Genomic DNA, 102655 nt, shown 5'->3' on the forward strand with positions numbered 1-102655 from the left:
GCTCCACATCAGTGGAAGACAGGGAATCGTGTTTCGAACTATGCTTTTTCATGGTCTCGCCCTCGCTGCCGTTGGCTTCTTCGAACACCACCGTGGCACTGTGATGCCTCGGCGGGGGCGAGTCCATCGATTACACAGATTGGTGGTGGACACACATCGGGAGTTGGACACAGACCGCTGTAGGAGCGGGTTCACCCGCGAAAGGGCCGGTACAAGCAAAGCATCAACCTGAAGGTGTCTATGCTTACACGTAAACCCCTCAGGAATCCCCCGCATGACCCTGATCAGCCGCGAACCCTGGTGGCTAGTCCCCCCAAAGCCCGGGCAGCAAGAGCAGGACCTGCACTGGGGCTACCTGGAAATCTACGCCGACGGTCGCGCTGTGTTCGTCGACCAGCGCCCCACTGACCGGGAGCTGGCCGAGCGCAAGAGCTGCCGCAATTTCCCCGACCCCGAGCTGTGACGGCTCAGCCTTCCAGCTCGGCCAGGCGCGCTTCCAGCGCCGCAATGCGGGCTTCGAGGGCTTCGATGCGGTCTTCTGACACACTGCCGCCACTGTTGCGCGCGCCGCCTTCCTGTTGGCGTGCAGCGAGAATCGCCTCGATTTCCGCCGGGTCGCCCAAGGCATGGGTGTAGCGGTCTTCACGCTGGCCGGCCTGACGTGGCAGGTGCAAGGCCAGGTCCCGCGAGATCAGGCGCTCCAGCTGATGCTGGATCTGCTCGGTGTCGTCAAAGTCGTGCAGGCGGTTGCTACGGGTCAGCAGTTCGTTGAGGGTTTGCGGGCCCCGCAGGAACATCAGGCCCATCAGCACCAACTGTGCTGGCACCAGCTCCAGTGCCTTGTCTACCCGATGTTCCCAGCGGTCGGCACGGCTGCCCATCTGCAGGCGGGTCATGCCCTGACCTTCGAGGGCGCGCAGCGCCTGGCCGACCTGGCCTTGGGTGAGGTTCATCACCGGCTCGCGGCTGGTCTTCTGGTTGCAGGCCAGGACCAGGGCATTGAGGGTCAGCGGGTAGCTTTCCGGGCTTGTGGCCTGCTTTTCGATCAGCGAGCCGAGAACGCGGATCTCGATGCTGTTGAAGCGGCCTTCACCTGCGGTTTCGTGTTCTGACATGGCCCTGTCTCGTGGCTGGGGAAAGGCCACTAGGGTAGGTAATGCCATCGCGTAAGGCAATTGGGGCCGCAATGCGGCCCCCGCGCGCTTAGCCGTTACGCCGCTCTTCAGCCTGACACGCCGCCGCAGTGAACAGCACATCGGTCGAAGAATTCAGCGCCGTTTCGGCCGAATCCTGCAACACGCCAATGATGAAGCCCACCGCCACTACCTGCATGGCAATTTCGCTTGGGATGCCAAACAGGCTGCACGCCAGCGGAATCAGCAGCAGCGAACCCCCGGCCACGCCCGAGGCGCCGCAGGCGCACACTGCCGCCACCACGCTGAGCAGCACGGCAGTTGGCAGGTCCACCTGGATACCCAGGGTATGCACTGCGGCCAGGGTCAGCACGGTAATGGTGGTTGCCGCACCGGCCATGTTGATGGTCGCGCCCAGCGGGATCGACACCGAGTAAGTGTCTTTATGCAGGCCAAGGCGTTCCGACAATGCCAGGTTAACCGGGATGTTGGCGGCCGAACTGCGGGTGAAGAACGCAGTAATGCCGCTTTCACGCAGGCACAGCAGTGTCAGTGGGTAGGGGTTGCGGCGGATCTTCCAGAACACGATCAGCGGGTTCATCACCAGCGCCACGAATAGCATGCAGCCAATCAGTACCGCCAGCAGGTGCAGGTAGCCGAGCAGGGCGTCCAGGCCAGACTGTGCCAGGGTGGAGCTGACCAGGCCAAAAATGCCCAGCGGGGCGAAGCGGATGACCATGCGCACGATCAGGGTGACGCCATTGGACAGGTCTGCGACCACGGTGCGGGTGGTTTCGCCGGCATGGCGCAGGGCCACGCCCAAGCCGACGGCCCAGGTCAGCACGCCGATGAAGTTGGCATTGAGCAGGGCATTGACCGGGTTGTCTACCGCGCTCAGCAGCAGGTTCTGCATCACCTCGGCGATGCCGCCTGGCGCGCTCAGCGTGGCTTCGCTGGTGCTTAGCGCCAGGTGCGAGGGGAACAGCATGCTGGCAACCACGGCCACCACTGCAGCGGCAAAGGTGCCCAGCAGGTACAGCCAGAGGATCGGGCGAATGTGGACTTCCTGGCCGTGACGATGGTTGGCGACCGAAGCCATGACCAGGATGAACACCAGCACGGGCGCAACCGCCTTCAGGGCACTGACGAACACCTTGCCAAGAAAGGCCAGGTCACGGGCGATGGCAGGTGCCAGCAGGGCGAGGGCGATGCCGGCGAGCAGGCCGATGACGATCTGGGTCACCAGGCTGGTGCGGTTGAGGAGGCGGAGAAAAGGGGTCATGTGCAGCGGTATCTCGGAATCTGGAAAGGGCGGACTTTACCATAGAGCACCTATGGCGCATGCCGGCCCGTGCTCGTAGTCAATCAGGCTTTTACGGCTACCAGTGAAACAACTCCCGCCGCGCCCCCTCGGTAATCGCCACGATCCCTGGGTGCTTGACCTTGCGCTCCACCGAAATGGCATAGAACGATTCGTGCACGGCTTCGGTTTGCCCGATCAGTTGCACGCCATACTGACGGCACACCTCTTCGGCGATTACGCTGGGAGCAACGAAAATGCCGCTGCCCGACTGCCCGAACGCTTGCATCAAGGCACTGTCATCGAACTCCCCCACGATCCGTGGCTGCACCTGCTGCTCGCCCAGCCACCGCAGCAGGCGGCTGCGTACCACGGTCTCCTGGCCGGGAACAAGCAGCGGAGCATCCTGCAGACACGCTGGAAAAGGACCGTCCAGCCGTTGTACCAGCGCCGGGGTGGCGAAGAAGCTCAGCCCGCACTCGCCCAGCTTCTGGCTGTAGCCCTTGATGTCCAGGTGGTTGGGCATGGGGCTGTCGGAAATCACCAGGTCCAGGCGCTGGATAGCCAGGTCTGCCAGTAACCGCTCGAGTTTGTCCTCGCGGCAGTTGATGCGCAGCACCTCCTCCAGATCCATGGTCGGTGCCAGCAGGCGGTAGACAATGGATTTGGGCACCACGTCAGCCACCCCCACACGAAACAGGATCTGCTCCTGAGGGCCGGCGCGCAGCATGGCTTCAAGCTCGCTGCCAATCTGAAACATCTGTTCTGCATACACCAGGGCCTGGCGGCCGGTTTCGGTCAGTTCCAGCTGCCGGCCGGCGCGCTGGAACAGTTCCAGGCCGTAGGTTTGCTCGAACAGGGTGATCTGCCCGCTGATGGTTTGCGGTGTGAGGTTCAGCTGTTGGCTGGCGCGGGTGATGCTGCCCGTCTTGGCCACGGCCCAGAAGTAATGCAGCTGGCGATAGTTAAGCACCGTCGGTCGTTCCGATTCGTAAAAACCGAAGTATATGCCATGAAAATACGAATTTTCCTGAACTATTGCCGTCTCTAGAATGCACGGCTACCAGGCGCCATGCGCCGCCGGGTTATTTCAAGCGAGGACACCATGCTGCAATTCAAATCCATTGGCACCCCGTTGGTGCTGGCTTTGGCCCTGTTCACCCTGGCAGGCTGCGACCAGGCCGAGAAATCCGCCCAGCAGATGCTCGACCAGGCAGCGCAGTCGGCCAAGCAGGCCATCGACGACACCAACAAGGCTGCCCAGCAGGCGCTGAGCGAAGCCATCGGCAGCGAAGGGCACAAGCCCAAGGATGCCGAGAAGAAAGAAGAAACCCAGGAAATCTGACCCCAACCGACGCTGCAGGATTTGAACAATGGAATATTTGCTGGAACTCGCCGCTAGCCCGACCGCCTGGGTTGCCCTGGCTACGCTGGTGGCCATGGAAATTGTACTGGGCATCGACAACCTGATCTTCATCTCGATCCTGACCAACAAACTGCCGGTGGAGTACCGCTCCAAGGCGCGCCGTATCGGTATCAGCATGGCTTTGGTCATGCGACTGGCCTTGCTCAGCACCGTGGCCTGGATCGTTCAGCTGACCGACCCGGTGTTCGAAGTGTTCGGCAACGCCTTCTCGTGGAAGGATGTGATCCTGATTGCCGGTGGTCTTTTCCTGCTGTGGAAGGCGACCAAGGAGATTCACGAAAACGTCGACCCGCATGGCGCCAAGGAGGAAGCCAAAGTCTCCTCCACGGTTACTCTGGGCTTTGCTGCGGCGATCTTCCAGATCCTGCTGCTGGACATCGTCTTCTCGGTCGACAGCATCATCACCGCCGTGGGCATGACCGAGCACCTGCCTATCATGATTATCGCCGTTATCACTGCTGTGATCGTGATGATGGTGGCAGCCGATCCGCTGGCCAATTTCATCAACGACAACCCGACCGTGGTCATGCTGGCGCTGGGCTTCCTCATCATGATCGGCATGACGCTGATCGCCGAAGGCTTCGGCGCCCATGTCCCCAAGGGCTATGTGTATGCGGCCATGGCGTTCTCGACGGCTATCGAGGTCCTCAACATCCTGGCCCGCCGGGCGCGTTTGAAGCGTGAGGCGGCTGAAGGTTGATGTAAAAAAGGGGCGCATTGCGCCCCCCTCACCGACAAGCCCGCTCTTACAGGTACCTCGCGTCCCACTGGCATTGCGAAATACCTGTGCAGCGGGCTTGTCGGTGAGTGGGCTTCAGAAAATCCTGAGGTTAGCTCACCCCGGCATGCCGCCGCGCCCGTGATACCGGCTGTGGCCTTGGCGGGGCCTGCGGTGGCAGGTGGTGATGGTGTGCATGACGCCGCACGATACGCAGTACACCCCACAGCATGGCGGCTGCGACGCTTAGCCACATGCCTACCAGCATGAGTATTGCCATGGTCAGGCTCATCTGTGCCTCCATCTCTACGGCAAGCGCTTGATTGGCCCGCGTTTACCTTCCAGACACTGCTTTAGTCTAGCCCTTCGCCTGTGACGTTCCATCGAACAATGGTCGATCTCTAGTGCCGATTCGCTCCAAGGCGCTGTCGGACTATACCCGCGCGGCTGTCGGACCTATGATCGGTGGCCAGAGCCGGGCGCTGCCTGCCTGGCGTTGGAACAAGCGAGTGTCCATGGAGCAACATTCCTTCAAGGCTGCCCCCCGGCGGTTACTGGCCGCCTGTCTGCTGGCTGCCACCCTGGCCGGCTGCGCCAGCGCACCGCCCGGTAACCTCAAGGGCCTGCCGCAGCGGGTCGAAATCAGCAGCGTGCCGTTCTACCGTGGCAACGCCAACCACAGCGGGGCCATGGCGCTGGCGGCAGTGCTGTCGCAGCAGGGGGCACCTATTACGCCGGGCTTGCTGGATAAGCCGCTGAACCTGCCTCAGGGCGCCGAAACGCTGGATACCGCTATTCCCCGTGTGGCGCGGGACTACGGCAGGGTGGTGTACCCGCTGGACAAGCAACTGGACGCGCTGCTGACCCAGGTGGCAGCGGGCAACCCGGTGCTGCTGCGTTACGAGGAAGGTTCGGCCTGGTGGAGCGAGCCGCGCTATGCGGTGTTGATGGGGTATGACCGTTACAAGCAGCGGGTGCTGCTGCGCTCGGGTATGCACCGGCGGCAGATGATGGCATTCGATGACTTTGCATCGGCGTGGGCGAAGCAGGGGAGTTGGGCGGTGCTGGTGCAGCCACCTCGGCAACTGCCGGCTCAGGTTGATCGCCAGCGGTGGTTGCACGCTGCGGATGAACTGGCCAAGGCGGGGCAAGAGATTGCGGCGAAGCAGGCGGTAAATAGCCTGAACAAATAGCGCTGCCAGTGCCTGCCCCTTCGCAGGTAAGCCCGCGCCCACACGGACTGTGCAAATAGCACAAATCCTGTGGGCGCGGGCTTGCCTGAATCAGAAGCCCAGGCGATCGCGCAGGCTGTAGTACCAGGCACCGATGGCGCTGAAGGGTACGCGCAGCATCTGGCCACCCGGGAACGGGTAGTGCGGCAGGCCGGCAAAGGCGTCGAAGCGCTCTGCCTGGCCGCGCAGGGCCTCGGCCAGTACCTTGCCCGCCAGGTGGGTATAGGTCACGCCGTGGCCCGAGCAACCCTGCGAGTAGTAGATGTTGTCGCCGATCCGGCCAACCTGTGGCAGGCGCGACAGGGTCAGCAGGAAGTTACCGGTCCAGGCGTAGTCGATCTTCACGTTCTTCAGCTGCGGGAAGGCCTTGAGCATTTTCGGGCGGATGATCGCCTCGATGTTGGCCGGGTCACGCGCGCCGTACACCACGCCGCCACCGAAAATCAGGCGCTTGTCGCTGGTCAGGCGATAGTAGTCGAGCAGGTAGTTGCAATCCTCGACGCAGTAGTCCTGCGGCAGCAGGGTGCGTGCCAGTTCTTCGCCCAGTGGCTCGGTGGTGATCACCTGCGTGCCGCATGGCATGGACTTGGCGGCCAGCTCGGGTACCAGGTTGCCCAGGTAGGCGTTGCCGGCAACGATGATGAACTTGGCGCGGACCTTGCCCTGCGGGGTATGCACGACCGGGTTGGCGCCACGTTCGATGCGCACGGCCGGGGTTTGCTCATAGATGATGCCACCCAGCGACTCGACCGCGGCAGCTTCGCCCAGGGCCAGGTTCAGCGGGTGGATGTGGCCGCCGCTCATGTCGAGCATGCCGCCAATGTAGCTGTCGCAGGCAACCACTTCGCGGATGCGCTTCTGGTCCATCAGCTCCAGCTGATTATGGCCAAAGCGTTCCCACAGGCGCTTTTGCGATTCCAGGTGGCCCATCTGCTTGCTGGTAAGGGCGGCGAATACGCCACCATCTTTCAGGTCGCACTGAATGTTGTACTTGGCCACGCGCTCACGAATGATGCGCCCGCCCTCGAAGGCCATGTGGCCCAGCAGTTGTGCCTGCTTGGGGCCAACGGTGCGTTCGATGACATCAATGTCGCGGCTGTAGCTGTTGACGATCTGACCGCCGTTGCGGCCCGATGCGCCAAAGCCGACCTTGGCCGCTTCGACGATGCTTACCTTGAAGCCGTTCTCCAGAAGGAACAGGGCGCTGGACAGGCCGGTGTAGCCGGCACCGATGATGCACACATCGGTTTCCACCTCACCCTGCAGCGCCGGACGTGGCGGCACCGGGTTGGCCGAGGCGGCGTAGTAGGACTGGGGGTAGGGGGTGTTAGCCATGCTGCAGGAACCTCGTGTTTTATATTTTTAACGAATGTACCGATGCTATCAATAATAATAAACACCCGCTAGTCGTCTGGTGAAAATCCTTTACGGGATACCCTTCAGCCCGCCTTTATATAAAGAGTTTAAGATTCAGTAGGTTAGCGCGAAAAAAAGTGTTGACAGGGTTTTTGTAATGCGTAGAATGCGCACCACACGACAGGCACATAGCTCAGTTGGTTAGAGCACCACCTTGACATGGTGGGGGTCGTTGGTTCGAGTCCAATTGTGCCTACCAAATCGAAAAAGGGGTGATCCGAAAGGGTCACCCCTTTTTTCATTGTCCATTGCCATGTGTGTTGAAAACCGCGGTATGGGCATGAAGCACTTGCATGCGAAAGTTTTTGATTTTTCTCAAAAAAAAGCTTTACAGGTACGCATCTGATCACTAATATGCGCACCACACGACAGGCACATAGCTCAGTTGGTTAGAGCACCACCTTGACATGGTGGGGGTCGTTGGTTCGAGTCCAATTGTGCCTACCAAATCGAAAAAGGGCGATCAGAAATGATCGCCCTTTTTGCATTTGCGCCCGAAGCAGCGTGTAACGTTTGGTCGCGGTTCGGGCATACCCCGGCGTGCTAGAATCCGCCCCTTCGAATCTGGAGGTACACGCGTGCGCAAACTGGCTGTGGTAATGGCAGTGCTCGCCCTGGCGGGCTGTGAGAACGAGGTCGAAGGCGTGCACAAGCAGGTGGCCGAACACCTGCACAACCCCAAGACCGCCAAGTTCGGCAACGTGCGGATCGACACCCAAGGCACCATCTGCGGTCAGGTGCGCGGCAAGGACGATGCCGGGCAGTACGAAGCCTACCGCAGCTACGTGGCGATCAAGCGCGACGGCCAGTACGACATCATCGTCGACGATACCGGCAATAACCTGCGTATCCGCGAGCTTTGCGGCGGCGCCGACCTGCAGCGGCGTGCCGAGGCCCTGGCAGACCAGCCGGCGCCCCAGGGTTGGGATGTGGAAGTGGTGCAGGGCGCCAACATGGGGGCGCTCAGCGACATGACGGCGCGCCTGATCGAAAAGGGCATCCCGTCTTCGGTGGAGTACCGCGACGGCAAGCCGGTGGTGCTGCTGGGGCCGTTCCCCACCCGCGAAGAGGCGCAAGCGCGCAGGGATGAAGTGATGGCCAAGCTGGGTACCGATTCGGTGGTCATCCAGCACGGCGCATCACGCTAGGGTCTGTTTTCAACGCAGCATGAACAAGTATCAAGGCTTTTCCTACAGAGCCTAAGCCTGGGCGGAGGCGCCGCAGCCAAGGTTTGTGTCAGGCGCTGTTCACACAAGTTTGGCTATGCTTGGGTGGGTAGCGGCCAAACGGGGAGGGCCTCATGTCTACACTGGAGCGGGCCATTGCCGTGGCCGCCAGGGCGCATGAAGGGCAATACGATAAGGGTGGGGCGGCTTATATCCTCCACCCGTTACGCGTGATGATGCGGGTTTCCACACCTGAACAGCGGATTGTGGCGGTGCTTCACGATGTGATCGAAGATACCCCGCTGACCCTGTCCGACCTGGCGCGTGAGGGCTTCGCGCTGAAAATCCTGGCCGCGTTGCTGGCGCTTAGCCGCCGCGAGGGCGAGCCTTACCAGGATTTCGTAGTGCGCCTGGGCGGTGATCCGTTGGCGCGCACCGTCAAGCTGGCTGATCTGGCCGACAACAGTGATCTCTCGCGCATCCCCTGTCCGGGCCCCGCCGATCTGGCGCGGCTGGCCCGTTACCGGGAAGCCAGCGCCTACTTACAAGCGCTGGCTTAAGGGTCAACCGCACGCCTTGAGGTTGACCGGCCCCACGAATGCGTTTCCCCGCCCCATCACGCAGGCGACCTGTTGGTTGCGTTGCCGCTCCCAGGCTTGCGGCGGGTAGGTCTTGTTCCAGGCTTCGAACAGCTGGCGGTCCTGTTTGGACAGGCGCAGGTTGTACTGCTTGCTCATGTAGAAGTAGGTGCGGGCGATCATGCCGCGGATCGATGGGCGCGGCATCACTTTCCTGGCCTTGAAGTCGACTTGGGTCAGGCAGCGGCCATACTGGCCGCGTTGTTCCGGCAGCCAGCCGAAACTGAAGTTGCTGCGGTCGCCGTTGACCTCACCGATGCTTGGCACCAGGTTGTGCAGGTCGGCTTCGGCGCGCTGGTACACTTCGTCATGCTGCGAGCACTGCTTGCGCCCGCCACTCTGCCAGCATTGGCGCTGATGGCCGATCTGCCAGGCGGGTACGATGTGTTCCCATTCGATGCGCGAGGCGCGCCGGGCATTCTTGCGCGGGGTATAGCCGCAGGACGCCAGGTCGACCTTGTTGCCCTTGTATTTGCACCCGCAATAGAACTCGGTCGATTGCGGTGCATAGAGCTTCCAGGCGACCTTCTTGGCCTCCTGGAAGGTACGCGGGGCGTCGGCTTGAGCAAACGGCGTGGTCAGTAACAGGCAAGCGGCTGCGAAAAACGAAACTCTCATGCGCAGTCAGTCTTCCTTTGGTACGGTCCAGAAAATCTGCACGCCGCCATCGTCACGGTGGGCGAGGGTGACGTTGTCGTTCTCGGCAATCTCCTGAAGCAGGGTTTCCCAGTCATCCGGGCTTTCCTGTTCCAGGCGGAAGATCAGCGCCGCGCGGCTGCGCTGGGCGGTGGGGCTGTTGATGATCTTCTGGATGCGTACACCCAGCTGTTCATAGCTGCTCGGGGTGGCGGAGGCGGTGCTGGACACAGGAATTTCCTTGTTTTTGCTGTATGCACGTACAGTATTTCACTGTAAGTAAATTCGCAACAGCTTGTCAGGAGAAATCCAGTGTTGGCCTGTAAACCATGAGGCCGGTCAGAAAGGTAAGCGATGTCGCCGGTTTTCACCCTCAGTGTCTGTGCGGTTCAGGAGGGGGCAGTGAGGCCCTCAGAGCCGGCGCACCGGCCCTGAGGGGGGAACACTCAGTATTCCCAGAAGATGCGCTGCAGTTCCTTGCTGTCCTGGGTCTTGGTCATTGCCACCATCGCCAGGATCCGCGCCTTCTGCGGGTTCAGGTCGTGAGCCACGACCCAGTCGTTTTTGTCATCCGGCTGTTCGGCGTTACGCAGTACGAAACCACCCTGGTTGACATGCGACGAGCGGATGATCTGCACGCCGTTCTTGCGCAGTTCTTGCAGCGCCGGGACTACCCGCGACGATACCGAACCGTTGCCGGTACCGGCATGGATCAGCGCCTTGGCGCCGTTTTGCGCCAGCGCCTTGTAGGCGGTGTCGGTGACGTTGCCATAGCCATAGGCAATGTCTACCTGCGGCAGGCTGCTGATCTGCTTGATGTCGAACTCGGAATTGACCGTATGGCGCTTGGCCGGCAGGCGGAACCAGTACGATTTGCCTTCAACTACCATGCCCATCGGGCCCCAGGCGCTCTTGAAGGCTTCGGTCTTGATGTTGACCGCCTTGCTCACATCGCGGCCGGACTGGATCTCGTCGTTCATGGTCACCAGTACGCCTTTGCCACGCGACTGTTTGTCGCTGGCTACGGCCACGGCGTTGTACAGGTTGAGCATGCCGTCGGCGGACATGGCGGTACCTGGGCGCATCGAGCCGACCACCACGATTGGCTTGTCGGTCTTCTCTACCAGGTTGAGGAAGTAGGCGGTTTCTTCGAGGGTGTCGGTGCCGTGGGTGATGACGATACCGTCGACGTCCTTGCTTTCGGCCAGCTCGGCGACGCGCTTGCCCAGTTTCAGCAGGTCGTCATTGCTGATGCTCTCGGAGGCGATCTGCATCACTTGTTCGCCGCGTACGTTGGCGATGTCGGCCAGTTCTGGTACACCGGCGATGAGCTTGTCGACGCCCAGCTTGGCAGCCTGGTAAGTGGCGCTGTTGGCAGCGCTGGCACCGGCGCCGGCAATGGTGCCGCCGGTGGCGAGGATGACCACGTTGGCCAGCTTCTGTTGGGTTTCGGCTTCTTTGGCCGAGGCACTGGTTGGCAGGATCAGCAGCAGGGCGAGTGCGCTGGGGGCGAAGGTTTTCAGTGCGGCATTCATCGTTATTGTTCTCGCTTCCTAGTGAGATAGTTATTGAGTCGCGCACGGCTACAGGCATTTTTCGTACCAAGGCACCACGCGCTGCCTGGGTGGGAGCGGCCTGGCGTTGCAATGGGCTGCTTGGCAGCCCCGGCAATGCGTGGTGTTGCACCGAGCCGGGGGCGCCGCGCGACGCATTCGTGACGCGAGACCGCGCCTGCAAAAAAGGGGGGAGCTGCATTCGCAATTCCGAACAAAAAAGGTAAAGGTGTTCGGGTTTTCGGAAATTCTGCATAATCGGCCTCAGCAGCACTCTGGCCTCCGATAGCCAAACGGATTTGACAAACAACGGTCCTGTTACCATAGTTGGTCAACGCAAACGTTTGCGATCCGATAAAAAACACAAGATTCGGAGTCATCGTCCATGAAGCTGCCGTTCCCCGGTCGTCTGCTGGCCCTCGCTGTCATTTCCTCGCTTAGCCTCGCCTTGCCATTGTCTGCTGCCCACGCCGAAGACAAGCCCAAAGTCGCCCTTGTCATGAAGTCGCTGGCCAACGAGTTCTTCCGCACCATGGAAGACGGCGCCAAGGACTACCAGAAGTCCCACGCCGACGAGTTCGACCTGATCGCCAACGGTATCAAGAACGAAACCGACACTGGCGAGCAGATCCGCATCGTCGAGCAGATGGTCAATGCCGGCGCCAAGGCCCTGGTCATTGCGCCGGCTGACTCGAAGGCACTTGTGTCGGCGGTGAAGAAGGCCATGGACCAGGGGGTGGTGGTGATCAATATCGACAACCGTCTGGACCCTGATCTGCTCAAGAGCAAAGGCATCAGCGTTCCCTTCGTCGGCCCCGACAACCGTAAAGGCGCGCGCCTGGTTGGCGATTACCTGGCCAGCCAGAAGCTCAAGGCCGGCGACCAGGTGGGCATTATCGAAGGCGTGCCGACCACCACCAATGCCCAGCAGCGCACCGCCGGCTTCAAGGACGCCATGAATGCCGCGCAGATGAACATCGTCTCGGTACAAAGCGGCAATTGGGAGATCGACAAAGGCAACGCCGTCGCAGCCTCCATGCTCAACGAATACCCCGACCTGAAGGCCTTGCTGGCTGGCAACGACAGCATGGCGTTGGGCGCTGTGTCCGCCGTGCGTGCCGCTGGCAAGACCGGCCAGGTGCAAGTGGTGGGCTATGACAACATCAATGCCATCAAGCCAATGCTTGCAGACGGTCGCGTGCTTGCCACCCTCGACCAGGCCGCCAGCCAGCAGGCGGTGTACGGCATTCAGGCGGCGCTGAAAATGGTCAAGGGCGAAAAACCAGATGTGGATGCCGACAACGTCATCCAGACCCCGGTCGAACTCATCACCAAGAAGCCCTGATGCTGCCAGGAGAATCGGCCATGCCTGCATCGGCCAATGAAGTGGTGCTCGCCGCCAGCGGCCTGGGCAAGACCTACGCCCAGCCCGTGCTCGGCGAGGTCAGCCTGAACCTGCACGCCGGTGAAGTGCTGGCCCTGACCGGCGAGAACGGCGCTGGCAAGAGCACGTTGTCCAAGCTCATCGGTGGCCTGGAGCTGCCCACCACCGGGCACATGACCTACCGCGGCCAGGCCTACGCGCCCGGCAGTCGCAGTGAGGCCGAACGCCTAGGTGTGCGCATGGTCATGCAGGAGTTGAACCTGCTGCCGACGCTGACTGTGGCGGAGAACCTGTTTCTCGACAACTTGCCCAGCCGCTTTGGCTGGATCAGCCACAAGCGCCTGCGCCAACTGGCAATGGCCGCCATGGCCCGGGTCGGGCTCGACGCCATCGACCCGGACACCCCGGTCGGCGAGCTGGGCATCGGCCATCAGCAGATGGTCGAGATTGCCCGCAACCTGATCGGTGACTGCCATGTACTGATCCTGGACGAACCCACGGCCATGCTCACTGCGCGCGAGGTGGAGTTGCTGTTCACCCAGATCGAGCGCCTGCGTGCGCGTGGCGTGGCCATTGTTTATATCTCGCATCGCCTGGAAGAGTTGCAGCGCGTGGCGCAACGCATCGTTGTGCTGCGCGATGGCAAACTGGTGTGCGACGAGCCGATCCAGCGCTACAGCAGCGCCGAACTGGTCAACCTGATGGTCGGCCGCGAGCTGGGCGAGCATATCGACCTGGGCCGGCGGCAGATAGGTGCACCGCTGCTCAAGGTTGACAAGTTGTGCCGCGGCGACAAGGTGCGCGAGGTGTCGTTCGAAGTCAGGGCAGGGGAAATTTTTGGCATCTCCGGTCTGATCGGCGCCGGCCGTACCGAGCTGTTGCGCCTGATCTACGGTGCCGATCGCGCCGACAGCGGCTGTATCGCGCTGGGCCAACCGCCGCAGGCGGTAAACATCGACTCGCCCAAGGCTGCAGTGCGGGCCGGCATCGCGCTGATAACCGAAGACCGCAAAGGCGAGGGCCTGTTGTTGACGCAGTCGATCAGCGCAAACATTGCGTTGGGCAACCTGGGCGCGGTATCGCGGGCCGGCGTGCTTGATGGCGAGGCGGAAAAGGCCTTGGCCGAACGCCAGATCCAGGCCATGCGCATTCGCAGTGCTGGTGCGCAGCAAGTGGTGGGCGAGCTGTCTGGCGGTAACCAGCAGAAGGTGGTAATTGGCCGCTGGCTGGAGCGCGATTGCCAGGTGCTGCTGTTCGACGAACCCACGCGTGGCATCGATGTGGGCGCCAAGTTCGACATCTATGGCCTGCTGGCCGAGCTGGCGCGTCAAGGCAAGGCCTTGGTGGTGGTGTCCAGTGACCTGCGCGAACTGATGCTGATTTGCGACCGCATCGCCGTGCTGTCCGCCGGCCGCCTGATCGACACCTTCGCGCGTGATCATTGGAGCCAGGACCAGTTGCTTGCCGCCGCCTTCGCCGGTTATCAGAAACGTGACGCACTGCTGCATGATGCAGCCCCCAGGATGGATGCATGAAAACCACCCCGCTCAACAACCAGGAAGCCGCCCCCGTGCGCCGCAGCGGTACGTACTTTGGCCTGGGCACCTATCTGGGCCTGGCTGGCGCCTTGCTGGCGATGATCGTGCTGTTCTCGTTCCTCAGCAGCCACTTCTGGTCGTATGGCACTTTCAGCACGCTGGCCAACCAGATCCCGGACCTGATGGTGCTGGCGGTGGGCATGACCTTTGTGCTGATCATCGGCGGCATCGACCTGTCGGTGGGCTCGGTGCTGGCGCTGGCTGCCTCGACGGTTAGCGTGGCGATACTCGGCTGGGGCTGGGGCGTGCTGCCCTCGGCGCTACTGGGCATGGCCGTGGCCGCGCTGGCCGGCAGCATTACCGGTAGCGTCACCGTGGCCTGGCGCATCCCGTCGTTCATCGTTTCGCTTGGTGTGCTGGAGATGGCCCGTGGCTTGGCCTACCAGTTCACCGACTCGCGCACCGCCTATATCGGCGACGCCTATGCCTGGTTCTCCAACCCGGTCGCCTTTGGTGTTTCGCCAGCGTTCATCATCGCCTTGCTGGTGATCGTGCTCGCCCAGTTGGTCCTGACGCGCACGGTATTCGGTCGTTACCTGATCGGTATCGGCACCAATGAAGAGGCCGTGCGCCTGGCCGGTATCGATCCGCGCCCCTACAAAGTGCTGGTGTTCGCCCTGATGGGCCTGCTCGCCGGCCTGGCCGCGCTGTTCCAGATCTCACGCCTGGAAGCGGCCGACCCCAATGCCGGCTCTGGCCTGGAGCTGCAGGTCATTGCCGCCGTCGTGATCGGCGGCACTAGCCTGATGGGTGGGCGTGGCTCGGTCATCAGCACCTTCTTTGGCGTACTGATCATTTCCGTATTGGCCGCCGGGCTGGCGCAGATCGGTGCCAGCGAGCCGACCAAACGCATCATCACCGGGGCGGTGATCGTCATCGCCGTGGTGCTCGACACTTACCGTAGCCGGCGTTCAGGCCGGCGGAACTGACAACATGGCAACCATCAAAGACGTCGCGGCACTGGCGGGCATTTCGTACACCACCGTGTCTCATGTACTCAACAAGACCCGTCCGGTCAGCGAGCAGGTGCGGCTGAAAGTGGAAGCCGCCATCATTGAGCTGGATTACGTGCCCAGCGCGGTGGCGCGCTCGCTGAAGGCGCGCAGCACGGCCACCATCGGCCTGTTGGTGCCCAACAGCGTCAACCCGTACTTCGCCGAGCTGGCGCGGGGTATCGAAGACGCCTGCGAGCGCAACGGCTATTGCGTGATCCTGTGCAACTCCGACGACAACCCGCAGAAGCAGCGCAGCTACCTGCGCGTGCTGCTGGAAAAGCGCATCGACGGCCTGGTAGTGGCCTCGGTGGGCCAGGACGATGACCTGCTGCAAAGCCTGGCCAGTGTGCGCACGCCAATGGTCATCGTCGACCGTGAACTGGAAGGCGTCGATGCCGACCTGGTGCGCATTGACCACGAGCAAGGGGCGTACCTGGCCACCCAGCACCTGCTGGGGCTTGGCCATCGCGACGTCGCCTATATCGGCGGCCCCGCCGAAACCGGGGTTACCCAGCTGCGCCTGAGCGGCTTCCGCCGTGCCATGGCTGAAGCCGGGGCGCCTGTGCTGGGTAGCCGTGTACTGCACTGCGACTTCACCAGCCCGGGCGGCCATGCAGCGGCGGCGCAGATGCTGGAAGGCAAACGGCCCTCGGCGATCTTTGCCGGTAACGACATGATCGGCTTTGGTGTGCTGCGTGCTGCAGCCGAACGCAATATCAGCGTACCCGGCGAGCTGTCGGTGATCGGCTTCGACGACATCGAACTGAGCCGCTACGTGTACCCACCGCTGACCACAGTGGGCCAGTCGATTCGCGAGCTGGGCGAGAGCGCTGCCTCGTTGCTGCTGACGCGTATCGCTACACCCCGGCAAGGCGCGGCGGAGCAGCGCATTGTCGCCCCGCGTATCGTCTTGCGTGAGTCCACCGGGCCGCGCCCGGACCTGTTCAATGATTACCGCTAACGCTAAGGAAATGTCATGAATGCCAAGGTTGTGGTGGTCGGCAGCCTCAATATGGACCTGGTGGCCCGCGCCCAGCGCCTGCCACGGGCCGGCGAAACACTCCCCGGCGATAGCTTTTTCACGGTGCCGGGCGGCAAGGGTGCCAACCAGGCCGTGGCGGCTGCGCGGCTGGGCGGCAGCGTGGCGATGATCGGCAATGTTGGGGATGATGATTACGGTCGGCAACTGCACCGGGCCTTATACGTCGAGGGGGTCGACTGTCAGGGCGTCAGCACCTGCCCAGGCGTGTCCAGCGGTGTGGCGCTGATCACGGTGGATGCCGCCAGCCAGAACTGTATTGTCATCGTTCCCGGCGCCAACGGCCTGCTGACGCCGCAGTCGGTGCTGCGCTTCGATGCGCTGCTGCAGGCCGCCGAGGTGGTCATCTGCCAACTGGAAGTGCCGACTGACACTGTGGCTTGCACGCTGGCCAGGGCGCGTGAACTGGGCAAGCAGGTCATCCTGAACCCGGCGCCTGCTACCGGCCCCTTGCCAGCGGACTGGTTTGCGCATATCGATTACCTTACCCCTAACGAAAGCGAGGCCGAAGCCTTGACCGGTGTGGCGGTGACCGATCAGGACAGTGCCCGGCGCGCCGGCGAGTGCTTGCTGCAGCTGGGGGCAGGCAAAGTGATCATTACCTTGGGTGCGCAAGGTGCCTTGCTGGTTACCGCCCAAGGCCATCAGCACTATCCTGCGCCGCACGTGCAACCGCTGGACACCACCGCTGCCGGCGATACCTTCATTGGTGGCTTTGCTGCCGGCCTGGTACGTGGGTTGGAGGAGGGTGAGGCGATCATCTTTGGTCAGCGTGCCGCAGCATTGTCGGTTACCCGTGCCGGTGCCCAACCGTCGATTCCCTACCTGGCGGAGCTGACGCCATGAAGAAAACCCCACTGTTGAACGTTGCCCTGTCGCGGGTCATTGCCGGCATGGGGCATGGCGATATCCTGGTGATCGGCGATGCCGGGCTGCCGGTGCCGCCGGGGGTGGAATTTATCGACCTGGCCATTACGCCTGGCCTGCCGGACTTCGCCAGCGTGCTGCGAGTGGTGCTGAGCGAATTGCAGGTTGAGCGGCACGTGCTGGCTGAAGAAATGCAAAAAGTGGTGCCACCCGCGCTGGTCGAAATCGAGCGATTGAAGGGCAAGCTGGGCAAGCGCGAATGGCTGGCCCATGAGGATTTCAAAGTACTTTCGCGCAGTGCCCGTGCGGTGGTGCGTACAGGCGAGTGCCAGCCCTACAGCAACATTGCACTCATCTCCGGCGTCACCTTTTAGCCGTTTCCACAAAAGACACCGGGGGGGGGCAAACGAATGATTCATAGGCAACAGGAGTGCCACCCATGCTCAAGTCCCTGCTACAAGGAATCGTCTTCATGGCCACAGCCTCGACCCTCCAGGCCGCCCCCATCGACCTGATCATTGACACCGATCCCGGCGCCGACGATGTGGTTGCGCTGTTTCTGGCCATGGCTTCGCCCAAAGAGCTCAATATCCGCGCCATCACCACCGTGGCCGGCAACGTGCGCCTGGACAAGACCTCGCGCAATGCCCGCCTGGCCCGCGAATGGGCCGGGCGCGAAGACATCCCGGTGTACGCCGGTGCCGGCCGCCCATTGGTGCGCACGCCTATCTACGCCGCCGACGTTCATGGCGAAGAAGGCCTCACCGGTGTCCAGGTGCACGAGCCGAAAGCGCCCTTGGCCCAGGGCAATGCCGTGCAATACCTGGTCGATACCCTCGGCGCAGCCAAACCGCACAGCATCACCGTCGCCATGCTCGGCCCGCAGACCAACCTGGCCCTGGCGCTGATCCAGCGCCCAGGCATCGTCAAAGGCATCAAAGAGGTGGTGGTCATGGGGGGAGCGCATTTCAACGGCGGCAACATCACCCCGGTGGCGGAGTTCAACCTCTATGCCGACCCGCACGCCGCCGAAGTGGTGCTGGCCAGCGGCGTGCAGCTGACCTACCTGCCTCTGGACGTCACCCACAAGCTGCTGACCAGCAACGCCCGCCTGACGCAACTGGCAGCCGTGAACAACCAGGCCAGCAAGCGCGTGGTGGACATCCTCAATGCCTACATCACCCACGACATGGACCTGTACGGCATGCCCGGTGGCCCTGTGCATGACGCCAGTGTCATCGCCTACCTGTTAAAGCCCGAGCTGTTCAGTGGTCGGCGCATCCACATGAGCATCGACAGCCGCGAAGGGCCCACTTTCGGCCAGACAATTGCGGACTGGTACGGCGTGCTCAAGCAGCCAGCGAATGTGCTGTGGGTGGAGCAGGGTGATGCCCAGGGGCTGTTCGACCTGCTCAGTGCCCGTCTGGCGCGATTGGAATAGCTGCGTGCGGCGCGTAGCGCTCGAACACCTGGTCGATGAAGCTGCGTGCCGCCTCGGCACCGTTGTCGCGCACCAACAGGTCGATGGCGATCAACAGCAACTCTTCCGGAGTGCCAGGGCTGTACGCGCTCTGGCCCTCGGCCCATTTGACCTTGATATCGGCATCGATGCTGTGGGTGCTCATGAAAAGCTCTCGCTGGGGGCCCGGAACGAAGGAGGAACACCTGACCCTGGTGTTCGATGGAGGCGGGATGCGCTCCACTTCTTGCAGCAAATCATGGCTTTGCGCCGGTGACCGTGCGGGCTAAGCATATGGCAAACACAGCACGTTGTGCAAAATCCGGTCACGATTGCTTTTCGCCTCCCTGCTACAGTTCAGGCAGACTTGACAGGTTTTGCAACAAATGATGAGCGGAGCTGTCGGATCAGGCAGTTCCCGGACCGATTTAGGAGGCTTCATGTTCCGTACCCGTGCTTACCTGGCAACTTTGGCTGTGGCTGCTGTCCTGGCGGGTTGCAGCACTGGTGGCAACGCTGATGGTGGGGCTGCGCCGGCCGCCCCAGCTGGCAACGATGGTCGCTGCCAGGCCAGTGGTGCCGACTTTGCCATTGGCAAACAGGCCAGTGCCGAATTGCTGGAGCAGGCACGCAAGGCCAGCGGCTCGCAGATGGCGCGCATTCTCAAGCCGCGCGATGTGGTCACCCTGGAGTACCGCTCAGAGCGCCTGAACCTGAACGTGGACGAGCAGGGCAGGGTAACCCGCGTCAACTGCGGTTGATGCACGCGGGGGCAACTGCCTTGCGCAAAATGTGAAAAGCCTGCGCAGTCGCCTGTAGGAGCGGGTTCACCCGCGAACACGGGCGAAGCCCGTGCCTTTCACCCTAAAGTCTGTTTCGCAGGCAATCCCGCCCCACTCAGATGATGCAATCACCCATAAAAAAACCCGCCACAAGGGCGGGTTTTTTTACAGCTATCCGAATTACTCCGGACGAACCTGTGCAGCCTGCATGCCCTTCTGGCCGCGCTCGGCGACGAAGGAAACAGTCTGGCCTTCTTTCAGGCTCTTGAAGCCGTCAGATTCGATGGCTTTGAAGTGTACGAACAGGTCGTCGCCGCCGCCTGCTGGGGTGATGAAGCCGTAGCCTTTCTCATCATTGAACCATTTGACGGTGCCTTGTTGGCGATTGGACATGGGTGAATCTCCAGAACATTTAGTTTTTTCATTGGTGCAATGCGGCCGAGGCTACGGAGCACGGGATACATCATAGTCTAATTCTGCGCATCTAGCGCCTTTTACCTTCGCAGGATATTGATCCAGCTCAAAGAATGGCTGGTCGTCGCTGACTTTAAGGTTTCAGCTCTTCGGTGCACAGGCCTGTTTCACCACCATCTGCGCCCTCTGCATCAGCTTGGCGTCAACGCCGTCCTTGCTGTCGAGGTCGGCAATCTCGGCGTCGGTGAAGTTCTTTTTGATAGCTTGCGCGCCGCAGTCGCAGTGCTTTTTCGCGGTGGCAGCGTCAACGCCCTGGCCGCTGGCCACTTGCGTGCACTGGGTCATGTAGCCGGCCTCCTTCCCGGGGGGGAAGTTGCCGGCGTTCGCAGCCATGGGCAGCAGCAGGGCGCCAGCGGCCGCCAGGGCCAGAAGAGACGGAACTCGCATCACCAGTTACTCCTTGGGTTAAGGTCTCATCAAGAGTAGGTTGCTTCCCAAAGTCTGAGCGGTATTTTTCCGCGTTAGTTCACCGCTGCGGTGCAATTTCCAAATATTTCTGCCTGGGGTGCAACCCGCGTGCTAGCATGCCCGGCTTGCGGTCGCGCTGTTGCCGGCTGCAGCTATCTTTTTTCTTTCCAGTCACTCTGGTTCGTTCCTGACAAGCCGAAAGGCTTCTGCCACTGTGGGGCAGGCTTCCTTTTACCGGAAGGCAGGTCGGATCTTGTACTGGCTCATCCCAACCCACGTGACCTTTGGTAGGGGTCACCACTAGGAGAGGAGGCGCCATGCCCGTTATTACTCTTCCCGATGGCAGTCAACGTTCGTTCGATCACGCCGTATCCGTAGCCGAAGTAGCCGCTTCCATCGGCGCTGGCCTGGCCAAGGCCACTGTGGCCGGCAAGGTCGACGGCAAGCTGGTCGATGCGTGTGACCTGATCAGCAACGACGCCACCCTGCAGATCATCACCCCTAAAGATGAAGAGGGACTGGAGATCATCCGTCACTCGTGCGCCCACTTGGTCGGCCACGCCGTGAAACAGCTGTACCCGACTGCCAGGATGGTGATCGGCCCGGTGATCGACGAAGGCTTCTATTACGACATCGCCTATGAGCGCCCCTTCACGCCAGAAGACATGGCCGCCATCGAAAAGCGCATGATGGCGCTGATCGAAAAAGACTACGACGTGGTCAAGAAAATGACCCCGCGCGCCGAAGTCATCGAGGTGTTCAAGGCCCGTGGCGAAGACTACAAGCTGCGTCTGGTCGAAGACATGCCGGATGAACAGGCCATGGGCCTGTACTACCACGAAGAATACGTCGACATGTGCCGTGGCCCGCACGTGCCTAACACCCGCTTCCTCAAGGCATTCAAGCTGACCAAGCTGTCCGGCGCCTACTGGCGCGGCGATGCCAAGAATGAGCAGCTGCAGCGCGTGTACGGCACCGCCTGGGCTGACAAGAAGCAGCTGGCTGCGTACATCCAGCGCATCGAAGAAGCCGAAAAACGCGACCACCGCAAGATCGGCAAGCAGCTCGACCTGTTCCACCTGCAGGAAGAAGCCCCGGGCATGGTGTTCTGGCACGCCAACGGCTGGACCGTCTACCAGGTACTCGAGCAGTACATGCGTGGCGTGCAGCGCGAAAACGGCTACCAGGAAATCAAGACCCCGCAGGTTGTCGACCGCATCCTGTGGGAGCGTTCCGGCCACTGGTCCAACTATGCCGAGAACATGTTCACCACTTCGTCGGAAAGCCGTGACTACGCGGTAAAACCGATGAACTGCCCGTGCCACGTGCAGGTGTTCAACCAGGGCCTGAAAAGCTACCGTGACCTGCCGCTGCGTCTGGCCGAGTTCGGTGCTTGCCACCGTAACGAGCCGTCCGGCGCACTGCACGGCATCATGCGCGTGCGTGGCTTCGTACAGGACGACGCGCACATTTTCTGCACCGAAGAACAGGTGAAGAAAGAAGCCGCCGACTTCATCAAGCTGACCCTGGACGTGTACAAGGACTTCGGTTTCAGCGACATCGCCATGAAACTGTCCACTCGCCCGGCCAAGCGTGTCGGTTCCGAAGAGTTGTGGGACCGCGCTGAAACCGCGCTGGCCGACGCCCTGAACGAATCCGGCCTTGAGTGGGAATACCAGCCTGGCGAGGGCGCCTTCTACGGCCCGAAAATCGAGTTCACCCTGCGCGACTGTCTCGGCCGTAACTGGCAATGCGGTACCCTGCAGTACGACCCGAACCTGCCAGAGCGTCTGGATGCCAGCTATATTGCCGAAGATAACAGCCGAGTTCGCCCGGTCATGCTGCACCGCGCCATCCTCGGTTCGTTCGAGCGCTTCATCGGCATGCTGATCGAACACTACGCTGGCGTGTTCCCGGCGTGGCTGGCCCCAACCCAGGCGGTGATCATGAATATCACCGACAAACAGGCCGATTTTGCCCTTGAGGTTGAGAAATCTCTGAACGGAAGCGGTTTCCGTGCCAAGTCGGACTTGAGAAATGAGAAGATCGGCTTTAAAATCCGCGAGCATACTTTGCTCAAGGTCCCGTACCTTTTGGTTATAGGGGACCGCGAAGTCGAAACGCAAACCGTCGCTGTGCGTACTCGCGAAGGCGCAGACCTGGGCTCCATGCCCGTCGCCCAATTCGTTGAGCTACTGACACAAGCGGTTTCCCGGCGTGGTCGCCAAGAATCGGAGTAATGACTATTAAGCGTGAAATGAGAAACGATAAGCGTGCTGTACCGAAGGCCCCGATCAACGAGAATATCTCGGCCCGCGAGGTTCGGTTAATTGGCGCAGACGGCGAGCAGGTTGGCATCGTCTCGATTGATGAAGCGCTGCGTATCGCTGATGAAGCGAAGCTGGACCTGGTAGAAATCTCTGCAGACGCGGTACCGCCCGTCTGCAAGGTCATGGACTACGGCAAGCACCTCTTCGAGAAGAAGAAGCAGGCTAACGAAGCCAAGAAAAACCAGAAGCAGATCCAGATCAAAGAAATCAAGTTTCGTCCAGGGACGGAGGATGGGGATTACCAGGTAAAACTACGCAACCTGGTACGTTTCCTTACCGATGGGGACAAGGCCAAGATCTCTCTGAGATTCCGTGGTCGTGAGATGGCCCACCAGGAGCTGGGCATGGAGCTGTTGAAGCGGGTCGAAGCCGACCTCGCCGAATACGGCACCGTTGAGCAGCATCCGAAGATGGAAGGACGCCAGCTTATGATGGTCATCGCCCCCAAGAAAAAGAAGTAATCTCCCGGGCACGGCAGGCCTGATGATTATGTGTAATTTTATCGAATGCGGAGTTCCAACATGCCAAAAATGAAAACCAAGAGCGGTGCTGCGAAGCGCTTCCTGAAGACAGCTTCGGGCTTCAAGCACAAGCACGCTTTCAAGAGCCACATCCTGACCAAAATGTCGACCAAGCGTAAGCGTCAACTGCGCGGTGCCAGCTTGCTGCACCCGTCCGACGTCGCAAAAGTCGAGCGCATGCTGCGCGTTCGTTAATTCTGGTTAAGATAGAGGAAGTTACTCATGGCTCGTGTTAAGCGCGGCGTTATCGCTCGTAAGCGTCACAAAAAAATTCTGAAACTGGCTAAAGGTTACTACGGTGCACGTTCGCGCGTATTCCGTGTAGCCAAGCAAGCGGTCATCAAGGCAGGCCAATACGCCTACCGCGACCGTCGCCAGAAGAAGCGTCAGTTCCGCGCACTGTGGATCGCTCGTATCAACGCCGGTGCCCGCACCAACGGTCTGTCCTACAGCCGTCTGATTGCTGGCCTGAAAAAGGCTTCGATCGAAATCGACCGTAAGGTTCTGGCTGATCTGGCAGTGAACGAAAAAGCGGCGTTTGCTGCGATTGTCGAGAAAGCTAAAGCCGTTCTGGCTTAAGTACCCGCGACAATCACCCTGCGGTGCTAGCGCTGCCGGGCATTGAACGTCATCGATAGGGGAAGAGCCTTCAAAGCTCTTCCCCTATTTTCGTATCTGGAGTCTGTACATGGAAAACCTGGATGCGCTGGTCTCCCAAGCCCTAGAGGCCGTGGAACGCGCTGAAGACATCAACGCCCTGGAACAGATCCGGGTTAATTATCTCGGCAAGAAGGGCGAGCTGACCCAGGTGATGAAGACCCTGGGCAACCTGCCAGCCGAAGAGCGGCCGAAAGTCGGCGCGCTGATCAACGACGCAAAAGAGCGCGTCACCGTTGTGCTCAATGCCCGCAAGGCTGCCTTTGAGGAAGCCGAGCTCAGCGCTCGCCTGGCTGCCGAATGCATTGACGTCACCCTGCCAGGCCGCGGCCAGGCCACCGGTGGCCTGCACCCGATCACCCGTACACTCGAGCGCATCGAGCAGTTCTTCACCCACATTGGCTACGGCATTGCCGAAGGCCCAGAGGTGGAAGACGACTACCACAACTTCGAAGCGCTCAACATCCCTGGCCACCACCCGGCGCGGGCGATGCACGACACCTTCTACTTCAATGCCAACATGCTGCTGCGTACCCACACCTCACCGGTGCAGGTGCGGACCATGGAGTCCACCCAGCCGCCCATCCGCATTGTGTGCCCGGGCCGCGTATACCGCTGCGACTCGGATATCACCCACTCGCCGATGTTCCACCAGGTCGAAGGCCTGCTGATCGATCGCGATATCAACTTCGCCGACCTCAAGGGCACCATCGAAGAATTCCTGCGCGTATTCTTCGAAAAAGAACTGGCGGTCCGTTTCCGCCCATCGTTCTTCCCCTTCACCGAGCCGTCTGCAGAAGTCGACATCCAGTGCGTGATGTGCTCCGGCAACGGCTGCCGCGTGTGCAAGCAAACTGGCTGGCTGGAAGTGATGGGCTGCGGCATGGTGCACCCGAATGTGTTGCGCATGTCCGGCATCGACCCAGAAGAGTTCCAGGGCTTCGCCTTCGGCATGGGTGCCGAGCGCCTGGCCATGCTGCGTTATGGCGTCAACGATTTGCGTCTGTTCTTCGACAACGACCTGCGGTTCCTAGCCCAATTCCGCTAGGCCCAATCGACGCAACTTTCAGGAGAACAGCATGAAATTCAGTGAACAGTGGCTGCGCGGTTGGGTCAACCCGCAAGTCTCCCGTGACGAACTGGTCGCCCGCCTGTCCATGGCCGGCCTCGAAGTTGACAGCGTTACCCCCGCTGCCGGCCAGTTCAGCGGCATCGTCGTGGGCGAAATTCTCGCCACCGAGCAACACCCGGACGCCGACAAGTTGCGCGTGTGCCAGGTAAGCAGCGGCCAGGAAACCTTCCAGGTTGTGTGCGGCGCCCCTAACGCCCGCCCAGGCATCAAGATCCCGTTCGCCATGATCGGTGCCGAACTGCCAGGCGACTTCAAGATCAAGAAGGCCAAGCTGCGCGGTGTCGAGTCCTTCGGCATGCTGTGCTCGGCTGCCGAACTGCAGATCAGCGAAGAAAACGACGGCCTGCTGGAACTGGCTGCCGACGCTCCGGTTGGCGAAGACATTCGCACGTACCTGAGCCTGGATGATGCCAGCATCGAAATCGGCCTGACCCCGAACCGCGGCGACTGCCTGTCCATCGCCGGCCTGGCCCGCGACGTCAGCGCCCTGTACGACACCCCGGTCACCCGCCCGGTGGTGCCAGCCGTAGCGGCCGCCCATGACGAAGTGCGCCCGGTCGAAGTCAGCGCCCCGGCTGCCTGCCCGCGCTACCTGGGCCGCGTTATCCGTAACGTCGACCTGAGCAAGCCAACCCCATTGTGGATGGTCGAACGCCTGCGCCGCAGCGACGTACGCAGCATCGACGCTGCCGTCGACGTCACCAACTATGTGATGCTCGAACTCGGCCAGCCGATGCACGCCTTCGACCTGGCAGAAATCAACGGCGGCATCCGCGTGCGCATGGCCGAAGAGGGCGAAAAGCTCGTCCTGCTCGACGGCCAGGAAGTTGCCCTGCGTGCCGACACCCTGGTCATCGCCGACCACACCCGCGCCTTGGCCATCGCCGGCGTCATGGGTGGCGAGCACAGCGGTGTGAACACCGAAAAAACCCGCGACCTGTTCCTGGAAAGTGCCTTCTTCGAGCCGATTTCCGTTGCCGGCAAAGCCCGTTCCTACGGCCTGCACACCGATGCCTCGCACCGCTACGAGCGCGGCGTCGACTCGCAACTGGCCCGCGAAGCCATGGAGCGCGCCACGCAGTTGCTGCTGGACATCGTTGGCGGCGAAGCCGGTCCTGTGGTCGAAGCGGTCAGCGAACAGCACCTGCCACAAGTAGCCCCGGTCACCCTGCGCGCCGAACGCATCACTCAGATGCTTGGCATGGAAATGGACCCAGCCCAGGTCGAGCAGTTGCTCAACGCCCTCGAGCTGACCACGACCAAGAGCGGGGAAGGGCAGTGGACCGTCAGCGTGCCAAGCCACCGCTTCGACATCAGCCTGGAAGTGGACCTGATCGAAGAACTGGCCCGCCTGTACGGCTACAACAACCTGCCGGTTCGTTACCCGCAAGCCCGCCTGGCCCCACAGGGCAAGCCGGAAACCCGCGGTGACCTGCCGACCCTGCGCCGCCTGCTGGTTGCCCGCGGCTACCAGGAAGCCATCACCTACAGCTTCATCGACCCGAAACTGTTCGAACTGTTCAGCCCGGGCGTAGAGCCGCTGCTGCTGGCCAACCCCATATCCAGCGACATGGCGGCCATGCGCGCCTCGCTGTGGCCGGGCCTGGTCAAGGCACTGCAGCACAACCTCAACCGCCAGCAAGACCGCGTGCGCCTGTTCGAAAGCGGCCTGCGCTTTGTCGGCCAACTGGGTGACTTGCAGCAGCAGCCAATGATTGCCGGCGTCATCACCGGCAGCCGCCTGCCAGAAGGCTGGGCCAACGGCCGCGACGGTGTCGACTTCTTCGACGTGAAAGCCGACGTGGAAGCCCTGCTGGGCTACTCCGGCGCCCTGAGCGACTTCACCTTCAGCGCCGGCAAACACGCAGCCCTGCACCCAGGCCAGACCGCTGCCATCGAGCGCGACGGCAAGCTGGTCGGCTACCTCGGCGCCATCCACCCGGAGCTGGCCAAGGCCCTGGGCCTGGACCGCCCGGTATTCCTGTTCGAGCTGGTGCTGGGCGACGTGGTCGAAGGCCGCCTGCCGAAATTCAGCGAGCTGTCCAAGTTCCCGGAAACCCGTCGTGACCTGGCTTTGATCGCAGGACGTGATGTGGCTTCTAGCGCGGTGCTTGAATTAATTCGTGACAATGCAGGCGAATGGCTCACAGACCTCAGGCTGTTTGATGTGTACCAAGGTAAAGGCATTGATCCTGATAGAAAAAGCCTTGCCGTCGGCTTGACCTGGCAGCATCCATCGCGCACTCTTAACGACGATGAGGTGAACACTACCCTGCAAAATATCCTCACCTCGCTCGAACAAAGGTTGAACACCACGTTAAGGAAATAACGGCATGGGTGCTCTGACGAAAGCTGAGATGGCCGAAAGGCTGTACGAGGAGCTGGGGCTTAACAAGCGTGAGGCCAAGGAGCTGGTCGAGCTGTTTTTTGAAGAAATTCGGCACGCACTTGAAGAGAACGAGCAGGTCAAGCTGTCCGGTTTCGGCAACTTCGACCTTCGCGACAAACGCCAGCGGCCGGGCCGCAACCCCAAGACAGGGGAAGAGATCCCGATCACCGCACGGCGCGTCGTCACCTTTCGTCCAGGGCAGAAGTTGAAGGCCCGGGTTGAGGCCTATGCTGGAACCAAGCCATAACGACGAACTGCCCCCCATACCGGGCAAACGCTACTTCACCATTGGTGAAGTAAGCGAGTTGTGTGCCGTAAAGCCACACGTGCTGCGGTATTGGGAGCAGGAGTTCGACCAGCTGAACCCTGTGAAGCGGCGGGGGAACCGGCGGTATTACCAGCGCCAGGATGTGCTGATGATCCGCCAGATTCGTGCACTGCTGTATGACCAGGGGTTCACCATTGGCGGGGCGCGGTTGAGGCTCTCCAGTGATGAGGCTAAGGATGAATCCAGCCAGTACAAGCAGCTGATTCGGCAGATGATTGTTGAGTTGGAGGATGTGTTGGTGGTGTTGAAGAAGTAAACCGGGTTTCTGATGAGTGGAAAATTTTTTGAGAAAAAGCTTTCATTTATCAGAGAGTTAGGGTACATTCTTCAACGTTCTCGGCAAGATTGAGAACATGCTTCAAAGCCCAGTCGGGGCGTAGCGCAGCCCGGTAGCGCACTTGCATGGGGTGCAAGGGGTCGAGTGTTCGAATCACTCCGTCCCGACCATATATTTCAACGACTTAGCCACCTTAGGGTGGCTTTGTTGTTTCTGGGCATAGTGACTTTTCGAGTGACTTCGCCTTTTCATCACCCAATTCTCCTCTTCAGTATTGTCAGCACAGGTCCGCGTGAATCTGTGGCCGATACCTTGTTTGCTGCCTCGATCAGCTGACCGATCTCCGCGCCGGAGTAGTGACTGGTCACGCTGCCATTCTTGTGACCCAGAAGCGACTTGCGATCTTCTTCTGAAACACCGGCTGCCTTCAGGCGCCTGCCGAAGGTATGCTTAAGGTCGTGAATCCTGATAGAAGCGAACCCAGGGTGTGCCGGCCGTAGATGCTGCTCCTGCCAGAGCTTTGCCGCGCGCACCCGCGCTTTCTTCCAGGCCGAATCGTTCATCCGGTGCATCGCGGTGCCGTTGTAGGGGAACACCCATTCCCGTGAAAGCCCGCGCTGCTTCTCTATGATCGATCTGGCCACATCGTTCAGCACCACCAGACGCTCGTCCCGGTTCTTGACCCCAGAGTTCTCATGCCTGCCGCCGAACTCGGCCGGTATGAGAAACACGCTGGTGCCAAGCTCTGGCACAGAGATCTCCCAATCCCACCTCAGCTTGCAGACCTCCTGCTCGCGGCAGCCCGTGTTCACCTTGAACAGGGCCATCCGCTGCAAATGGTCTGGCAATTCCCCGAAGAGAACCGATTGCTCCTCCCATGACATGGGGTAGGGCTTTCGGCTCGCCTTCTTCTCTTCCAGCTTGGTTAGCAGCGGCACGCTGTCCAGCCACGGCCGGCGCTCCTCGTCCCGCCATTTCCTGCACGCCAGCGATAGAACACGGATCGCTCGTTCGATTGCGATGTTGACTGTCCTGTTGCTCACTCCCTTTTTCACCTTCCCATCCGGTAGCACTACATCGGCCTTTCTGTCACGAATGAACGGGGCCAGGGCCTCATCATCGATATGCGTCAGCGGCAGGTGGCCGATATAGTCGTCCAGCTGGTTCAGGTACAGCGCAGTGATCCTGAATGAGGGCTGATCCTTGTGCTCGACCAAGTATTTGGCCGCTGCGGCGCTGAACGTCTTGATCTCGCGCACGCCATAGACTTTGCGCAGGCGCATCTTCTCCAGTAAATGGATCAGGTATTGCTCTGCTTCTTCCCGGTCACAAGTGCCAGTGCTCTCTTGAATTCGCTCTCCCCTGTAGATTTTGTCGATTTTCCAGATGCCGCTCGGCATTTTCTGGAGGCCTGTGATTGCCTTTTTGGCCATGGATTCTCCTTGGAGGTCACGGCCAGACGCTCGCTGCGAGGCCGATTGTTGTCTTGATCGGCGGCCTTTTCAACGGCCATCGCCTCGATGTACGCGTCGACCCAGGCGTCCAGCTCAAGTCGATCAAACCCAATGCCTTGCTTTCCAATCGGAAATTCGCGCACGAATGGGCGGACGGTGTTCTTGAATTCGTCTCTGCACATGCCGAGATATCCGGGCGCATCACCGGCCCGGATGATTCTCGGCAGCAAGCCTGGCTGCACTGCAGCAGTGGCGTTTGCCATGTGGGCCTCCTCAGGCCGTGAAGTGGTGCCCGACCTGCGCCGCGCGTGCGGCTTCCTCGGTGCGGAACATGAGTTCTTTGGTTCCAGGCCAGCCCTCGGCCGTGTATTCCACGGATACCCACCAGTGGCCGAACTTGCGGTACGGCTCGCCGAGGATCTTCGTGACGTAGCAGTCGATCAGGTTCATGGATGGTCTTCACCTTCGACGATTGAATGCTCGACCGTGCGAGACTGGGGATCGGCATCGCCCAGGAAAACCATGTTCAGCGCGGTTTCCTGCAGGCTGCCGACCTCGTCGGTGCCTTCCTCGTCCTCGCTGAGAACGGGCAGGGCCTGGTGGCGGATCATGTCGATGCTCAGGCCCTCGGGGATGTCGAACCTGGTGGTGATGGTGGTCTTTACGGTGATCACTGGCATGGATGTCTCCTGGCTCAGTCCCAGCTGAGCTTGGCGCGTGCGGGCGGGATGGTTTCGAGCGCGGACAGGTCCAGCAGGGTGAAGAAGCCGCCGTCTTGCGGCCGCCAGCCCATGGTGTCGATATGGATGACGTTGCCGAGCGCCGCCGGCTTGTGCAGCGGGGTGTGTCCGACCACCAGAGCCCGCAGGCCTTGCACGCCCTCGGTCTCGGCAAGCTCAATGCGGCTGCGCGACCACATGCAGGTGTTCTGGGTCAGCCGCAGCTGCTTGGCGGTTTCCGGCGCCTCAAGCGCGGCCCGCAGCTCATCCCAGGACGGGAATGGGCAGTCGGCGTGCACGATACCGACCAGGCCTCCTGGCGTCTCCACCTCGATGGCAATCGGCAGTTCGCGGAACTGGGCGGCGAACTCGCGTTGTTCATCCCAGGCCAGGACGGCGAACCAGGCGCCGCCGTTGTACACCCAGTTGTCCACGTCGCAGGTATCGAACCGGCAGACGTAATCGTCATGGTTACCGCGCACGGCGTGGAACCATGGCTTGGCCAGCCAGGCGAGCACATCTCGGCACTCTGGCCCGCGATCCACCAGGTCACCGACGCTGAACAGCCGGTCAACTGCTGTATCGAAGCCGGCTGCATCCAGGGCAGCCTGCAGCCGGGTGAAGTGCCCGTGGATGTCGCCGACCGCGAAATCGCGGCCAGCCGTGTTTGCGGCGAAGCGCTTGATGCGCACCACCTCGATGTTTTCGAGCATGCAGGATCCTCGCCCGCGCATGTCGGCGGGCTTGAGTAGTTGGGGGGAGGGGTTAGGCGCGGTGGCCGCGCTTGATGAACCAGTCGAGGGCGTCGCAGATCAGCAGGTTTTCGTACCAGTCCTCGATCTCCCGCTGCTCATGGCGATCGCGGAAGAACATCGGTCCGAGGTAGTTGTGCCAGCTCATGAACACCCGCGTACCGTCGGCCAGTGGTAGGCGGTAGAACGGTGATCGGCAGACAAAGCCGTGCTCAATACGGATGCAGGTCATCGCGACCCCCTGTAGATCAGGTAGGCCATGTACATCAGGGGCAGGATCATGATTTGCGCTCCAAGAAGCACCAGACCAGCGCAGCAAATCCGCAGGCGATACCGATCAGGTAGCCGATCGCCGCGGCGCCATTGGAGCCGACACCATTGGCCGCAATGAAGAACAGTAGCGACAGGATTAGGCAGAATTGGTAGTTGGTCATTGGCACAGCTCCTTCGGTACTCTGACGGTTTCGCCGCGGGCGTGGTGCACTACGGCACGGGCTGCAGCTTCTGCCCGTGTATCGCCGGGCTGGCGGTCGAGAGGGTGACCCGACACACAGGCCAGCCAGGGCCAGCTGTACCCGCGCTCGATCCACATGCCATGCTTCTGGATCAGGTGCTCGCCGGTTGCGTCGTCGATGGCCTGGTCACCGAGCGGCAGTTGCAGCTGGCCGACCGCGGCTGGCACCGGACCGTCCACCAGTTCAACGGCCCAGAGCAGCGCCTTGCCGGAGAGGTCGCAGGTTTGCACTTTTTTCAGGTCTGGCATGATTCCACCTGCTTGCGGTAGCCGGCGTCATACAGCGCTTCGCAATCAGCCCGATTCACACCGAAGCCAGTTGCCGCGTGCATGGTCTCGGCCATCTCCACAATGGCTTTCTCGCGATCTTCCGCCTTGATCTGCTCAAGCGAGCGACGAGGGCGAACACGCTTTGCCTCGTCTCGATACATGGCAATCTTCCTGCCGCACTGAACCACACAGAAGTCCTCGCGGCCTTCCGGGTCTTCACCTACGGCAACGCAAACCCCGTCGTGCCAGTCTTCGAAGTCTTCGCAGGCGAATGATGCTTCAACCGGGGTGCCAACAGGCGGAAGACCTTCACCATCCCATCGCGTCGGTCGAGGCGTGATGTACTGCACCTGGCTCCGGGTGAAGTTGTGCCGGTGATCTCCGGTGCCTCCCCCATAGGGATAGGCGCGATCCTCGGCCCCGACGACGGCGTACTGGTCCATGCTGATCCACACCTCAGTGATACCGTGGTGGGCGACCAGGCCGTGGCCGTCTGCCCAGTCAGGCGCCTTGCTCCAATCGATCTTGCTCACAGCTGATACCTCTCATCAATCCAGCGCCCAGGCGCCAGTGCGGGTGTAGGTTCGGGTTGTGTTTCGTGCGGGGAGAGCTGGCGCTGGTTGCCGGCCTGCAGCTGGCTGTCGGGGATGCAGCTGATGCCGACCCCGTTGAGCAAGTAGCAGGTCACGCCGCGCTGGCTGTCGTGCTGCACGTCGATGACGTTCTCGGTTGCGCTGGCGCCGGTGGCCAGCAGCAGGAGGCAGAGGGCGAGGCGGGTCATGATTTGCTCCCGATCGATGCCGCCGCCTCTACGATGGCCCGGCGGGTGGCGCGGAAAGGATCGTCGCCGTGGTAGATATCGAACTCGCCGAAGCGCTCGGCATCCACGACGGTGTACGGGTCGGTATCGCCGTCGAAGGGTTCGACGATGTGGATCTGGATGCCCAGGCGGTCGCCCCGGCCCATCAGCACGGCCAGGCGCAGTGCGTCGCCATCGTTGATCAACGGGTTCCAGTGAGCACGAACACCCGACTGACCCTTCAAGCGGAAAGGCCACTTTGGGTCGCGGCAGGTGCATGGCTCGATCTCAAGCTGTGCGGCCTTGGCGGCCAGCTTGAGCAGTTCAAGATCGCGTTCGTCTACTTCGGACACAGGCATTCCTTGGCCGCTATATCGCGGCAGTGAATAGAGGGGAGAGGGGTCACAGTCGGGTGGGGTACAAATGTTCTCTACAGTGCGAGTTCGGTCTGTGGCTCGCGCTGCCAGATCGGTGAACTGGTGTGTGCTTCGATACGATCAGCGATCACGCTGGCACGCTGGCCGGAAGAAGGAGGGGTGTACATGCCGAATCGGCTGACGCTTCCTCCGTTCACCGCAGCGTTGGTGCTGTCGGCTGATGCCAGGGGCAGGCTTTGGAAGATGGCGGGATCAAGCATGCGCAATCCATGCAGACGGCATAGAGGCCGACCGTGATCGTCGCAGATCGCATCCATCGCGACACCCATGCGCTTCCACCATGCGGCGGTACCCGGCGAACGCCACTGGCCTGAGCTGCCCAGGGCGACCGTGCGCCAGGACTTGGCCAAGTGCTGCAGGCGCTCGATCGACTCATGCATGTGCCAGACGGGCACGCCCGGCAGATAGCCGGGCCATTGTTCGAGCAAGCGGTCGTTGGCGTCTTCGTCCCCATCGATCACATCAGGGATCAATGCCCAGTCGAAGCCGGGATGCCGGTGCCAGTTATCCACCCAGCGGGTATAGCCTTCCACGTCGACCCGACCGCCTTTCTTCCACACGGTGAATGCGCCGTTGTCGAAGACGAAGGACTGGCAGGCCTCGGCGACAATGCCCATGTCGTCTTGCCGCGGGAATGGCACCAAGGCGTGTCGGCCGGCCAGCAGCCGCGCCGCGTCTTGCCGGGTGCCGCCGATTGGCGTGCCGTGGTAGTGGATCATCCGCTCAACCTCACCGTTTCAATCTCGACGCCCTGGTGCACTGCTTTGATCACTTGGTCGCCGCCGAAGCGCTCGGCCAGTTGATCGGCGATCTGCTCGTGCCAGCCCTGCTTGATCAGCGCCGTGGCAGTCTTGATGTGCTCGACGCTGATCATCGATTGGCTGCGGATCTCCAGGCTGTAGACGATCACTGCTCCATCGCTGGGGCAGGCTGCTGTGAACATGTGTCGGTAGGTGTTGCAGGATTGTTTTGATAAAGGCATGGGCGCTCCGCCGTTTGTGTGAGGCTGCAAACCACAAGGTTTTGTCTAGACTGCAGTTGTGTCACGAGATTTTGGTTCGCTAAGCCAAGGATGGATCTGTTCTCAGCGATTCCATTTTGATAGCATCGTGCTTCCTATGGACGGTAATAAGCATTGAACATGACCAAGCCCGACGCTAAGAAATATAAAGATCTGAATTTGAATCTTGATCGCATTGTTCCATGCATAGAGCGCCATGGAGGCGTCGGGCCGGTACTCGAAAAGAAAAACGAAAAAGAACATCATCTGCGCTTTCATGTAAAAGATAATGTTTTTCTCATGAAAATTTTCCCCGTCGCCGGTGGGGTCTTCTCGTTGGGTAAGGCTGCAGGGCACTGCCCGGAAACATTTGAGTTATTTGCCGATAAGATTGTCGGTGAGTGCGTTACGCCGACGCCTGCAAGCTTGAATGTCTCCCTTCCAAGATTTCCATCAGAGCATGTTCTTTCAATTTTGGAATTTCTCTCCGAAGCTGGAGCGCAGGTCTCTGAGGTTGATGGCGGGCCACTGTGTAAAATGTATCGAGTTGTTGGCGCGCTTGGAGATAGCCTTGTAATCAAACATTACAACTCTGGAACGCTTCAGTTTCAGGGCAAATATAGGCAGTTAGCCACGCTTGTCAGTGACTATCTGGGTTCTGTGCTTTCTCTTGATGAGGTGATTAAAGCGCAGTCGAAAATATACTCCGTGGATTTGACGGTTCAGCAAGTTAAAGATGGACTATTGGCTGTTATTCCGGCTGCGCACAGTTTTATCACTGAGGAAGTAAGGGTTCAATTAAGCTCCGCCTTTGCACTCGCAAAAATCCAATTGCCGGTCGAAGACTACTCTTGTGTTGCGTTGCCTGCGTTGCGCGGTCTAGAGGGGTTCATCAAGGATCTTTTAATCAAGGGGAACCTTCATCCGGCGAGGCAGTCTACTTTTAGCGACTATTTTCGTGATGGCAAATTGGGAAGGGATCAATCTGCGCATGTTGTAGAACATGGTGGGCAAGCTTTGAAGGAAGTAATTGATGTGTGTTACGCGTTCTATGCGGTGGAGCGACACAGAATTGCCCATATGGATGCACCTAGCACTACTAGCAGAATATTGGACTTCCCTGCTGCTGAGACAATAGTTAATAAAGTTTTTGAGCTTGTTGAGGCATCATCCAAGAGGCTTTCAAAATGACGTCGGATTATTTGGTGAGTACAGAGATGCCAGAAGGGCTGGGTGTGACAGCTATCGTTCTTGCTGCTAATCACCATAGTCCCTTTGAGTGTCTTGATGAGATTTCCAAAGACTTAAATGATAGGTCGATAAAAGGTGCTATTGCCTTTGACCTGCTCTTGGCAAATGGAAATAAAATCAATAGATATTTCCTTGCTAATTTTGATGGCGAGAGCTTTGCATTAGATAGTATCCGGAAGTTTGGTGGGGAGTATGAGAATCTCAGCAGGATTTCGGCGCAGGTACTCAAGCAGAGCGTGAAGGTCATCGATGCGGTGCTTTTAACGCCCGCTATGAAATTTGCAGTCAGTCGTGGGATACCTTTGTAAAAGCTAGTCTGCGCCGCCTATTTGGGCGGCGCTTTGGTTTGTTGAGCTTTGCGCTGGCGGGCAGCGCCGGAGCGTCAGGCGGCTTTCGCCTCGGCCTGCTGAGCGACGATCGCCTTGGCGGCGTGGTTGATCAGGTACAGCCGATTGATCAGGCTGTCCCGAGGCTTGTCGATGGTGATCTCCCAGTAGTCGCAGCCCAGGCCAAGCACTTCGTGGTGCTCGCTCATGAGCATGTTGGCCTGTTCGACGCATTCGACGTGGTCGGCTTCGTACAGGCGATCATTCAGAGAATCCCAGAAGTCATGCCCGTCTTCGCCGTATTCGATTGCTGCGAGCCGATCCTTGACCAAGCTCCGCAACTCATCCCACCTGCCTGCTTCACCTACACCGCCGTCATTCCGCATCCACTCGGGCAGGGCGGCGTACAGCTCGTCGTCATCGGTGTTTTCACAGATCTGGCTGCAGACGCCGGTAACCAATGCTGCGCGGAAAGCATCCTCGTCGAACTCGCGCTCGCGGCAATGCTCTTCGAGCTTCGAGTGGATGTAGTAGCCGATGTCGTCCCCCGCCAGGAACTCGATGCCGTAGGACAGGCCGACGTTGAAGGTCAGGCCGTCGATGTCGCCGACAGTGGCGATGCCGAAGCGGGTGATCAGGATGTCGAAGGCGTAGCAGGTGGTGCGGGGGGCTTTGCAGCGCCAAGCCTTCAGCTGATCAGTGTCAGCCAGGACGGTGTATTCGTGCTCCTTCAAGCACTCGGCGGCACTCTTGCGGCGCCTGGCCTCTTCGGCTTTGCGCTGAGCGATCCATTCTTGGTGGCGTTGTTCGTCGTTCATGGCTTTCTCCATGCATGCGCCGCCCTCCGTGGCCGGATGCGGCATGGTGGCAATTTGAATGTGCTGGATTCGACGTGTAGTATTGCGCCCACTATTGAAGTCGCTGAGTAGCGATTTTTAACGAGCACGGACTAACAGCTAGCACGAAAGAAAAACTCTTCAGCGGTTTGGCAGTCGCATCGGGCCTAGTAACGCTATGTGGAGCTCCAGCAATTTTTGGGGTTCAGTTGTTCAACCATATCGATCTAGGAGCAGTGTTGATGGCTATTACAGCAGCATTTGGATGGGGCGGGACGGCGCTGGGAGCGATCGGTTTTCCAAATTGCGAAGGGTTGGACGAGTAGCGCTGGTGTCCGGACAGTGCCGAGGGGGTTCGATCCCTCCCGCTCCCTCCATATTTTGACCCGGCGGAACAATTTCATCCCCTGGATCCTGCTGAATAATCAGCATGCTCTTCCGGTCGAAGGCCAGCGCCAGGCGCGGCGAGATGCTGATCTCATGCCGCGGCGGCGTGAGAAACTTCGCCGCGTGCAGCCTGCCCAGTGCATGGATGCCGTGGATCAAAGCCTCGATCATCTGGCTGTATGTGGCGTCTGCCCAGCCGCAGATCGCGCGCAGGTGCTGGCCGGTTCGCGTCCTGGCCGACAGCCGCAGCGGCTCGGTCCGCGCCACAGACCGGTGAGCTTCGATTTCGTGGCGCGCGATCCTGAACAGTGCGTGATGCCCGAGCGCCTCGACGTGATGAATCATCAGCGTCATCGCCTCGCCCTGTTCCTCGATCCCGGCCCACTCCATGAGCTCCAGCAGGGCCTGTTTAGTACCTGGTCGAACCTTCAAACGCAGGTCTTCTTCCTGCAACCGGGCGGCTTTGGCGCGGCGCTTCTCGTCGCGCTCCTTGGGTGACATCGCCATACGGCACCTCCATGATTCCGCTGGGCGGCATGTGTATGTGCAGCTGGCGGCGACGCTGCTGCGTGAGTTTCTGGATGTGTCTCATGGGTGGCACACCTCAATGGGCGTTTTCTTCGTCGAGCCAGACGGCATAACCACCAGTAGACGCTTGTTTCCTCGGTATACGCCCCAAGGCTGACCAGTGGACCTGGCCATGGCCGCCGCGTACTTCACGGCGGGCACAGGCTGAGACATGGTGGCGATCATGGCCTACCCCCGATTCCGCTGGAGCGGGAAGTCAATGTCGAACTCGGCAATGATGCGCGCGAACCTGCAGTTACCGATGCCCAGTTCCAAAGTCACGCCCCACCGGGACTTGCCGGCATCACGCAGAGCAATGATCTTGTCGGCGAGTTCACGATCCTCCTGGCTCGGTTCGGCCTTTACCTTCGTCGGTCTGTCCGGCTTCGGTGGAGTGAAGAACCTGAATCCTCCCCGCGCTGCTACGCCCCAGAGAGCGGTCTTGGTTTCGCCCAGGAGCTTTGCGACCTCACCACAGGTCATGGTCTTGGCGAGCTCTTCTACCTGAGCTGTGCGTGCCTTGGCGCGGCTTTTACGCTCGCCGCCGCGCTCCTGCTTGACTGGCTTGACCCGCTTCGACGTCGGCTCAGGGTGATGGCGCTGGCGGAACGGCACGTACTGGAACCCTTCGAGCACAACGATCCGGCCGCCAGACGAGAAGAAGGCCGCTTTGGCGGCCTCCAGGTCGATTGATGGGTTCATGCTGACCTCACTTGATGCGGATTGAGCTCTCGCCGCGCTCCAAATGCGCCCAGGCTGGCTGAGGTATCAGTTCGTGTTCGCACTCTTCGCCGGCGGCCATGCGCTTGCGGACGGCTTCGTTGTGCTCGCGATCGGCCTTGAGCTTTGCGGCGATGGCGTTCTTGTCCGGCGCGATCTTGGTCTGCACTGATGTCAGGTCGTCCGGCACCGCCTGCTCGTTGTCGACGATCACCTTTTCCTTACCGGCGACCAGGCTGATGGTGAACAGCGGGCGCTTGATCGACTTGATGTTGGCTGCGTCCATGTTGCGGCGTAGGTAGTCGGTGATCGCCGTCACGCTGTTGGCCTTGATGCGCTTGAGCTCGCTCAGGCGGTCGATTTCGGCGTCGATGGCGCCGATATCGCTCTCGATGTTCCGGCGCAGCATGACGATGTTGTCGGCCTTCACTTCAAACTCGCCCTGGATCCCGGCCATGGTGTCCTGGATGGCCTGCTTCAGGCCTTCGTCGTCGGTGTCACACATGGCGGCCAGTTCGGCCATCTGGCCGGTGAGTGCGTAGAGCTGGGTCATGCTGCAGCCTCCTGTGGCTTGCCGGTCTCGAGGTTCTTCAGTTCAAGCGAGATCCGCGCTGCGCCTTTCTCATCTTTGCGGCCGATCAGCTTGCGAACTGCGTGGTCGTGGATTTTCTTGCGCTCATGCGGCGTCACCGCCTTCTGCATGGTCTCGATCGTGTCCTTGATGAAGTCCAGGCGCTCCTGCTGTTGGCGCTCGATCTCGGCCTGGCGGTCTTCAGCTTGCTCGATCGCTTGCTCGGCCTGAAGCTGCTGGACATAGTTCAAGTCGTCGAACATGCCCAGGAACACGTCGGCGCTGAAGCCAAGCATCGACAGGGCCTTCTTGATGGCGTCGGTCAGCGACTTCTTCGGCGCCTCGCCGTCGGTGGTAGTACCGTACTTCGACTTGTAGAGGTACTGGGTGCACCCGTACTGCTCGATCTCGCCGCGCTGGCCGTCGAGCACAAACCAGAAGGTGATCTTGATTGTGTGGTTGAGCTCAAAGCCCAGGCTGACGCGTTTGTCACCTTCGCCACTGAACATCTCAGCGCCCCTGTCGAAGCGCTCTTCAACCACGTTCCAGCCAAAGCCGATGCCGGCCGGGCCGAATACCTCGGTGGCCTTCATGATCATCGCGGTGCCGTTCAGGCTGGTGATCTGCTGGCCGCCGACCTTGGCTTCTTTGGTGAATTGGGTGTTGGTCGTCTGGACCTTCTCCCAGATGCGCATGTTGGTAGTGGACATTAGAAAACCTCGCGCCAGGCCGGCGCCGTCAGTTGAAATAGGGAAATGCCAGGTCACCCAGGCACGGAGGTAGGCTCCAGGCCCTGGCTGCGGTGGATGGTTGCGCGCTCTCGCCGCTTACGCTCCCGAAGGGATACGGTTATCCCGAAGGCCCGCCGTGCGCCGGGTGTGAATTCAGGAAGTGATGCTGCCGGCCAGTGCGCTGGCGAGCATGAAGAAGGTGCAGGCGAAGAGCATCGAGAAGGAGCCGCGCCAAGCCGCGATGCGGCGGGCCCGCTGGTAGGAGGTCACGCCCGAACCTCGTAGCCGACCGTCCATTCTCCGCAGATGCAGGCCCGGCACTTCCAAGCCTGCGGGTTCTCGATGCTGGCCAGCGCCGCCTCATTCACCGCTGCCGCGAACGTCGGGCCCTTGAACAGCATCAGCACCCGGTCAGCCGGCATGGCCTGAGCCTCGGGCAGTTCGGCGATCTGCTCGTCGATGAGCGTGGTGATCAGTGGCGTAGTCATGCAGCCTCCTTGCGCCGAACGGCAATACGCCGGATGCGCTCGCAGTAGTGTTTGAACTCCTCGGCGTCGATGGCGAGGAGGGAGAAGTAGGCGACCACCAGGGTTTCGGCTTTGGCGTCCTCCACCGGGCCAGAGCCCGGCAGAAGCATCGTTTCGATAGCCGCGTTGATCGCGCTGACGGCGATGCTGTGAGGGCTCATTCCGCCCCCTCGGCCTGGGCCATTACTCCTTCCTTGGCAAAAGGGGTGAGCAGATGGCGGGCGATCTCTTCCAGCGCCGACTCAGGGTTGGCCACGCTCAGGATCTCGTCAGCTGCCGCTGCTGCGTCGCTGGTCACCTTGCAGCGCGCCGCCAAGACCAGGCGACCTAACACCGAATTGCTGATATCCGACTGGCCAAGCTGACCCATGACGAACTCATCCACCGCCTGTGCAAAGCGCTCATAGGTGACACCCTGCTTCGGGCGCATCCGACGCTGAAACACTACGTCGCGGCGCGCCATCAGCTCAGCGATGCCGTCGTCGATCCAAGTGGATTCCGCGTCGGCTACTTCGCTCACCGCCGGCGGCATCCGATTGTCGTACTCAAACTGTGCTGCTCGAAGTGCGCCCATGGTCGCCTCCAGGTGGTGGGTTACTCGGTGGGTGGGGAAGGGAGGGGCTGCCAGTGAGTCGGCTTCCAGCTTGAGGCCCAACTGCTTTGCGGCTCTTCCCACGAAAAGTACGGCGGGTAGCCGTGGAAGTGGGCAATTGATCCTTCGCCGTACTCCAGGTACTGGCTTTCACGAGCGCCGTAAGCCTCATTCCATGCCAAGACCGTGGAGCCGACCTCCGGCAGCCTGTCGCTGCACTTGATCCAGCCGCTCATGGCTTCACCCGGGCGGCGAGCATGGCGTCCGCGATGCGGTATGCGTGTTCGGCTATTTCCGACTCCGCCAATCCCCATGTGTCGTTGTGGGCGCAGATCCCGTTCATGGCTTTTGCCGCGAAGTGGTCACGGATAGTTAGGCCGAAGCAGGTGCCGTGCCCGCCGTAGTCGCTCGCCTGTACAGGAAAGGCTGGCTGGTCACCGGCCTCGGCAGGCTGGCATTCGTAGCAGATACCGCCAACCTGCTCGGATTCTTCGATGCAGCTTGCGCAGCGCAGGCAATGGCCTAAGCCAGATGGTTCTGGTGGCTGGTACATGGGTTGTCCTCATGACCGCATTGGTCGGGCACCAGGCGCAGTGACCAAACTGGGCGTGAAAAGCCAGCCTGGTACCCGCCAATGCGGTCGAAGTGAAGGGAAGGGGTGCAGGCGCCCGGCGCTGCCCGGGATGCGTCGAGTCTGGCCAGCTGATGCCCTCGGACTCGCCTGCAAAAAGGGTGTTACTGGTCGGCCTTGAGGTGGGCGATTGCCGACCGGTATGCCGCTGCGTTGTCACGCTCAAGCTTGGCTTGTTCGTGATTGCCCTCGGCCTCGTTGATCGGCGCGTTGGTTTCGCAAACCTGAGCGCTGACCTCCAGCTGGGCGATAGCTGCTGCGTGTTTCATGCGGTTCTCCTGATGATGCGGGATGCATCGGGGTGCAAGCTCAGCGGAATCGAACCGCTATCTGCGTCGGACTTTCTCGGCCTGGTGATCAGGCAGGCCACGGCCAGGTAGTCTTGGGCAGCTACTCCCGCGACTTCTGTCCCCGCGCGCAGATGCTTCCTGCGAACTTGCACTCCAATGCAGCCTGCGATGGGGAGCAGGGCATCGGGCAGTTAACGACAGGCTGACGTGGCGCTGGTTGTTCAGCGAAGCGAGTCTGCGATGTACATCCAGTAAACAGCTGCATGCGCGTTCATGGTCGCTTGCAGCTCGCACGCCTTAACCCGAGCTTTGCGGTATTTTGGATCAGCTTTTAGGTACTCGCTGATAAGCTCGTCCGCCCGGATTTTCGTTTTTTCATCCATCGTCTTGCCCTCCAGGGCGGTTGATTTCCCAGATGCCACTCATGGAATGGCACCTGGTGAAATCCCGGCCTCGCTACTGGCGACAGGCCGGGGCATTGCGTCAGCGGTGATCGTCTGTTCGGGTGGGCCTACCATTCGGCCAATGCGCGGTGACATCGACGGCCCTACTTTCCGCTGCCTGTCATGGGTACGGGCTCAGCCTTCAGGCTTGCTGTGCCTCACTGGCGAATCGTCCGGTTACTTCATGGCGAAATCTCCTATTGCTCGCTCACTGGGCAGGCAGTGGCCACCTATCGAATCTGGTGTTTCTCCCATTACCGCCGGGGTGGCGGGGCGCATTGCATGCCCGGGTCGTTCTCTCGGTTTAGGCGTTTCACCTTCGTCAGCCGTACAGGGTTGTCCCTGTCGTGGGCAGCCTTTCGGGGCTGTCTGGTCGCCGGTCGCCGGTAGAGGCAATGCGGTCTGTTCACCAGTTCCAGAGCTGGTATGGGGATCGAATTTATTGCTCGCGCTGTACCGTTGCCGGGATCGATCCGCGAGGTTCCCATCAATGTGAAAGAGCGTGGCCGGTGAGGGCCTATGCAGTCCCTAGTGAGTGACTGCTTGAGGTGAATTTAGAAAACTAAACGGATCGCGTCAAGAAATATTTTAGAAATCTAAACCGGCGAGACGAACGGGAATTCCTACAGGCCGTGCAATGTCAAGACTTCCGGCTCTGTAGGAGATCGGCTAATCTTGTGTCGTCCCTGTATGGATATACAGTTATTGGAGTGTCAGATGGCAAAGCCCCAGAAGCAGCAGGAGAGAGCGGTTATGTCGGGCGTGGAGCGCCTGGGTCTTCGGGTGTCATCGATGATTAACCACCCGATCGCGCAGCAACAGCGATGGGTCGTGATTCACCGCCTGGACGCCGACGGTGACCGGGAGTGGGAAGAGGTGATGGGGGTTCTCAAGGAAACTGACGGGATAGAAATGGAGTTCAACGAGGAGGATGCCTCGGTCACGCTGCGCTGGGAGGCATTCTCGGATGATGACCCTCAAGCACAGAACCAGGATGAGTTCTTCACGATCGAGGAGCCGGCGCCGTTCTAGCGCACAACAAAAAGCCCGCGTTATGCGGGCTTTCTGAGAGGGTCACGCCTTCTTGGCGTTCCAGATCAGCAGAACCTTCGCGTGTACCGTAACGTCATCGATTCGCGCGGTCTGGTTCTCGTAGTGCTTATTGTCCGATATCAGGCGGAAGTGGTCTTCATCGAGGCGCATCAGGCGCTTGATGTACAGCTCCTGGTGCCAGGTGATCACGTAGATGCCTTCTCCGATGAACTCGTTGATCCCGCGATCGACAATGACCAGATCCTTGTCGTTGATCGTCCCTTCCATGCTCTGGCCCCAGCCGGTAATCATCGCCAGTGCCGAGGGGGCGGTATAGGTTACGCCTTTTTCGCGCAGGATCTCCTCGCGTACCACCAGGTTGCGTACCGCCTCGTTGTAGTCGGCCGGCACCTGACCGTGGCCCATGGCTGCCCGAACGTCGTACTGGGGGATCAGGATCTCTTCCTGGGTGGGCTTCAGGCTCGAGTAGGCGGAAGGCAGGTACTCCTGGCCATGATCTGGGCTGTCAGCCTCCGCCGCGGCAGCCAGCATCACCTCGCGAGCTTTCTCGGAGAGATTCTTGCCGGCCTTGGAGGCGAGCATCTGCGCGACCAGCTCGGCGGTGGTCGATGCCGTGCTAGCCGAGGATGACTGGTCTGTGGCCTGGCCGGTGCCATCGGACAACCATTCTGCTGAACATTCCAGTGCTTTCGCCAAGGCGAGCAGGTTCTTGCCCTTGGCGCCGTTCGTTCCGTTGATCCAGAAACTCACGGTTCCCTTGGACACGCCAGTCAGTTTGCTGAGGTCGGTGGAGCTGAGATTCAGCTCCTTCATGCGCGCTACGACGCGGTCTTTGAATTCCATATTAAGGATTCTAAACAGTTCGTTGTTTAGATAACTTGCCTTGTGCTGTTTAGAACTCTAAACTCGGTGGCAGACATCGGAGAAACACCCATGACCTACGACGAAGCCCTGAAATTTTTCGGCACCGGCCGCGCAATCGGAGACGCCCTGGGCGTTACCGGCAGCCGCGTTTCTCAGTGCCGTACGACAGGCGGGTTCTCCTACCCAATGCAATGCGTTTTGGAGAAGGAGTCGAGCGGGGCGCTGATCGCGAAACGCGAGGACGACCCGGCTAACTCGCTCAAGAAATCCGCCGCCTAACCAATTTCATAGCCGCAAGGAGCCACCCAAGCATGTACGCCAACCCCAAGCACCTGCATGACCGTGAGATCAAGGTCCGGGTCGACGAGGACACATTCAACCTGATCCAGGCATTAGCCGCGTATCACCGCACCCAGCGTGCCGTGCTGTGCCGCGAACTGCTGGAAGCGCAGTTGGCTGCGCTGGCTTCGGAGAATACCGGCGATCAAACCGCAGCCTGAAGGCCGCGAGGAGGCCCTATGCCGACCGAACAATTCGGTCTGGACCAGGGATCGATGGAGTTGCTTGAGCGAGAGGCGCGAAAGCGGGGGATCACCCCGGAAGCGCTAGCAGCCGAGCTGATTGATCGAGAGCTGGCCAGCCGAACGAAACCTCGAAACGCGAGGGGAGCGGTTCTTCCGTTCCAGCGCAAGGCCTGAACAGGCCCTGATAAGCCCGAATTGCGGGCACAAAAAAGCCGGGTGGCACCCCGGCTCTCTGCAACGCATAAAAGTGAGACCAATTATGCATCCACAGACCCCAAGTGTACAGGCCCTCAACCGGCCCGCGCCACAAAATGCAAACCACGATTTCGTGGCGCGAGATAAGCCAATAGCTATCTGCGGAGTGAAGATCCGGCAGGACAGCGAGGGACGTTATTCTCTGAACGACCTTGAGAAGGCTGCAAAGGCTGATGGGGTTGCAAAGGACATCAGGCCGAACGAGTGGCTGAGCCTCCAGGCAACCAAGGAAATAGAGGGTTTTCTAATTACGGAAAATCCGGGTTTTAAACCTGTCGAGTCGAAAGCGGGCCGATATGGCGGCACCTATGCAAGCCGGGACCTCATCTACAGCTATGCCATGTGGATCAGCCCTGCATTTCACCTGCACGTTATCCGCACCTTCGATGCCGTGGTTGTCGGTCACATCCAGCTGGTGGAAGGGCGCCAGGCCCGCGAGCGTGCACGTCTTGAGGCTCCGGCCCTGACCGAAGCCATCAAGCATGGCCGCCTGTCTGTCGGCAAGGAAGTGAAGCACTACCACTTCAGCAACGAGTTCGACCTGATCAACCGCATCGCACTGGGAATGCCCTCGAAGGCGTACCGTGCTGCGCACTGTATCAGCCCGACCGACTCGATCCGTGATCACCTGACTCCGTGCGAAATCCGCTGCATCGAGCATCTTCAGCGCGTGAATGCCTCCCTGATTGACGTAGGCATGGACTTCGAGTCGCGCAAGAAGAAGCTGAGCCAGATCTACATCCAGCGTCACAGCCGTGCGCTGCTGTCCGAAATCAAGCGCCTGGAGTTCTGACCATGACCACCCTGACCTATCAGCAACTGGTAGAGCGGGCGGCCATGACGGCCCTTGACCTGCATAAGGCTTCAACGGCAACCAAGGCCCTCAAGGCTGAACTTCGCTCGATGTACGACACCTACTTCCAGGCCCATGGGCGACCGGAGGGGAAATTCAATCCAGATAACGACGCCTTCCTGCCGGTGATGATGTTCACCAACGCCCAATACGACCGCGTCCAAGTAGCGAAGAAGGCCGAATACAACGCGAAGCGCCGCCATGAGCGGGCTGTAGCGTCTCTCGCCTCTGCATGTGAGTGCGCCGGGGGCGGCCTGCACACCCACGACAAGGCCGTGCGGGGTGCAGCATGAGCGATTTCGTGAAAGTCACCGAGATGCCAGCCAGCGAGTTTCCAGCCCATCTGGATGGGATGAACAAGCAGATGCGTGACTGGGCCGACCAGGCCGCCCGCGGCGAATGTGGCTGGATTTGCTCCGACTGCTGCCTTTCCGATCCCAAAGGCATGCCAGACGCCTGCTTCTACGGAAACGCCAAGTGCACCGAAATCATCCAGCGCGACAAGCTGCGCGCCATGCGCACGGGGAATGAGCCGTCATGACTATCGACAAGGATCAACTCAAGGCGCTGGCCAAGGCTGCAAGTCAGGGCCACTGGGATCAGGACGGCTTCGAAGTTCACAACGACGATGTTGAAGATTATCGCGTTGCCCAATGCCGCTCCATGCTCGATGCGGCGTTCATCGCCGCCGCCAGTCCAGCTTCGATTCTGGAACTGCTCGCCGAGAACGAGGCGCTGCGCATGCTGACGAAGGAAATGGACCTGATGTTCGGGCGCTATTTGCTCGGAATGCGCGCCTCAATTGTCGAGTGGCAGCAAGGCAAGGGTGCTGACGCGGCGATGGAGTGGATCTGGAACGGCCTGAACGGTCCTGGCGAGCTGCCGCCGGCTGAAGAAACCCAGGCCCAAGCCTACTTCGACCGTGAGGTGGCGAAGATCGAGGAAGGCCTTGAAGAGGTGTATGCCTACCGCGACAAGCGCCGCGCCGAAAAAGCCCAGGGGGGTATTTGATATGCAGTTCACCCTCACCATCAACCAGGTAAAAGCTCTGGAATGGGGGCTCAACTCCCAGCAGGCGCTGCTGTTCTCGTTCGTCTACGGCTGCCCAAGCTGGGCAAAGCCTATGCAGACGCCTGACGGGATCTACTTTGCTCTGAGCAAGGCCAAGATCACCGACGAGTTGCCACTGCTGACCGGCAAGCCCGACACCGCCTACCGCATGCTGAAAGCCCTGGAAGAGGTCGGCCTGATCGAGCTTTCCAGTACCTCCAGCATCACCCTGTTCCGTCTGACGGAGAAGGCCACCGAGTGGAACCAGAAACTGGATGGGTCGGAAAAATATTCGACCCCACCAACTGGCACCAAAGGTCGGAAAAAAATCCGATCTACCTCGGAAAAAAATCCGAGCATGGTCGGAAAAAAATCCGATCCAAGGTCGGAAAAAAATCCGACAAATCAGGATACCAATAATCAGGATACCAATCAGGGTACCAGTCAGTGTTCGCAGGAAGGCTCGGACGAGCCGAACCAGCCTGCCGGAAAAGTGGTTGCACTGATCCCCATTGGGGGCGAAGAGCCGCGCTGCGAAATCCCATCCGACATGCCTGGGCCAAAGGACCAGTCCTGCAAAACCTTCAAGGCCTGGGCCAACTACGCCATGGCATACCGCAAGCGCTACCACACCTGGCCGGTCTGGAATGCCAAGGCCGGTGGGCAGATGGGCCAGTTGATTGACCGCCTTGGGATTGAGGTTGCCCACCATGTGGCCGCGTTCTACCTGCGGATCAACGACGCCAAGCTGATCAACGGCTGCCACAACCTTGGCGACCTGCTGGCCAAGGCCGAGGCCTATCACACCCAGTGGGTAACCAACCGTCAGATGAACGCCACGACTGCCCGCCAGCAGGAGCAGACCCAGGCGAACATGAACGCGGCCCAGGAAGCGGCTGATGCTATCCGCAACGGCCAGGGAGGCAAGCGCAATGCTTTCCTCTGACGAACAAGCCGAACTGGCCGTGGCCATCTGCGCCACTGCCGAGGCGATGGGGCAGACCATCAGCGCTGGAGGCGCTCAGCTCATCGCTGAGGACCTTTCGGCCTATGAGCCTGGCGTCATCATCGGCGCACTGCGCGCGTGCCGTAGAGAGCCATCCGGGCGCCTTTCGCTCGGCATGGTTCTCAAGCACATCCACGCGGCCGACACCAGACCTGGGAAGGATGAGGCGTGGTCCATCGCGCTGGCGGCAAGTGATGAGCATGAAACGGTCGTGCTCACCACAGAGATCCGCCAGGCCATGATCGCCTCCGAGCCAATCCTTGAGGCCGGCGACAAGATCGGCGCCCGGATGGCCTTCATGAGCGCCTACGAGCGCCTGGTCAGCTTTGCCCGCGCCGAGGATCAGCCGGCGAAGTGGGAGGTGTCGCTGGGCTACGACGCTGGGCGCCGGGTGGTGGCCATCGAGTCTGCTGTCCGCGCCCAACTCATAACCCACGAGACAGGAGCCAAGTACCTGGCCGACCTGCGCATCGCCCCGATCACCGATGACGGTCAGGCCATTGCCGGTCTGCTGACTGGAGAAGTGCGCCCGCAGGCCAGCGCCAAGACCCGGGAAAAGCTGGCTGAGGTGCGCTGCATCCTCAAGGCAGCCAAGGCCAAGAAAGACCGCGAGCGCGCCAAGGAAGACCAGCGCCGCCGCATCGAAACCTATCTGCGCAAGCGGCAGACACGCGTCGCCATTGCTCAATTGAACATCAAGCGCGCCGGGCAGCCGGCCGGGGAGGGGGTGTGATGGACACCAACAAGATGCGCGAGCAGTTCGAGGCATGGGCGCTCAGCGCGAAGGCACATGGCGAGCATTTCGATCTGTCTCGCGGGAATCATGGGGCCTACAAAAGCCAGATAACTCATTGGCTCTACTGCTCGTGGGTTGCTTCGTATCAGGCCTCCCGTGAGGCCGTGGTGGTGGAACTGCCGAACCGAGCTGCTGAGGCCTACCGCGAGGAGTTCGACGACGTGGAGGGTGGCAGCTTCAACGAGGCGGCCTACATCCGCGACGTGCGCAAGGCGATTGAGGCCCAGGGCCTGAAGGTGGCTCCATGAGGAACATCAAGACGCGCGAAGGCTTCGAGTTCTGGGATCGGCTCAACGCTATCCCGCGCTTCAGCTTCCTGCTTGCGCCCTCTGGCACTCGAATCCAGAAGTTCGAGGACATCAGCGGCAACTGGATCGACGTGCACGAGGCGCAGAAGGTGATGGACGCCGCGCAGGACGAGATCAACGAGCTGCGCGAGCGCTTGGAGCGGCTTCAGCCGAAGGCGGTGGTGTCATGAATGATCTTGCCATGTGGCTCGGTTACGCGGTCATGGCGTGCGCCGGAACGGCCATTGTCGCCCTGGTGCTCTTCGCCCTGTCCTACGCCTGCGTCACGATTGTGAACAAGTGGATCAAGGCCATGATGCGTGCCTATGACCTGAACATCCTGCGCAAGACCATGCGGCAGCTGGAGGCCGAGGGGAAGGTGAGCAAGAAGACGGGGGTTCGGCCATGACTGAGTTCGCCATTCGCAGCACTCAGGACCTTAATCGTGTTTACGGCGCCCTGCACGCCATCGACCTGACCAAGCCCAAGATTGTGGTTATCAAGGACGAGAAGCGCCCGGACGTCTGCAACCGAAAGATGTGGGCAATGCTTCGCGACGTCTCCCAGCAGGTGGAGTGGTACGGCCGCAAGCTTACCGACGAGGACTGGAAGCACATCTTCAGCGCGGCGGTGCAGAAGCAGGATGCGGTGCCGGGCATCGACGGTGGATTCGTCGTCCTGGGCGTCTCGACCCGCAAGCAGTCGCAGAAGTGGTTCAGCGACCTGTTCGAAGTCATGCATGCCTTCGGCGCCGAGCAAGGCGTTCGCTGGACTGAGCCGGATCGGTGGGGAGGGCGGTATTGATGAGCCATCAATTCAAGCCGGGGGACCTAGTGCTGATCGTGGGATGCCGAACCATGGCGAACTTCAACGGGTGCTCCGCAGAGATCATCGAGCACCAGGGCGCTTGGGATCTTTTCGGGACTGGGTTGCAGGACTGGTATGCGATCCGGTGCGGCAACTTCGAGGGTGATGCTCGCTCTGGCGTTCTGATGCCCCTGCGCGGCGACTTCGCCCCCGAGCAGCAGAAAGCCAAGGAGGCCGAGCCATGCGTGTAGCTGAGATCAAGCCGAAGAAGTGCAAGGCCCCAGGTTGTGGAAAGCACTTCAAGCCGACCATGACCACGCAGAAGGTGTGCAGCATCGCCTGTGCCAAGGCCATGGCCAAAGACCCCAAACTGCAGAAGGTCGCGGCCAAGGCCATCACCAAGCAGGCCCGCCAGGACCTGCAGGAGCGCCGGGAGAAGCTCAAGACCCGCCGCGAGCACATGGCCGAGGCGCAGACCGCGTTCAACGCCTACATTCGCGAGCGCGACGCCGGCTTGCCGTGTATCAGCTGCGACTCGCTGCCGAGCGACCACGACCTCATCACCGGCAGTCGCTGGGACGCCGGCCATTACCGGTCGGTGGGTGCATGCCCGGAGCTGCGCTTCGAGCCGCTGAACGTCCACCGTCAGTGCGTGAAGTGCAACCGGAACCTGTCGGGTAACGCGGTCGAGTACCGCATCCGCCTGGTGAAGCGCATCGGCGCCGACCAGGTTGATTGGCTCGATGGGCCTCATGAGCCCCGACGCTACACCATCGAAGACCTGCAGGCCATCAAGGCCCTGTACAGGCAGAAGCTCAGAGACCTCAGGAGGGAAGCGGCATGACCTGGACAATCGCTGATACCGCCGGCGCTCTGCTACTGGCTATGACTATCGCCTCCACGTGGTGCGTCGTGCGCGCCAAAAGTATCGAAACGCGCCGCAAGAAGGAGAACGGACCATGCAACTGAACAGCGCGCGCCAAGCGTGGCACGACTGCCTCTACATGGCGTGGGACAGCCAGGGCGCATTCATCGAACAGCTTGGCCTGTTGGGCACTATGGTCCAGACCACAGAGAAGCAGCGGAAGGCAAGCCATGCTGTGCACCAGGCCTTGGCCGGCGGTGTGCAGGCGGCAATCTTCAAGCTGCCCGGCAGTCTGCGTGCCTTTGGAAACTTCATGTACGCCCCGCAGAGTGGCAACAACGAGCGCGAGGTAGCCGAGGAGTGCGTGTTCTCGTTGGCTATGGCCAGGTCCGGGCGGATGACCGCGGCCAAGCGCGAGCGCTGCGAGTACGTGGCCAAGGGCGTAATGTTCCGGTACCGGCGCATGCACCAGGGCGGGCAATCGTCGGCGCAGGATCCGTTCGAAAGCCCGGAGTGGTTCAAGCGCTGGATCGATGATGTATACGGCGTGACGCTTCCCTCATGCGCCTGGGCCAGGGACTGGGAGCCTTTCGTGCAGACCTGCTTTGAGGTCTGTGAGGATCTGGACAAGCGAGCACTCTCGCCTGTGGCGGCCGCAATTTACGAAATGAAGGAGGCCGCTTGAGGGCCTATTGCGTTCCCGCACGTGTAGTGGCACTATTTGTCCAATGTTAGAGTTTTGCCTTTGGCAAGCTCATCTAGAAACCGGCCCAAGCGCCGGTTTTTTTGTGCCCGTAGAAATGCAAAAGCCCCGAACAAATCGGGGCTTTTATGTTTGTGCGGCGAGAAAAAAGAGAGGGCGACTCCAAAGGGTGCTGTAACACCCAATGGGGACGCCAGATCGCAGTCCATACCTGCAAGCCAGCCAAGGCCCTCACTGCTCGCGCGAGCGGGGCGGAGCCTAGCAGAAAATCACAAGGCTTTGCAGATGCTTAGAGACATTCGTTGCGGGAAATGCAACCGACTCCTCGCCCGTGCGGTGGGGGTTACCCAGCTCCAGATCAAATGCTCCCGTTGCGGGACGTTGAATCAAGTGACGGCAGCCGACCGAGAAGTATCGCTCGCCGTTGCCGATCAGAAAGCTTCACGGGCGTGATCGCGCCAGAATGAGATTAACCCAGAAAGCCCAGAGCTTCGAACTTATCGCCTAGGTGCGACAAGAGAGCGACATTGATCGCCTTTCTTAATAATCGCAAAAGGAAATGAGCTATGGCTTTTACTATGATCCCTCTGAAAAATGAAGATGAAAATTTCTGTGGTGCTGAATTTTCCTTTACGGGAGGGGCTGCAGTCTCTGAGTTTGGCGCCGACTATCAGAATCTAACCTTCAACGCTTTTGGGGAAGAGAGTCAGCCCAGCATGGTAATGGGTACGGGCGGCGCCGGAAAAGGTATTGCCTCTACCTCTATTCAAATTGATTCCGATCTTTCGATCTCCTTCATGGTTTTCGATCTACCTGATGCTCAAAATCCAGCACTTCATAATGCTTCTGTGAGTGTTGTAGCCCTGAGTAAGGGAGAGCCTATCTTCACTAAGTCCTATTACCTCAAACACCGGGATGTAAATGGCAACTGGGTGGACACCGCCGAGTCTGGGGTTTACGTCGGTAGTGATTTTTCCATTAGCATGCCGAACCGCCTCGGCAGCCCATATTTGGCAACTTTCCAGCATACCGGCGTACACACGGTAAAAGTTAAGGTGGCTGCTTCCCTTGCGGCGGATGGATCCGGTCATGTAAATGCGACCGCGAAGGTGGACTTCCCTGAGGAGGACAAAGCTGCAGATTTCACCACGCGCGAACTCAATGCCATTGATGCTGCCATGAGAGAGCATGAAGGAATTACCGATCACATGTATCTTGATACAAATGGCTATGTCACCGTTGGAATTGGCTTCATGCTTCCCAATGAAGCTGCGGCTGTCGAATATCCTTTTCTAACTTCCAATAATAGTCCAGCCTCTGTTGAGCAAAAACGGGCCGAATGGCAAACTATCCATGCGCTACCTACCAATTACGTTGCGGGTTGGTATCAGAGTCACACAGACTTGCATCTGGCTAGCGATTATATCGATTCAAGGCTTGGAGCTATCATTAGCACCAATTTTAGTGAGTTGAACAACCTATTCCCTGCAATTGGTCAATACCCAGGCGCGGCACGTGTTGCTCTGCAAGACATGATTTACAACGTAGGTGCTACCAGGCTCTCAACTAGATTTCCACGATTCATGGAAGCCGTTCGCAACCAAGATTGGGCGACGGCGGCTACCGAGTCACATCGAAACATTCCTGATGAGAGCCGGAATGATGCTGTTCGCGATCTATTCCTGAATGCGGCAGGCACTGGGGATTTCTGAACCTCCAATTATTTGGCTGCTGAGTCAGTCAGATGACCCAAAGGCTGCCATCTCAGCAGCCTCCCAAACTAGAGTTAGCAGTGGACCCGGCGGATCTCGGTCCAGGTCAAGTCGACTCGACAGACACCACCAGTCGTTTGCCGAGCGCGGCTAGCGCCGTCTCCATTGCCTCCATCTTCGAAGTGTGCCGGAAGTCGACAAGACGATCTCCTTGGGTCTGCGCCAAGCCAAGCAGGCGGCACAGATCGGCCTTGCGCATATCGCGGGCCATCATTTCGTTCCACAGCACGATCTTCGCCACGGTCACCGCAGGCAAGTGGACAACCAACTCGCCAGTCTCAGGTTCGGACGCAGCGGGGATCGAGCGACGCTCATCGACATATATCGACAGGGTCGTCTCGATACCATCCACCGCTTCGCTTAGCGCGTGTTGCTCGTTATCGCCGTAGCTGTGAAACTGCGGCAGGTCGCGACAAAACACTGCTAGCCCAGGTGTGTCGTCGCGCTCAAAGCGGATTGCATAGTTGTACATAGCCATTCTTCAGAGGTGACCGCCCAGCATTCAGGTGTGGCGAAGGGGCTCTTTGAGCCCTAGTTGTTTAATGAACGCCTTGCGGGTCGGTTCTGGCATTTCCTTGCAACCGTGATCCGCGAAGATTGCCTTTGCCGTTTGGGGCGGTGACTTTGAAGTGGCTTCCTTTGCCTGCTTCGAAGGCCACCCCTTGGGCCTTCAACCATCGTCTGAACTCGCTGAACTTCATCACCTCGCCTCGTTGTTGGATGAGTCCATTATACAACGTTTTCGTGGTAAAAAAGAGCCTTGAAGAATTCCTTGGCTTTCTCTTTTCGGCTCCGCCACATCCATTGCTCCGACCTGGGAGTGTTGTAGGGGCCGTATCAAACTCACTTCCCGAAAGGGAGGGGCATTCGGATGTCCAACATGCCAGATAAACCAGACACCTGGGCAATGCTGTTCGCCTGGCTGAGCCAGCACGCCCCTCTGCTGTACGCGGGAGCGCTTTCGTTCGTGATGGCCCTGCTGCGGATCATCTACGGCGGCGGGACCAGGCGTCAGGCGGTACTGGAGGCCTGCCTCTGCACATTGCTGACAGCGGGTGCATTCCCACTGCTGGAGTACTTCGGTCTTCCGCAGAACTTCGCCGCCGGGCTTGGCGGCGGGATAGGTTTCATCGGAGTCAAGAAGATTGCTGATCTGGCTGATCGCTTCTCTGACATCAAGCTGCCACGGCGCACCGAAGGTCAGTAATCCGCGCCACAAAATCGAGGTGCACCGTTTCGTGGCGCATCGACCTAAATTCCGCATGTGATGATTGTGCGTAGCGTGCATCTCCGGCACGATGCAGTCGGCTACTAATAACCTCAAGGAACGAGATGCATGGAAAGTGTGTTCAAGGCAGTTTGCGTTGCGGCCTTGCTGGCGACGGGCGTGGCTCATGCTGATGTGGGACGAGAAGAGGCTCTTGATGAGGCAGTCCGTCAGTTTGCTGCAAAGGTGGAGGCTGAGTGGCAACAGTGCCTGAAGAATCCGAACACTCGCACGACGAAGGATAGTGACCTGTGTCTGTTATCGATGGTGCGCGCGAGTAACGAGAGGGTCGAAGAGAAGTATCAGGAAAAAATGGTAACAGCCCAGCACATGGCTGAGCATCCTGACAGCTTTGCGACCTATGAGACGGTACCGTCCCTGCTCAAAGATTCCCAGGCGCTGTGGAAACAATATGTCAAAGCTGACTGCGACGGAATTTACGCAGAAAGCGCAGCGGGAACTGCTCGCTCTGGGTATGCCCTCTTTTGCCGATACAAACATGCGCTTCATCGCCTTCGCGCACTGGATGAATGGTTATAGAACCTTTGATCTTCCGCCCTTCAATCTTCGGTTGTTAGTGGCGTTCTTCTAGGAGAAGTCATGAGCAACATCATTCGTATTCGCCATGAACTGCCAGTGAGCACGGAAATCGTGCTTGCGGTGGCAGAGTTCGATGCCACCTTGGTGAAAGCGATTGATGCCGCCAAAGAAGCGGGGCTGCCACAGGGTTTGCTGGTTGGACTGCTACATGGCCATGCCCACGCCGAGACGCACAAGATGGTGGTCGAATGAAGGTGGTCGAGTTCCAGCGCGAAAATTGGCGCGATGCATCCAAGACTCTGCGCAAGATCGCGGATCAGCTGGATAGCGGCGAGCTTCCGGTTTGCAGCATCGGTGTGATGGCCATGCGCGACCCTGCTGGGCAGGTGGAGCTGTTCGCTTTCGGTCCGATTTCCGATGACCTACAGTCGCTGGCCATGTTCAGGCTGGCGGAACAGAAGCTGATTGATGTGCTGCTGGATGGCGGGGAAGGGTAGGTGTGCCGCAGGTGAGTGCGGCACGGCTCTGTTACTTGACCTTCAGAGCTGCCTGAATTTGGTCGGCGTACTTCGAGAGGTTATCCAGCTCTTGCTCAAGGTGAACTGATGCGGAGCTAGATACCCTCGCTGCGATCAATTCCAGCGCGCTAGCTACAGCGTGAGCTCGCGCCATTTCGGCGGTAGCCCCACGTGAGGCGCCGGTGGTCGTTGCGGTGTGCAGGGTTTGAGACATGTTGACTCCTTCCGTTGGTTGAGCTCGCATCAATACCGGCAACCCGCCATCATTCAAGCACACCCTGCCGGCACTTGTATCTAGAGATTCCAGATTTCGAGCAGGGCCATGGCCCCCAGCCCGAGTATCGCCAGGGTGGTGGTGGACCGGATTCGTTTAGTTGCAAAGTAAGTCGCGATTAGTCCGAGTGTGGTAATTGCCAGAGTGCTCATTGTGGATCTCCGTTTTGGTTTGAGCTCCAAGTGTTCCTGATTTTTTTTTAAACAAGCCTCGGTTTCTGACGGATTTTCGTAAATTTCGAATTTTTTGCTTATCTCGACGGTGATGTATGGGGCGGCCAAATCCACCGAAAGACCTGCTTGAGTCGGTCTGGCTTACTCTGCGCCCAGCGCCTGAAGTCTGGGAGTGGATACAGAGGGAAATCCTCGCCGGCACCGGAAGCATCCATAACCCCGAGCACGCCCACCTGGTGGACGCCAACATCGGCGTGCTGTGGGCATCGAGTGGATTCGGTAAGCAGGGTCGGGTGGTTTTCGGCCAGGCGGAGCAGTTGATGTTCCGAGCTGGCGGATGGCAGAAGGCCCGGCAAGAGCAGCAGATGAGGGATTGGTTCGGCGAAGTCCCGGATTACCTGATAACCCTGGCCGCTGACTACTGCGTCCAATGCATCGACGCTGAGTTCTGCGCCTTGGTCGAACACGAGCTGTACCACATCGCCCAGGCGACCGATGAGCACGGCGCACCCAAGTTCACCCAAGAAGGACTCCCCAAGCTACAGATGCGCGGACACGACGTAGAAGAGTTCGTCGGTGTGGTTCGCCGCTATGGAGCAGGGGAAGATGTTCAGCAGCTGATCGAAGCTGCAAGCCGGCCGCCTGAGGTGGCCAAGATCAACATTTCGAGGGCCTGCGGAACCTGTCTGCTCAAGTCGGCTTGATCCTTGACAGCCCTTGACGGAACCCAAATCTATGGCAGCCCTGAAAAATGAGGTGAAGGCCTTCATCGTTCAGGCTCTGGCCTGCTTCGATACACCGAGTCAGGTGTCGCAGGCCGTCAAGGATCAATATGGGGTGGAGGTATCTCGCCAGCTGTGTGAGCGGTACGACCCGACGAAGTATTCTGGGCGCGACCTAGCGCAGAAGTGGAAAGATTACTTTCACGAGTGCAGGACACGGTTCAGAGAGGAAACCAGCAACATCCCGATCGCCAACCGGGCATACAGGTTGCGCGGTCTGAGCAGGATGGCTGAGAAGGCCGAGAACATGCGCAACCTCGCTTTGACTGCCCAGCTTTACGAGCAGGCGGCCAAGGAGTGCGGCGACATGTACGTCAACCGCAAGATCGAACCCGACAAGCCCCTGGGCTCCCAGGCGGACCAGCAGCACGCCGTTGCTGAGTACAAGCTGGAGCCAGACGAAGGTGTCCCGACTACCCCGTACCTATGACCCGCCGGTGAAGCTGACGCCGAAGCAGGCGAACATCTACGTGTGGGGCTTCCAGCCGCAGGCGCGCTTCCGTGATGCGGTGTGCGGGCGTCGGTTCGGCAAGACCTTTCTCGGCAAGGCAGAGATGCGCCGCGCGGCCAGGCTGGCTGCGGAGTGGGGCGTGAGTGTCGAGGATGAGATCTGGTATGGCGCGCCGACGTTCAAGCAGGCCAAGCGGGTCTTCTGGCGCCGGCTGAAGCAGGCAATTCCCGAGGCATGGCGTGCAGCCCGACCCAACGAAACCGAGTGCTCGATAACCCTCAAGTCCGGCCATATCATGCGCGTGGTCGGCCTGGACAATTACGACAATCTGCGGGGCTCTGGTCTGTTCTTCGTCCTAGTGGATGAATGGGCAGACTGCCCGTGGGCAGCCTGGGAAGAAGTACTCAGGCCGATGCTCTCCACCTGCCAATACACGATTCCCCAGACTGGAGAGTCGCGTAAAGGCGGGCATGCACTGCGCATCGGCACGCCGAAGGGCTTCAACCACTGCTACGACACCTACCGCGACGGCCAGCCGGGCGGGGAGCCCGACCACAAGAGCTGGCAATACACCTCACTGCAGGGCGGCAACGTCCCGGCCGATGAGCTGGACGCGGCCCGGCGCAAGATGGACCCCCGCACGTTCCGCCAGGAATACGAGGCCGGGTTCGAGAACTACGCCGGCGTGGTGTACTACACCTTCGACCGCGCCGCGTGCCGCACCAGCGAGCGCATCAAGCCAGGCGAAGCTCTGCACATCGGCATGGATTTCAACGTCATGAAGATGGCGGCGGTGGTCTACGTCGTCAGAGATGGCCTGCCCTTGGCCCTGGACGAGTTCCACTCGGTGCGTGACACGCCGGAGATGATCGAGAAGATCAAGGCGCGCTTCCCCGGGCACGGTATCGCGGTCTACCCCGATGCCAGCGGCCAGAACACCAGCAGCAAGAACGCCAGCGAGTCTGACCTGTCCCTGCTACGCAAGGCTGGATTCACGGTGATCGTGGATACCCAGAACCCGAGCGTCAAAGACCGGGTTAACTCGGTCAATGCCATGCTGCTGAACACCTACGGTGATCGGCGCCTGAAGGTCAACATCGACCAGTGCCCACAGCTGGCGCTGTGCCTCGAGCGGCAGACCTACGACAAGCATGGCGAACCGGACAAAGACCCGAAGAAGGGTCACGACCACATGAACGACGCCGCCGGCTACTTTATCGCCAAGCGATACCCAATCAACGTGGAAATGACCACAAGCCAATCCCTGAGAATGTGACCATGAGCGATAACCCGAGCATCACGCTGCCCGCTGTCGACGCGATGCGCGCCTACTGGGCCGTGATCTCGCCGCTAATGGGCGGGACGATGACGATGCGCGCCGCTGGCAAAGCCCTGCTGCCGCAGTACCCAGCCGAAGACGACGAGGCCTACAAGGAGCGCCTGCGTCTCTCGACCCTGCTGCCTGCCTACTCCGAAACGGTCGGCAATATGACGTCCCGGGTGTTCGCTGAGCCGCTTCAGGTGGGCGACGATGTGCCCGAGGTTATCGCCGAGATGACCAATGACATCGACCATGCCGGCAACGACCTAAATTCCTGGGCGGTGGGGTTCTTCACCGAGGGCCTGAGCCACGGCCTGTGTCATGCGGTAGTAGACCATCCCAGCACCAATGGCATCCGTAACCGGGCAGAAGAACAGGCAGCTGGCGTCCGCCCATACGTTGTGATGGTGAAGCCTGAGCAGGTGCTGGGCTGGAGGTCCAAGAGCGGCGTTCTGACCATGGTTCGCTACCTGGAGGTGGTCGAGGAGGCGGATGGTGCATTTGGGACCAAGTGCATCGAGCAGATTCGAGTTCTTGTGCCCGGCGCATGGCTCATCTACCGCAAGAGCGACAAGACCGGCGAGTGGTCTATTCACGACCAAGGCGAGACAAGTCTGTCGGTTATCCCGTGGGTAACCTTCTACACTGGCCGCACCGGCCTCATGACGGCCAAGCCGCCGCTGATCGAGCTGGCGCACTTGAATGTGAAGCACTGGCAGAGCCAGAGCGACCAGGACAACATCCTGCACGTTATCCGGGTGCCGATCCTGGTGCGCATCGGCATCCAGACGCAGTACGACAATCAGGGGAAGGTGGTTCCGCCAGAGTTCAAGGTGGGCACCGGCCAGCTGACCGATCTGCCTAGGGACTGTGACCTCAAGTATGTAGAGCACACCGGCCAGGCCGTAGAGTCGGGTCGCACTGCGCTGCAGGACCTGATCAACGAAATGCGCATGGCCGGGGCCAAGCTGCTGACGCCGGACAAAACGGCCACCAAGACCGCCACCCAGGCGGAGGAGGAGGCGGCGCAGGAACTGTCCCCGCTGGCGCGCATGGCGCACCACTTCGCCGACTGCCTGGCGCAACTGCTGCAGTACATGGCCGATTACCGCGGCCTGGGCGACGGCGGTACGGTCGAGATGCGTGGCAACTTCGATGTCGACTACATGCCTGAGGTGTCGCTACCTACGCTGGTGTCCATGGCCAATGCCGGGATGATCAGCAAGGAAACGCTGTTCACCGAGATGCAGCGCCGGGGCGTAATCAGTGATGAATACGACTGGGAAGAGGAGCTGGCGAAGATTGAGGCCCAGGGCCCGGCTCTCGGTACACTGTGATGAAGACGGCCAACGAGAAACTGCTGGACGAGCTGATCGGCCATGAGGTTGATCTGTCCAGGCTTAGCAACAGCCAGGTCGTGACGATCATCAGGATTCTGAACAGTTCTGACCCTGAGCTGAGGGCAGCGCTCATTGTTGCCATCGACAGCCTGGATGCCGGCGCGTCCGTTGCGGCGATCGATGCTGCTTTGGCACCTGTGCTGCGGATCAATCAATCGACGTTCTTCAGCGTTCAGCAGGCGCTTACAGGCGTGATCGACGGCGTTGCCAGCTATGAGATTGCTTTTCAGGCAGGTGCGCTTACAGCGGCTGTTCCGGAGCTTGTACAGGCACGATTTCCCGTTGCCGTTGCTCAGTTCAGCCAGGTGCGCGCTATTGCGCTGGCGAGGCCATTTCAGGGGAGGCTGCTCAGCGAGTGGATGGCCGGCATCGAGGCTGATCGGGCGTCTTCGATCCGTGATGCGGTTCGGTCCGGGGTGCTTGAGGGGCGAACGACGCCGGAGATCGTCCGACAGATCATGGGTACCAAGGCGGAGAAGTACGCCGACGGCATCCTGCAAAAGTCTCGCCGCGAGGTGGAGGCGGTTGTCCGGTCTGCTGTGTCCAGCACGGCAGAGGCGGCCAGCGACAAGGCGTTCGAGGCCAATAGCGACATCATCAGCCATGTCGAGTGGCTGAGCACGCTGGATAGCCGGACATCGACAACCTGCCGAATCCGTGACCGCCTGCCGTACACGCTGGGCACATACCAGCCCATCGGGCACAAGGTGCCGTGGCTGGCCGGCCCGGGCCGCATCCACTTCTGCTGCCGCTCGACCAAACTGCCGATCCTCAAGAGCGCCTTGGCGCTTGGGATCAGCGACACGGCGACTCGGGCGAGCATGGATGGCCAGGTTCCGCAGCAGACCACCTATGCGCAATGGCTTGCCCGCCAGCCTGCCGCCCGCCAGGACGAGATCCTTGGCCCGGAGCGGGGGAAGCTGCTGCGCCAGGACAAGCTGAAACTACGGGACTTCTACAACGACCGTGGGACATTTTTGTCGCTGGAAGAACTGAGGGCGAGGCTGCTGTAACTCGCAACACAAAACACACATGCGCCATTTCGTGGCGCGCAATTCCAGAGCCTCGCCCAGTGCGAGGTTTTTTTCTGCCCGCAGTTCGGACGAACGGGGCGCAATAGGGCCGGATGGCCTGCGATGGGCGGATGCCCGGAGACCGATATGAAACTGAAACTCGACGACCAAGGCCATGCAGTGCTTCAGGACGGCAAGCCCGTCTACATCTACGACGACGGTAAGGAACTGCCCTTCGATGCAGCTGGCACTGCCAGTACCATCTCCCGACTGAACGGCGAGGCCAAGTCCCACCGCGAGCGCGCCGAAGCAGCCGAGGGGAAGCTGAAGCTCTTCGACGGTATCGAGGATGGCGAGGCCGCCCGCAAGGCGCTGGAGACCATCAAGAACATCGACGAAGGCAAGCTCATTGCCGCAGGCAAGGTCGAAGAGATCAAGCTCGCAGCCCAGAAGGCCGCCCAGGACCAAGTGGCTGCTGCCAGCAAGACGCACACCGAAGAGCTCGCCAAGGCTCAGCAGGGCCTGGCCCAGCGCGACCAGACCATCCACAACCTGCTCATCGGTGGCTCGTTCAAGGGCTCCAAGCTCATCAGCGAGAAGTTCGCCATCCCGGCCGACATGGTGGAGTCCCACTTCGGCAAGGCCTTCAAGGTCGAGGAAGGCAAGGTCGTGGCCTACGGCGACGACGGCAACAAGATTTTCTCCCGGGTTCGCGCAGGCGAGCTCGCAGACTTCGACGAGGCGCTGGAAACCCTCGTCGAGCGCTACCCGCATAAGGACTACATCCTGAAAAGCTCGGGCGCTAATGGCGGTGGTTCACAGCACGGTGGCGGCAATGGTCAAGGCGGTAAGAAGTCTGTCACCCGCCAGCAGTTCGACCAGATGAATCCGGCCGAGAAGTCCACCTTCGTCGGTTCGGGCGGCACCGTTACCGAGTAGCCGCTGGCAAGCAGTCTATGCCGCGCCCCTGGATAGGGGTCGGTGCTTGGGTCGGATGACCCGTCTTCACAAAACCCAAACGCCGATCCTTAGGAGATCCAAATGGCTAACACCCTTACTGGCCTGGTCCCAACCATTTACAACGCGCTTGATGTCGTGTCGCGTGAGCTGGTTGGCTTTATCCCGGCCGTGTCCTCGGACATGACTTTCGCCCGTGCCGCTGTCGGCCAGACCGTTACCTCGCCGGTAACCAATGGCGCGACCGCCACCGACATCACCCCGGCGGTTACCCCGCCAAACGACGGCGACCAGAACGTCGGCGCCGTGTCGATGACCATCAACAAGGCACGCCGCGTGCCGATTCGATGGAATGGCGAGGAAAAACTGGGGCTGGACAACAACGGCGCTTCGTTCAACGTTATCCTGCGCGATCAGATGGCACAGGGCATGCGCACTCTGGTCAACGAGGTCGAGGCTGACCTGGCAGCGGTGGCCATCAATGCCTCCCGCGCCTATGGCACTGCTGGTACCACCCCGTTTGCCAGCAACCTGGCTGACAGCGCCCAGCTGCGTCGCATTCTCTCCGACAACGGTGCACCGCTTGGCGACCTCCAGATGGTGATCGACACCTCCGCCGGCGCGAACATGCGGACCCTGACCCAACTGTCGAAGGCGAACGAAGCCAACGACGACAGTCTGCTGCGCCGCGGCGTGCTGCTGGATGTGCACGGCTTCGCTATCCGCGAGTCGGCCCAGGTCAAGACCCCGATCATCGGCAGCGCTGCCGCCGCGACCACCAACACTGCCGGCTACGCCGTTGGTGCTACCGCCATCGTTCTGGCCTCGGCCGGTACCGGTGGCGTTCTGGCTGGCGACATCATCACCTTCGCCGGCGACAGCAACAAATATGTGGTCGCTGCCGGCGATGCCGATGTTTCCAACGGTGGCACCATCACCCTGGCCGCTCCGGGTCTGCGCAAAGCCATCCCGGCCGCTGCCACTGCGCTGACCGTCGTGTCTGCCAGCACCCGTAGCGCGGCATTCGCCCGCTCGGCGATCGCACTGGCTACCCGAGCACCGGCTCTGCCGCCTCAGGGGGACTCCGCTATCGACCGCATGTTGGTCACTGACCCAGTCAGCGGCCTGACCTTCGAGGTGGCGATGTACGCCCAGTATCGCCAGATGCAGTACGAAGTGTCGCTGGCCTGGGGCACCAAGGCGGTCAAGTCCGAGCACATCGCCAGCCTGCTGGGCTGATACCGAAACCGGTGGCGGCTGGCGTTGCGTGCGCTGGCCCACCTTTCCAGGAGAAGTTCATGAGCAACAAGACCCTGAAAGTAAAGCCATGGGGCGAAGGCCAAGGCGATTTCGTTGTGATCAACGAGGCGGACTTTGACCCTGACCTGCATGAGCTGCTGGGCGAGGCCGAGAAGACCGGCAAAGCTCTAAGCATCGACGAAATCCGTGCCGCGCTGACCGGCCGAAACATCCAGTTCGACTCCAAGGCCAAGAAGCCGGAGCTGCAGAAACTGCTCGATGATTCGATCGCGGCTGAAGAGTTGGTCGCCAAGCTGAAAGCTGCTCTGACCGAGAAGGGCATTCAGTTCGGTGACGAAGCCAGCCTGGAAGACCTGCAGAAGCTGCTGGACGAGGCCGTGTAATGACCATCTACATCACCGTCGAGCAGGTAGACGCCCTGCTTGGGCCTACCTGGGCGCCCGCCGACCAGAAGGCCCGGGCGGTGCTGATGGCAAACACCTGGCTCACCAACCTCGGCCTGCCTGAGTTCGATCCGGTACCGGATGACGTGATTCAGGCAGGCGTCGAGATCGCCCGAGAGGCTGTGGCAGGGAACATCTACGGCAGGAAGGAAACCGGTGTGCTGGCCAAGTCGGTCAACGCTGACGGGGTGTCCAGTAGCAAAACCTACGCGGAATCATCGCGCACCATCAGCGCTGGCGAGTCATTCGCCCTGGCGCTGCTGGCGCATTACCTGAACAGCAGTGGACAGACCAAGATCGTGAGGGGCTGATATGGGACTTCGCGACGAGCTGCAAGCCGATCTGGCCGAGGCTTTCGACACAGACTTGGCTGATGCGGTCGTGGGCTTCACGGGCGAGTACATGGGGCCTGGCGACTGGGATCCGGTCGAGGAGGTCAGCACGGCGCAGCCAGTGACGTACACGGGCCGTGGTGTGCTGTCTCGCTACGAAGATCGGCGGATCGACAACATCAACATACTGGTCGGCGATCTACGCCTGACGGTTCTTGCCAATGAAATATCCGATGTGCCCGATGTTGGTCACAAGGTAACAGCGCCTGACCTTATGGACCGTACGCAGCAGCTCACCTACGAAGTCAAGACGGCCCGGGCTGATCCAGCATCGGCCACATACCGCCTGCAACTCAGGAGGTCGTGATGGCCGGCTGGTCGATGTCGCCAACAGCCTTCATGGATCAGATCGACAGCGACCTGGCCAGGCAGACTCGAATCATTGCCATGGCGATTCTTGGGGAGATCGTTCTAAGGTCTCCGGTAGATACGGGGCGTTTCCGTGGTAACACCATAGTTAGCATCGGCTCTCCGGTATTCGACGCCGTCGACAAGGCGGACAAGGGCGGCGGAGCGACCTTAGCAGCTGGCCAAGCGATCCTGGAAGGATTGAAGCCATACAGCTTGGTGTTTCTGCAAAATAACCTGATCTATGCCGAGCGCCTTGAAAATGGCCATTCCAAGCAGGCTCCAAGCGGTGTATTTGGGCTTGCCTTTACCAGCGTAGCGGCGGCGTATGCATCATGACTTACAGTGAAATCTACGACGCAATCATCCTTCGAATGAGGTTGTTCTCAGGGATAGAGCAGGACAGGATTTACTATCCGAACGCCCAGCTTCAAGCGAAAGACCAGGACACTTCGGGAGCCTTCAAGCCTCCTGCTTCAGGGCTCTGGTGCCGGTTGAACATAGCCTATGCAAGCCCTTTCATGGCCGGAATGGCTGACCGCCCGCACACCCGAAAGGCGGGGATGATCGTCGTCCAGTGCTTTGCCCGGGAGCAAACCGGGTTGAAGGGCCTGAACGCGCTAGCTGACGCTCTGGAGGCGCATTTTTCGTACTGGAGCTCGGGAGGGCTTGAGTGCATCGAAACTGGCATTGTTGACGCTGACGAGTTCGAAGGCTTCCGCCAATACAACGTGAACGTCCGGTTTCGCGCCGGCTGACTCGAAACACCATGACCCACCCGCCGCGAGCGGGTTTTTTTATGCACGCAGAACGGAGATAACCCATGAGCAGCGGCGCCCAAGTCACAAGTTACATGATCACTGAGCTCTCTCCGGGTGTAACCCCAGCCACCGGGGCTTGGGATACCTTGCGCCTGACCGGAAACACCCTTTCGCCGACCGTAAACACTCAGGTTAGCGATGAGATCACCGATTCACGCATCAGCCAGGGTTCGGTTGTGTCCAGTGCCGATATTCAAGGTGATCTGGTTGGCGAGCTGTCCTACGGCACCTTCGATAAGCTTCTGGAAGCTGCCTTCTACGGAACCTGGACCGGTGACGTCCTGACTGTGGGTAGCACCCGGCGCACCTTCACCGTCGCGAAGAACTTCAACGATGTCAGCGTGTACACCTTGTTCCGCGGCATGCACGTTTCGGTTTTCGCCCTGGATATCCCGTCCGACGGCAAGATCACCGCGACGTTCAGTTTGGCTGGGCTGGATTACTCCGACGGCGACACTAGCACTGTCGGCACCATCAACCCGCCGACCACCACGCCGTTCATGAGCAATTTGAACATTGGTAACATCTCGGTGGACGGAGCGAGCCTGGAAGGCATTGCTTGCGTGTCTGCGCTGACCGTCAATCTGGACAACAGCCTTCAGGCACAGCGCTGCATTGGTAGCGGAAAACTAGGCCCAGGCGCGCAGATCGCGACCGAAGCAGCCATCACCGGCACTATCACCCTGGCCTGGTCGAATCGCGCCTGGCAGATTTGGAAGAACACTTTCAGCCGCAAGACCATCGAGGTGGAATTCCCGATCACTGACAGCCTGGGCAATCGCTACGACCTGTCGTTCCCAGCCCTGGAAGTAGACGGCGACCTGCCAAATGGCGGTAAGCGTGACCTGATTGAAGTCACCTTGAACTGGACCGTATCCAAACAGGCGCCAACCATCACCCGAGTGCCATTTATACCCGTCTCCAGCGTTTCGGTAACCCCGACCACTGCCTCGATTGCCGTAGCAGCGACCCGCCAGTTGGCCGCTTCAGCGCTGCCATCTGGCGCAGCCCAAAACGTCACCTGGAGCAGCTCGGCGCCGTCGATCGCCACGGTCAACTCGTCCGGTCTGGTTACTGGCGTAGCTGCAGGCTCGGCCGTCATCACCGCCACCAGCGTCTCAGACCCGACCAAGACCGCCACCTCGGCTATCACGGTCACCGCATAACCCGCATCACCTTTGACCGCTCCGGGTAAACGCCGCCCGGAGCGGTCCTTTTTATGGCGTGGCGTGAGGATTATTCATGGCTCTCAAGCTGAAGAAGGTCGGCACCACCAAGAGCGCAGAGGCGCGCTGGGAAGAATACGATGCTGACACCAAAGTCCTGCTGATGCCGCTGGACAACGAGCAGTACCAGGTTGCCCTTGAGCGCATGCGTCGGCGCCTGGCCCGAAATGACGCCCAATTCGGCGAAGGTAACGTTGGAGTGATCGAGGGGGAGAAGACCGAGCACGACAACCACTGCATGCTGCTAGCCCAGTTCATCGTCCGAGATTGGCAGGGCGCCCAAGACGAGAATGGCAAGCCGCTGGCCTACAGTGAGGCTGTTGGCGCAGATATGTTGCGCGGTGATATCGATTTCTTCCTGTTCGCCATCAGGCGGGCTGCTGCCATTGCCGCGGACAACAAGAAGGAGCAAGACGAGATCAGGGGAAAGCAGTGGAGCGCTTCCAGTGGGAGCGAACCTGGGGCCAGCGAACCGCAAAGCGAAGCCTGATCTACCAGAAGCTGCGCATTGCGGTCCCGGATGAGCCTGAGCTGGATGTCATCACCGGCAGCCTGCTCAACGCGTTCCGCAACGCGGCGCGCGGCCGGCGCTACCTAGTGGGAGCAGCAGCGGTGCAGCCACTGAGGCTGTCTGCCCGGGAGATCAATGACTGGCTTGAGGTTCACCCGCTGCCGCTGCCCAGGCGGCTTGTAGACGAGGTGATATTCGCCTTGGATGAGGTCGCACTGACTGAAGACAGTGACGAGTGATAATGAGGGTCGCAGAATGAGTGGAAGCAGGTTTTTTCGAGCAGCCATGCCAAGTATTCCTGATTCGCCAATCACCGCCGATGCGGAAGAGTTAGCCAGGCTAAAAGAGCTTGAGCGCGGCGTGATTACCATGACCGAGATGCTCAAGGAAAACTTCTGGGATACCTCTGAAGGCTCTGGTCTTAGCGGCTTGGCTGGCAGATTGCAGGGCGAGATAACCAGGCTATGGCTAGACACGGAAGGCTTGGGCGAAGAACTGCGCCGGGCTAGCAACAACTCGACGCAGGTGTAGCGAGTGCTATTTCGAGCGAATGCGCTCCAGTTCCTTTTCTCCTAGTGGAGTGAGCACTGGCCCTGTCTTGCGTGCTATGTACCTTCCAGTCACCATCTTCGTGAACCTGAAACCAATCAGATGTCGTTCGGATAGTATCTGGGCGGCACGGTAGTTTACGGCCCCCAAAAGCTGGCCACGATCGATTTCATCTTTTGCATGCTTGCTGAATAGCTCAAGCGTATCGATCAAGGTCTGCTGGGTTAAGGGCTCTTCCATAGTTGACCTCCAAGGTCATAATCGCCCGTGTCCGTGGGCTTGCCGGCAACGGACCGAGCAAGGGGTGATTACTTGCCTGGACCTTTGGTTTGGGTCATTACGATCAGCTCCCATCGAATGTCCTCATCGGTGCAGGCGTGTTGCTTTTTGTTCTGAGGAGGAAATGGGTCGCCTCTGTTTGAAGTGATCTCATCGCCGCATCCCATGCAACGATAGATACCAGAAACAGGAACCTCCGCTCCAATCCTGTATACATGGGTCCAGTGTGTGTTATTGGGTTGGTTGGTAGGCTTAAGATACTTCTGCGTATCGGGTGCATACAGGGCCACGCTGATCTCCTTCTGCGCGAGTGAAGGCACAAAGCTACTACGAGCAATATCTCGCCGGTTACTGGCTTTACATCCTGGGTGGATGGGCGGACAGGATCAGTTTAGGATGGATTTTTCATGTGAGGGATCATCATGGTCAACGCAGTATTGCTCAGTTTGTCCGAGGGCTCTTTCCAAAAGATTCCAGAAGACCGCTACCTTGATGTCTATGCGAAAGCAAGCGATCACGGCAGCTGGATTGGGGTCGACTATCTGATCCTATGCACGCAGTTCTCACCCGTCTGGGTGGCGAAGATTGACATTATTGCTCTGCCGAGGATTGATGGCGCTCCTCTGCGCGTCTCATTTTGTGAAATCAGATCTATTGATCGCCAGCGGGGGCATCCAGATTGCCCTGAAGAGCTCAAGCATTATCGCCACAACGGTGGCTATGCCAGGCTGCTTAGCTTTGAGACTGACGCATTCTTCACTATCGGAGAACCAGTTCCCTTCATCGTCCAGCCTGACATCCTTGGAGCCGTGAGCTTGGAGAAGGGGGCGGAACTCATTGCGCGCACGTATGGAGTCCAGGTTGATCAGGTGGATATCACGATTCGGTCGAAGTCACGATTGGGTTGAACTGTGCCCTGCAGTGCGTCGAGTGCAACACCACGCTGGGATTTTTGCATCTGGCGCTAGTGGCTGCTAGGCCATGGTAGATTGCGAGGCTGCCACTTAGCCGGGGGATAGCCTATGACTTTCAACGCAATGATCAGCATGGATGACTGCGTAGTCCTATGCGCAGACCGCAGTACGTTTTCGGTTTATGAAGACGGTCGATCGGAGTTGGCCGAGCAGCGCGTCAGGAAAATCACCGAAACGCCGCATGGATTCATCACGGCTTCGGGCTGGGCTGACCTGATACAGCCAGTGAAGGAGCGATTTGCGGGTGAAGCTCCGGCAGATGTAGAGGCCATGCTCTCGATAATTCAGGAAGAACAAGACTTGTTCAGCGAGCGAAGTCCTGAGTTGGCTCGATCATGGATTCCCCGATCCAGCTGGAAGCTGTCTATCCCCATGAGCAGAGGGGTAGTTGCGGCTTTCTATGATCATGAAAGCCAGGGTTTTTCTGGCCTCGAGCCAGGCAGGGCAATCTTTACCTTTCCGCCAGAGACGCCCAGCGATGATCGAGTTCGCGTAGAAAACTTGTTCCCCCAAGGACGCTACGTAATGCCGTCTAGCGAAACAGTTTCCGATGCTGTTAACCAGGTGCTGGCGAGCGTCACCTATCTGAGGGGGAGCGGAATTCCCATCTCGCAAGAGATTGACGTTGCGCTTCACTTGGGTGGTTCTCGTAGGCTACTGGAGCTGATAGCCCAGGGCTGAGTGAGGACCGAGACAAAAGCCCGGCGCTTGGCCGGGCTTGGGTCAGTCTTCCACCGCAACTGCATTGAAAGCGAATTGCACTTTGTACTCGACGAGTGACAATTCCGGTATGGCTTCCGCAGCGTAGCGGACGGCCTCAGGGAACTCACTAGCTATCAGCATGCCTCGGGGGCGCTGGCCATCCTGTCGTCCGTACCAGCCGAGATAGCGAGCGATTTGCCCGACTGCAGAGTCCTTCGCTGTGCCAACTTTCAATTCAATGACAACGCGGCGGCCAGCTGCATCTTCAGCAAGGATGTCTACGCGCCCCACGTCAATGCTCACCTGGCGATCGACGAAGCGAAGGCCATTTTCGATACTGTCGAGGCTGCGAACCAAATGGGTTTCGACATCCCGTTCCAAGGTGATGGAAGTCTCTACCAGTTCTTCAATACTGGCTTCGTCTCCAGCCTCTACGTCATCCACATCGCTCTGAGTGGATGGGTCCCAAGTGTTGACCCCATGCAGCCTTGGGTCGTAACGATGGAATAGCCCATCATCAGAACGATAGAGAAAACGGTCAGCCGACTTGTGATGAATGTAGGCCTTTGGATTGTTTACGGCGCAGGCATACAGGTGTGCTGAAAGCGTCCCTGGGGTCCATTGGCCGGGGTAATTGGTGTCGATAAAGTCTCTGATTTGATGCCTATTCAGGCCCCCGGAAGCTTGCTCGAAGAGGGTGCGAATGGCTCCTGCCATAGTCGTCATGCAATGATCCTTAATGTTTCTGTGCTAAGGGGGCTTAGTCGGGCTTGGGTTGACACTGGCAATACCCTGGGTCTGTTCGATTTTCAACCAACTGAAATTCATTGGTTAAAAAAGCGACCAATTACGGAACTCACATCTCTTCGAAGCGAATCCAAATGGATTCTGGCCCATCCCATTCGGCGACATACCCAGCAGCTGATAACCATGAAGAAAATTCTGAAATCAGTGAATCGACGTCCTCACTTGGGAGCGACTCCAGCTCCAGGTCTTTGAAGCTGATGTCAGCGGTTTCATGACCCATAGAAATTGCACGATTTATTCCTTCAAGGATTCGTTTCTTGACCGTCGCCGGAATGCTCTGCCTGGCGATTGCCGCCATCTCCCACGCCCTCGATGCAGGGATAAGCTCCTCATCTGGAGACTCGCCAATAAAGCTCAGCTCCAGTCGAGCCAGGATTTCTGCAGTAGCAGATCGCCCATTCTCCTTGGATGCAGCCATGACCTTGTCGCGCAAGGATTCAGGGATGCGCAGGTTGAATTGAGGGTCGGTGCGGCTCATGACGAATCCAGTTCTGTTTAACAGAACTGCAGGATGCATCACGGTGGTATTGACAGCAATGCATCACCGTTCTACATTTGCGATATGCACAACGGTGATGCATATGGAGGCGATCATGAAGGTGCGTGACATGGCGCAGGTGATTCTGCGCATCGAACCGGAGGTAAAGGCATGGCTGGAAAGGAAGTCAAAACAGGACGAGAGGAGCCAGAATTGGCTCGTCGCCAAAGCTTTGAGGGAGGCTATGCAGCGAGATGAGCAAATCACTCAGGCATGAAAAAGCCCCAAGCGTTGCAGCGCTTGAGGCCTCGGATAACGTCAATCGGTCTAGGAAAAACGTCGAGATGAATAATAGCACAGCTGCATCCACTGTCATCCCATTCCGTTCGGCCAAGCTTCTGCTGATCGAGCGCGATGGCCATCCATTCATCCCAATGAAACCAGTGGTCGAAGGCATGGGGCTGGATTGGAAGAGCCAGCATGCAAAGCTTCAAGGTGGCCGGTTCAATTCAGTTATGGTGATGATCACCACAACTGGTGCCGATGGTAAGCAGTACGAAATGGCATGCCTCCCACTGCGTAAGCTTGCTGGATGGTTGATGTCGATTCATGCCAGCAAGGTGCGACCCGAGCTGCGCGATGGCGTGATCGACTACCAGAATGAATGCGACGACGCACTGTGGTCCTACTGGAATCAAGGTCGCGCAGTGAATCATCGCGAGACAAACCAATCGATGACCCTGCTCGGCCAGACCATTGGCACCGATGGATTTCACATGCTCGGCGCCATTGTTAAGGGCAAGGTGGCAGCATTGCCTGTTCCCATCCAGCGGCGTGCGACGGCAAAGATCTGGTCTCAGGTGCATGCGGCGTTCGGGGTCCGTTCTGCTGCGGACATCCCGGCCGAGCACCTGGATGGCGCTCGGAACTTCATTGCAGCCTATGCGGTGGTTGAGGGTGAGTTTTTACCGAAGCGTGAGCAGGTCCAAATCGTTGGTGGCCCACAAAAGCGTTATCTGGTCTCGTTCGACCACAAGGGCAATCAGCGAGTGGAGGAAGTGGCTGACGATGCCTGCGTACTTTCTACTCGCGACCTCATCAAGGGAATGGTCATGTCACCAGGCGATATCCCAGTATCGACCCCGGATATGTTCGAGTTCTTGATGGCAGCAGTGGTGAACCTTCGCGGTCGGTTCGAGTACATGGCTCGGAGGGCGGTGAAATGAGCATGGAGCTGCTTACCCTGAGCATCAAGGGCACTTCGCCTTTGATGATGCACTCCGACAAGCTGGCCAACCCACTGCACCCGGCGACGAAGGCGCACCGCGAGCTCACCAGCAAGCGCAAGAAAGTCGATGACGATCATGTCGCCATCGCAAGATCTGAGTTCCTCGCCGGGGTGTACTTTGACGAGCGAGCGGGTATTCACGTTCCAGGAGCCAATTTCGACGCCACCTTCCTGGCCGGCGCCAAGTTGCAGAAGCTGGGAACACATTGGAAGCGGGGCGCCCTTGTGATGACTGACCGGGCAGCGCTGGAATTCGATGGCCCAAGCACTCCAGAATCGCTTTGGGAGGATCAGCGCTTCGTCGACTGCCGTGGCGTGAAGGTTGGCCAGGCTAAGATCATGCGGTACCGGCCGATCTTCCTCGACTGGGCCTGCCAGCTTGAGGTGGCGATCAATACTGACGTTCTGGACCTACAAGAGGTAAAGAAGGCCATCGAGGACTCCGGCAAGCTGATTGGCGTCTGCGAGTATCGCCCACGCTTCGGGCGCTTCGAGGTGGCCTATGTCTGAGGTGACCAAGTATCCAGGCCACAAGCAGGCAGTCGAAGACTTCCTCAAGGCGTTCAAGTACGGCGACCTTGTGGGGCACGACTGGCTTGAAGCGCGCTTTGGCATTCCATCCATGGCCGATTCCAAGTCGCTCACAGTCGAGCAGTTCCGCGACCGGCAGTTCGAGTGGCTGGCAAACGTCGAGGCGTTCAAGGCTGAGCTCCTGCGCGATCATCAGGTCTGCTTGCAGTCGGTTCGAGGTCGAGGCTACCGGTGGGTTCCGCCTCATGAGCAGACTGGCGTGGCCATGGAGGAGTTGGGGCGTGGAGTTCGCAAGGTATTTCGCGGTGCCGGGCAGAAGCTGCGGCACCTACGGATTACGGAGCTGACGGACGATCAGCGCCGGGACAACTTGGATCAGGTGGCAAAGCTTTCCGCACTGCACGGGATGGCAAAAAAGGCCTTGAGCTGAGTAGCGTCATGCCCTTTCATTGAGAGGGCATTGCGGTGCGAAAGCACTAGCGGCAGGGCCTGGCAAGGTGAGGCTGGGTCGGGCGAGGCAAGGTCAGGCCCGGCATGGTTCGGTAGGGGCTGAAAACAGCGTAATGTCTCTTCGACGAGGGGGCATTGCGGTGCATAAGCACCAGTTACTTGGCGCGCTACGGCGTGGTTAGGTTTGGCAGGCAGCGGCACGCCTGGGCATGGTATGGCTCGGTGTGGCATGGGCCGTAAACGGCATCGAGATGGCACCTTCGGGTGCCTTTTCTTTTTCAACCCGCATTGGCTTGGTTTTGGCGCATTCTGCTGATGATGGTAGATTCCCTCGAACTCAATGGATCGGGGATGCCTCATGCGCAGGGCTTTAGTTTTGTTCGCTCTATTACCGGTATCGATACCGATACTGGCAGAAGACATCAGTCGGGACGAGCTGAGGGCGGTTGCTGATGCGGCCTTCAACGCAGCCTCGTATTGCCACAATAGCCAGGCTGTATATCAAGGAGCAGTCTTGGCTGCGAAGAACGGAGTGCAAGAAGGAAAAATCCTCGAGGCGTCAGGCCTTTCCGGAGACAAAAAAGGGGTGGCGCTGATTTCCCTGGCCGTCTCTGACTCAGCGGCAGGCAGGGCAGACCCAAAGCGATATTACGACTCTTGTATGAATTCCGTTCGAACTGATGTCAACACACTGATTGACGCCGCGGTTGACCACTAAGCAAAGACAAAATTTATAGCGCCCGCTTAGAAGCGGGCTTTTTTTCGCCCGGAGAAAACGCATGGCCCTGACATCCCGGCTCGTTATTGAGCTTGATGCGCGCAGCGCAGAGCAAAAGGCGGCGGACATGCGGCGTGCCCTGGAGGGGCTGAACGACGCAGGCCTGCGCACTGTGCCGACAATGACCAGTGCGGGAAGCTCGATATCGGGCGCAGGTAAGAGCGCGCAGTCGTCGGCAGTGCAGATGCAGAGCCTGGAGCGCCAAGTTAAGTCCCTTGCCTCGGCTGCATCCGGGCTGGCCGGACCGCTTGCGGCAGCCTTCAGCGTGAAAGCGTTTTATGATGCGTCTGAGGCGTTCGCCACTTTGAACAACCGGCTCCGACTGGTCACCGACGGGTCTGCGCAGTTGGCGGAGGCGCAGAAGTCAATCTTCGCGATTGCGCAGGAGTCGCGACAGCCTCTTACGGCGACTGCCGAACTTTATCAGCGGATTGCGACTAACCAGGCCGAACTGAATCTGACCGGGAAAGGCGTTGCGGGCATTGTCGGCACTATCAGCAAAACCCTCGCCATCTCTGGAACTTCTGCTCAAGCAGCCGATGCCGCTCTGGTACAGCTTGGCCAGGCATTCGCATCGGGCACGCTTCGCGGCGAAGAACTGAATAGTGTCTTGGAGCAGGCTCCAGCGCTTGCCCAGGCTATTGCCAAGGGAATGGGCAAGACAGTTGGTGAGCTGAGAAGCCTCGGGGCGGAAGGGGCGCTGACTGCTGACGCTGTGGTAAAGGCGCTTCAAGCCCAAGCGAATGCCGTAGATGACCAGTTCGCGAAGATAGCTCCAACCATCGGAAGCAGCCTGGTTGCAGTAGGAAACTCATTCACTGGATTCGTGGGCGAGCTCGATCAGGCGATTGGAACAACCGGCGCATTCGCCAAGCAGATCCTGGCCCTTTCGAGTGCTATCGATGGCGGCCTCCCGAAGGCGCTTGCCTCTGTACAGGAAAACTCCTCTGCGCTTGAGCAGATGATGATGACGGGCCTGTACGCCGCCCTTGCCAGGGTTGCTGGTGGCTTTGCTCAGCAGGGTGCGGAGGCTGTTTATGCCGCCAACTCGACCAGAGTGGCAAACAAAGAGATTGCGCTCTCTGCCAAGCTGGATCTTGAGGCTGCCCAAGCGAAGCAAGCAGATGCCAAGGCTTCAGTGGACAGGGCGAATGCTCAAATCGCCTCGGCTCAGCGCCAGGTGGTTGCCGAGCGCGAAGCTCTCGGCGCTGAACTCAATCGAATAACTGCGGTACAGGCCTCTCTGGTTGCTGAGCGAGAGCTTGAGGCTCAAAGGCTTCGCGCCCAGATATCTGAGAAGGGCCGTGCAGCTTCGGTTGCTCGCCTTGCCGAGCTGAGCCAGGCGCATGCCGCAATAACTGCCCAGGTTGCTACTGCTGAGCGGACCCTGGCTGCAACGACAGTTGCTTCCTCTGCGCAGATTGAGGCTGCTTATGCTGCTAGAACGGCAGCAGTCCTGGCATACGGGGAGACGACTGCTGTAGTAAATGCGGCAACTGTAGCCTCGTCAAAGGCAGCAGAGGCAGCAAGCCTTACCTCCAAAGCGCTGGCGGGGCTTACCGCTGCAGGATCTGGCTTGCTTAGCATGATGGGCGGACCTCTTGGGCTTCTATTCATAACCGGCGCCGTTGCTGCCTCGTTCATTGATTTCCGCAGCAGTAGCGACAAGGCGAAGGAAGGCCTTGAGCAGTTGAAAGGACCAATGGATGAAGTGATTGCTCGCTTCAAGGCCATGACCCAAGAGCAACGGGCTGGCGCGCTGGTGCGGTGGGGCGAAGCGCAGGCAGAAGCGGTGAAGGCCGCCAGATCAGAACTGGACTCCCTTCAGGCCACCCTGAAGAAAGGAGTACTTGGTTCGGATTCACTCTCTCTTCCAGCCCGTATAGCCGGATCAAGCAATCAAGCGGTCATTGACCGGGCAAAGGCTTTTCAAAATCTCAGCGAGAGGATTGAGGAGGCAGCCAAAAGCGGCAAGTCCATCGTTCCAATACTTGAGGATGTGGCAAAAGTACCAGGTGTGCCCGCTAGCCTCCTCAATGACCTGAAGAAGGCAGGTGAGACCTGGTCGACGCAGAATGAGCTGCAGAAGACGGCAGCAGAGCGACTAGCAACCCTAAACGCGGAATACTCCAAAACTCCAGAGGTCGCTAATTCGGCTTCCGTCGCCGTTTCAGGTATGACTGCGGCGGGGAAAACGTACCTGGACGGCATTCAGAAGCAACTGGCCAAGCTCCAAGACAACAACGACGCGGTCAAGGAAGCCAACCGCTACATCGCTGAGCATTCCGATCTGACTGAGGCCGACAAGGCAGCCATCCTTTCAGCGGCGAGCGCGAAGAAGGCGCAAGAGCAGGCGAACAAGGACGCTGCGAAAGCGATCCGAGATGCTAACAAGGCTTACACCGAGAGCGCCGGCAACAAGGCGCTTGACGATGCTCGCAAGCAGTACGCCGTTCTCGTCGAGCAGAAGTCACTGATTACCGCCCAGGCCGGCGAGTCGAGCAAGCTTGGCGCTGCAGCCAGAGAACTCATTAAGTGGGAGCAAGAGCTCGCTGACATCAAGGGCAAGAAAACGCTGACAGCTGATCAAAAGTCACTGCTGGCAAGCCAGGAGCTGATTACCGCGCAACTGAAGCGTAATGCGGCCCTTGAGAAGGAGAACGAGCTCACCAACATCAGGCTAGAGAACGAGGCAAAGCTCTTAGCCTTTACGGAGAGCTTGAAGTCGGAGACCGACCTTGCGCGTCAGGGCCAGGAGGCCGAACTGGCTGGCGCAGGTCAAAGTGATAGGGCGCGTAAGCGGCTCCAGGATGACCTGAAAATCCAGCAGGATTATCAGAAGAAGCTGGAGAAGCTGACCCGCGACTACAACCAGATCAAGAACCCGACCACAGCCGACACTGACCTCTACAAGGGCGAGACCGAAGCCCTGCGAGCGGCGTTGGCCACGCGCATGGTAGATCAGCAGAACTACTACGCCGCGCAGGATGCAATGCGTGGCGAGTGGCTGATCGGTGTGTCGGAGTCCTGGCAGAACTACGTCGATCTCGCCACCAACTACAACGAGCAGGCCAGGGACGCGACCGAGTCGATTCTGGGTGACGCCACCTCGTCGATTTCCGGCAGCATCCAAGGGCTGGTCAAGGGCACGGAAAGCCTCAGTGATGCCTTCGGCAATCTTGCCGGAGACATTGCCAACTCGATGCTCAGCGCGTTCTCTGAAATCACCGCCCGATTCCTTGTCATGCAGGCCCTCAAGCTTGCCGGGATCGAAGCGGAGGCAACTGAGACGGTCGCGGCGGAAGGCGTCAAGACCACGGCCAAGCTGACCACGGACGCAGTAACCACGGCCAGCAGCCTGTCTTCTATCGGCACTGTCCTGACCGCCAACCTGGCTGCAGCAGCTGAGACGCTGGCGTCCTGGGCGCCGGCTGCATTGACGGCATCGATTGGTACCTTCGGCGCCGCGGCTGTTGTGGGCGGCAGCGCGTTGGTCGCGGCGTATGCCCTGCTCAAAGGCTTCTCCGAGGGCGGCTACACCGGCTCAGGCGGCAAGTACGAGCCGGCCGGGGTGGTGCACAAGGGCGAGGTGGTTTGGTCGCAGGCGGATATCCGTCGTTTCGGCGGGGTGTCTGCGGTCGAGGCCCTGCGCACTGGCAACGTCACGCCGATAACTTCGGCGCGCATGGCCGGAGGCTCCCAGGGCCAGTCAGGCACCACCAGCGCTTCTGGCATCCAGCAAAGCATCAATATCCACAACTACACCAACAGCCAGGTCGAAACCCGCCAGCGCTCAAACGGCGATATCGACGTGATCGTCAAGGCAGCCGTCGAGGAAGTGGCCGGTCAGTTCTCGTCTGGCTACGGACAAGTGGTGGATGCGTACGAGGGCGCATACGGGTCTCGGCGAACTGGCTCCTAACGAGGAATGGCAATGATTCAATACCCGGCAGAATTGCCACTTCCTCTGCAGGAGGGGTATGGCCTGAGCACGGTTGATCCGATCCGGGCCACGCCGATGGTCACCGGCCGGTCGCGGTACCGACGGGTTACCAGCAATCCTCCGACCTCCGCTCAGTTCACATTCAACTTCAGCCAGGAAGAGGCTGCGCTGTTCGAGGGTTGGTATACCTGGGCTCTGAACCTTGGCGTCGAGTGGTTCGAGATGCCGCTTCAGACCCCGCTGGGCATGCAGGTGCACTTGGTCCATTTCAAGGGCATCCCCACCGGCGGGGAACTGGCTCAAATCAAACGATGGCGGTTCTCTGCTCGCTTGGAGTTCAAGAAACGGCCGGTCTACACCGAGGACCAGTACCTCGGCGCCTACCTGGGCATGCCGCTCGACCAGTTCAACGACGGCCTGCAATCCATCCTTGAGAAATGGCACACGGAGTACTTCGGATGAGTCTGATCGAAGAGTGTTACGCCTCGGGGCGCGGTGAGCTTGTCGACACGATCGAGGCGCGGAAGGAGGGCGGTACAGTCTCGCACTGCTACTGCTCTGGCTGGGAAGACCGGGTGTGCACCACCGAGGATGGCCGGACGCTGACCTTCGTCGCAATGGCCATGGACCTGGCCCTGCCCAAGAACGACAACAGCGCGTTCCAGAACCTGGTGCTGGGCCTGGACAACGTCACGGGCGAGGTGCAGGAGGTCGTTGAGGAAGCCAAGGCTGCCGATGACCGCTTCATCATCACCTTTCGGCGCTACCTGGCCGAAGACCTGACGTTCCCGCAAGAGCGGTACCGCATGACGCTGCTCAGCCGGGAATATGAAGACGACGTGGCCAAGCTCACCGCCGGCTTCTTCGACCTGCTCAACACCAACGGTCTGCGCACCGTGCTGACCACCACCCTGGCACCTGGCCTCAAGTACCTCTAACCATGATCGAAAAATTCATGCGCGCCCCGTATCGCGAGGGTGCACGGGGGCCTATTGCCTTCGATTGCTGGGGGATGTGCATCGCGGTGCGCCACGAGGTGTTCGGTCTGCCGCTGCTGCCCAGCCTGGGCGCAGTGGGCAAGAACAAGCTCAAGGCCAACACCGAGGCGTATCACGACCTGCGCCGGGGCATGGAAGAGTGCCAGCCCGAGCCCGGCGCCATTGCCGCCGTTTTCCGCGGTGCTCTTTGCCTACACGTAGGCGTGGTGGTGGAAAGCGAGGGCCGGCTGAAGGTGCTGGACACAAACCCCGGCGGCGCATGCCTCCGGACAACTGGCGAGTTTGAAGCCGCTCACCCCAAGGTGGTCTATTACCGTGATCGAGTTCTATCCGAACAAGCTGAGTGACACGGCGCCGCTCGGCACCTGGAAGACCGACCGCCGCATGTCGATCGAGGAATGGCTGAAGGTCCTGGCTCCGTCGTATGAGCGCCGGGAAAGCCCACCGATCAGCGTTGTTCTCAATGATGAGGTGATCGAGCAGCACCTGTGGCACAAGGTGAAGTTCAAGCCTGCCGACCTGCTGCAGATCTACCGCGAGCCGAAGGGTACAGACCCATTCTCCATCACCTTCGCGCTGTTCAAAGGCGCCAAGGCGGTGCTCAAGTCGATCATGCCCAAGATGCCCGGCATGCCATCCAGCGCCGGCACCCAGCAGGGCGATCCCCTGACCGAGGCCAGCGCCAAGGGCAACAAGGTCAAGTTGGGTGACCCGGTGCGCCAGATCGCCGGGCACCAGCGGGTCTATCCGTCGTACCTGACCCAGCCACGCAGGGCGCACGTTGCCCCGCGTGACCAGCGCGTGGAAATGCTGCTGTACATCGGCGAAGGCGAGTACGAGGTACCGCTGGCCAAGGTCAAGGTTGGCGAAACCCCGCTGATCTCCCTGGGATCCGATGCAACGTTCACGATCTACCCGCCAGGCGCCGATCTTTCTGGCGACCCAGCCCACATCAACTGGTTCAACGTTCCTGAGGTAGGGGCAAGCTCCAGCGGCTCGGCCGGCCTGGAACTGACCATGGCCACCGACCTCACCAGGTCGGCCACGGCTTCGGCGTACCAGTTCGTGGGCGATACGATCAGCGTGCCGGCCGGCTCTGGCCAGTTCCCGGCCGACTGGTCGAACGGCATCATCGTCCGTGTGCTTGCGCCTTACACCTACACGGTGATCGACGGTGGCGCAGGCCGCGACATCATCCGTGGCCCGCTGGAAATGCTGAACCCCACAGCTGGGATGCTCATCGAGGTGGCCGGGGCGAACGCTGGCCTATACGTGGTCAACAGCTACACGCCATACAGCCCTGGCGTACCGGCCAACCCCGGCACCGCGTCGACGCTGACCGGCTCGGCCGCGCCCAGCAGGTACGACTTCGACGTCACGCCGCTGAGCTTTAGCCTGGTCCGCGGCGCGTCCACCTACCCGGTGACGCTGAACACCGCCACAACCGATCTCGCGGGCCTGGTATCTGCACTGAATACCCAGCTCAGCGGGACGCCATTCCAGGCGCAGCAGAGCAGCGGTATGGTGCGGTTCGTTGAGCTAACGCCGTTCGCCGGCCAGGCCATCACGGCCACCGGCGCATCGACCATCCTGGGCTCGTCGCCCGTCGGCGTGACCGGCACGGCAACTACCAGTGCAATACCCGAGCAGCCAGCGGAAATGACGCTGGACTATGATGGTGGATCGCCCGTGGTTGGCCTTGCGCTGGGACAGGGCCTGGCCACCATCGGCCCGCGCGGTCTGCGGTACCGGATCACGGCCTTCAGCACGAGCTTGATCGAGGTCGAGCGCCTGACCTCGTCCGGGTCGACTGACGCGGGCTGGCCCGGCTTCAACGCCATGCAGACCGTGAACGGCCTCATCACGCTCGACGCTTCGAACCTGCAGGGCGGCTACCGCGGGCCATTCGCCTGCTGCCCGGAAAACGAGAAGGTCACCCAACTGGAGTGGACTGTCACCTACGCCAACGGCCTGGCCGGTATCGGCCGGGAAGGGCAGATTTACGAGATCCCGACCTACTACATGTTCGAGTACCGCGACATGGACGTGGCCGGTGCCTGGACGCAGCTCCAGTACATGAACGTGGGCGGCTCTCTCGATGCCCAAGGCTTCACCGAACGCGTGTCGCTGCCGTATGCAATGCGGGCCGAGGCCCGTATCCGCAAGCAGTACGTGGACCGGCCCGGCCGTATCAACGATGAAGCGCGGGATGACGCCACCTGGACGGACCTGCGCGGGCGGATGCAGAACTCGCCCACCAGCTACCCCGGCATGACGGTGATGACCTGCAATATCCGTGGCGGTGACCGGCTTTCTGCGCAGTCCGAGAGCCAGGTCAGCGCCGAGGCAACCCGCATTCTGCCGCTGATGGAGGGCGGTACCGGGCCAAGCCGCGACATCGTGCCCTGGTGCATCTACCAGCTGAAGCAGCGCGGTTACACGGACGATGACCTGGATCTGCCCGAGTGGCAGGCCTTCCACAACACCTGCGTGGCCCGCGGCGATACCTACGACGAGACGCTGGATTCGACGATCACCGTGAAGGACATGATCAACAACGCTCTGGCGTGTGGGTTCGGCGAACTGGTGACCTTCCGTGGATTGCTGCGCCCGGTTCGAGACAGTGCCCGGGCCGCGTTCGACGTGACCTACGGCCCGAAAACGCAGACCTACTCGCCACAGAACATGACCAAGATGCTCAAGATCAGCGGCGCCATGCCGTCGATCAACGACTTCGACGGCGTAGATGTGGAGTTCTTCTCGCGCACCACCTGGGCGTGGGAAACGGTCGAGTGCCGGCGGCCAGGGGACCTTGGCACCAAGGTCGAAAAGATCAAGATGCCGGGTGTCAGCGATAAGACCAGAGCATGGCGCATCGGCATGCGCCGGCGTGGCCACCAGAAGTTCCGGACCGACATCTACACCTGGGAAACCGAGATGGACGGCAGCAACAGTGGCTACCTGAGTTTCGCGGCCGTTGCGGATGACGCGCCAAAGCGGTGCCAGAGCGCAATCCTGCTGGCCTTCGAGGTAACCGGATCCGGAACGCTGCTGACTTCCTCCGAGCCACTGGATTTCAGCGCTGGCGGCGAGCACAGGATCGGCGTGCGCAAGCTGGACGGCACGCTGTCCGGGCCTTGGACTGCTACGCAGGTGGACCAGTACACGGTGCGGGTCGACGCTCTCGACTTCACGCCGGAGGTTGATGGCCCGCTGGAGCCGCCTCACATCCTGTTCGGCCCGGCCTCGCGCTGGGCCTACCCGGTGCTGGTCACCAGTTCCGACCCAGCCAACGGCAACACGGCGATGAAGGGCATGCCCTACGACGCCCGCGTTTACACCTACGACGACCAGTTCCCGCCGGCATGACGCCGCAGCAGTTACCAAGCCCGCCCTGTGCGGGCTTTTTATTGAGGAAGATTTGATGAGCGGCCAACAGACCCTTCAGGAGCTGGACCGGATTGTCGGGACGACGAACGTGCTACTGCTGTCGCCCGAAGTGAAGATGATGGACGTTGGTGGCGGGGTCATGCGACCGACCAACGCACTAGTGATGACCAACCTTGCGACCTTACTGGGTGGGGCGATGCCCTATGCATCGGTGGCGCTCGGGCTGGCAGGGACAGCAGACGGCACGAATTTCAGCGTTCTTTCGAGCGCTGACGACGAGTATGTGAACGTGTACCGCAACACTGCAGGCGCTGCGGTGTTCGTGGATACCTACCCCAATGCCAAGAAGGTCAAGCAGGTGCAGGACAGCACCCAGTTTGCGGTCGAGACAGCACCACCCCGCAACATGTCGGAAACCCACCCTTGGGCCCTTACCGATGAGCTGCTTCGGGTAATCCTCGGCGTGAGAACCGACGGTGTCGTCGATGCGATCCTCGACCGGCTGCCTGGTCTGTCGCTGGTCGGTGACTTCGCGTGGGCGCTCTGTGATCAGAATGACACTGTGATCCTTGGAATCAAGTGGAGCGGCGAGGTCGTCTTCTATCAGCCGCCGGCAAGTGCAGCTAGTTCCATGGCATGGGTTGAGGGACCGCCTGGCCAGCGTGATGTTTGGGTCTTGGTGAGTGGGATTCCATATCAGCTTACCTCCAGCGGGGACAACACTGATCCTGAACTGCTGTCCGGCACCGTCAGTTTCCTGCGTCGCTTCAACGCCGTGAGCGTCCAATCGGTCGATGCTCCTATCGCGGGGTCCGTGGCTCCATATGTGATGAAGATCCTGCACATCCTGTTCAACGGTCAGTCGCTGATGCGTGGCATCGGATCCGGGGCGCCCATTACCGTCCAGCCACCAGCGGCAAACCGGCTATTCACCCTCAATGATGGGGTGCAGTTGACTGACGAGACTGGGACCCTCACCGAAGCGATGGTCGCTCCGTTCAAACCGCTGACTGCCAAGTCTCTGGAGTCGCCTGCGCTGCAGACCGCCGCGAACATCAATCGTATGCGCGGGCTGCCTTCAGATGTCGGCCTGCTCACCAGCGACCATTCCCGCGGCGCCCAGGGCATCACCTCGCTGAACAAGGGCACTATCCCTTACAACAACAGCATCACCGCAGCCATGGCCGCGAAGGCCGAGGCCGATCGGCTGGGCTACGCCTACGAGATTCCGTTTGTTGGCTGGAACCAGGGGCAGCATGACGGAGGCATGGCTGCCGGGGTGTACATCGGTCACCTGCTTCAATTGCAAACCGACTACGACACCGACCTGCGAGCCGTGTCCGGGCAGTTGAACACCATTCCGATGCTGCTGACCCAGATGAGCAACTGGACCGCACCTTCCTACAACCGCTCATTTAGCAACATCCCGCACGAGCAGTTGCAGGCAGCACTGGAAAACCCCGACAAGTTCGTCATGGCCGGGCCTCAGTACTCTTTGCCAAGCAACGCCGACGGCATTCACCTGCCTGCGGCGTCTTATGCGCGAGACGGGGTGATGGTTGCCCGAGCGGCGAGAGCGATCATCAACAAACGTCCTTGGCTGCCGCTTCACTGCTTGTCCGCCAAGCGTTCTGGGGTAACGGTCGATCTGCGTTTTCACGTTCCTACCGGGCCGCTGGTTATCGACACCGTGAACGTGCTGGACCCTGGTTTCTACGGCCTGCGCTGGATCGACAGTACGTCTAGCGCGACCCTTACCAAGATCGAGAAGACCGGTTTCGATACCCTGCGTCTCACCCTGAGCAATGAGCCTACAGGCACCGATGAGATGATAGGCATCGCCGACATCGGTGTAGCAGGCAGTCGTGCGGGACCGACTACCGGGCCAAGAACGTGTATTCGGGACAGCGCGCCCGACCTCGATGCAACAGGCACCCCGGTCTACAACTGGGCCTGCCACCAACGAATTCAAGTCACCAACTGATGGAGTGCACCTCATGGCTTTGCGAGGTCAACTGATTGTCTTGCCTGGCGTCCAGGCACCTGCAGCACCTGGTGCGGTGAAACTGAACGTTTCCGCCGCAGACCGCATTGCATCCTCAATGCCATACATTCACCGCGCCATGGCACCCAAGAGCCTCGTAGCACTTCCTGAGGGGGGCGTCTCCGGATATTGCCGGGTTACTGGCGAAAAGCTGCTCCAGAAGGGATCTACTCCATCGGTCCTACGCCTGAGCACCGTTGGCGGCAAGCCCGCACTGGGGTTTTCTGCCGATGACAGCCTTGGCTCGCTGGCTTTTCAGCCTGGTAGCATGCCGACGTCGTATACGCTGGTCATGCTTGTGGCGATTACCGAGCCAACGAACCGGCTGAATTTCATGATGGGTTATACCGGTGAGACTGCGATTGCCACTGTCCTGCGCTATGACACAACCACTGCGTCTCCTGAGGTAAAGAGGCTCATAGCTTACGGAAGTACCAACAGCGCCCCTTATGCTGAAACGCCGAAACCTGCAGGGACATGGGCGGTAGTTGTCGTGGATTACGACGACACTACCAAGAAGGTCTCTATCGCTGTGAACCAAGTGGACACCTTTGTCGAAAACACTAAGTCAACAGCAAGCGCTGCAGCAGCAGACAGCTACTTGGAGATCGGCTATCACGGAAGCGGCAATAGCCTGCGGACCTCGAAGGTGGGGGACACCTTCGTGTTCAATCGATCGCTCCGCACCAGTCCGACCAACCTGGCGCAACTTGCGCAACTGGTCGCTGCGCTGAAAACCGAGTACGGCATCGCCTGATCTGCAGGATTTGAAAATGGCCGCCTCGAGCGGTTTTTTTATGCCTGAAATTCCCTCAGCCCGCCATGAGCGGGTTTTCTTTCGTCTGGAGAAACCATGTCCACACCGCGCGGCGTTCGCAATAACAACCCGGGCAACATCGATTTCAACCCCCGCAACGCGTGGCAGGGCCAGCTTGGCTTGGAGGTGGGCGTGGCCAGCCCGCGCTTCGCCCGCTTTGACAAAGCCGAGAACGGCATCCGAGCTTTGGCCAAGCTACTGCTCAACTACCGCGGCAAGGATGGCATGCCTGGGGTGGGTCGCCCTGGTATCGATACCCCGCTGGAATTCATCAGCCGTTGGGCGCCGGCCAGTGAGAACAACACCTTGGCCTATGCCCAGGCCATCGCGAAGCGCCTCGGCGTAGGCGTTCGAGATTCGATCGACATCTCCAAGCCGCAGGTGCTGCGTGAGGCTGTGGTGGGCATCATCGTCCACGAAAACGGCGGCAACCCCTACAAGGCCGAAGTGATCGACGAGGGTGTGCGGAGGGCCCTGGCTTCATGAGCCCGTGGGCTGGAGTTGCCGCAGGCCTGGTGCTGTTGGCTTCCCACTGGGCGGCCTATGAGCACGGTCGCTCAGTGGAGCTTGCCCAGGCCGGCCAGCAATCAGCGAAGCGGGACAGCGGCGATCGACTGGCAGAAGTAATTGGCGAGCGCGCGGCGCGTCAGGAAGAACACCGGCGCGCAGATGCGCAGCAAGAGGCGAGGGTAAAAGGGCATGAAGAAAGAACGATTGCTGATGCTGGCGCTGTTGACGCCGATGCTGCTGGTCAGCGGCTGCGCGACGAAGCCGGAAAGCTTGCCGCCTCCGTCAGTTGCCCCGGCACGGATACCGCCGCTGTCGCCAGAGGCGAGGCAGCCGCCCGCGCCGCTATGGTGCTCTCCGACTTGCTCGAGCGGTCTCTCGAAGCGAATCGAGAGTTGGCGAAGGCGTATGATAGAGCCCGAGTAGCTGGCGACCAATGCGTACGTGAGTACGACGCTTTCATCGAGTGATTCGATTCTGTCTCCTAAACCACGTGAACGTCCTTTAAGAAAATCCTCGCTACCGCTATCCTTTGGTCCAAGTCGTCCTTAGCGTTCAGAGGAGCTGCGCTTCCTCCTCTGTGTTCGAGATTCAGATGTTCGTTTCTAATTGCGAGATCAGTATGTTTGATAAAAGTTTTTTTTATTCTTGCCAGTTGGCCCTTTTTGTCGGCAGCGGGACGGTACGAGCGGATGACTTAAGCTCTCTAATTCGAAGTAGGCTTGATATCGGAGAATATGAGCCAATGTTAATTCCTGAGCAGCCAGGTATGCCTGCGGAATTTCCGCGATTGCATATCAATACGGCTGAGGGATATCGCTTGTCAATGAGCAAGGCTCGTATTGATTTTATTCTTGAGTTACCGCTGGGGCTAGATAAATCGCATATCGATAGTTTTAAAGTTAAGTGTGAAGCGCTTGGTAGTCTATTAGGTGAGAAAGGGTTTAATTTCACAAGGATTGGCTGGGTAAAAAATGCCTTCAGTCAGAGCGACACGCCTGCGCAGGATATGATAGAAGCTTTGGCAAAGTTTTCTTCAGAACAAGTCTCTGATTTTTCAATGTCTGTGACGAAGAAGGTAACTATTGGGGATTGGTGCGCGAATAGTCTTTACACTATAACTAATGGGGTCGGACCGGCTGGTTTGACAGGAGTTGTATGCGTGCGAGATATAAACAATGATCCATTGCATCCTATAGTAATAGCGGCTTCTCAAGTTGGTCGTATAGTAGAGGAGTTTGATCGGGTCGCGTCGCTCGATAGTATTGAGCTATTTGTCAATGGCGGCGAAGGATTATTCTAATGGATAGTAAAGGCTCATCAGGAATGAATGCCGATCTATTAGCCAAGCTTTTTGCTCAGAGTCTTAGGTCCGTCTCTGGGAAATCGACCTCCAGCTCAAGCGTTTCTTCCAATATCCCGACAGCCTCGTCGAATCCAACGCCACAAGTATCTGCCTCGGTAGATTCAGATATTGATGTTAATAAGAAAATCGACGATTATATGCAAGTGGCTTTTGCACAGGTTAATGCGAGGCTAGATGAGCTTTATAAAGAAAAGGCTACATTTATTTCTCAGGCAGAGAAGAAAGTAGCTAAAATGTTGCGCGATTCCACCGGTATGATGAACTCTATTCAAACGAGTCTTGAGTCGGCTCGAAATCTCACAGAGAAATCAATTGAGACACAAGTGCGCTTGCAAGAGGAAGTAAGCGCTATTAAAGGGAATGCGGTCTCTGCACTGTCTATATTTGTATCGTTTTTCGCGTTCATCACGGTGTCGATCAACGTCTTTTCTAAGGCTCAGAATGTCGCAGCAGCCTGTGGCTTGGTTTTGGTTTTTTGGTGCTTGCTCATAGGGTTTAATATTTTGATTGGTTGGCAACTTAATACATTGCGGCACTCAGGATTGGCGTGGTTTGTTTTGATTGTTGTGCTGTTTTTGTCGTTTGTATCTATGATTGCTATGTATCATTTTGCACCGGACCTTGTTTCTGTCTCTAAGTCGGTGATGTGATTTAGGAGGCTGGCTCTTTCGGGTTGTTATGATGAAAACCTATGCGGCATCGAATGAGTCGGCCTAACTTAGACGTTTAAATTGATGGAGCACTGTATTGGACATGCGCAACTTCATTGGAATGGTCGAGGCCGGCGAGCCGTTGATTCAGCAGGCTATCGACGCCCTGCGGGAGTATCACCAGGCCCAGGATCGCGGTGCGCCGGCGGAGGAGATCGAGCGCCTGCGTCTGCTGGCTGAATCACTGTTCCAGGTGGTGTCCGATTACCAGCTCCGCGTCATCGCCAAGGCCAGAGGTAAGGATTTGCCACCTCTTCACTGATCCGCTGATCGGCAATTGCCCGCGATCGATCCCGCCTATACGATACTGTTTATGCATACAGTGTTGGTGCCATATGTACTTCCTCCTCGTTCGCCGCCGTGTGAATGGCGTGGCCATCCCTACGAATCAGCTCGGCAAGATCACACCCATCCGGGCCGACATCCACATCGGCGACCACCACAGCGAGCCGCTGGGGCGGGTATCGACCCAGGCCTGGGTGTTCAACCCGTCGCCTGGTCCGGATATCATCCCGCGGCTGCACGATGCCAAGGTCAACGGAATGGCCCAGCTCGGCATCAACATCAACGGGGTGGAGGAGATCGATGGCGTTCTGTACGCGCAGTCTTGGTGGTGCAGGGTGGAATGATGGTGGGAATACCACAGGCCTGGGTGGCGGTACTGGACGACCAGACTGCCCTGATAACTGATCCTGATGGGCGTGCGGCTGTGCTCAGTGAAATGGCCTATGCCGCTCACCGGAGACAGGAAGTCGATGACGGCGACCTGGTCGACATGCTGGAGATCGTCGAGTCGGCCAGGCTGTGGGCGCTGGATGGGGCAGCCCTATGAGTAGCTATATAAAGGAAGGGAAACGGTCGGCAGAGCGCCGTGGGCGGGCTGGCCGGGGCCAGTGACTTTTGAAGTGACTTTGTTCTGTTCGGTTCTTCATCGTTAGACATCGTTGCAGCGAGCGTCTGGCGGAAAAACCAATGCTTTCAAGCAGCTACGGCTGCCTTCCACGCATGGGGTGCAAGGGGTCGAGTGTTCGAATCACTCCGTCCCGACCATATATTTCAATGACTTAGGCCATTTCCGCAAGGGATGGCCTTTTTCATTTGCGTGACTTTTGCGTGACGTCTCAGGATTTTACGCCTGCCTCCTCTTCAAAATTGTCAGCAACGGCCCACGCGAGTCCGTCGCTGAAACTTTGTTCGCCGCCTTTATCAACACTCCCTCACCGAAGCGGCATCAGTGAATCTCGTGGCTCGCCGGGACCCGCTGAGTTTCAGCGCCCCCTCAATGCCGAAGCTCAGGGCGCTAACTCAATTCGTTTCATGAAGCGCACGATTGCGGCTTTCGAACATCGAACGTTCGCTTAGCGAGCGCCTGTCCAGATGAGGCGCTCTCGTATAGGGGAGTATCGCTCCATGTTACCGAGTCTTAACGTCCTCAGGATAACGCTGGCACATAGACAACTTGGTCACGCCCCCCATGTTTGGCCGCATAGAGACCGCCGTCAGCGCGCTTTATTGCATCATCAATCTGCTCACCCTGGGTGAGCAGGGCGCATCCGATGCTCATGGTCATCTTCCGAGCGCCGCCGGGCAACAAAAACGGCGCGCTGCCAATTGACTGACGCAAGCGCTCCGCAATCTGCGTTAATTCTTGGCTATCTTTAACCCGTAGCAGGGCCACGAACTCCTCTCCTCCCTGGCGTACCAGCAGGTCATCTGGCCGAAGCGTAGCCCGCAGTCGGCGGGCACACTCGCAGAGCACTTTATCGCCGGCATCGTGGCCATGCTCGTCATTGACGGATTTGAAACGGTCGAGGTCTGCGTATACGGCTCCTAGCTGTAAACCTCGCTCCTCAGCCAAATGAAGCTCTCGGTTCTGAAATGCTGCCAACGCCCCGCGGTTCCATAGTTGTGTCAAAGGATCAAGCAAAGCCCTGCGCTGCCCGCGATCCATTTCAACACGCAGAGCGCGATTGACCTGCGCTAGGCTCCGCAGTTGCAAATAACCCTCGGTGAGCGTGGCTAAGTCCCGAAAATTAGCCTGTTGCGCCTCGCTGAGCTTCCGCGGCCGAGGATCGAACATGCACAGGGTGCCGATGGCTTTGCCATTTGAGGCACGTAACGGGTGGCCCGCATAGAACCGGATATAGGGTGGGTTCAGCACGAGGGGATTGTCCTCGAAGCGTGAATCGCACCTGGCGTCGGAAACCATCAAGGTATCTTCACCGAGAATCGCGTAGCCGCAAAAGGACACATTGCGCTTCGTCTCGCTTACCTCGATGCCGATTCGAGCCTTGAACCACTGCCGATCCTGATCGATTAGGCTGATCAGAACGGTCTCGACCTGGGCTAGTTCTTGGGTGAGTCGTACCAAGGTATCAAGATAATGCTCGGCCGGCGTATCGACCAAGTCCATATCATCAAGTGTGCGCTGACGAAGTGCTTCATCAGAGGGTAGGGGACAAGCTGGCATGTCTGTTACTCCACTCCTTGGTTCGATTTTTTCCACAAACGCGGATAGAAAACTCTCAAGCATCTTGACCAATGCCGCACACGCTCGGCGCCTTCAGGCCAGGCCAGCCGGAATAGAGAGCATAGCAAACCGGTTGGCTCTATCCCGGATCCTCCAGTGGGTAATACCTTTGGCGATGATCGGCGCGGCTCGGTCGGTCGCCCAAGACCTCGACAAACTTCTCAGACCTACAGACGGCTTGAACGAACGGTTGAGGTTGTCGCCCCAGGCAGCCTTATTGGAAAACCGGTATTGACCTCGAGTTAAGTCAAGGTTTTAGAGTGGCGTCCGGACGCTCTCGCTGCTTTCGGAAACGAACTCACAAAGGACCAGGAATGGACACTCCGACTTCACTGCTGATTTTCCAGATCACCTGCTGTATTGGCTTGAGCCTGTGGCTGAGTATCAGCCTGATCAACAACCTGCATGCCTTTGCCAGCTCAGCCGGGGCGATCGGGGAGACCATGTCGATGGCGCCGCTGGCCCAACCTCCCGCAATCAGGCTCCCTCTGCTGGTGCGAGCGATGACCTCTCACGCCATCCATCGCTTGGCCTTGTCGATCATAGTGCTGACACAGGCAGCCGCCGCTCTCGCGGCCTGGGTGGGGTGCTATGAACTGCTGCTTGGCGCTGGCTTGGAGGTAGCGCGGCCCTGGTTGAACCTGGCCTTGAGCGCAGCGCTCGGGTTCCTGCTCGCGATGCTGCTGGGCGGGATATGGTTCGGCTACTGGATCCGCCAGGAAGGGTTGCAACTGACCCATCTGCTGTTGATGGTCTGGATCCTGCTGCACTTCGTCGTACTGAATGTCCGCTGGAGTTGAACGGCCCAGGGAAGCTTGGAGCATTTCAGTTAAAAGGAGCAACAGATGAAGATGATGATCGTAGGCGCCGGAAGAGGGTTGGGCCGGGCTTTGCTCGAAGGGCTCGGCAAGCCAGGGGACACGCTGATCGGCGTATCACGCAATCAGCCGTCAGACTTGGCCCTTGCCCCGGGCATCGATCTGCAGTGGGTCGATGCCGACCTTGCCAAGCCAACGGCGGCTGTAGCACAGATCGCGGATCGGACACCTGCCGATCTGGATGTCCTGATCTACAACGTTGGCATCTGGGAAGAACACGCCTTCAGTGAGCACTATGCATTCCTTGACGACAGCGACGAATCGATCACCAGGCTGGTCGAGGTGAATATCACGGCCACGCTGCTTCTGCTCAAGCGCCTGGTGCCCAAGTTGCTTGGCGCGCCCCGGCCGCAGTTGATCCTCACCGGTTCGACCTCAGCTCTTCGCCAGAGTGGGCGCCCGGAGGTAGCGTTCGGCGCCTCAAAGTTCGCCCTCAACGGCATGGCTGATGCGCTGCGCGAAGGTTTTAGGGATGACAACCTGGCGGTGACCGTGCTTCAACTGGGTTATCTGAATACCGACGACTCCCTGAACACTCCATTGGCACAAGCCGCAGCACGTGGCGAGCGGCGCCAGGTACCGGTGCATGATGTGGTCACTATGGTCGACGCGCTGTTGCGCTTGTCCGGGGCTTCGTTCGTACGGGAGCTGATCTTGCCGGCTATCGGTGATGAGCGCTTCTGAGGCCAAAGCTGCCATCAGCCCTCAAGTTTAGTGGCTGTGCTGCCGTCGGTGCTCGCCTGGTGTCATGCCTCTTCAGGCTCGAAGCGCGCAAGAAAGAAATGGAATTCATAAACCCAACGAGAAACGCAATTTCCCCTGGGGACAGGTTTGAGCGAAACGGTCTGTAGCCGTGCCGTTTCGTCTTTTTTTTAAATCGATTACGTCACTGAAACCGCATGGATTGGACGCTTATACCACTATCTTGAAAACCGTTGAGCTACGCAAAACCACCCTTGCAGAGAATTCGCTTGAGCGGTTAGGGCGACTGTGATCACGCAGGAATGTTGTCCTTTTTCCACTGCGCTGTAGGAAAATTCCTCTTTTTTGATAGGCTTCTGCCGTCAGTCGAGAGGAAAATGGAATGCCCGTCGTCATAGTTGAAAACGATACATCACAGTGGGAAGACCAGACAGGCGCTGTCTATCACTTCCCCAAGCGTTACCAAACCTTGCTCGCTCAGGGAACCGAGGTTGTTTACTACAAAGGGCGTATAAAAGATAAAGCCTTTGCCTCGGTCCGTCTGAGTGCCAATCCGCACTATTTTGGCAAGGCACGTATAGGCAAGGTCTACGCAGATAGCAGTAGTAATAAGGGTGATCTTTTTGCTTTGATTGAAAATTTCATTCCATTTGAAAGCGCTGTTCCCGCAAAAATCGACGGCGCGTACATGGAGACTATCCCCGGCAGCCGCGCGAGTAACTACTGGCGTGACGGGGTTCGGCTCATTTCTCAGTCTGATTACGACGCTATCTTAAGCCACGCGAAGCTTTTAGATCCGCGGTTGGATACTGCTCTGCCGCAATCAGAAGACGATTCGATTACATTTGAATCGGCTAATGAAGGCAGCAAGACAAGCTACTTTGGCACCCGATACGAACGCCGGAAAGATCTTAGGATGAAGGCCATCGCTATTCACGGGCTTCACTGCAAAGCATGCGGTTTTGATTTCCAGCAGGCTTACGGCGAACATGCAAAGGGCTTCATTCACGTTCATCACGTAGTACCTATTTCGAAATTTGGTGGAGAACAGGCTGTGAATCCTGAGACAGACCTCGTAACGTTATGTGCCAACTGTCATGCGGTAGTCCACCGCAAGCGCGACATGACCCTCAGTGTCGATGAGCTGAAAGGCATGTTACGCGGACGATGGGTCATCGAACCTCAGTAGGCATACACATCCAAGCGTACCCGGGCTATAGCCTAAATGCAGCGCTCAATCCAATAATACGAATATCTTCTGACGCGCCATTAGCTCTCGCTGAAGCAATGCACAATGGAGGTGGTATGCTCGCTATTCGCCCTGTAGCAGCAACTGATTGGCAATCTTATCGGGATCTACGTCTGCGGGCCCTGCGTGACTCTCAGGAGGCTTTCGCGAGTACTCATGAGCGCGAATCAGGCCGGGACGACGATGATTGGCGTACCCGCGTATCCGCCGTCGCTAGCTCCAGCATTGCTCAAGCTTTCTTCGCTCATTGGAATAATGAGGCGTGTGGCTTGGTGTGGTGCAAGGCATCCGACGTTGAGCCAGGCGTTGTCGAGATTTTCCAGATGTGGGTTGCGCCTGATGCACGTGGGATCGGAGCTGGGAGTGCCTTGCTTGAGAGAGCTATCAAATGGGCTGAGGATCACGGTGCGGCACGTGTTCGTCTGGGTGTGACGATTGGAGATAGCCCGGCGATGAACTTGTACAAAGCGAGCGGATTTCATGCAGTTGGCGCACCGGAGCCTTTGCGTGAAGGTTCGGCTTTGATGTCGCAATCGATGGAACTGAATCTTGGACCGCGTCCAGCGAGAAAAGAGGCAAGGGGCTAGGTCGTTGAGTCGCCTTCAAAACCAGGAGTCGCATTAGGTCTTGAAGGCATCCAGTCAATGATGAGTCATTCGCGCATCATGCCCAGTTCAGCATCATCCATCAGCGCCTTGGCCAACGCGCAAAGGTAGTGCGAAGCCCAGATTAACTGAGGTTTGTCTTCCATCAATCCATCCAGAGTCATGTCCCGTGCATAGCCCATCAGCTCGGACGCCTGTTCACGGGCACTCTGGCAAGGTGTGCCGGCTTCGATGCGGAAGAGGGGATGGGTCTGGTTTTCACCTTGGTAGAAGGTGGTTTTGCCGACGGTGAATTTGGTTTCTTCTGTGGACATTGTTCAGTTTCCCCAAGATTGCTTCAGCCTGTACGGGCCTATTCGCGGGTGAACCCGCTCCTACAGGAGCACGGCAGTTTTCAAGGCTGAGGGAGTGCCTGGGAGGGGATCCGCGAAGAGGCCGGCCCAGGCAGTACATCAGCGAGACGTCAGTGCGTAGTGCGAGGTTCAGTGGGCATCTGCACCTGGGCTATTGCGGACTCGAGTAAAGCTCTCAAGGTCTCCAGTTCATGCATCGAGGTCATCATCAGAATCGACGCTGGTGACTTGGGCTGCAGCAGCATTGCCTGATGCACGACAGTTGCAGCGCAAAGCGCGTAATCCGTGGCCTGGATCAGGGTGTCTTCAAGGCAGAGGGACCGGTGGGGTGGGTCTGGAACGATCTTGAGCATGGCGTAACTCCAACGTCGGAAAGTGGAGCTACCTCAACCTTGCTGTCAAACAAGATGGTGGCAGCTGTACGCGGGTTGACAGACCGAGACGTTGGCACTCGGCGCACCACAGGGTGCCCACACGTACAGCCGCCATGAAAGCGAGCACATGAGGACAACGTCAGCGGTCTGTCAAAACCGGTCGCTGAATTGGCAGCGACGGATCGAGACTAGGGCTGACTATTTCCATGTGCAACGAAAATCAGGCGCGAGGAGTATCTTTGGGAAATGGCCTACAAGGAAGGGGTAATTTCTGATTTTTCGACCCGCTCCCGTTCCTCAAAACTTAAACAGGAAACAGGCGGGCAAAAGAAAACCCGCCGAGGCGGGCTAAGTACTATCACGTAGGGATAGCTTCATCCTGCCCAAGCCACTGTGAAAATTGGGTGAAAGAAAGGTCCCCATAACATGATCATCCAGAGGGCCCCGCGCCCTTCAAAGCTCGGCTTTCTGCCGCTGGTGGCGCTGAAAGCGGGTAACCGCGATCTGGACGATAGCTGCCACGAGGCACAGCAGGCCGACTTTCCAGCTGCCCTCCAGGCCGTAATGCTCGGCGATCTTCCCAGTGATGATGACGCTAACGAAGATGGCGAAAGGCAGAGTCAGTTTGTTCATCAGGTCTTCCAGCAGGCTGCAAGGGCTTGAGTGAATACGCAGTTCACCCAGCGGAAATGCCGCGATCTTAGCAAATCCGGGTGCGGCGAGTGGAGGGTGCCTGCCATGGGAGGTTTGGTGGCAGTGAGATCGCGCGGGCGGCGCGCGATCTCACCGGCAACACAAATCCACCGGCGGCCCCCCCCCGAGCCCCCCCCATTGCGAATTTCCTGGTTTCAGCTAACTTATACAAAAACCTGTACAATCATGCGAGGTTGTACATGTATTGCAAGTGGCCCTTCACGCTGTACTTTGACGGCGCCTGCCCATTGTGCGCTCGGGAGATCGCCTTCCTGCGCATGAAATCGACTGGGGGAAAGCTCACCCTGGTTGACATCAGTGCTGATGATTTCGATGCAGGGGCGTTGGGCTTCACGGTTGAACAACTGAGGTCATGCCTGCATGGAAGGTTCGCGAGCGGGCACTGGGTTACAGGCTTGGACGCCACCTTGTGGAGTTGGCGTGCTGCGGATGTGGGCCTGTGGGTCGCGCCACTGTCCTGGCGTCCGTTACGTCCCGTGCTTTCGGTTCTTTACAGGCTGTTCTGTCGATTGAGGCCACACTTGGCCTGGCTACCACATCCCGATGGCGGGCACCGCTGTAGCGGTGAGGAGTCCAAATGTCACATTCGTTAGCCGAGCACTTTCATGAAATCCTCGTCGGCATTGGTGAGAACCCGCAGCGCGAAGGGCTTCTGGATACACCCCAGCGTGCGGCAAAAGCGATGCAGTACTTGTGCAACGGGTATGCCCAGGATCTTCACGAGGTCGTAAACGGTGCTCTGTTCGAGAGTGAAAACGATGAAATGATTGTGGTGCGTGACATTGAGCTCTACTCATTGTGCGAACACCACATGCTGCCGTTTATTGGCAAGGCTCATGTCGCGTACCTGCCAACAGGACGCGTGTTAGGCCTTTCCAAGGTTGCACGCGTGGTGGATATGTTCGCCCGTCGTTTACAGATACAGGAAAACCTCACGCGGCAAATTGCGTATGCCGTGCAGGAAGTCACGGATGCCGCAGGGGTGGCGGTCGTGATCGAAGCCAAGCATATGTGCATGATGATGCGCGGTGTAGAGAAGCAAAACTCGGTGATGATTTCATCCGTGATGTTAGGTGCATTTCGCGACGCCCCCTCGACGCGGCACGAATTCCTGAACCTCATTGGACGACACAGTTGACGTCCGGTCCTGAACCGTCGCGAAGGGGCGCCCAGATGAATACCGATGCTACTGCGTTATCTCCAAGCCGCTTCGCTGCCCTGGGTTACGGCGGTCTGCTGCCGTTTATTGGTGTGGCGCTGCTCATCCTTTTTTGGGCTGAATATCGAGCGTTTTTCTCGATGATGCTGGTTGGCTATGGCGCGGTGATATTGAGCTTCGTCGGTGCCCTGCACTGGGGGTTTGCCATGACGTTGCAGGGTTTGCCCGCGAAGCAGCGTCAAGAACGACTGGTGTGGAGCGTTATACCGGCCCTGATCGGTTGGGTTGGCACGTTGCTGCCTGTGCCGGTGGGGTGTCTGGTGTTGACCTTTGGTTTTATTGGCCATCTTTGGCAGGATCGCAAACTGGCGCAAGCGGTGCCTGGGTGGTATCTGCCGATGCGCGTGCATTTAACGGCTGTCGCGAGCCTCTGTTTGCTGCTCAGTGCACTCGCCGTATTCATTGATTTTTGAAACCCCAATCCACGCTTCGATCCGTTCTACCCTGCCAGAGTGAGCGCTACGGATAACCCAGTCGCGGGGCTGCGCGGCTTGCTTTTCGTTCCATGAATAGACGCTCTTCCACTCAACACTATGCATCCGTCTGTGTCTCTGCTCCCTGATGCGTTTGAGCGGCTGAGCGCTGGGCGGCAAGCACTTGTTGCGCGGTCAGCTCGATGTAGTCGAACACCGCCTCGGGGACCCTGTACAGGTACTGCTTACGCCGATTGTTTGACACGCTCCCGCCATTGCTCAGGCACATCATGACCAGGTTTGCGAGGTCGCTGCCGCGAACATCGAATCGCTCATCAACGGCCCTGTAGACGGCGTCATAGTTTTCCAGAAAGGCCGTCTCATCGCGCAGCTCGACCTCCAGCGCAGGTGAATACAACGCACTGCGTGGCATCCCAGAATCGGTAGATCGCGTCAGCTCCGATGAACTCAAATGTAAACTGCTCGTGATCGATCCATTGCACTTGCCAGTATTCTCGCACGGGCCCGGAATATCCCTGAAGTGTCTCCAGATACAGGCGTTCTTCGCGTTTCATGGCAACCGAAACAGGAAGCAACAGGCCGTTTTCAAGCGCCCGTTCCCATCCATGAACGGGTGGATGAACACGAACCCGAATGAAATGATGCTTGCCGCCATCACGGCCGACAGATTGCCTTGTGGATTATCATCGGTGCGGCGCGTGGCCGGCCCTCGCAGCTTTTTACAGCTGCCTTCACGGCCGTAACGCGCGGCGATCTTCCTGGCGATGATGACGCTGACGGTGATTTGTTTCTGAATGTGTGATCTCTCCCGCTCAGTCTTCGTCAAGAGGAATGCCCCTAGCCGTCGTCTGGGGATTGATACAGGGCCTTCCATGCAAACGCTGTTGAACGAGATTCTTGACGAAGTACGTCCCTTGATCGGCAAGGGCAAAGTCGCTGACTACATTCCCGCGCTGGCTGACGTGCCGGCGAACCAACTGGGTATCGCTGTCTATGGCAACGATGGCAGTTACCACTGCGCAGGTGATGCGCAGGTGCCATTCTCGGTGCAGAGCATTTCCAAGGTGTTCAGCCTGGTTCAGGCCATTGGCCATTCGGGTGAAGCCATTTGGGAGCGGTTGGGGCATGAGCCTTCGGGGCAGCCGTTCAACTCTTTGGTGCAGCTGGAGTTCGAGCGCGGGCGGCCGCGTAACCCGTTCATCAATGCAGGGGCATTGGTGATCTGCGATATCAATCAGTCGCGCTTCGCTGCCCCCACGTTGTCCATGCGCGATTTTGTCCGACGGCTTTCAGGCAACCCCCACATCTCGATCAATACCCGGGTCGCTGATTCGGAATATCAGTTTCGCGCGCGCAACGCTGCCATGGCGTACCTGATGCAGTCATTTGGCAACTTCCATAACGAGGTCGAGACGGTGCTGCGCAGTTACTTCAGTTACTGCGCACTGCAAATGAACTGCCTGGACCTGGCGCGGGCATTCTGCTTCCTGGCCAATGATGGATTTTGCAAGCACAGCGGTGAGCAGATCCTGACGCGGCGCCAGACCCAACAAGTGAACTCGATCATGGCCACCAGCGGGCTGTATGACGAGGCGGGGAATTTCGCCTTCAGGGTGGGTTTGCCTGGCAAGAGTGGTGTGGGTGGCGGGATCGTGGCGATCGTGCCGGGTCAATTTACCGTATGCGTGTGGTCGCCGGAGTTGAACGCTGCGGGCAACTCCCTGGCCGGGATGGCGGCGCTTGAGCTGCTCAGTTCGCGGATCGGATGGTCGGTGTTCTGATCTGCGAACTCAGGGGCCATCAGGCGTCGCCTTGGCGGGTCAGAACGCATACACCAACGTGGCCGTGGCGCTGCGTGGGCTGCCATACCAGCCGCGCGCGCCAATCGCCGTGTAGTAGGTTTTGTCCAACACGTTGTTGAGGTTCAGTGAAACGCTGGTCTGCGGCGTGAAGGCATATTGAGCCATCAGGTCGACCACGCTGTAGGGGTCCTGGGTGAACGTTTCGTTGTTGGGCCCGGCGCTCTTGTAATACTCGGTACCCTGCCAGCGCACACCACCCCCTACCTTCAACTGTGGCAGGGTCGCCAGGCGGTAGCTGGTGAACAGTTTCAAGGTGTCTCGCGGTATTTCAGTGTTCAGGCGGTCGCCATCCGAATCCTTGCTCACCGCATAGGTGTAGCTGGCCGAGACCTGCCAATCAGGCAAAATCTCGCCCGCCATTTCCATCTCGAAACCACGTGTCTTGGTACCCGATTCGGCACGGTAGGCCTGGTTGCCGTCTGGCGCCAGGTTGCTTCCGTCGGCTACCGCCAGGTTGTCCTGGTGTACCTCGAATACGCTGAAAGCCGTGGTCAGCCGCTGGTCCCAGAACTCACTCTTCAGACCGAGCTCGTAGTTAATGCCTTCCAACGGGTCCAGGTAGGTCCCGTTGATATCCTTGTTGCTCTGCGGTTTGAAAATGGTGGTGTAACTGGCATAGGCCGACCAGTTCTCGTTGAGGTCATACACAAGGCTAAGATAGGGCGTGACGACCCCGGTTTCGCTACGCGAAGTGCGGCTTGTAGCGACGGACGACAGGGTGGTAGAGGTTTCGTCGCGTTTCCAGTCGATCAGCCGCGCCCCGGTAATCAGCGACAGGTCATCCGCCAGGCTCCAGCGTACCGAAGCCACCAGGCCGTCCTGGGTTTCATCCAGCGCGTCTTCCGAGGACTTGGCATGGATGGCGTCCGGTATCGCCAGCGAACCGTCCCAGGTGTAAATGTTGTCGATGGTCTGGATCGTCCACAGTGGGTAACCGTCGTTGCGGTAGTAGGCGCGGTAGTGACTGGCCCCGACGTAGGCCTGGTGCTCGCGTGACAACAGCTCGAACGGGCCCGACGCCGACAGGTCGAACGAGGTCTGCCGGGGCTCGCCGGCCCAACGCCCCGTCCAGGTGCTGATGCCACTGCCATCGGGCTTGACGGTGCCGCTGGCAGCCGTGGCAAAGGTGTCGTCATAGCTGCGACGGCTGTGTTCGGCATTCACTTTCAACTGCCAGCCGTTGTCCAGTTGATGCTCCAGCGTAGTGAATACCGTCTTGGTGCGACGCTTGTGATAGCTCCAGTCCGAAGCTGAATTGAACGTGCGGGAGGGGCTGAAGTGACTGCCATCTGAATTGAACATCGGGAAGCCGTGGTTGCCTGCCCCGTCGTTGTCCATCTCCTGATATTCCGCACCTGCTGTCAGCATCGTGCTGTCGGTGATGTCCCACTCCAGTACCCCATAGGCCACCTGCCGTTCCAGCGATTGGCGGTCGACGTAGCTCTGGCTGTCGGTATTGGAGGCGACAAAACGCCCGCGGACATTGCCGCTTTGCGTCAACTTGCCAGAAACGTCCAGTTCGGTGCGGTAGTTGTCCCACGAGCCCGCTTTCAAGGTCAGCTTGCGTTGTGTTTCCAGGGTCGGCTTCTTGCGGATCAGGTTGACGGTGGCGCCCGGGTCGCCAGTGCCTGACATCAGGCCCGTGGCACCGCGCACTACCTCTACCCGGTCGTAGGACACCATGTCGGAGAGGTCGTCCCTGAAGCCAAAGGTATCGGGGCGGTTGATGCCGTCCACCTGGATGCTGCCGACCTCGAAGCCGCGCACGTAGATATGGTTGGCGTCGCTGCCGGTGGGCCCCATGCTGTCAACGACCACGCCCGGTGTCTGTTCAAGCACCTGGGCGACATCGTTCAGGTTCTGGTCTTCAATCTGCTGGCGGGTGACCACGCTGACCGATTGTGGTGTCTCGCGTGCTGACAGCCGCAGCCCGGTTGCAGTATTGACCGAGCCGGTGGTGTAGCTGCCGGTGCCTTCGGTGGTGGCACCCAGGGCCATGCTGGAGACGGTGGTTGCCGCAAGCTCCATGGCGCCATCCTGTTCAGCGCTAATCAGCATGAAGCGCTTGTCGCCCGCTGCCTGCACCTGCAAGCCACTGCCTTGCAGCAGTTCTGCCAACGCCTGATGCAGCGCGTAATTGCCGTGCAGCCCTTTGCTGTGTAAGCCAGCGACTTCTTCTTGGCTGAAACTGATGACTGCCCCGCTGGCGTCGGCAAACTGGTCGAGTGCGTGAGCCAATGACCCTGCCGGGATACTGTAACCCACAGGCTCGGCCCAGGCATGTGCAGTGCCCAGCAGCGAGCCCGCGAAGCTGACCGCTAGTGCGGTTTGGCGAATACGGGTGGCGGGGGAGGAAAAGCGAGCGGACATCCATTGACTCCTTGCTGATCGAATACAAGTGCTCCCAGTAACAAACGTGTTGTTGACGGAAATACTTAGTAGCAAGGTGCTGATAGGGCTGAGGATCTACTTTGGCAGTAACATCCTCATCGCAGCACAAGGCTGCTCCTGCCAGTGCTGTACAGGCTTTGAAATTGACATGCATGCTCTCGGTACTTGCCCAGGGCAGCGTCCGGACGGCGCCCGTGAACCCGTGCATTCACCGGAAATGGAACCTACCGAAGATGACCCGCGAAGCGTTTGCCCCTTATCAGTCTCTTGCCACTGACTTGCTGAAGTATCTGCCGCCCGACCAGAATGATGGCTCCCACGACTTGGCCCATATTCATCGCGTGTGGGTCAATGCGCAGCGCATCCAGCGGGTGGAGGGTGGCGACCTTGAAATCGTGCTTGCGGCGACGGTGCTGCACGACTGTGTGGCGGTGGAAAAGCATTCGCCGTTACGTGGGCAGGCCTCGACGTTGTCGGCGAACAAGGCTGCATCAGCCCTTGCTGAGATGGGCTGGCCGAGTGTGCGTGTTGAGCAAGTAGTGCATGCGATCAAAACGCACAGTTACTCGGCGGGGTTCGAACCGCTGACACGTGAGGCCTGCATCCTTCAGGACAGTGACCGGCTTGACGCCATAGGCGCGGTGGGTATTGCCCGGTGTTTTTACGTCTCCGGGCGAATGGGGTCGGCGCTCTATGACTTCGAAAACCCTTTCGCGCAGCAGAGGGCGTACCAGGACGGGGCGTATGCCATCGAGCACTTCCAGACCAAACTGCTCAAGCTCGCCTCGGGCTTTAAAACCCAAGAAGGGGCTCGCCTCGCTGCCGAGCGTCATACCCGGCTTGAAACCTTTCTTACCCAGTTCATGGATGAGATTACCGGGGCCGGTTAGTCATGCCGGGCTCGTACCGTCACTTGAATTCAGTCAGCCCAGCGCCACAGCGGCTCATCCAGCAACCCAACCCCCCGCAGCTGGGTTTGCCCTTGTATTTTTTCCAGCTCTAGCACATTGCACCCGTCACAGGCTGCCAGCGCGTTGATTAATGGCGCACTGTGCGATACCACCCAAACCTGGCTACGGCGTGATGCACGAATGATCAGCCGCGCCAAGGCCGGGAGCAGGTCCGCGTGCAGACTGGTTTCCGGTTCGTTCAACACCATCAGCGATGGCGGCCGTGGTGTGAGCAGGGCAGCCATCAGTAGAAGATAACGCAGGGTGCCGTCCGACAATTCAGCACCCTCGAGCGGGCGCAAAAGACCGTGCTGGTGCAGCCTTACACTGAACAGCCCGCCAGGTGGCGCATTGATCTCCAGACGGCTGCCGGGAAACGCGTCATTCAGCGCTTCCACCAGATCCTCCACATCGCCAATTTCGATAATGGTCTGCAACGCCGAGGCAAGGTTGCGCCCGTCGTGATGCAGCACCGGCGAGCGAGTGCCCAGTTGGGGTTGACGGCAAGGCGCATCACGGTCAATCCGGAAGTGATCGTAAAACCGCCAGCTGTTGATGAACGCGCGCAGGTCACCGATTTCCGGTGCCTGGCGGGGCCGGCCGACGATGTTGAAGAAGCTCTCGCCGCTGTCAGCATGCTGATCGAGCACCGCCCAGCTGTTGCCCTCGCGGGCCCGCACCAGGGCGTTCTTGCGCTCGACCAGCAAGGAAGAGGGTCGATAGGCGCCAGCGCCCCAGATGGCTTCACACTTTATTTCGGGGTCGAGCATGAACGCGGTCGGGTACGGCAGGGGAATTGGCAGGCCGAGGGTGATGGCAAACCCGAGGTCCTCGGTGGCAAAGCCCAGGCGCAGGCGCCTGGCTTCGCTCGGATGCTGGCCTTGGATGGGCACTTCGCCGCGCCGCATTCGTGCGCTGGTTTCTGGGCCGGCCCACCAGGTCGAATCCAGCCCGCCTTCACGGGCGAGGGCTTCGACCACACCGCCCTGTGCGGTTTCGGCCAGCAGGCGCAGTGCCTTGTACAGGTTGGATTTGCCGCTGCCATTGGCGCCGGTCACCAGGTTGAGTTGGCCCAGCGGCAGCACCAGGTGGTTGATCGAGCGGTAGTTGCCGATGGCGAGGGTAGTGAGCATGCAGTGCTTCCCAGCGTGGACCAGGCGACCGATTGTGGCCGAAGCGTGCCTGCCTTGTCAGCCTCCCTGCTGAGGCTGTTGCCAGTGAAGCAGGCGTGCGCACCGTCTATAGTGTGGGGCAACCTCTCGCGCAAAGGATGCTCACATGGCCAGATCACCAATCATGACTGCCATTGTCACCTCATTGGCGGTGGTCTTGGCCTCTGGCCCGGCGCTCGCCGACCCGGGTAACGGCAAAGGCCAGGGCCAAGGTCAGGGGCACGGCAAGGGCCAGGCTCAGCATGCCCAGGGCCAGGGCAATTCGGGCGGCCACAAGCAGAGCGCCGGCGGCAATAACTGGCACGGCGGCCCGTCCATCGACCGTCGCGATGTACTGGGCATCCTCGGTGGCCACCGCAACTACTGGAGTCCGGGCCCGGCATTGCCTCCAGGCATTCAGAAGA

The 102655-nt window shown here is 59.4% G+C and carries 141 protein-coding genes, 3 tRNA genes and 2 pseudogenes (1 of these 146 cut by a window edge); 96 read left to right on the forward strand and 50 right to left on the reverse strand.

The window, feature by feature from the left end:
• Positions 1-274: 274 nt before the first annotated feature.
• On the forward strand, positions 275-463 hold the full coding sequence (locus INQ47_RS00005) for a hypothetical protein (protein WP_209965016.1): 189 nt from the start codon (positions 275-277) through the stop codon (positions 461-463).
• 4 nt (positions 464-467) lie between these two features.
• Here the strand turns inward: INQ47_RS00005 and INQ47_RS00010 are convergent, their stop codons facing one another.
• The 3 genes from INQ47_RS00010 to nhaR all read right to left on the reverse strand — a co-directional run bounded on the left by INQ47_RS00010 (position 468) and on the right by nhaR (position 3406).
• On the reverse strand, positions 468-1115 hold the full coding sequence (locus INQ47_RS00010) for a YceH family protein (protein ID WP_021782790.1): 648 nt from the start codon (positions 1113-1115) through the stop codon (positions 468-470).
• 88 nt (positions 1116-1203) lie between these two features.
• Positions 1204-2415: a serine/threonine transporter SstT gene (gene sstT / locus INQ47_RS00015; RefSeq protein WP_252460632.1), complete on the reverse strand. Its 1212-nt coding sequence runs from the start codon at positions 2413-2415 to the stop codon at positions 1204-1206.
• Positions 2416-2512: 97 nt separating this feature from the next.
• On the reverse strand, positions 2513-3406 hold the full coding sequence (nhaR, locus tag INQ47_RS00020) for a transcriptional activator NhaR (RefSeq protein ID WP_021782788.1): 894 nt from the start codon (positions 3404-3406) through the stop codon (positions 2513-2515).
• Between the two features lie 132 nt (positions 3407-3538).
• Here nhaR and INQ47_RS00025 point away from each other — a divergent pair, with 132 nt between their 5' ends.
• Entirely contained in the window at positions 3539-3778 is a 240-nt protein-coding gene (locus tag INQ47_RS00025; protein WP_021782787.1) for a hypothetical protein, read from the forward strand.
• 28 nt (positions 3779-3806) lie between these two features.
• Positions 3807-4559, forward strand: a complete 753-nt coding sequence (locus tag INQ47_RS00030; protein WP_252460631.1) for a TerC family protein — start codon at positions 3807-3809, stop codon at positions 4557-4559.
• Between the two features lie 130 nt (positions 4560-4689).
• Here the strand turns inward: INQ47_RS00030 and INQ47_RS00035 are convergent, their stop codons facing one another.
• Positions 4690-4869 (reverse strand): hypothetical protein, encoded by a 180-nt coding sequence (locus INQ47_RS00035; protein ID WP_021782785.1) that lies wholly within the window; start codon positions 4867-4869, stop codon positions 4690-4692.
• 166 nt (positions 4870-5035) lie between these two features.
• Between INQ47_RS00035 and INQ47_RS00040 the strand changes: the two genes are divergently transcribed.
• The gene (locus INQ47_RS00040) at positions 5036-5770 is read left to right on the forward strand and encodes a peptidase C39 family protein (RefSeq protein ID WP_021782784.1); all 735 of its coding nucleotides are present in this window, start codon (positions 5036-5038) and stop codon (positions 5768-5770) included.
• Positions 5771-5860: 90 nt separating this feature from the next.
• Here the strand turns inward: INQ47_RS00040 and INQ47_RS00045 are convergent, their stop codons facing one another.
• Positions 5861-7144 carry an FAD-binding oxidoreductase gene (locus tag INQ47_RS00045; protein ID WP_003250557.1) on the reverse strand — a complete coding sequence of 428 codons (1284 nt, stop codon included), beginning with the start codon at positions 7142-7144 and terminating at the stop codon, positions 5861-5863.
• 203 nt (positions 7145-7347) lie between these two features.
• Here INQ47_RS00045 and INQ47_RS00050 point away from each other — a divergent pair.
• The 4 genes from INQ47_RS00050 to INQ47_RS00065 all read left to right on the forward strand — a co-directional run bounded on the left by INQ47_RS00050 (position 7348) and on the right by INQ47_RS00065 (position 8951).
• Positions 7348-7424: transfer RNA gene (locus INQ47_RS00050), tRNA-Val, on the forward strand.
• Positions 7425-7595: 171 nt separating this feature from the next.
• Positions 7596-7672, forward strand: a tRNA-Val gene (locus INQ47_RS00055).
• Between the two features lie 131 nt (positions 7673-7803).
• Complete coding sequence (locus INQ47_RS00060; RefSeq protein ID WP_252460025.1) at positions 7804-8373, forward strand: SPOR domain-containing protein; 570 nt, start codon at positions 7804-7806, stop codon at positions 8371-8373.
• Between the two features lie 152 nt (positions 8374-8525).
• Positions 8526-8951, forward strand: a complete 426-nt coding sequence (locus tag INQ47_RS00065; protein WP_103469207.1) for a GTP pyrophosphokinase — start codon at positions 8526-8528, stop codon at positions 8949-8951.
• Positions 8952-8954: 3 nt separating this feature from the next.
• On the opposite strand, the gene INQ47_RS00070 is transcribed toward INQ47_RS00065, so the two are convergent.
• The 3 genes from INQ47_RS00070 to INQ47_RS00080 form a co-directional block, all read right to left on the reverse strand.
• The gene (locus INQ47_RS00070; protein WP_339442856.1) at positions 8955-9647 is read right to left on the reverse strand and encodes an endonuclease I family protein; all 693 of its coding nucleotides are present in this window, start codon (positions 9645-9647) and stop codon (positions 8955-8957) included.
• A gap of 6 nt (positions 9648-9653) precedes the next feature.
• Positions 9654-9896, reverse strand: coding sequence for a DUF1654 domain-containing protein (locus INQ47_RS00075; protein ID WP_004574330.1), 243 nt, complete (start codon positions 9894-9896; stop codon positions 9654-9656).
• Between the two features lie 215 nt (positions 9897-10111).
• A complete protein-coding gene (locus tag INQ47_RS00080; RefSeq protein ID WP_021782780.1) occupies positions 10112-11200 on the reverse strand; it encodes an asparaginase in 1089 nt (362 codons plus the stop codon).
• Between the two features lie 403 nt (positions 11201-11603).
• On the opposite strand from INQ47_RS00080, the gene INQ47_RS00085 reads away from it, so the two are divergent.
• The 7 genes from INQ47_RS00085 to INQ47_RS00115 all read left to right on the forward strand — a co-directional run bounded on the left by INQ47_RS00085 (position 11604) and on the right by INQ47_RS00115 (position 18542).
• A complete protein-coding gene (locus INQ47_RS00085; RefSeq protein ID WP_021782779.1) occupies positions 11604-12563 on the forward strand; it encodes a sugar ABC transporter substrate-binding protein in 960 nt (319 codons plus the stop codon).
• Positions 12564-12583: 20 nt separating this feature from the next.
• On the forward strand, positions 12584-14137 hold the full coding sequence (locus tag INQ47_RS00090) for a sugar ABC transporter ATP-binding protein (protein WP_404700710.1): 1554 nt from the start codon (positions 12584-12586) through the stop codon (positions 14135-14137).
• Positions 14134-15129: an ABC transporter permease gene (locus INQ47_RS00095; protein ID WP_252460022.1), complete on the forward strand. Its 996-nt coding sequence runs from the start codon at positions 14134-14136 to the stop codon at positions 15127-15129. The genes INQ47_RS00090 and INQ47_RS00095 overlap by 4 nt, the downstream gene beginning before the upstream one ends.
• Before the next feature lie 4 nt (positions 15130-15133).
• Complete coding sequence (locus INQ47_RS00100; RefSeq protein ID WP_252460021.1) at positions 15134-16156, forward strand: LacI family DNA-binding transcriptional regulator; 1023 nt, start codon at positions 15134-15136, stop codon at positions 16154-16156.
• Positions 16157-16171: 15 nt separating this feature from the next.
• Complete coding sequence (gene rbsK, locus INQ47_RS00105) at positions 16172-17080, forward strand: ribokinase (RefSeq protein WP_252460019.1); 909 nt, start codon at positions 16172-16174, stop codon at positions 17078-17080.
• On the forward strand, positions 17077-17475 hold the full coding sequence (gene rbsD, locus INQ47_RS00110; RefSeq protein WP_021782774.1) for a D-ribose pyranase: 399 nt from the start codon (positions 17077-17079) through the stop codon (positions 17473-17475). Before rbsK ends, rbsD begins: the two co-directional genes overlap by 4 nt.
• Positions 17476-17540: 65 nt before the next feature.
• Positions 17541-18542, forward strand: coding sequence for a nucleoside hydrolase (locus INQ47_RS00115; protein ID WP_021782773.1), 1002 nt, complete (start codon positions 17541-17543; stop codon positions 18540-18542).
• On the opposite strand, the gene INQ47_RS00120 is transcribed toward INQ47_RS00115, so the two are convergent.
• On the reverse strand, positions 18514-18726 hold the full coding sequence (locus INQ47_RS00120) for a hypothetical protein (RefSeq protein WP_003250649.1): 213 nt from the start codon (positions 18724-18726) through the stop codon (positions 18514-18516). The two genes, INQ47_RS00115 and INQ47_RS00120, sit on opposite strands and share 29 nt — an antisense overlap.
• 274 nt (positions 18727-19000) lie before the next feature.
• Here INQ47_RS00120 and INQ47_RS00125 point away from each other — a divergent pair, with 274 nt between their 5' ends.
• Positions 19001-19321, forward strand: a complete 321-nt coding sequence (locus tag INQ47_RS00125) for an I78 family peptidase inhibitor (RefSeq protein ID WP_176683837.1) — start codon at positions 19001-19003, stop codon at positions 19319-19321.
• A 201-nt stretch (positions 19322-19522) separates the two neighbouring features.
• Here INQ47_RS00125 and INQ47_RS00130 read toward each other — a convergent pair whose 3' ends face one another.
• Both INQ47_RS00130 and INQ47_RS00135 read right to left on the reverse strand, forming a co-directional pair.
• Positions 19523-19735: a cold-shock protein gene (locus INQ47_RS00130; protein WP_003250656.1), complete on the reverse strand. Its 213-nt coding sequence runs from the start codon at positions 19733-19735 to the stop codon at positions 19523-19525.
• A 162-nt stretch (positions 19736-19897) separates the two neighbouring features.
• The gene (locus INQ47_RS00135; RefSeq protein WP_404700711.1) at positions 19898-20203 is read right to left on the reverse strand and encodes a hypothetical protein; all 306 of its coding nucleotides are present in this window, start codon (positions 20201-20203) and stop codon (positions 19898-19900) included.
• A gap of 338 nt (positions 20204-20541) precedes the next feature.
• Between INQ47_RS00135 and thrS the strand changes: the two genes are divergently transcribed.
• The 9 genes from thrS to INQ47_RS00180 all read left to right on the forward strand — a co-directional run bounded on the left by thrS (position 20542) and on the right by INQ47_RS00180 (position 28028).
• Positions 20542-22464, forward strand: coding sequence for a threonine--tRNA ligase (thrS, locus tag INQ47_RS00140; RefSeq protein WP_252460016.1), 1923 nt, complete (start codon positions 20542-20544; stop codon positions 22462-22464).
• Positions 22464-23015, forward strand: coding sequence for a translation initiation factor IF-3 (gene infC / locus INQ47_RS00145; RefSeq protein WP_012052879.1), 552 nt, complete (start codon positions 22464-22466; stop codon positions 23013-23015). Before thrS ends, infC begins: the two co-directional genes overlap by 1 nt.
• A 60-nt stretch (positions 23016-23075) precedes the next feature.
• Complete coding sequence (gene rpmI, locus INQ47_RS00150) at positions 23076-23270, forward strand: 50S ribosomal protein L35 (RefSeq protein ID WP_003250667.1); 195 nt, start codon at positions 23076-23078, stop codon at positions 23268-23270.
• 27 nt (positions 23271-23297) lie between these two features.
• On the forward strand, positions 23298-23654 hold the full coding sequence (gene rplT / locus INQ47_RS00155; RefSeq protein WP_003250671.1) for a 50S ribosomal protein L20: 357 nt from the start codon (positions 23298-23300) through the stop codon (positions 23652-23654).
• Positions 23655-23763: 109 nt separating this feature from the next.
• Complete coding sequence (gene pheS / locus INQ47_RS00160; protein WP_003250674.1) at positions 23764-24780, forward strand: phenylalanine--tRNA ligase subunit alpha; 1017 nt, start codon at positions 23764-23766, stop codon at positions 24778-24780.
• Positions 24781-24811: 31 nt separating this feature from the next.
• Positions 24812-27193 carry a phenylalanine--tRNA ligase subunit beta gene (pheT, locus tag INQ47_RS00165; protein WP_404700712.1) on the forward strand — a complete coding sequence of 794 codons (2382 nt, stop codon included), beginning with the start codon at positions 24812-24814 and terminating at the stop codon, positions 27191-27193.
• A gap of 4 nt (positions 27194-27197) precedes the next feature.
• Positions 27198-27500, forward strand: a complete 303-nt coding sequence (ihfA, locus tag INQ47_RS00170; protein WP_003250679.1) for an integration host factor subunit alpha — start codon at positions 27198-27200, stop codon at positions 27498-27500.
• Complete coding sequence (locus tag INQ47_RS00175; RefSeq protein WP_003250681.1) at positions 27481-27837, forward strand: MerR family transcriptional regulator; 357 nt, start codon at positions 27481-27483, stop codon at positions 27835-27837. The genes ihfA and INQ47_RS00175 overlap by 20 nt, the downstream gene beginning before the upstream one ends.
• A 114-nt stretch (positions 27838-27951) precedes the next feature.
• Positions 27952-28028: transfer RNA gene (locus INQ47_RS00180), tRNA-Pro, on the forward strand.
• An 81-nt stretch (positions 28029-28109) separates the two neighbouring features.
• Here INQ47_RS00180 and INQ47_RS00185 read toward each other — a convergent pair.
• The 13 genes from INQ47_RS00185 to INQ47_RS00245 form a co-directional block, all read right to left on the reverse strand.
• Positions 28110-29258, reverse strand: a complete 1149-nt coding sequence (locus tag INQ47_RS00185) for a tyrosine-type recombinase/integrase (protein WP_230685727.1) — start codon at positions 29256-29258, stop codon at positions 28110-28112.
• On the reverse strand, positions 29159-29575 hold the full coding sequence (locus INQ47_RS00190) for a hypothetical protein (RefSeq protein WP_232905549.1): 417 nt from the start codon (positions 29573-29575) through the stop codon (positions 29159-29161). Before INQ47_RS00190 ends, INQ47_RS00185 begins: the two co-directional genes overlap by 100 nt.
• Positions 29576-29585: 10 nt before the next feature.
• A complete protein-coding gene (locus INQ47_RS00195) occupies positions 29586-29762 on the reverse strand; it encodes a hypothetical protein (protein ID WP_173857467.1) in 177 nt (58 codons plus the stop codon).
• Positions 29759-29992: a hypothetical protein gene (locus INQ47_RS00200; RefSeq protein ID WP_404700713.1), complete on the reverse strand. Its 234-nt coding sequence runs from the start codon at positions 29990-29992 to the stop codon at positions 29759-29761. The genes INQ47_RS00195 and INQ47_RS00200 overlap by 4 nt, the downstream gene beginning before the upstream one ends.
• A 14-nt stretch (positions 29993-30006) precedes the next feature.
• A complete protein-coding gene (locus tag INQ47_RS00205) occupies positions 30007-30744 on the reverse strand; it encodes a metallophosphoesterase (protein ID WP_404700714.1) in 738 nt (245 codons plus the stop codon).
• Positions 30745-30796: 52 nt separating this feature from the next.
• Positions 30797-31015, reverse strand: coding sequence for a hypothetical protein (locus tag INQ47_RS00210; protein ID WP_392504900.1), 219 nt, complete (start codon positions 31013-31015; stop codon positions 30797-30799).
• A gap of 46 nt (positions 31016-31061) precedes the next feature.
• Positions 31062-31217 (reverse strand): hypothetical protein, encoded by a 156-nt coding sequence (locus tag INQ47_RS00215; protein WP_212627853.1) that lies wholly within the window; start codon positions 31215-31217, stop codon positions 31062-31064.
• The gene (locus tag INQ47_RS00220) at positions 31214-31546 is read right to left on the reverse strand and encodes a hypothetical protein (RefSeq protein ID WP_404700715.1); all 333 of its coding nucleotides are present in this window, start codon (positions 31544-31546) and stop codon (positions 31214-31216) included. The genes INQ47_RS00215 and INQ47_RS00220 overlap by 4 nt, the downstream gene beginning before the upstream one ends.
• The gene (locus INQ47_RS00225; protein ID WP_404700716.1) at positions 31534-32100 is read right to left on the reverse strand and encodes a hypothetical protein; all 567 of its coding nucleotides are present in this window, start codon (positions 32098-32100) and stop codon (positions 31534-31536) included. The genes INQ47_RS00220 and INQ47_RS00225 overlap by 13 nt, the downstream gene beginning before the upstream one ends.
• A complete protein-coding gene (locus INQ47_RS00230; protein ID WP_014591205.1) occupies positions 32097-32348 on the reverse strand; it encodes a hypothetical protein in 252 nt (83 codons plus the stop codon). Before INQ47_RS00230 ends, INQ47_RS00225 begins: the two co-directional genes overlap by 4 nt.
• Complete coding sequence (locus INQ47_RS00235; RefSeq protein WP_172286076.1) at positions 32345-32719, reverse strand: hypothetical protein; 375 nt, start codon at positions 32717-32719, stop codon at positions 32345-32347. The genes INQ47_RS00230 and INQ47_RS00235 overlap by 4 nt, the downstream gene beginning before the upstream one ends.
• Before the next feature lie 77 nt (positions 32720-32796).
• Positions 32797-33522 carry a hypothetical protein gene (locus INQ47_RS00240; RefSeq protein ID WP_404700717.1) on the reverse strand — a complete coding sequence of 242 codons (726 nt, stop codon included), beginning with the start codon at positions 33520-33522 and terminating at the stop codon, positions 32797-32799.
• Positions 33519-33785: a hypothetical protein gene (locus INQ47_RS00245; RefSeq protein ID WP_404700718.1), complete on the reverse strand. Its 267-nt coding sequence runs from the start codon at positions 33783-33785 to the stop codon at positions 33519-33521. The genes INQ47_RS00240 and INQ47_RS00245 overlap by 4 nt, the downstream gene beginning before the upstream one ends.
• A 159-nt stretch (positions 33786-33944) precedes the next feature.
• On the opposite strand from INQ47_RS00245, the gene INQ47_RS00250 reads away from it, so the two are divergent.
• Both INQ47_RS00250 and INQ47_RS00255 read left to right on the forward strand, forming a co-directional pair.
• Positions 33945-34994 (forward strand): type II toxin-antitoxin system RnlA family toxin, encoded by a 1050-nt coding sequence (locus tag INQ47_RS00250; protein ID WP_404700719.1) that lies wholly within the window; start codon positions 33945-33947, stop codon positions 34992-34994.
• Positions 34991-35362 (forward strand): type II toxin-antitoxin system RnlB family antitoxin, encoded by a 372-nt coding sequence (locus tag INQ47_RS00255; RefSeq protein WP_404700720.1) that lies wholly within the window; start codon positions 34991-34993, stop codon positions 35360-35362. Before INQ47_RS00250 ends, INQ47_RS00255 begins: the two co-directional genes overlap by 4 nt.
• 74 nt (positions 35363-35436) lie before the next feature.
• Here the strand turns inward: INQ47_RS00255 and INQ47_RS00260 are convergent, their stop codons facing one another.
• The 12 genes and pseudogenes from INQ47_RS00260 to INQ47_RS00315 all read right to left on the reverse strand — a co-directional run bounded on the left by INQ47_RS00260 (position 35437) and on the right by INQ47_RS00315 (position 41615).
• Positions 35437-36198: a hypothetical protein gene (locus INQ47_RS00260; protein ID WP_404700721.1), complete on the reverse strand. Its 762-nt coding sequence runs from the start codon at positions 36196-36198 to the stop codon at positions 35437-35439.
• 405 nt (positions 36199-36603) lie between these two features.
• Positions 36604-37110: pseudogene (locus tag INQ47_RS00265) on the reverse strand (hypothetical protein); the annotation flags it as partial.
• Between the two features lie 249 nt (positions 37111-37359).
• A complete protein-coding gene (locus tag INQ47_RS00270; RefSeq protein WP_404700722.1) occupies positions 37360-37872 on the reverse strand; it encodes a hypothetical protein in 513 nt (170 codons plus the stop codon).
• Positions 37873-37879: 7 nt separating this feature from the next.
• On the reverse strand, positions 37880-38443 hold the full coding sequence (locus tag INQ47_RS00275; RefSeq protein ID WP_404700723.1) for a siphovirus Gp157 family protein: 564 nt from the start codon (positions 38441-38443) through the stop codon (positions 37880-37882).
• Positions 38440-39171: a hypothetical protein gene (locus tag INQ47_RS00280; protein ID WP_404700724.1), complete on the reverse strand. Its 732-nt coding sequence runs from the start codon at positions 39169-39171 to the stop codon at positions 38440-38442. Before INQ47_RS00280 ends, INQ47_RS00275 begins: the two co-directional genes overlap by 4 nt.
• Before the next feature lie 287 nt (positions 39172-39458).
• Positions 39459-39680, reverse strand: a complete 222-nt coding sequence (locus INQ47_RS00285; RefSeq protein WP_070384115.1) for a hypothetical protein — start codon at positions 39678-39680, stop codon at positions 39459-39461.
• Positions 39677-39880, reverse strand: a complete 204-nt coding sequence (locus tag INQ47_RS00290; RefSeq protein ID WP_084850547.1) for a hypothetical protein — start codon at positions 39878-39880, stop codon at positions 39677-39679. The genes INQ47_RS00285 and INQ47_RS00290 overlap by 4 nt, the downstream gene beginning before the upstream one ends.
• Entirely contained in the window at positions 39877-40293 is a 417-nt protein-coding gene (locus INQ47_RS00295; protein ID WP_265977930.1) for a hypothetical protein, read from the reverse strand. The genes INQ47_RS00290 and INQ47_RS00295 overlap by 4 nt, the downstream gene beginning before the upstream one ends.
• A gap of 20 nt (positions 40294-40313) precedes the next feature.
• Positions 40314-40625 carry a DUF551 domain-containing protein gene (locus INQ47_RS00300; protein WP_404700725.1) on the reverse strand — a complete coding sequence of 104 codons (312 nt, stop codon included), beginning with the start codon at positions 40623-40625 and terminating at the stop codon, positions 40314-40316.
• Positions 40544-40864, reverse strand: coding sequence for a hypothetical protein (locus tag INQ47_RS00305; RefSeq protein WP_404701233.1), 321 nt, complete (start codon positions 40862-40864; stop codon positions 40544-40546). Before INQ47_RS00305 ends, INQ47_RS00300 begins: the two co-directional genes overlap by 82 nt.
• 182 nt (positions 40865-41046) lie before the next feature.
• The gene (locus INQ47_RS00310) at positions 41047-41211 is read right to left on the reverse strand and encodes a hypothetical protein (protein ID WP_404700726.1); all 165 of its coding nucleotides are present in this window, start codon (positions 41209-41211) and stop codon (positions 41047-41049) included.
• 242 nt (positions 41212-41453) lie between these two features.
• Positions 41454-41615 carry a hypothetical protein gene (locus INQ47_RS00315; RefSeq protein ID WP_404700727.1) on the reverse strand — a complete coding sequence of 54 codons (162 nt, stop codon included), beginning with the start codon at positions 41613-41615 and terminating at the stop codon, positions 41454-41456.
• 777 nt (positions 41616-42392) lie between these two features.
• Here INQ47_RS00315 and INQ47_RS00320 point away from each other — a divergent pair.
• Positions 42393-42707, forward strand: coding sequence for a DUF1654 domain-containing protein (locus INQ47_RS00320; RefSeq protein ID WP_404700728.1), 315 nt, complete (start codon positions 42393-42395; stop codon positions 42705-42707).
• A gap of 42 nt (positions 42708-42749) precedes the next feature.
• Here INQ47_RS00320 and INQ47_RS00325 read toward each other — a convergent pair whose 3' ends face one another.
• Entirely contained in the window at positions 42750-43571 is an 822-nt protein-coding gene (locus INQ47_RS00325; protein WP_392524447.1) for a S24 family peptidase, read from the reverse strand.
• 90 nt (positions 43572-43661) lie between these two features.
• Between INQ47_RS00325 and INQ47_RS00330 the strand changes: the two genes are divergently transcribed.
• The 18 genes from INQ47_RS00330 (at position 43662) to INQ47_RS00415 (ending at position 52450) form a co-directional block, all read left to right on the forward strand.
• On the forward strand, positions 43662-43871 hold the full coding sequence (locus INQ47_RS00330; protein ID WP_024086961.1) for a hypothetical protein: 210 nt from the start codon (positions 43662-43664) through the stop codon (positions 43869-43871).
• A gap of 32 nt (positions 43872-43903) precedes the next feature.
• Positions 43904-44092: a hypothetical protein gene (locus tag INQ47_RS00335; RefSeq protein ID WP_004573832.1), complete on the forward strand. Its 189-nt coding sequence runs from the start codon at positions 43904-43906 to the stop codon at positions 44090-44092.
• A gap of 18 nt (positions 44093-44110) precedes the next feature.
• A complete protein-coding gene (locus INQ47_RS00340; RefSeq protein WP_064614162.1) occupies positions 44111-44290 on the forward strand; it encodes a hypothetical protein in 180 nt (59 codons plus the stop codon).
• Positions 44291-44375: 85 nt separating this feature from the next.
• Entirely contained in the window at positions 44376-45164 is a 789-nt protein-coding gene (locus INQ47_RS00345) for a KilA-N domain-containing protein (protein WP_404700729.1), read from the forward strand.
• Positions 45165-45166: 2 nt separating this feature from the next.
• Entirely contained in the window at positions 45167-45517 is a 351-nt protein-coding gene (locus INQ47_RS00350; protein WP_404700730.1) for a hypothetical protein, read from the forward strand.
• The gene (locus INQ47_RS00355) at positions 45514-45765 is read left to right on the forward strand and encodes a hypothetical protein (protein ID WP_404700731.1); all 252 of its coding nucleotides are present in this window, start codon (positions 45514-45516) and stop codon (positions 45763-45765) included. The genes INQ47_RS00350 and INQ47_RS00355 overlap by 4 nt, the downstream gene beginning before the upstream one ends.
• Positions 45762-46235 (forward strand): ead/Ea22-like family protein, encoded by a 474-nt coding sequence (locus INQ47_RS00360; RefSeq protein WP_404700732.1) that lies wholly within the window; start codon positions 45762-45764, stop codon positions 46233-46235. The genes INQ47_RS00355 and INQ47_RS00360 overlap by 4 nt, the downstream gene beginning before the upstream one ends.
• A gap of 1 nt (position 46236) precedes the next feature.
• Positions 46237-47220, forward strand: a complete 984-nt coding sequence (locus INQ47_RS00365; RefSeq protein WP_404700733.1) for a phage replication protein — start codon at positions 46237-46239, stop codon at positions 47218-47220.
• A complete protein-coding gene (locus tag INQ47_RS00370) occupies positions 47207-48013 on the forward strand; it encodes a hypothetical protein (protein WP_404700734.1) in 807 nt (268 codons plus the stop codon). The genes INQ47_RS00365 and INQ47_RS00370 overlap by 14 nt, the downstream gene beginning before the upstream one ends.
• The gene (locus tag INQ47_RS00375) at positions 48013-48324 is read left to right on the forward strand and encodes a hypothetical protein (protein ID WP_404700735.1); all 312 of its coding nucleotides are present in this window, start codon (positions 48013-48015) and stop codon (positions 48322-48324) included. The genes INQ47_RS00370 and INQ47_RS00375 overlap by 1 nt, the downstream gene beginning before the upstream one ends.
• Entirely contained in the window at positions 48321-48554 is a 234-nt protein-coding gene (locus INQ47_RS00380; protein ID WP_125922969.1) for a hypothetical protein, read from the forward strand. The genes INQ47_RS00375 and INQ47_RS00380 overlap by 4 nt, the downstream gene beginning before the upstream one ends.
• Positions 48551-48772, forward strand: a complete 222-nt coding sequence (locus INQ47_RS00385) for a hypothetical protein (RefSeq protein ID WP_404700736.1) — start codon at positions 48551-48553, stop codon at positions 48770-48772. Before INQ47_RS00380 ends, INQ47_RS00385 begins: the two co-directional genes overlap by 4 nt.
• The gene (locus tag INQ47_RS00390) at positions 48769-49167 is read left to right on the forward strand and encodes a recombination protein NinB (RefSeq protein WP_404700737.1); all 399 of its coding nucleotides are present in this window, start codon (positions 48769-48771) and stop codon (positions 49165-49167) included. The genes INQ47_RS00385 and INQ47_RS00390 overlap by 4 nt, the downstream gene beginning before the upstream one ends.
• A complete protein-coding gene (locus tag INQ47_RS00395) occupies positions 49167-49421 on the forward strand; it encodes a hypothetical protein (RefSeq protein WP_404700738.1) in 255 nt (84 codons plus the stop codon). Before INQ47_RS00390 ends, INQ47_RS00395 begins: the two co-directional genes overlap by 1 nt.
• On the forward strand, positions 49412-50014 hold the full coding sequence (locus INQ47_RS00400) for a recombination protein NinG (RefSeq protein ID WP_404700739.1): 603 nt from the start codon (positions 49412-49414) through the stop codon (positions 50012-50014). The genes INQ47_RS00395 and INQ47_RS00400 overlap by 10 nt, the downstream gene beginning before the upstream one ends.
• 115 nt (positions 50015-50129) lie before the next feature.
• Positions 50130-50720, forward strand: a complete 591-nt coding sequence (locus tag INQ47_RS00405) for a hypothetical protein (RefSeq protein WP_404700740.1) — start codon at positions 50130-50132, stop codon at positions 50718-50720.
• A gap of 303 nt (positions 50721-51023) precedes the next feature.
• Entirely contained in the window at positions 51024-51191 is a 168-nt protein-coding gene (locus INQ47_RS00410) for a Com family DNA-binding transcriptional regulator (protein WP_104886300.1), read from the forward strand.
• A gap of 113 nt (positions 51192-51304) precedes the next feature.
• Positions 51305-52450 (forward strand): hypothetical protein, encoded by a 1146-nt coding sequence (locus INQ47_RS00415; protein WP_104886299.1) that lies wholly within the window; start codon positions 51305-51307, stop codon positions 52448-52450.
• A 106-nt stretch (positions 52451-52556) separates the two neighbouring features.
• Here INQ47_RS00415 and INQ47_RS00420 read toward each other — a convergent pair whose 3' ends face one another.
• Together INQ47_RS00420 and INQ47_RS00425 are read right to left on the reverse strand one after the other, a co-directional pair.
• Complete coding sequence (locus tag INQ47_RS00420) at positions 52557-52982, reverse strand: type II toxin-antitoxin system HicB family antitoxin (RefSeq protein ID WP_404700741.1); 426 nt, start codon at positions 52980-52982, stop codon at positions 52557-52559.
• 30 nt (positions 52983-53012) lie between these two features.
• A pseudogene (locus tag INQ47_RS00425) lies at positions 53013-53211 on the reverse strand (type II toxin-antitoxin system HicA family toxin).
• A gap of 170 nt (positions 53212-53381) precedes the next feature.
• Here INQ47_RS00425 and INQ47_RS00430 point away from each other — a divergent pair.
• The 4 genes from INQ47_RS00430 to INQ47_RS00445 all read left to right on the forward strand — a co-directional run bounded on the left by INQ47_RS00430 (position 53382) and on the right by INQ47_RS00445 (position 54814).
• The gene (locus INQ47_RS00430) at positions 53382-53717 is read left to right on the forward strand and encodes a phage holin, lambda family (RefSeq protein ID WP_404700742.1); all 336 of its coding nucleotides are present in this window, start codon (positions 53382-53384) and stop codon (positions 53715-53717) included.
• Between the two features lie 129 nt (positions 53718-53846).
• On the forward strand, positions 53847-54317 hold the full coding sequence (locus tag INQ47_RS00435) for a lysozyme inhibitor LprI family protein (protein WP_404700743.1): 471 nt from the start codon (positions 53847-53849) through the stop codon (positions 54315-54317).
• Between the two features lie 60 nt (positions 54318-54377).
• Positions 54378-54569, forward strand: a complete 192-nt coding sequence (locus INQ47_RS00440; protein WP_053867850.1) for a hypothetical protein — start codon at positions 54378-54380, stop codon at positions 54567-54569.
• Entirely contained in the window at positions 54566-54814 is a 249-nt protein-coding gene (locus INQ47_RS00445; protein ID WP_053867851.1) for a hypothetical protein, read from the forward strand. Before INQ47_RS00440 ends, INQ47_RS00445 begins: the two co-directional genes overlap by 4 nt.
• Before the next feature lie 31 nt (positions 54815-54845).
• On the opposite strand, the gene INQ47_RS00450 is transcribed toward INQ47_RS00445, so the two are convergent.
• A complete protein-coding gene (locus INQ47_RS00450; RefSeq protein ID WP_053867852.1) occupies positions 54846-55049 on the reverse strand; it encodes a hypothetical protein in 204 nt (67 codons plus the stop codon).
• A gap of 328 nt (positions 55050-55377) precedes the next feature.
• Here INQ47_RS00450 and INQ47_RS00455 point away from each other — a divergent pair, with 328 nt between their 5' ends.
• From INQ47_RS00455 to INQ47_RS00540, 18 genes are all read left to right on the forward strand, one after another.
• Positions 55378-55986, forward strand: coding sequence for a putative metallopeptidase (locus tag INQ47_RS00455; RefSeq protein ID WP_053867853.1), 609 nt, complete (start codon positions 55378-55380; stop codon positions 55984-55986).
• A 31-nt stretch (positions 55987-56017) separates the two neighbouring features.
• On the forward strand, positions 56018-56494 hold the full coding sequence (locus INQ47_RS00460; RefSeq protein ID WP_404700744.1) for a DUF2280 domain-containing protein: 477 nt from the start codon (positions 56018-56020) through the stop codon (positions 56492-56494).
• On the forward strand, positions 56469-57791 hold the full coding sequence (locus INQ47_RS00465) for a terminase (protein WP_404700745.1): 1323 nt from the start codon (positions 56469-56471) through the stop codon (positions 57789-57791). Before INQ47_RS00460 ends, INQ47_RS00465 begins: the two co-directional genes overlap by 26 nt.
• Positions 57792-57793: 2 nt before the next feature.
• Positions 57794-59173 (forward strand): DUF4055 domain-containing protein, encoded by a 1380-nt coding sequence (locus INQ47_RS00470; protein WP_404700746.1) that lies wholly within the window; start codon positions 57794-57796, stop codon positions 59171-59173.
• The gene (locus INQ47_RS00475; RefSeq protein ID WP_404700747.1) at positions 59173-60249 is read left to right on the forward strand and encodes a hypothetical protein; all 1077 of its coding nucleotides are present in this window, start codon (positions 59173-59175) and stop codon (positions 60247-60249) included. The genes INQ47_RS00470 and INQ47_RS00475 overlap by 1 nt, the downstream gene beginning before the upstream one ends.
• A 147-nt stretch (positions 60250-60396) precedes the next feature.
• The gene (locus tag INQ47_RS00480; protein ID WP_404700748.1) at positions 60397-61188 is read left to right on the forward strand and encodes a DUF6651 domain-containing protein; all 792 of its coding nucleotides are present in this window, start codon (positions 60397-60399) and stop codon (positions 61186-61188) included.
• Positions 61189-61290: 102 nt separating this feature from the next.
• On the forward strand, positions 61291-62445 hold the full coding sequence (locus tag INQ47_RS00485) for a P22 coat - protein 5 family protein (protein ID WP_198748568.1): 1155 nt from the start codon (positions 61291-61293) through the stop codon (positions 62443-62445).
• 59 nt (positions 62446-62504) lie between these two features.
• Positions 62505-62849 (forward strand): HeH/LEM domain-containing protein, encoded by a 345-nt coding sequence (locus tag INQ47_RS00490; RefSeq protein WP_404700749.1) that lies wholly within the window; start codon positions 62505-62507, stop codon positions 62847-62849.
• Positions 62849-63220 (forward strand): hypothetical protein, encoded by a 372-nt coding sequence (locus INQ47_RS00495; RefSeq protein WP_404700750.1) that lies wholly within the window; start codon positions 62849-62851, stop codon positions 63218-63220. Before INQ47_RS00490 ends, INQ47_RS00495 begins: the two co-directional genes overlap by 1 nt.
• 1 nt (position 63221) lies before the next feature.
• Positions 63222-63608, forward strand: coding sequence for a hypothetical protein (locus INQ47_RS00500; RefSeq protein ID WP_060494909.1), 387 nt, complete (start codon positions 63222-63224; stop codon positions 63606-63608).
• Positions 63608-63988: an HK97 gp10 family phage protein gene (locus INQ47_RS00505; RefSeq protein ID WP_404700751.1), complete on the forward strand. Its 381-nt coding sequence runs from the start codon at positions 63608-63610 to the stop codon at positions 63986-63988. The genes INQ47_RS00500 and INQ47_RS00505 overlap by 1 nt, the downstream gene beginning before the upstream one ends.
• On the forward strand, positions 63985-64407 hold the full coding sequence (locus INQ47_RS00510) for a hypothetical protein (RefSeq protein WP_404700752.1): 423 nt from the start codon (positions 63985-63987) through the stop codon (positions 64405-64407). Before INQ47_RS00505 ends, INQ47_RS00510 begins: the two co-directional genes overlap by 4 nt.
• Before the next feature lie 65 nt (positions 64408-64472).
• Entirely contained in the window at positions 64473-65636 is a 1164-nt protein-coding gene (locus INQ47_RS00515) for a phage tail tube protein (RefSeq protein ID WP_404700753.1), read from the forward strand.
• A 76-nt stretch (positions 65637-65712) separates the two neighbouring features.
• Complete coding sequence (locus tag INQ47_RS00520) at positions 65713-66186, forward strand: hypothetical protein (protein WP_404700754.1); 474 nt, start codon at positions 65713-65715, stop codon at positions 66184-66186.
• Complete coding sequence (locus INQ47_RS00525) at positions 66129-66446, forward strand: hypothetical protein (protein ID WP_404700755.1); 318 nt, start codon at positions 66129-66131, stop codon at positions 66444-66446. Before INQ47_RS00520 ends, INQ47_RS00525 begins: the two co-directional genes overlap by 58 nt.
• Positions 66447-66492: 46 nt before the next feature.
• On the forward strand, positions 66493-66738 hold the full coding sequence (locus INQ47_RS00530) for a hypothetical protein (protein ID WP_404700756.1): 246 nt from the start codon (positions 66493-66495) through the stop codon (positions 66736-66738).
• Positions 66739-67457: 719 nt separating this feature from the next.
• Complete coding sequence (locus INQ47_RS00535; RefSeq protein WP_404700757.1) at positions 67458-67943, forward strand: hypothetical protein; 486 nt, start codon at positions 67458-67460, stop codon at positions 67941-67943.
• A gap of 114 nt (positions 67944-68057) precedes the next feature.
• Positions 68058-68690, forward strand: coding sequence for a hypothetical protein (locus INQ47_RS00540; protein ID WP_404700758.1), 633 nt, complete (start codon positions 68058-68060; stop codon positions 68688-68690).
• 42 nt (positions 68691-68732) lie between these two features.
• Here the strand turns inward: INQ47_RS00540 and INQ47_RS00545 are convergent, their stop codons facing one another.
• Positions 68733-69437, reverse strand: coding sequence for an endonuclease NucS domain-containing protein (locus tag INQ47_RS00545; RefSeq protein WP_404700759.1), 705 nt, complete (start codon positions 69435-69437; stop codon positions 68733-68735).
• A gap of 130 nt (positions 69438-69567) precedes the next feature.
• A complete protein-coding gene (locus tag INQ47_RS00550; protein WP_053867875.1) occupies positions 69568-69996 on the reverse strand; it encodes an Arc family DNA-binding protein in 429 nt (142 codons plus the stop codon).
• A 115-nt stretch (positions 69997-70111) separates the two neighbouring features.
• Here INQ47_RS00550 and INQ47_RS00555 point away from each other — a divergent pair, with 115 nt between their 5' ends.
• The 18 genes from INQ47_RS00555 (at position 70112) to INQ47_RS00640 (ending at position 87650) form a co-directional block, all read left to right on the forward strand.
• Complete coding sequence (locus INQ47_RS00555; protein ID WP_404700760.1) at positions 70112-70273, forward strand: hypothetical protein; 162 nt, start codon at positions 70112-70114, stop codon at positions 70271-70273.
• Entirely contained in the window at positions 70251-71222 is a 972-nt protein-coding gene (locus INQ47_RS00560) for a phage antirepressor N-terminal domain-containing protein (protein WP_404700761.1), read from the forward strand. Before INQ47_RS00555 ends, INQ47_RS00560 begins: the two co-directional genes overlap by 23 nt.
• Positions 71219-71794, forward strand: coding sequence for a hypothetical protein (locus INQ47_RS00565; RefSeq protein WP_404700762.1), 576 nt, complete (start codon positions 71219-71221; stop codon positions 71792-71794). Before INQ47_RS00560 ends, INQ47_RS00565 begins: the two co-directional genes overlap by 4 nt.
• Positions 71787-72245: a hypothetical protein gene (locus INQ47_RS00570; RefSeq protein WP_404700763.1), complete on the forward strand. Its 459-nt coding sequence runs from the start codon at positions 71787-71789 to the stop codon at positions 72243-72245. Before INQ47_RS00565 ends, INQ47_RS00570 begins: the two co-directional genes overlap by 8 nt.
• A 799-nt stretch (positions 72246-73044) precedes the next feature.
• Entirely contained in the window at positions 73045-76965 is a 3921-nt protein-coding gene (locus INQ47_RS00575; protein ID WP_404700764.1) for a tape measure protein, read from the forward strand.
• Between the two features lie 12 nt (positions 76966-76977).
• Positions 76978-77448: a transposase gene (locus INQ47_RS00580; protein WP_404700765.1), complete on the forward strand. Its 471-nt coding sequence runs from the start codon at positions 76978-76980 to the stop codon at positions 77446-77448.
• Positions 77445-77924, forward strand: a complete 480-nt coding sequence (locus INQ47_RS00585; protein ID WP_144180468.1) for a DUF1833 family protein — start codon at positions 77445-77447, stop codon at positions 77922-77924. The genes INQ47_RS00580 and INQ47_RS00585 overlap by 4 nt, the downstream gene beginning before the upstream one ends.
• A gap of 2 nt (positions 77925-77926) precedes the next feature.
• On the forward strand, positions 77927-78331 hold the full coding sequence (locus tag INQ47_RS00590) for a hypothetical protein (protein ID WP_064492758.1): 405 nt from the start codon (positions 77927-77929) through the stop codon (positions 78329-78331).
• Positions 78300-81353 (forward strand): host specificity factor TipJ family phage tail protein, encoded by a 3054-nt coding sequence (locus tag INQ47_RS00595; protein WP_404700766.1) that lies wholly within the window; start codon positions 78300-78302, stop codon positions 81351-81353. The genes INQ47_RS00590 and INQ47_RS00595 overlap by 32 nt, the downstream gene beginning before the upstream one ends.
• Positions 81354-81408: 55 nt before the next feature.
• Positions 81409-83358 carry a hypothetical protein gene (locus INQ47_RS00600; protein WP_404700767.1) on the forward strand — a complete coding sequence of 650 codons (1950 nt, stop codon included), beginning with the start codon at positions 81409-81411 and terminating at the stop codon, positions 83356-83358.
• Between the two features lie 13 nt (positions 83359-83371).
• Positions 83372-84175 carry a hypothetical protein gene (locus tag INQ47_RS00605; RefSeq protein WP_404700768.1) on the forward strand — a complete coding sequence of 268 codons (804 nt, stop codon included), beginning with the start codon at positions 83372-83374 and terminating at the stop codon, positions 84173-84175.
• A gap of 96 nt (positions 84176-84271) precedes the next feature.
• The gene (locus tag INQ47_RS00610) at positions 84272-84721 is read left to right on the forward strand and encodes a structural protein P5 (protein WP_404700769.1); all 450 of its coding nucleotides are present in this window, start codon (positions 84272-84274) and stop codon (positions 84719-84721) included.
• Positions 84718-85212 (forward strand): DUF2514 domain-containing protein, encoded by a 495-nt coding sequence (locus tag INQ47_RS00615; RefSeq protein ID WP_404700770.1) that lies wholly within the window; start codon positions 84718-84720, stop codon positions 85210-85212. Before INQ47_RS00610 ends, INQ47_RS00615 begins: the two co-directional genes overlap by 4 nt.
• 125 nt (positions 85213-85337) lie before the next feature.
• Complete coding sequence (locus INQ47_RS00620; RefSeq protein WP_404700771.1) at positions 85338-86045, forward strand: hypothetical protein; 708 nt, start codon at positions 85338-85340, stop codon at positions 86043-86045.
• Complete coding sequence (locus INQ47_RS00625; RefSeq protein WP_404700772.1) at positions 86045-86758, forward strand: hypothetical protein; 714 nt, start codon at positions 86045-86047, stop codon at positions 86756-86758. The genes INQ47_RS00620 and INQ47_RS00625 overlap by 1 nt, the downstream gene beginning before the upstream one ends.
• Before the next feature lie 97 nt (positions 86759-86855).
• The gene (locus INQ47_RS00630) at positions 86856-87080 is read left to right on the forward strand and encodes a hypothetical protein (RefSeq protein ID WP_404700773.1); all 225 of its coding nucleotides are present in this window, start codon (positions 86856-86858) and stop codon (positions 87078-87080) included.
• Positions 87081-87153: 73 nt separating this feature from the next.
• Positions 87154-87447: a hypothetical protein gene (locus tag INQ47_RS00635; RefSeq protein WP_301158879.1), complete on the forward strand. Its 294-nt coding sequence runs from the start codon at positions 87154-87156 to the stop codon at positions 87445-87447.
• Positions 87444-87650, forward strand: a complete 207-nt coding sequence (locus tag INQ47_RS00640) for a hypothetical protein (RefSeq protein WP_404700774.1) — start codon at positions 87444-87446, stop codon at positions 87648-87650. The genes INQ47_RS00635 and INQ47_RS00640 overlap by 4 nt, the downstream gene beginning before the upstream one ends.
• A 600-nt stretch (positions 87651-88250) precedes the next feature.
• Here INQ47_RS00640 and INQ47_RS00645 read toward each other — a convergent pair.
• Positions 88251-89288, reverse strand: a complete 1038-nt coding sequence (locus tag INQ47_RS00645; protein WP_404701223.1) for a diguanylate cyclase — start codon at positions 89286-89288, stop codon at positions 88251-88253.
• A 374-nt stretch (positions 89289-89662) separates the two neighbouring features.
• On the opposite strand from INQ47_RS00645, the gene INQ47_RS00650 reads away from it, so the two are divergent.
• From INQ47_RS00650 to INQ47_RS00665, 4 genes are all read left to right on the forward strand, one after another.
• Positions 89663-90148 (forward strand): DUF2165 domain-containing protein, encoded by a 486-nt coding sequence (locus tag INQ47_RS00650; RefSeq protein WP_404700775.1) that lies wholly within the window; start codon positions 89663-89665, stop codon positions 90146-90148.
• 45 nt (positions 90149-90193) lie between these two features.
• Entirely contained in the window at positions 90194-90910 is a 717-nt protein-coding gene (locus INQ47_RS00655) for an SDR family NAD(P)-dependent oxidoreductase (protein ID WP_404700776.1), read from the forward strand.
• 400 nt (positions 90911-91310) lie between these two features.
• Positions 91311-92117, forward strand: coding sequence for an HNH endonuclease (locus INQ47_RS00660; protein ID WP_404700777.1), 807 nt, complete (start codon positions 91311-91313; stop codon positions 92115-92117).
• 116 nt (positions 92118-92233) lie between these two features.
• The gene (locus INQ47_RS00665) at positions 92234-92764 is read left to right on the forward strand and encodes a GNAT family N-acetyltransferase (protein WP_404700778.1); all 531 of its coding nucleotides are present in this window, start codon (positions 92234-92236) and stop codon (positions 92762-92764) included.
• A gap of 65 nt (positions 92765-92829) precedes the next feature.
• On the opposite strand, the gene INQ47_RS00670 is transcribed toward INQ47_RS00665, so the two are convergent.
• The 3 genes from INQ47_RS00670 to INQ47_RS00680 form a co-directional block, all read right to left on the reverse strand.
• Positions 92830-93096 carry a DUF3077 domain-containing protein gene (locus INQ47_RS00670; protein WP_404700779.1) on the reverse strand — a complete coding sequence of 89 codons (267 nt, stop codon included), beginning with the start codon at positions 93094-93096 and terminating at the stop codon, positions 92830-92832.
• Between the two features lie 149 nt (positions 93097-93245).
• Complete coding sequence (locus INQ47_RS00675) at positions 93246-93488, reverse strand: hypothetical protein (RefSeq protein ID WP_014860884.1); 243 nt, start codon at positions 93486-93488, stop codon at positions 93246-93248.
• A 474-nt stretch (positions 93489-93962) separates the two neighbouring features.
• On the reverse strand, positions 93963-94142 hold the full coding sequence (locus INQ47_RS00680; protein ID WP_404700780.1) for a hypothetical protein: 180 nt from the start codon (positions 94140-94142) through the stop codon (positions 93963-93965).
• A gap of 260 nt (positions 94143-94402) precedes the next feature.
• Between INQ47_RS00680 and INQ47_RS00685 the strand changes: the two genes are divergently transcribed.
• Genes INQ47_RS00685 through INQ47_RS00695 form a run of 3 tightly spaced genes read left to right on the forward strand, consistent with a single transcriptional unit; the run spans position 94403 to position 95855 of the window.
• Positions 94403-94816, forward strand: coding sequence for a thiol-disulfide oxidoreductase DCC family protein (locus INQ47_RS00685; protein ID WP_404700781.1), 414 nt, complete (start codon positions 94403-94405; stop codon positions 94814-94816).
• The gene (gene folE / locus INQ47_RS00690; protein WP_021785002.1) at positions 94801-95361 is read left to right on the forward strand and encodes a GTP cyclohydrolase I FolE; all 561 of its coding nucleotides are present in this window, start codon (positions 94801-94803) and stop codon (positions 95359-95361) included. The genes INQ47_RS00685 and folE overlap by 16 nt, the downstream gene beginning before the upstream one ends.
• Positions 95362-95396: 35 nt before the next feature.
• Complete coding sequence (locus INQ47_RS00695; protein WP_404700782.1) at positions 95397-95855, forward strand: DUF3429 domain-containing protein; 459 nt, start codon at positions 95397-95399, stop codon at positions 95853-95855.
• A gap of 118 nt (positions 95856-95973) precedes the next feature.
• Here INQ47_RS00695 and INQ47_RS00700 read toward each other — a convergent pair whose 3' ends face one another.
• Positions 95974-96288, reverse strand: a complete 315-nt coding sequence (locus tag INQ47_RS00700) for a hypothetical protein (protein WP_404700783.1) — start codon at positions 96286-96288, stop codon at positions 95974-95976.
• A gap of 138 nt (positions 96289-96426) precedes the next feature.
• Positions 96427-96702, reverse strand: coding sequence for a Fic family protein (locus INQ47_RS00705; protein ID WP_404700784.1), 276 nt, complete (start codon positions 96700-96702; stop codon positions 96427-96429).
• A gap of 46 nt (positions 96703-96748) precedes the next feature.
• On the opposite strand from INQ47_RS00705, the gene glsB reads away from it, so the two are divergent.
• The gene (glsB, locus tag INQ47_RS00710; RefSeq protein ID WP_103462615.1) at positions 96749-97657 is read left to right on the forward strand and encodes a glutaminase B; all 909 of its coding nucleotides are present in this window, start codon (positions 96749-96751) and stop codon (positions 97655-97657) included.
• A gap of 39 nt (positions 97658-97696) precedes the next feature.
• Here glsB and INQ47_RS00715 read toward each other — a convergent pair whose 3' ends face one another.
• Positions 97697-100108 (reverse strand): TonB-dependent siderophore receptor, encoded by a 2412-nt coding sequence (locus tag INQ47_RS00715; RefSeq protein ID WP_404700785.1) that lies wholly within the window; start codon positions 100106-100108, stop codon positions 97697-97699.
• A 254-nt stretch (positions 100109-100362) separates the two neighbouring features.
• Between INQ47_RS00715 and INQ47_RS00720 the strand changes: the two genes are divergently transcribed.
• Positions 100363-101019 (forward strand): HD domain-containing protein, encoded by a 657-nt coding sequence (locus tag INQ47_RS00720; RefSeq protein ID WP_404700786.1) that lies wholly within the window; start codon positions 100363-100365, stop codon positions 101017-101019.
• Positions 101020-101048: 29 nt separating this feature from the next.
• Here INQ47_RS00720 and INQ47_RS00725 read toward each other — a convergent pair whose 3' ends face one another.
• On the reverse strand, positions 101049-102212 hold the full coding sequence (locus tag INQ47_RS00725) for an AAA family ATPase (RefSeq protein WP_028698080.1): 1164 nt from the start codon (positions 102210-102212) through the stop codon (positions 101049-101051).
• Positions 102213-102357: 145 nt separating this feature from the next.
• On the opposite strand from INQ47_RS00725, the gene INQ47_RS00730 reads away from it, so the two are divergent.
• Positions 102358-102655: the 5' portion of an anti-virulence regulator CigR family protein gene (locus tag INQ47_RS00730; RefSeq protein ID WP_404700787.1), read on the forward strand. The gene runs 176 nt beyond the window's last position; 298 of the gene's 474 nt are visible here — the first part of the coding sequence; its start codon is at positions 102358-102360; its stop codon lies off the right edge, out of view.

Origin of the sequence: Pseudomonas sp. 3HC3, from assembly GCF_044904505.1 — a bacterium.
Taxonomy (GTDB): Bacteria; Pseudomonadota; Gammaproteobacteria; order Pseudomonadales; family Pseudomonadaceae; genus Aquipseudomonas; species Aquipseudomonas putida_Y.

Bases quoted from the DNA above. Each gene is read 5' to 3' on its own strand.
- INQ47_RS00305 (WP_404701233.1), bottom strand. From the start codon at position 40,864: ATGTACCAGCCACCAGAACCATCTGGCTTAGGCCATTGCCTGCGCTGC.
- INQ47_RS00565 (WP_404700762.1), top strand. From the start codon at position 71,219: ATGAGCATGGAGCTGCTTACCCTGAGCATCAAGGGCACTTCGCCTTTG.
- INQ47_RS00080 (WP_021782780.1), bottom strand. From the start codon at position 11,200: ATGAATGCCGCACTGAAAACCTTCGCCCCCAGCGCACTCGCCCTGCTG.
- INQ47_RS00505 (WP_404700751.1), top strand. From the start codon at position 63,608: ATGGCCGGCTGGTCGATGTCGCCAACAGCCTTCATGGATCAGATCGAC.
- INQ47_RS00495 (WP_404700750.1), top strand. From the start codon at position 62,849: ATGACCATCTACATCACCGTCGAGCAGGTAGACGCCCTGCTTGGGCCT.
- INQ47_RS00025 (WP_021782787.1), top strand. From the start codon at position 3,539: ATGCTGCAATTCAAATCCATTGGCACCCCGTTGGTGCTGGCTTTGGCC.
- INQ47_RS00475 (WP_404700747.1), top strand. From the start codon at position 59,173: ATGAAGACGGCCAACGAGAAACTGCTGGACGAGCTGATCGGCCATGAG.
- INQ47_RS00250 (WP_404700719.1), top strand. From the start codon at position 33,945: ATGACCAAGCCCGACGCTAAGAAATATAAAGATCTGAATTTGAATCTT.
- INQ47_RS00255 (WP_404700720.1), top strand. From the start codon at position 34,991: ATGACGTCGGATTATTTGGTGAGTACAGAGATGCCAGAAGGGCTGGGT.
- INQ47_RS00300 (WP_404700725.1), bottom strand. From the start codon at position 40,625: ATGGGGATTGGCGGAGTCGGAAATAGCCGAACACGCATACCGCATCGC.
- INQ47_RS00065 (WP_103469207.1), top strand. From the start codon at position 8,526: ATGTCTACACTGGAGCGGGCCATTGCCGTGGCCGCCAGGGCGCATGAA.
- INQ47_RS00550 (WP_053867875.1), bottom strand. From the start codon at position 69,996: ATGAGCCGCACCGACCCTCAATTCAACCTGCGCATCCCTGAATCCTTG.
- infC (WP_012052879.1), top strand. From the start codon at position 22,464: ATGACTATTAAGCGTGAAATGAGAAACGATAAGCGTGCTGTACCGAAG.
- INQ47_RS00385 (WP_404700736.1), top strand. From the start codon at position 48,551: ATGAATGATCTTGCCATGTGGCTCGGTTACGCGGTCATGGCGTGCGCC.
- folE (WP_021785002.1), top strand. From the start codon at position 94,801: ATGTCACATTCGTTAGCCGAGCACTTTCATGAAATCCTCGTCGGCATT.
- INQ47_RS00485 (WP_198748568.1), top strand. From the start codon at position 61,291: ATGGCTAACACCCTTACTGGCCTGGTCCCAACCATTTACAACGCGCTT.
- INQ47_RS00540 (WP_404700758.1), top strand. From the start codon at position 68,058: ATGACTTTCAACGCAATGATCAGCATGGATGACTGCGTAGTCCTATGC.
- INQ47_RS00035 (WP_021782785.1), bottom strand. From the start codon at position 4,869: ATGAGCCTGACCATGGCAATACTCATGCTGGTAGGCATGTGGCTAAGC.
- INQ47_RS00695 (WP_404700782.1), top strand. From the start codon at position 95,397: ATGAATACCGATGCTACTGCGTTATCTCCAAGCCGCTTCGCTGCCCTG.
- INQ47_RS00005 (WP_209965016.1), top strand. From the start codon at position 275: ATGACCCTGATCAGCCGCGAACCCTGGTGGCTAGTCCCCCCAAAGCCC.
- INQ47_RS00720 (WP_404700786.1), top strand. From the start codon at position 100,363: ATGACCCGCGAAGCGTTTGCCCCTTATCAGTCTCTTGCCACTGACTTG.
- INQ47_RS00320 (WP_404700728.1), top strand. From the start codon at position 42,393: ATGGCAAAGCCCCAGAAGCAGCAGGAGAGAGCGGTTATGTCGGGCGTG.
- INQ47_RS00085 (WP_021782779.1), top strand. From the start codon at position 11,604: ATGAAGCTGCCGTTCCCCGGTCGTCTGCTGGCCCTCGCTGTCATTTCC.
- INQ47_RS00555 (WP_404700760.1), top strand. From the start codon at position 70,112: ATGAAGGTGCGTGACATGGCGCAGGTGATTCTGCGCATCGAACCGGAG.
- rplT (WP_003250671.1), top strand. From the start codon at position 23,298: ATGGCTCGTGTTAAGCGCGGCGTTATCGCTCGTAAGCGTCACAAAAAA.
- INQ47_RS00470 (WP_404700746.1), top strand. From the start codon at position 57,794: ATGAGCGATAACCCGAGCATCACGCTGCCCGCTGTCGACGCGATGCGC.
- INQ47_RS00660 (WP_404700777.1), top strand. From the start codon at position 91,311: ATGCCCGTCGTCATAGTTGAAAACGATACATCACAGTGGGAAGACCAG.
- INQ47_RS00620 (WP_404700771.1), top strand. From the start codon at position 85,338: ATGTTCGTTTCTAATTGCGAGATCAGTATGTTTGATAAAAGTTTTTTT.
- INQ47_RS00535 (WP_404700757.1), top strand. From the start codon at position 67,458: ATGGTCAACGCAGTATTGCTCAGTTTGTCCGAGGGCTCTTTCCAAAAG.
- INQ47_RS00315 (WP_404700727.1), bottom strand. From the start codon at position 41,615: ATGGATGAAAAAACGAAAATCCGGGCGGACGAGCTTATCAGCGAGTAC.
- INQ47_RS00440 (WP_053867850.1), top strand. From the start codon at position 54,378: ATGAGCAACATCATTCGTATTCGCCATGAACTGCCAGTGAGCACGGAA.
- INQ47_RS00370 (WP_404700734.1), top strand. From the start codon at position 47,207: ATGCTTTCCTCTGACGAACAAGCCGAACTGGCCGTGGCCATCTGCGCC.
- INQ47_RS00570 (WP_404700763.1), top strand. From the start codon at position 71,787: ATGTCTGAGGTGACCAAGTATCCAGGCCACAAGCAGGCAGTCGAAGAC.
- INQ47_RS00680 (WP_404700780.1), bottom strand. From the start codon at position 94,142: ATGAACAAACTGACTCTGCCTTTCGCCATCTTCGTTAGCGTCATCATC.
- INQ47_RS00010 (WP_021782790.1), bottom strand. From the start codon at position 1,115: ATGTCAGAACACGAAACCGCAGGTGAAGGCCGCTTCAACAGCATCGAG.
- INQ47_RS00655 (WP_404700776.1), top strand. From the start codon at position 90,194: ATGAAGATGATGATCGTAGGCGCCGGAAGAGGGTTGGGCCGGGCTTTG.
- INQ47_RS00260 (WP_404700721.1), bottom strand. From the start codon at position 36,198: ATGAACGACGAACAACGCCACCAAGAATGGATCGCTCAGCGCAAAGCC.
- pheT (WP_404700712.1), top strand. From the start codon at position 24,812: ATGAAATTCAGTGAACAGTGGCTGCGCGGTTGGGTCAACCCGCAAGTC.
- INQ47_RS00455 (WP_053867853.1), top strand. From the start codon at position 55,378: ATGGGGCGGCCAAATCCACCGAAAGACCTGCTTGAGTCGGTCTGGCTT.
- INQ47_RS00280 (WP_404700724.1), bottom strand. From the start codon at position 39,171: ATGTCCACTACCAACATGCGCATCTGGGAGAAGGTCCAGACGACCAAC.
- INQ47_RS00240 (WP_404700717.1), bottom strand. From the start codon at position 33,522: ATGATCCACTACCACGGCACGCCAATCGGCGGCACCCGGCAAGACGCG.
- INQ47_RS00445 (WP_053867851.1), top strand. From the start codon at position 54,566: ATGAAGGTGGTCGAGTTCCAGCGCGAAAATTGGCGCGATGCATCCAAG.
- INQ47_RS00600 (WP_404700767.1), top strand. From the start codon at position 81,409: ATGAGCGGCCAACAGACCCTTCAGGAGCTGGACCGGATTGTCGGGACG.
- INQ47_RS00345 (WP_404700729.1), top strand. From the start codon at position 44,376: ATGCATCCACAGACCCCAAGTGTACAGGCCCTCAACCGGCCCGCGCCA.
- INQ47_RS00125 (WP_176683837.1), top strand. From the start codon at position 19,001: ATGTTCCGTACCCGTGCTTACCTGGCAACTTTGGCTGTGGCTGCTGTC.
- INQ47_RS00380 (WP_125922969.1), top strand. From the start codon at position 48,321: ATGAGGAACATCAAGACGCGCGAAGGCTTCGAGTTCTGGGATCGGCTC.
- INQ47_RS00220 (WP_404700715.1), bottom strand. From the start codon at position 31,546: ATGCCAGACCTGAAAAAAGTGCAAACCTGCGACCTCTCCGGCAAGGCG.
- INQ47_RS00675 (WP_014860884.1), bottom strand. From the start codon at position 93,488: ATGCTCAAGATCGTTCCAGACCCACCCCACCGGTCCCTCTGCCTTGAA.
- INQ47_RS00430 (WP_404700742.1), top strand. From the start codon at position 53,382: ATGTCCAACATGCCAGATAAACCAGACACCTGGGCAATGCTGTTCGCC.
- INQ47_RS00375 (WP_404700735.1), top strand. From the start codon at position 48,013: ATGGACACCAACAAGATGCGCGAGCAGTTCGAGGCATGGGCGCTCAGC.
- INQ47_RS00270 (WP_404700722.1), bottom strand. From the start codon at position 37,872: ATGAACCCATCAATCGACCTGGAGGCCGCCAAAGCGGCCTTCTTCTCG.
- INQ47_RS00115 (WP_021782773.1), top strand. From the start codon at position 17,541: ATGCTCAAGTCCCTGCTACAAGGAATCGTCTTCATGGCCACAGCCTCG.
- INQ47_RS00330 (WP_024086961.1), top strand. From the start codon at position 43,662: ATGACCTACGACGAAGCCCTGAAATTTTTCGGCACCGGCCGCGCAATC.
- INQ47_RS00045 (WP_003250557.1), bottom strand. From the start codon at position 7,144: ATGGCTAACACCCCCTACCCCCAGTCCTACTACGCCGCCTCGGCCAAC.
- INQ47_RS00715 (WP_404700785.1), bottom strand. From the start codon at position 100,108: ATGTCCGCTCGCTTTTCCTCCCCCGCCACCCGTATTCGCCAAACCGCA.
- rpmI (WP_003250667.1), top strand. From the start codon at position 23,076: ATGCCAAAAATGAAAACCAAGAGCGGTGCTGCGAAGCGCTTCCTGAAG.
- INQ47_RS00095 (WP_252460022.1), top strand. From the start codon at position 14,134: ATGAAAACCACCCCGCTCAACAACCAGGAAGCCGCCCCCGTGCGCCGC.
- INQ47_RS00135 (WP_404700711.1), bottom strand. From the start codon at position 20,203: ATGCGAGTTCCGTCTCTTCTGGCCCTGGCGGCCGCTGGCGCCCTGCTG.
- ihfA (WP_003250679.1), top strand. From the start codon at position 27,198: ATGGGTGCTCTGACGAAAGCTGAGATGGCCGAAAGGCTGTACGAGGAG.
- INQ47_RS00435 (WP_404700743.1), top strand. From the start codon at position 53,847: ATGGAAAGTGTGTTCAAGGCAGTTTGCGTTGCGGCCTTGCTGGCGACG.
- INQ47_RS00395 (WP_404700738.1), top strand. From the start codon at position 49,167: ATGAGCCATCAATTCAAGCCGGGGGACCTAGTGCTGATCGTGGGATGC.
- INQ47_RS00450 (WP_053867852.1), bottom strand. From the start codon at position 55,049: ATGTCTCAAACCCTGCACACCGCAACGACCACCGGCGCCTCACGTGGG.
- INQ47_RS00530 (WP_404700756.1), top strand. From the start codon at position 66,493: ATGCCAAGTATTCCTGATTCGCCAATCACCGCCGATGCGGAAGAGTTA.
- INQ47_RS00290 (WP_084850547.1), bottom strand. From the start codon at position 39,880: ATGAGCCCTCACAGCATCGCCGTCAGCGCGATCAACGCGGCTATCGAA.
- INQ47_RS00205 (WP_404700714.1), bottom strand. From the start codon at position 30,744: ATGCTCGAAAACATCGAGGTGGTGCGCATCAAGCGCTTCGCCGCAAAC.
- INQ47_RS00175 (WP_003250681.1), top strand. From the start codon at position 27,481: ATGCTGGAACCAAGCCATAACGACGAACTGCCCCCCATACCGGGCAAA.
- INQ47_RS00130 (WP_003250656.1), bottom strand. From the start codon at position 19,735: ATGTCCAATCGCCAACAAGGCACCGTCAAATGGTTCAATGATGAGAAA.
- rbsD (WP_021782774.1), top strand. From the start codon at position 17,077: ATGAAGAAAACCCCACTGTTGAACGTTGCCCTGTCGCGGGTCATTGCC.
- sstT (WP_252460632.1), bottom strand. From the start codon at position 2,415: ATGACCCCTTTTCTCCGCCTCCTCAACCGCACCAGCCTGGTGACCCAG.
- INQ47_RS00340 (WP_064614162.1), top strand. From the start codon at position 44,111: ATGCCGACCGAACAATTCGGTCTGGACCAGGGATCGATGGAGTTGCTT.
- INQ47_RS00185 (WP_230685727.1), bottom strand. From the start codon at position 29,258: ATGCCGAGCGGCATCTGGAAAATCGACAAAATCTACAGGGGAGAGCGA.
- INQ47_RS00580 (WP_404700765.1), top strand. From the start codon at position 76,978: ATGATTCAATACCCGGCAGAATTGCCACTTCCTCTGCAGGAGGGGTAT.
- INQ47_RS00210 (WP_392504900.1), bottom strand. From the start codon at position 31,015: ATGACCTGCATCCGTATTGAGCACGGCTTTGTCTGCCGATCACCGTTC.
- INQ47_RS00390 (WP_404700737.1), top strand. From the start codon at position 48,769: ATGACTGAGTTCGCCATTCGCAGCACTCAGGACCTTAATCGTGTTTAC.
- glsB (WP_103462615.1), top strand. From the start codon at position 96,749: ATGCAAACGCTGTTGAACGAGATTCTTGACGAAGTACGTCCCTTGATC.
- INQ47_RS00120 (WP_003250649.1), bottom strand. From the start codon at position 18,726: ATGAGCACCCACAGCATCGATGCCGATATCAAGGTCAAATGGGCCGAG.
- INQ47_RS00665 (WP_404700778.1), top strand. From the start codon at position 92,234: ATGCTCGCTATTCGCCCTGTAGCAGCAACTGATTGGCAATCTTATCGG.
- INQ47_RS00410 (WP_104886300.1), top strand. From the start codon at position 51,024: ATGCTTAGAGACATTCGTTGCGGGAAATGCAACCGACTCCTCGCCCGT.
- INQ47_RS00545 (WP_404700759.1), bottom strand. From the start codon at position 69,437: ATGACGACTATGGCAGGAGCCATTCGCACCCTCTTCGAGCAAGCTTCC.
- INQ47_RS00635 (WP_301158879.1), top strand. From the start codon at position 87,154: ATGTACTTCCTCCTCGTTCGCCGCCGTGTGAATGGCGTGGCCATCCCT.
- INQ47_RS00365 (WP_404700733.1), top strand. From the start codon at position 46,237: ATGCAGTTCACCCTCACCATCAACCAGGTAAAAGCTCTGGAATGGGGG.
- INQ47_RS00610 (WP_404700769.1), top strand. From the start codon at position 84,272: ATGTCCACACCGCGCGGCGTTCGCAATAACAACCCGGGCAACATCGAT.
- INQ47_RS00405 (WP_404700740.1), top strand. From the start codon at position 50,130: ATGCAACTGAACAGCGCGCGCCAAGCGTGGCACGACTGCCTCTACATG.
- INQ47_RS00670 (WP_404700779.1), bottom strand. From the start codon at position 93,096: ATGTCCACAGAAGAAACCAAATTCACCGTCGGCAAAACCACCTTCTAC.
- INQ47_RS00575 (WP_404700764.1), top strand. From the start codon at position 73,045: ATGGCCCTGACATCCCGGCTCGTTATTGAGCTTGATGCGCGCAGCGCA.
- INQ47_RS00070 (WP_339442856.1), bottom strand. From the start codon at position 9,647: ATGAGAGTTTCGTTTTTCGCAGCCGCTTGCCTGTTACTGACCACGCCG.
- INQ47_RS00030 (WP_252460631.1), top strand. From the start codon at position 3,807: ATGGAATATTTGCTGGAACTCGCCGCTAGCCCGACCGCCTGGGTTGCC.
- INQ47_RS00360 (WP_404700732.1), top strand. From the start codon at position 45,762: ATGACTATCGACAAGGATCAACTCAAGGCGCTGGCCAAGGCTGCAAGT.
- INQ47_RS00040 (WP_021782784.1), top strand. From the start codon at position 5,036: ATGATCGGTGGCCAGAGCCGGGCGCTGCCTGCCTGGCGTTGGAACAAG.
- INQ47_RS00325 (WP_392524447.1), bottom strand. From the start codon at position 43,571: ATGGAATTCAAAGACCGCGTCGTAGCGCGCATGAAGGAGCTGAATCTC.
- INQ47_RS00645 (WP_404701223.1), bottom strand. From the start codon at position 89,288: ATGCCAGCTTGTCCCCTACCCTCTGATGAAGCACTTCGTCAGCGCACA.
- INQ47_RS00295 (WP_265977930.1), bottom strand. From the start codon at position 40,293: ATGGGCGCACTTCGAGCAGCACAGTTTGAGTACGACAATCGGATGCCG.
- INQ47_RS00420 (WP_404700741.1), bottom strand. From the start codon at position 52,982: ATGTACAACTATGCAATCCGCTTTGAGCGCGACGACACACCTGGGCTA.
- INQ47_RS00245 (WP_404700718.1), bottom strand. From the start codon at position 33,785: ATGCCTTTATCAAAACAATCCTGCAACACCTACCGACACATGTTCACA.
- INQ47_RS00560 (WP_404700761.1), top strand. From the start codon at position 70,251: ATGAGCAAATCACTCAGGCATGAAAAAGCCCCAAGCGTTGCAGCGCTT.
- INQ47_RS00215 (WP_212627853.1), bottom strand. From the start codon at position 31,217: ATGACCAACTACCAATTCTGCCTAATCCTGTCGCTACTGTTCTTCATT.
- rbsK (WP_252460019.1), top strand. From the start codon at position 16,172: ATGAATGCCAAGGTTGTGGTGGTCGGCAGCCTCAATATGGACCTGGTG.
- INQ47_RS00700 (WP_404700783.1), bottom strand. From the start codon at position 96,288: ATGCCACGCAGTGCGTTGTATTCACCTGCGCTGGAGGTCGAGCTGCGC.
- INQ47_RS00500 (WP_060494909.1), top strand. From the start codon at position 63,222: ATGGGACTTCGCGACGAGCTGCAAGCCGATCTGGCCGAGGCTTTCGAC.
- INQ47_RS00200 (WP_404700713.1), bottom strand. From the start codon at position 29,992: ATGCCAGTGATCACCGTAAAGACCACCATCACCACCAGGTTCGACATC.
- INQ47_RS00725 (WP_028698080.1), bottom strand. From the start codon at position 102,212: ATGCTCACTACCCTCGCCATCGGCAACTACCGCTCGATCAACCACCTG.
- INQ47_RS00190 (WP_232905549.1), bottom strand. From the start codon at position 29,575: ATGGCAAACGCCACTGCTGCAGTGCAGCCAGGCTTGCTGCCGAGAATC.
- INQ47_RS00460 (WP_404700744.1), top strand. From the start codon at position 56,018: ATGGCAGCCCTGAAAAATGAGGTGAAGGCCTTCATCGTTCAGGCTCTG.
- INQ47_RS00400 (WP_404700739.1), top strand. From the start codon at position 49,412: ATGCGTGTAGCTGAGATCAAGCCGAAGAAGTGCAAGGCCCCAGGTTGT.
- pheS (WP_003250674.1), top strand. From the start codon at position 23,764: ATGGAAAACCTGGATGCGCTGGTCTCCCAAGCCCTAGAGGCCGTGGAA.
- INQ47_RS00605 (WP_404700768.1), top strand. From the start codon at position 83,372: ATGGCTTTGCGAGGTCAACTGATTGTCTTGCCTGGCGTCCAGGCACCT.
- INQ47_RS00615 (WP_404700770.1), top strand. From the start codon at position 84,718: ATGAGCCCGTGGGCTGGAGTTGCCGCAGGCCTGGTGCTGTTGGCTTCC.
- INQ47_RS00090 (WP_404700710.1), top strand. From the start codon at position 12,584: ATGCCTGCATCGGCCAATGAAGTGGTGCTCGCCGCCAGCGGCCTGGGC.
- INQ47_RS00650 (WP_404700775.1), top strand. From the start codon at position 89,663: ATGGACACTCCGACTTCACTGCTGATTTTCCAGATCACCTGCTGTATT.
- INQ47_RS00275 (WP_404700723.1), bottom strand. From the start codon at position 38,443: ATGACCCAGCTCTACGCACTCACCGGCCAGATGGCCGAACTGGCCGCC.
- thrS (WP_252460016.1), top strand. From the start codon at position 20,542: ATGCCCGTTATTACTCTTCCCGATGGCAGTCAACGTTCGTTCGATCAC.
- INQ47_RS00310 (WP_404700726.1), bottom strand. From the start codon at position 41,211: ATGAAACACGCAGCAGCTATCGCCCAGCTGGAGGTCAGCGCTCAGGTT.
- INQ47_RS00100 (WP_252460021.1), top strand. From the start codon at position 15,134: ATGGCAACCATCAAAGACGTCGCGGCACTGGCGGGCATTTCGTACACC.
- INQ47_RS00685 (WP_404700781.1), top strand. From the start codon at position 94,403: ATGTATTGCAAGTGGCCCTTCACGCTGTACTTTGACGGCGCCTGCCCA.
- INQ47_RS00490 (WP_404700749.1), top strand. From the start codon at position 62,505: ATGAGCAACAAGACCCTGAAAGTAAAGCCATGGGGCGAAGGCCAAGGC.
- INQ47_RS00585 (WP_144180468.1), top strand. From the start codon at position 77,445: ATGAGTCTGATCGAAGAGTGTTACGCCTCGGGGCGCGGTGAGCTTGTC.
- INQ47_RS00195 (WP_173857467.1), bottom strand. From the start codon at position 29,762: ATGAACCTGATCGACTGCTACGTCACGAAGATCCTCGGCGAGCCGTAC.
- INQ47_RS00520 (WP_404700754.1), top strand. From the start codon at position 65,713: ATGGCTCTCAAGCTGAAGAAGGTCGGCACCACCAAGAGCGCAGAGGCG.
- INQ47_RS00515 (WP_404700753.1), top strand. From the start codon at position 64,473: ATGAGCAGCGGCGCCCAAGTCACAAGTTACATGATCACTGAGCTCTCT.
- INQ47_RS00335 (WP_004573832.1), top strand. From the start codon at position 43,904: ATGTACGCCAACCCCAAGCACCTGCATGACCGTGAGATCAAGGTCCGG.
- INQ47_RS00625 (WP_404700772.1), top strand. From the start codon at position 86,045: ATGGATAGTAAAGGCTCATCAGGAATGAATGCCGATCTATTAGCCAAG.
- INQ47_RS00415 (WP_104886299.1), top strand. From the start codon at position 51,305: ATGGCTTTTACTATGATCCCTCTGAAAAATGAAGATGAAAATTTCTGT.
- INQ47_RS00480 (WP_404700748.1), top strand. From the start codon at position 60,397: ATGAAACTGAAACTCGACGACCAAGGCCATGCAGTGCTTCAGGACGGC.
- INQ47_RS00350 (WP_404700730.1), top strand. From the start codon at position 45,167: ATGACCACCCTGACCTATCAGCAACTGGTAGAGCGGGCGGCCATGACG.
- INQ47_RS00640 (WP_404700774.1), top strand. From the start codon at position 87,444: ATGATGGTGGGAATACCACAGGCCTGGGTGGCGGTACTGGACGACCAG.
- INQ47_RS00355 (WP_404700731.1), top strand. From the start codon at position 45,514: ATGAGCGATTTCGTGAAAGTCACCGAGATGCCAGCCAGCGAGTTTCCA.
- INQ47_RS00285 (WP_070384115.1), bottom strand. From the start codon at position 39,680: ATGACTACGCCACTGATCACCACGCTCATCGACGAGCAGATCGCCGAA.
- INQ47_RS00590 (WP_064492758.1), top strand. From the start codon at position 77,927: ATGATCGAAAAATTCATGCGCGCCCCGTATCGCGAGGGTGCACGGGGG.
- INQ47_RS00510 (WP_404700752.1), top strand. From the start codon at position 63,985: ATGACTTACAGTGAAATCTACGACGCAATCATCCTTCGAATGAGGTTG.
- INQ47_RS00230 (WP_014591205.1), bottom strand. From the start codon at position 32,348: ATGACCCGCCTCGCCCTCTGCCTCCTGCTGCTGGCCACCGGCGCCAGC.